Annotated in this window: 81 protein-coding genes, 2 tRNA genes and 1 other RNA gene (2 of these 84 cut by a window edge); 54 read left to right on the forward strand and 30 right to left on the reverse strand. The window is 61.4% G+C overall.

The features are described 5' to 3' along the window. The 8 genes from ACMO9O_RS00285 to ACMO9O_RS00320 form a co-directional block, all read left to right on the forward strand. Window positions 1-875, forward strand: the 3' end of a protein-coding gene (locus ACMO9O_RS00285; RefSeq protein ID WP_418981616.1) for a calcineurin-like phosphoesterase C-terminal domain-containing protein. Its footprint begins 1,303 nt before the window's first position; 875 of the gene's 2,178 nt are visible here — the last part of the coding sequence; its start codon lies beyond the left edge, outside the window; its stop codon occupies window positions 873-875. Between the two features lie 62 nt (window positions 876-937). After that, window positions 938-1,666 carry a FadR/GntR family transcriptional regulator gene (locus ACMO9O_RS00290; protein WP_418981617.1) on the forward strand — a complete coding sequence of 243 codons (729 nt, stop codon included), beginning with the start codon at window positions 938-940 and terminating at the stop codon, window positions 1,664-1,666. A gap of 7 nt (window positions 1,667-1,673) precedes the next feature. Next, window positions 1,674-4,235: a sodium:solute symporter family transporter gene (locus ACMO9O_RS00295; RefSeq protein ID WP_418981618.1), complete on the forward strand. Its 2,562-nt coding sequence runs from the start codon at window positions 1,674-1,676 to the stop codon at window positions 4,233-4,235. Between the two features lie 7 nt (window positions 4,236-4,242). Next, on the forward strand, window positions 4,243-5,157 hold the full coding sequence (locus ACMO9O_RS00300) for a dihydrodipicolinate synthase family protein (RefSeq protein WP_418981619.1): 915 nt from the start codon (window positions 4,243-4,245) through the stop codon (window positions 5,155-5,157). 10 nt (window positions 5,158-5,167) lie between these two features. Next, window positions 5,168-6,307: a sialidase family protein gene (locus tag ACMO9O_RS00305; RefSeq protein WP_418981620.1), complete on the forward strand. Its 1,140-nt coding sequence runs from the start codon at window positions 5,168-5,170 to the stop codon at window positions 6,305-6,307. A gap of 23 nt (window positions 6,308-6,330) precedes the next feature. Next, window positions 6,331-8,781 (forward strand): BACON domain-containing protein, encoded by a 2,451-nt coding sequence (locus tag ACMO9O_RS00310; RefSeq protein ID WP_418981622.1) that lies wholly within the window; start codon window positions 6,331-6,333, stop codon window positions 8,779-8,781. Between the two features lie 51 nt (window positions 8,782-8,832). Continuing rightward, window positions 8,833-10,536, forward strand: coding sequence for an arylsulfatase (locus tag ACMO9O_RS00315; RefSeq protein ID WP_418981623.1), 1,704 nt, complete (start codon window positions 8,833-8,835; stop codon window positions 10,534-10,536). A gap of 178 nt (window positions 10,537-10,714) precedes the next feature. Next, window positions 10,715-11,209, forward strand: a complete 495-nt coding sequence (locus tag ACMO9O_RS00320; RefSeq protein WP_418981625.1) for a 3'-5' exonuclease — start codon at window positions 10,715-10,717, stop codon at window positions 11,207-11,209. A 35-nt stretch (window positions 11,210-11,244) separates the two neighbouring features. Here the strand turns inward: ACMO9O_RS00320 and ACMO9O_RS00325 are convergent, their stop codons facing one another. From ACMO9O_RS00325 to ACMO9O_RS00335, 3 genes are all read right to left on the reverse strand, one after another. Continuing rightward, entirely contained in the window at window positions 11,245-12,564 is a 1,320-nt protein-coding gene (locus ACMO9O_RS00325; protein WP_418981626.1) for a porin, read from the reverse strand. A gap of 242 nt (window positions 12,565-12,806) precedes the next feature. Next, window positions 12,807-13,058 carry a hypothetical protein gene (locus ACMO9O_RS00330; protein ID WP_418981628.1) on the reverse strand — a complete coding sequence of 84 codons (252 nt, stop codon included), beginning with the start codon at window positions 13,056-13,058 and terminating at the stop codon, window positions 12,807-12,809. A 315-nt stretch (window positions 13,059-13,373) separates the two neighbouring features. Next, window positions 13,374-15,125 carry a hypothetical protein gene (locus ACMO9O_RS00335; protein ID WP_418981629.1) on the reverse strand — a complete coding sequence of 584 codons (1,752 nt, stop codon included), beginning with the start codon at window positions 15,123-15,125 and terminating at the stop codon, window positions 13,374-13,376. A gap of 214 nt (window positions 15,126-15,339) precedes the next feature. On the opposite strand from ACMO9O_RS00335, the gene ACMO9O_RS00340 reads away from it, so the two are divergent. The 3 genes from ACMO9O_RS00340 (at window position 15,340) to ACMO9O_RS00350 (ending at window position 19,732) form a co-directional block, all read left to right on the forward strand. Next, window positions 15,340-17,538 carry a glycoside hydrolase family 97 protein gene (locus ACMO9O_RS00340; protein WP_418981630.1) on the forward strand — a complete coding sequence of 733 codons (2,199 nt, stop codon included), beginning with the start codon at window positions 15,340-15,342 and terminating at the stop codon, window positions 17,536-17,538. A gap of 173 nt (window positions 17,539-17,711) precedes the next feature. Then, entirely contained in the window at window positions 17,712-18,971 is a 1,260-nt protein-coding gene (locus ACMO9O_RS00345; RefSeq protein ID WP_418981631.1) for a putative DNA modification/repair radical SAM protein, read from the forward strand. After that, complete coding sequence (locus ACMO9O_RS00350; RefSeq protein WP_418981633.1) at window positions 18,971-19,732, forward strand: TIGR03915 family putative DNA repair protein; 762 nt, start codon at window positions 18,971-18,973, stop codon at window positions 19,730-19,732. The genes ACMO9O_RS00345 and ACMO9O_RS00350 overlap by 1 nt, the downstream gene beginning before the upstream one ends. Before the next feature lie 60 nt (window positions 19,733-19,792). Here the strand turns inward: ACMO9O_RS00350 and ACMO9O_RS00355 are convergent. After that, window positions 19,793-19,881: transfer RNA gene (locus tag ACMO9O_RS00355), tRNA-Ser, on the reverse strand. 156 nt (window positions 19,882-20,037) lie between these two features. Here ACMO9O_RS00355 and ACMO9O_RS00360 point away from each other — a divergent pair. The 19 genes from ACMO9O_RS00360 to ACMO9O_RS00450 all read left to right on the forward strand — a co-directional run bounded on the left by ACMO9O_RS00360 (window position 20,038) and on the right by ACMO9O_RS00450 (window position 53,815). Next, window positions 20,038-21,405 (forward strand): alpha/beta hydrolase family protein, encoded by a 1,368-nt coding sequence (locus ACMO9O_RS00360; protein WP_418981634.1) that lies wholly within the window; start codon window positions 20,038-20,040, stop codon window positions 21,403-21,405. Then, window positions 21,406-22,587: a DUF4861 family protein gene (locus ACMO9O_RS00365; RefSeq protein WP_418981635.1), complete on the forward strand. Its 1,182-nt coding sequence runs from the start codon at window positions 21,406-21,408 to the stop codon at window positions 22,585-22,587. It begins immediately after the preceding gene. A 116-nt stretch (window positions 22,588-22,703) separates the two neighbouring features. Next, window positions 22,704-24,377, forward strand: a complete 1,674-nt coding sequence (locus ACMO9O_RS00370; RefSeq protein ID WP_418981636.1) for a glycoside hydrolase family 28 protein — start codon at window positions 22,704-22,706, stop codon at window positions 24,375-24,377. A gap of 4 nt (window positions 24,378-24,381) precedes the next feature. Then, on the forward strand, window positions 24,382-26,004 hold the full coding sequence (locus ACMO9O_RS00375; protein ID WP_418981637.1) for a pectate lyase family protein: 1,623 nt from the start codon (window positions 24,382-24,384) through the stop codon (window positions 26,002-26,004). A 74-nt stretch (window positions 26,005-26,078) separates the two neighbouring features. Beyond that, window positions 26,079-27,698: a pectinesterase family protein gene (locus tag ACMO9O_RS00380; RefSeq protein WP_418981638.1), complete on the forward strand. Its 1,620-nt coding sequence runs from the start codon at window positions 26,079-26,081 to the stop codon at window positions 27,696-27,698. Window positions 27,699-27,752: 54 nt separating this feature from the next. Next, window positions 27,753-32,129: a two-component regulator propeller domain-containing protein gene (locus ACMO9O_RS00385; protein ID WP_418981639.1), complete on the forward strand. Its 4,377-nt coding sequence runs from the start codon at window positions 27,753-27,755 to the stop codon at window positions 32,127-32,129. Between the two features lie 2 nt (window positions 32,130-32,131). Next, window positions 32,132-33,346, forward strand: coding sequence for a glycoside hydrolase family 88/105 protein (locus ACMO9O_RS00390; RefSeq protein WP_418981640.1), 1,215 nt, complete (start codon window positions 32,132-32,134; stop codon window positions 33,344-33,346). 263 nt (window positions 33,347-33,609) lie between these two features. Continuing rightward, the gene (locus ACMO9O_RS00395) at window positions 33,610-36,828 is read left to right on the forward strand and encodes a SusC/RagA family TonB-linked outer membrane protein (protein ID WP_418981641.1); all 3,219 of its coding nucleotides are present in this window, start codon (window positions 33,610-33,612) and stop codon (window positions 36,826-36,828) included. Window positions 36,829-36,849: 21 nt separating this feature from the next. Continuing rightward, window positions 36,850-38,793 carry a RagB/SusD family nutrient uptake outer membrane protein gene (locus tag ACMO9O_RS00400; protein WP_418981642.1) on the forward strand — a complete coding sequence of 648 codons (1,944 nt, stop codon included), beginning with the start codon at window positions 36,850-36,852 and terminating at the stop codon, window positions 38,791-38,793. Window positions 38,794-38,824: 31 nt separating this feature from the next. Then, window positions 38,825-41,737: a hypothetical protein gene (locus tag ACMO9O_RS00405; protein WP_418981643.1), complete on the forward strand. Its 2,913-nt coding sequence runs from the start codon at window positions 38,825-38,827 to the stop codon at window positions 41,735-41,737. A gap of 137 nt (window positions 41,738-41,874) precedes the next feature. Further along, window positions 41,875-43,320 carry a Fe-S cluster assembly protein SufB gene (gene sufB / locus ACMO9O_RS00410; protein WP_418981644.1) on the forward strand — a complete coding sequence of 482 codons (1,446 nt, stop codon included), beginning with the start codon at window positions 41,875-41,877 and terminating at the stop codon, window positions 43,318-43,320. 292 nt (window positions 43,321-43,612) lie between these two features. Beyond that, a complete protein-coding gene (sufC, locus tag ACMO9O_RS00415) occupies window positions 43,613-44,365 on the forward strand; it encodes a Fe-S cluster assembly ATPase SufC (protein WP_418981645.1) in 753 nt (250 codons plus the stop codon). Continuing rightward, window positions 44,365-45,183: a SufD family Fe-S cluster assembly protein gene (locus tag ACMO9O_RS00420; protein ID WP_418981646.1), complete on the forward strand. Its 819-nt coding sequence runs from the start codon at window positions 44,365-44,367 to the stop codon at window positions 45,181-45,183. The genes sufC and ACMO9O_RS00420 overlap by 1 nt, the downstream gene beginning before the upstream one ends. Before the next feature lie 2 nt (window positions 45,184-45,185). Then, a complete protein-coding gene (locus tag ACMO9O_RS00425) occupies window positions 45,186-46,406 on the forward strand; it encodes a SufS family cysteine desulfurase (protein ID WP_418981647.1) in 1,221 nt (406 codons plus the stop codon). A 62-nt stretch (window positions 46,407-46,468) separates the two neighbouring features. Continuing rightward, window positions 46,469-47,161 carry a dTMP kinase gene (locus tag ACMO9O_RS00430; protein WP_418981648.1) on the forward strand — a complete coding sequence of 231 codons (693 nt, stop codon included), beginning with the start codon at window positions 46,469-46,471 and terminating at the stop codon, window positions 47,159-47,161. Beyond that, window positions 47,151-48,257, forward strand: a complete 1,107-nt coding sequence (locus tag ACMO9O_RS00435; protein WP_418981649.1) for a BT_3928 family protein — start codon at window positions 47,151-47,153, stop codon at window positions 48,255-48,257. Before ACMO9O_RS00430 ends, ACMO9O_RS00435 begins: the two co-directional genes overlap by 11 nt. Before the next feature lie 347 nt (window positions 48,258-48,604). Next, on the forward strand, window positions 48,605-49,543 hold the full coding sequence (locus ACMO9O_RS00440; protein WP_418981650.1) for an efflux RND transporter periplasmic adaptor subunit: 939 nt from the start codon (window positions 48,605-48,607) through the stop codon (window positions 49,541-49,543). 4 nt (window positions 49,544-49,547) lie between these two features. Further along, complete coding sequence (locus ACMO9O_RS00445) at window positions 49,548-52,580, forward strand: efflux RND transporter permease subunit (RefSeq protein ID WP_418981651.1); 3,033 nt, start codon at window positions 49,548-49,550, stop codon at window positions 52,578-52,580. Then, window positions 52,577-53,815, forward strand: a complete 1,239-nt coding sequence (locus ACMO9O_RS00450) for a TolC family protein (RefSeq protein ID WP_418981652.1) — start codon at window positions 52,577-52,579, stop codon at window positions 53,813-53,815. Before ACMO9O_RS00445 ends, ACMO9O_RS00450 begins: the two co-directional genes overlap by 4 nt. Window positions 53,816-53,864: 49 nt before the next feature. Here ACMO9O_RS00450 and ACMO9O_RS00455 read toward each other — a convergent pair whose 3' ends face one another. Continuing rightward, window positions 53,865-54,272 carry an OsmC family protein gene (locus tag ACMO9O_RS00455; protein WP_418981653.1) on the reverse strand — a complete coding sequence of 136 codons (408 nt, stop codon included), beginning with the start codon at window positions 54,270-54,272 and terminating at the stop codon, window positions 53,865-53,867. Window positions 54,273-54,377: 105 nt separating this feature from the next. Here ACMO9O_RS00455 and ACMO9O_RS00460 point away from each other — a divergent pair, with 105 nt between their 5' ends. Both ACMO9O_RS00460 and ACMO9O_RS00465 read left to right on the forward strand, forming a co-directional pair. Then, window positions 54,378-57,359, forward strand: coding sequence for a tetratricopeptide repeat protein (locus tag ACMO9O_RS00460; protein ID WP_418981654.1), 2,982 nt, complete (start codon window positions 54,378-54,380; stop codon window positions 57,357-57,359). Between the two features lie 2 nt (window positions 57,360-57,361). Then, window positions 57,362-59,089: a hypothetical protein gene (locus ACMO9O_RS00465; protein WP_418981655.1), complete on the forward strand. Its 1,728-nt coding sequence runs from the start codon at window positions 57,362-57,364 to the stop codon at window positions 59,087-59,089. Window positions 59,090-60,083: 994 nt separating this feature from the next. Here the strand turns inward: ACMO9O_RS00465 and ffs are convergent. Then, window positions 60,084-60,182: signal recognition particle sRNA small type (gene ffs / locus ACMO9O_RS00470), an RNA gene on the reverse strand. Between the two features lie 90 nt (window positions 60,183-60,272). After that, on the reverse strand, window positions 60,273-60,869 hold the full coding sequence (locus ACMO9O_RS00475; RefSeq protein ID WP_418981656.1) for an acyltransferase: 597 nt from the start codon (window positions 60,867-60,869) through the stop codon (window positions 60,273-60,275). A gap of 218 nt (window positions 60,870-61,087) precedes the next feature. On the opposite strand from ACMO9O_RS00475, the gene mltG reads away from it, so the two are divergent. The 10 genes from mltG to ACMO9O_RS00525 all read left to right on the forward strand — a co-directional run bounded on the left by mltG (window position 61,088) and on the right by ACMO9O_RS00525 (window position 74,572). Beyond that, on the forward strand, window positions 61,088-62,059 hold the full coding sequence (mltG, locus tag ACMO9O_RS00480) for an endolytic transglycosylase MltG (protein ID WP_418981657.1): 972 nt from the start codon (window positions 61,088-61,090) through the stop codon (window positions 62,057-62,059). Between the two features lie 20 nt (window positions 62,060-62,079). Then, window positions 62,080-62,676: an L-threonylcarbamoyladenylate synthase gene (locus tag ACMO9O_RS00485; protein WP_418981658.1), complete on the forward strand. Its 597-nt coding sequence runs from the start codon at window positions 62,080-62,082 to the stop codon at window positions 62,674-62,676. Window positions 62,677-62,697: 21 nt separating this feature from the next. Further along, window positions 62,698-63,267, forward strand: a complete 570-nt coding sequence (locus tag ACMO9O_RS00490) for a DUF4199 domain-containing protein (protein WP_418981659.1) — start codon at window positions 62,698-62,700, stop codon at window positions 63,265-63,267. 7 nt (window positions 63,268-63,274) lie between these two features. Further along, window positions 63,275-64,231, forward strand: coding sequence for a glycosyltransferase family 2 protein (locus ACMO9O_RS00495; protein ID WP_418981660.1), 957 nt, complete (start codon window positions 63,275-63,277; stop codon window positions 64,229-64,231). Window positions 64,232-64,254: 23 nt separating this feature from the next. After that, window positions 64,255-64,719 carry a DUF4293 domain-containing protein gene (locus ACMO9O_RS00500; protein ID WP_418981661.1) on the forward strand — a complete coding sequence of 155 codons (465 nt, stop codon included), beginning with the start codon at window positions 64,255-64,257 and terminating at the stop codon, window positions 64,717-64,719. Window positions 64,720-64,975: 256 nt separating this feature from the next. Next, window positions 64,976-68,377, forward strand: coding sequence for a DUF5689 domain-containing protein (locus ACMO9O_RS00505; RefSeq protein WP_418981662.1), 3,402 nt, complete (start codon window positions 64,976-64,978; stop codon window positions 68,375-68,377). A 102-nt stretch (window positions 68,378-68,479) separates the two neighbouring features. After that, complete coding sequence (locus ACMO9O_RS00510) at window positions 68,480-69,709, forward strand: DNA/RNA non-specific endonuclease (RefSeq protein WP_418981663.1); 1,230 nt, start codon at window positions 68,480-68,482, stop codon at window positions 69,707-69,709. An 18-nt stretch (window positions 69,710-69,727) separates the two neighbouring features. After that, complete coding sequence (locus tag ACMO9O_RS00515) at window positions 69,728-70,762, forward strand: endonuclease/exonuclease/phosphatase family protein (protein ID WP_418981664.1); 1,035 nt, start codon at window positions 69,728-69,730, stop codon at window positions 70,760-70,762. A 36-nt stretch (window positions 70,763-70,798) separates the two neighbouring features. Beyond that, entirely contained in the window at window positions 70,799-73,528 is a 2,730-nt protein-coding gene (locus ACMO9O_RS00520) for a carboxypeptidase-like regulatory domain-containing protein (protein WP_418981665.1), read from the forward strand. Between the two features lie 27 nt (window positions 73,529-73,555). After that, window positions 73,556-74,572: a DUF5689 domain-containing protein gene (locus ACMO9O_RS00525; protein ID WP_418981666.1), complete on the forward strand. Its 1,017-nt coding sequence runs from the start codon at window positions 73,556-73,558 to the stop codon at window positions 74,570-74,572. A gap of 266 nt (window positions 74,573-74,838) precedes the next feature. On the opposite strand, the gene ACMO9O_RS00530 is transcribed toward ACMO9O_RS00525, so the two are convergent. Beyond that, a complete protein-coding gene (locus ACMO9O_RS00530) occupies window positions 74,839-75,111 on the reverse strand; it encodes a hypothetical protein (RefSeq protein WP_418981667.1) in 273 nt (90 codons plus the stop codon). A 488-nt stretch (window positions 75,112-75,599) separates the two neighbouring features. On the opposite strand from ACMO9O_RS00530, the gene ACMO9O_RS00535 reads away from it, so the two are divergent. Continuing rightward, the gene (locus ACMO9O_RS00535) at window positions 75,600-76,376 is read left to right on the forward strand and encodes a class I SAM-dependent methyltransferase (protein WP_418981668.1); all 777 of its coding nucleotides are present in this window, start codon (window positions 75,600-75,602) and stop codon (window positions 76,374-76,376) included. A gap of 329 nt (window positions 76,377-76,705) precedes the next feature. Here ACMO9O_RS00535 and ACMO9O_RS00540 read toward each other — a convergent pair whose 3' ends face one another. The 4 genes from ACMO9O_RS00540 to ACMO9O_RS00555 all read right to left on the reverse strand — a co-directional run bounded on the left by ACMO9O_RS00540 (window position 76,706) and on the right by ACMO9O_RS00555 (window position 81,289). Further along, window positions 76,706-79,534 (reverse strand): M16 family metallopeptidase, encoded by a 2,829-nt coding sequence (locus ACMO9O_RS00540; RefSeq protein WP_418981669.1) that lies wholly within the window; start codon window positions 79,532-79,534, stop codon window positions 76,706-76,708. Between the two features lie 32 nt (window positions 79,535-79,566). Then, window positions 79,567-79,788, reverse strand: coding sequence for a helix-turn-helix domain-containing protein (locus ACMO9O_RS00545; RefSeq protein WP_418981670.1), 222 nt, complete (start codon window positions 79,786-79,788; stop codon window positions 79,567-79,569). Between the two features lie 52 nt (window positions 79,789-79,840). Further along, a complete protein-coding gene (locus ACMO9O_RS00550) occupies window positions 79,841-80,527 on the reverse strand; it encodes a DUF2975 domain-containing protein (protein ID WP_418981671.1) in 687 nt (228 codons plus the stop codon). A 150-nt stretch (window positions 80,528-80,677) separates the two neighbouring features. Then, on the reverse strand, window positions 80,678-81,289 hold the full coding sequence (locus ACMO9O_RS00555; RefSeq protein WP_418981672.1) for a hypothetical protein: 612 nt from the start codon (window positions 81,287-81,289) through the stop codon (window positions 80,678-80,680). A gap of 78 nt (window positions 81,290-81,367) precedes the next feature. Here ACMO9O_RS00555 and ACMO9O_RS00560 point away from each other — a divergent pair, with 78 nt between their 5' ends. The 3 genes from ACMO9O_RS00560 (at window position 81,368) to ACMO9O_RS00570 (ending at window position 83,968) form a co-directional block, all read left to right on the forward strand. Further along, window positions 81,368-82,096 (forward strand): acyl-[acyl-carrier-protein] thioesterase, encoded by a 729-nt coding sequence (locus ACMO9O_RS00560; RefSeq protein ID WP_418981673.1) that lies wholly within the window; start codon window positions 81,368-81,370, stop codon window positions 82,094-82,096. A 72-nt stretch (window positions 82,097-82,168) separates the two neighbouring features. After that, entirely contained in the window at window positions 82,169-82,708 is a 540-nt protein-coding gene (locus ACMO9O_RS00565; protein ID WP_418981674.1) for a ferritin-like domain-containing protein, read from the forward strand. 117 nt (window positions 82,709-82,825) lie between these two features. Continuing rightward, window positions 82,826-83,968 (forward strand): glycosyltransferase family 4 protein, encoded by a 1,143-nt coding sequence (locus ACMO9O_RS00570; RefSeq protein ID WP_418981675.1) that lies wholly within the window; start codon window positions 82,826-82,828, stop codon window positions 83,966-83,968. A gap of 428 nt (window positions 83,969-84,396) precedes the next feature. Here ACMO9O_RS00570 and ACMO9O_RS00575 read toward each other — a convergent pair whose 3' ends face one another. From ACMO9O_RS00575 to ACMO9O_RS00595, 5 genes are all read right to left on the reverse strand, one after another. After that, window positions 84,397-85,782: an MFS transporter gene (locus ACMO9O_RS00575; protein WP_418981676.1), complete on the reverse strand. Its 1,386-nt coding sequence runs from the start codon at window positions 85,780-85,782 to the stop codon at window positions 84,397-84,399. A 25-nt stretch (window positions 85,783-85,807) separates the two neighbouring features. Continuing rightward, window positions 85,808-87,796: a tetratricopeptide repeat protein gene (locus ACMO9O_RS00580; protein WP_418981677.1), complete on the reverse strand. Its 1,989-nt coding sequence runs from the start codon at window positions 87,794-87,796 to the stop codon at window positions 85,808-85,810. A 107-nt stretch (window positions 87,797-87,903) separates the two neighbouring features. Beyond that, window positions 87,904-88,785, reverse strand: coding sequence for a GTPase Era (gene era / locus ACMO9O_RS00585; protein ID WP_418981678.1), 882 nt, complete (start codon window positions 88,783-88,785; stop codon window positions 87,904-87,906). Between the two features lie 715 nt (window positions 88,786-89,500). Next, window positions 89,501-90,832 (reverse strand): signal recognition particle protein, encoded by a 1,332-nt coding sequence (ffh, locus tag ACMO9O_RS00590; RefSeq protein ID WP_418981679.1) that lies wholly within the window; start codon window positions 90,830-90,832, stop codon window positions 89,501-89,503. A 569-nt stretch (window positions 90,833-91,401) separates the two neighbouring features. Continuing rightward, window positions 91,402-91,977 carry a DUF4294 domain-containing protein gene (locus ACMO9O_RS00595; RefSeq protein WP_418981680.1) on the reverse strand — a complete coding sequence of 192 codons (576 nt, stop codon included), beginning with the start codon at window positions 91,975-91,977 and terminating at the stop codon, window positions 91,402-91,404. 75 nt (window positions 91,978-92,052) lie between these two features. Here ACMO9O_RS00595 and ACMO9O_RS00600 point away from each other — a divergent pair, with 75 nt between their 5' ends. Next, window positions 92,053-92,424, forward strand: coding sequence for a thioesterase family protein (locus tag ACMO9O_RS00600; RefSeq protein WP_418981681.1), 372 nt, complete (start codon window positions 92,053-92,055; stop codon window positions 92,422-92,424). 5 nt (window positions 92,425-92,429) lie between these two features. Continuing rightward, entirely contained in the window at window positions 92,430-93,797 is a 1,368-nt protein-coding gene (locus ACMO9O_RS00605) for a hypothetical protein (protein WP_418981682.1), read from the forward strand. A gap of 35 nt (window positions 93,798-93,832) precedes the next feature. Here the strand turns inward: ACMO9O_RS00605 and nhaD are convergent, their stop codons facing one another. Beyond that, window positions 93,833-95,167 (reverse strand): sodium:proton antiporter NhaD, encoded by a 1,335-nt coding sequence (nhaD, locus tag ACMO9O_RS00610; RefSeq protein ID WP_418981683.1) that lies wholly within the window; start codon window positions 95,165-95,167, stop codon window positions 93,833-93,835. A 200-nt stretch (window positions 95,168-95,367) separates the two neighbouring features. On the opposite strand from nhaD, the gene ACMO9O_RS00615 reads away from it, so the two are divergent. Then, window positions 95,368-95,438: transfer RNA gene (locus tag ACMO9O_RS00615), tRNA-Gln, on the forward strand. Window positions 95,439-95,555: 117 nt separating this feature from the next. On the opposite strand, the gene ACMO9O_RS00620 is transcribed toward ACMO9O_RS00615, so the two are convergent. The 12 genes from ACMO9O_RS00620 to ACMO9O_RS00675 all read right to left on the reverse strand — a co-directional run bounded on the left by ACMO9O_RS00620 (window position 95,556) and on the right by ACMO9O_RS00675 (window position 110,980). Beyond that, window positions 95,556-96,149 (reverse strand): hypothetical protein, encoded by a 594-nt coding sequence (locus ACMO9O_RS00620; protein ID WP_418981684.1) that lies wholly within the window; start codon window positions 96,147-96,149, stop codon window positions 95,556-95,558. Further along, the gene (locus ACMO9O_RS00625; RefSeq protein WP_418981685.1) at window positions 96,146-96,634 is read right to left on the reverse strand and encodes a D-Ala-D-Ala carboxypeptidase family metallohydrolase; all 489 of its coding nucleotides are present in this window, start codon (window positions 96,632-96,634) and stop codon (window positions 96,146-96,148) included. The genes ACMO9O_RS00620 and ACMO9O_RS00625 overlap by 4 nt, the downstream gene beginning before the upstream one ends. Further along, window positions 96,631-96,987, reverse strand: coding sequence for a hypothetical protein (locus ACMO9O_RS00630; RefSeq protein WP_418981686.1), 357 nt, complete (start codon window positions 96,985-96,987; stop codon window positions 96,631-96,633). Before ACMO9O_RS00630 ends, ACMO9O_RS00625 begins: the two co-directional genes overlap by 4 nt. Continuing rightward, window positions 96,987-97,370: a hypothetical protein gene (locus ACMO9O_RS00635; RefSeq protein WP_418981687.1), complete on the reverse strand. Its 384-nt coding sequence runs from the start codon at window positions 97,368-97,370 to the stop codon at window positions 96,987-96,989. Before ACMO9O_RS00635 ends, ACMO9O_RS00630 begins: the two co-directional genes overlap by 1 nt. Window positions 97,371-97,382: 12 nt before the next feature. Then, on the reverse strand, window positions 97,383-99,152 hold the full coding sequence (locus tag ACMO9O_RS00640) for a hypothetical protein (RefSeq protein ID WP_418981688.1): 1,770 nt from the start codon (window positions 99,150-99,152) through the stop codon (window positions 97,383-97,385). A 305-nt stretch (window positions 99,153-99,457) separates the two neighbouring features. Beyond that, window positions 99,458-99,760 (reverse strand): hypothetical protein, encoded by a 303-nt coding sequence (locus ACMO9O_RS00645; protein ID WP_418981689.1) that lies wholly within the window; start codon window positions 99,758-99,760, stop codon window positions 99,458-99,460. 52 nt (window positions 99,761-99,812) lie between these two features. Further along, a complete protein-coding gene (locus tag ACMO9O_RS00650; protein ID WP_418981690.1) occupies window positions 99,813-100,346 on the reverse strand; it encodes a hypothetical protein in 534 nt (177 codons plus the stop codon). Window positions 100,347-100,785: 439 nt separating this feature from the next. Then, complete coding sequence (locus tag ACMO9O_RS00655; RefSeq protein ID WP_418981691.1) at window positions 100,786-103,470, reverse strand: hypothetical protein; 2,685 nt, start codon at window positions 103,468-103,470, stop codon at window positions 100,786-100,788. A gap of 45 nt (window positions 103,471-103,515) precedes the next feature. After that, window positions 103,516-107,133, reverse strand: coding sequence for a hypothetical protein (locus ACMO9O_RS00660; RefSeq protein WP_418981692.1), 3,618 nt, complete (start codon window positions 107,131-107,133; stop codon window positions 103,516-103,518). Next, on the reverse strand, window positions 107,130-108,104 hold the full coding sequence (locus ACMO9O_RS00665; RefSeq protein WP_418981693.1) for a hypothetical protein: 975 nt from the start codon (window positions 108,102-108,104) through the stop codon (window positions 107,130-107,132). Before ACMO9O_RS00665 ends, ACMO9O_RS00660 begins: the two co-directional genes overlap by 4 nt. A 362-nt stretch (window positions 108,105-108,466) precedes the next feature. Further along, complete coding sequence (locus tag ACMO9O_RS00670; protein ID WP_418981694.1) at window positions 108,467-109,108, reverse strand: hypothetical protein; 642 nt, start codon at window positions 109,106-109,108, stop codon at window positions 108,467-108,469. Between the two features lie 1,179 nt (window positions 109,109-110,287). After that, a complete protein-coding gene (locus ACMO9O_RS00675; protein WP_418981695.1) occupies window positions 110,288-110,980 on the reverse strand; it encodes a S24 family peptidase in 693 nt (230 codons plus the stop codon). Between the two features lie 122 nt (window positions 110,981-111,102). On the opposite strand from ACMO9O_RS00675, the gene ACMO9O_RS00680 reads away from it, so the two are divergent. The 5 genes from ACMO9O_RS00680 to ACMO9O_RS00700 form a co-directional block, all read left to right on the forward strand. Next, window positions 111,103-111,513: a hypothetical protein gene (locus ACMO9O_RS00680; protein ID WP_418981696.1), complete on the forward strand. Its 411-nt coding sequence runs from the start codon at window positions 111,103-111,105 to the stop codon at window positions 111,511-111,513. A 4-nt stretch (window positions 111,514-111,517) separates the two neighbouring features. Beyond that, complete coding sequence (locus ACMO9O_RS00685) at window positions 111,518-111,745, forward strand: hypothetical protein (RefSeq protein ID WP_418981697.1); 228 nt, start codon at window positions 111,518-111,520, stop codon at window positions 111,743-111,745. A 101-nt stretch (window positions 111,746-111,846) separates the two neighbouring features. Next, window positions 111,847-113,871, forward strand: a complete 2,025-nt coding sequence (locus ACMO9O_RS00690; protein ID WP_418981698.1) for a kinase — start codon at window positions 111,847-111,849, stop codon at window positions 113,869-113,871. A gap of 18 nt (window positions 113,872-113,889) precedes the next feature. Then, window positions 113,890-114,765 (forward strand): AAA family ATPase, encoded by an 876-nt coding sequence (locus tag ACMO9O_RS00695; protein ID WP_418981699.1) that lies wholly within the window; start codon window positions 113,890-113,892, stop codon window positions 114,763-114,765. A 34-nt stretch (window positions 114,766-114,799) separates the two neighbouring features. Beyond that, window positions 114,800-115,343: the 5' portion of a hypothetical protein gene (locus ACMO9O_RS00700; RefSeq protein WP_418981700.1), read on the forward strand. Its footprint extends 80 nt past the window's final position; 544 of the gene's 624 nt are visible here — the first part of the coding sequence; it begins with the start codon at window positions 114,800-114,802; the stop codon falls past the right edge of the window.

Here is a 115,343-nt window from a genome sequence, read left to right on the forward strand (position 1 = left end):
CGACGTGGTACTCGCTCAATATCGGAGCCGTGCACTACGTGGCGCTGGACAACATCAAGTACATCAACACGGGCGGCATGCCGGGCATTGTCGGCCAGACCAATTACGCTGTCGAAGTCTCCGACCGACAGATCGAATGGCTGAAAAAGGACCTCGCCGGGGTCGACAAATCCACGCCGGTCATCGTCTGGATGCACGCTCCGCTGATCAATTCGCGCGCGCTGCCTGTCAATACGCTCAACAACTTCACCAACCGCGACAAATTAGTCGCCTGCCTCGAAGGCTACCGCGTCCACGTGCTTTCGGGCCACTGGCACAACAACCACACGGCCGTCTATCCGGGGAACCCGCTTCTTACGGAGCACAACGTCGGTTCGGTCTGCGGCGCTCTGTGGCACAACATCAAGGGCTTCAACGGCGACGACCAGCCGTTCAGCGCCGCCTCGGACGGGTCGCCCGCCGGGTTCGCCGTCTACGAGGTCGACGGCACGCGCATCAGTTGGCATTACCGCGGCTGCGACGTGGAGCCCGACGTGCAGTTCACCGCCTACGACATGAACGCCGAGCCGTGTAAGGATCGCAGCGTGGAGAACGAGATTCTGGTCAACGTCTGGGACTGGGACCAGGCGTGGGACGTCGAGGTGCTGGAGAACAATGTGTCGCTCCCTGTGAAGCACGAGCTGCGCGAAGACCCCGCCTACCTGCGTTTCATGGCGACGGCCTATGCCGCCTCGGGCGAGGGAACCAAGTCGTCGACCAACCCGCAAAAGACGCCGCATATGTTCTCGGCGGTCGCTTCGGCCGCGGACTCTCCGATCGAAATCCGGGTGACGGACCGTTTCGGGCGTATGTATACCAAACAATTACGGCCCTGAACATTTGGCCGGACGCCGAATAATTCGTAATTTTATCAGACAAATCTGAAAAATCCGAAGTTATGCTTGGCACACTGAAAATCAACAAAACCCACACGACGCTGGTCGACCAGGTCGAAGAGAGTCTCATCCAGTACTTCAAGGAGCAGGGCCTGCGTCCGGGCAGCAGCATTCCGCCCGAGGCCGAGCTGGCCAACGCCCTGGGCGTGGCGCGCACGGTGCTGCGCGAGGCGCTGAGCCGCTTCAAGATGACCGGAATGATCGAGACGCGCACCAAGCGGGGCATGATCCTCTCCGAGCCGTCGATCCTGGGCGGCATGCGGCGCTGCGTCAATCCGCTGCTGATGACCTCCGGCACGGTGCTCGACCTGCTGGAGTTCCGCATCGCGCTCGAAATCGGCATCAGCGGCTACATCTTCGCCAACGTCACCGACGACGATATCGCCGAGCTGGAGCGGATCGTCGAGATGGGGGAGATCATCGGGGTGAACCGCTACACCCCGATGAGCGAGGTGCATTTCCATGCCAAGCTCTACGAAATTACGGGCAACGACATCATTTCGGAGTTCCAGCAGGTGATCCATCCCGTGATGGATTTCGTGAAGGACAACTTCCGCGATTTCTTCGAACCCATCGAAAAGGAGCTTGCCGAGCGGGGCGAGCTGGTGACCCACAAGCATCTGCTGGAGTACATCCAGCGCCGCGACGAGGAGGGTTACCGCCGCGCCATCGCCGACCACCTGAAGCTCTATACGATCTACCTGAACAAAAACCGAAAACCCAGAAACTGATCCCGACGTGTTCAAACCCATCTTAAAATACCTACTCTGGGGCGTGCTTGCAGCTGCGCCTGCTGCCGGACGCGGCCAGATCACCACGCCGCTGACCGAGACGGATGCCGTGGCGTGGGACAGCTCCCTTCGGCTCCCCGCGCAGGATTCCGCCGCCGCCCATCGCGGGCTGGCGGGAGTCTTCGCCGGGCGGGCCGGCGGGCGGCTGGTCATCGCCGGCGGCGCCAACTTCCCAGATGCCCTGCCGCAGGACGGCGGCGCGAAACGGTGGTACGACGATGTGTACCTCTACGACGAAACCTCCGGCTGGCAGACCTTTCCCGGGGCGCTGCCGCGGCCGGTCGCTTACGGCGTCAGCGTGACGCTGCCCCAAGGGGTGCTCTGCATCGGCGGCTGCGACGCGCAGCGCGCGATGGAAGAGGTGTTCCTGCTCTCGCTGGCCGACGGCGAACCGTGCATCACGGCGTGGCCGCCGCTTCCCGTGCCGCTGGCCAACGCGGCCGGCGCGCTGGTCGGCGGCAAGGTCTACGTGGCGGGCGGCAACGAAGGGATGAACCCGGCCCGCGCCTCCAGGCGCTTCTTCGTCCTCGATACGTCGAATCCCCGCGCGGGGTGGCGCGAGCTGCCCGCATGGCCCGGGCCCGCCCGCGGTTACGCCGTGGCCGCGGCGCAGAGCGACGGCATGGACAACTGCTTCTACCTCTTCAGCGGCCGCGACTACGACGGCGATGAGCCGTGGACCATCCACCGCGACGGCTACCGCTACAATCCGCGCCTGAACGCCTGGTATCGTCTCGACGGCGACTTCCCCGTCATGGCCGGCACGGCCGTACCGTTCGGAGTGAACCATATCCTCTTTCTGGGCGGCAAGTCGCACGACGCCGCCACGCCGGACAACGCCCTGCGCCTCTACCACACGGTGACGGGCACGCTGACGGAGTACCCGGTCGACAAGGCCGACTTCATCCTGCCCGTCACCACGGCAGCGGTGAGCGACGGCGACGGGGTGCTCATCGCCAGCGGCGAGACGCAGCCCGGCGTGCGCACGCCCGTCGTGCTGCGCGGCAAGGTCGAATCGACGCTGCACCGTATGGGGTGGCTCGACATCGTGGTGATCGTCCTCTACTTCCTCTCGCTGGCGTGGATCGGCTGGTATTTTTCGCGCAACCAGAAATCGACGGGCGACTACTTCAAGGGCGGCGGCCGCATTCCTTGGTTCGTCGTGGGGCTGAGCATCTTCGGCACGAGCCTCTCGGCCATCACCTTCATGGCCATTCCCGCCAAGGCGTTCGCCACGGACTGGAGCTACCTGCTCTTCAATGCGGGCATCGTGCTGGTCGTGCCGCTCATCGTCGGGGTCTTCATCCCGTTCTTCCGGCGGCTGAACGTCACCACGGCCTACGAATACCTCGAACTGCGCTTCAACGCGGCGATCCGCGTCGTTTGCAGCGTCTCGTTCATGCTCTTCCAGATCGGCCGCATGGCCGTCGTGCTGTTGCTGCCGTCGATCGCGCTGAACATCGTCACGGGCATCGACATCTACCTCTGCATCGGCCTGATGGGCGTGCTGAGCCTGGCCTATACGCTTATGGGCGGCATCGAGGCCGTCGTGTGGACCGAGGCCGTGCAGGTCGTGGTGCTGCTGGGCGCGGCCGTCGCGGTGGTCTGCTCGGTGGCGTTCCGCCTGCCCGAGGGCTTCTCGACGATCCTCGCTTCGGCGGGCGACGCGGGCAAGTTCAGCCTGGGCGAGTCGTTCTTCGACCTGCGCCAGCCGACGATCTGGACCGTGCTGATCGCCACCGTTTTCACCAACATCACCACCTACGGAACCGACCAGACCATCGTGCAGCGCTACCTTACGACCGACTCGGAGCGCGCCGCCCGCAAGGGGGTCTATACCAACGCCGCGCTGACGGTTCCCGCCAGCCTGCTCTTCTTCTTCCTCGGGACGGCGCTGTGGGCCTTCTACAAGTTCAATCCCCAGCAGCTGAGCATGTCGATCGCCGATTCGGACGCCATCCTGCCGTGGTACATGAGCACCACGCTGCCGCGCGGCGTGCTGGGGCTGGTCATCGCCGGTCTGTTCGCCGCGGCCATGTCGACGCTCAGCAGTAGCATGAACTCCGCCGCCACGGCTTTCGTGACGGACATCTACCGCAAGGTGCGGCCTGCGGGCGACGAGCGGCATATGCTCCGCGTGGCGCGCTGGGCGACCTTTGTGCTGGGCACGGTGGGCATCCTCTTCGCCGTGGTGATGGCTTCGTGGGACATCAAATCGCTGTGGGACGAGTTCTCGAAGTTCCTCGGCATCCTGCTGGGCGGCCTGGGCGGCCTGTTCCTGCTGGGGCTGGTCACGCGCCGCGCCAACGCCATCGGGGCCTTCTGCGGACTGGTGGGCAGCGTGGCGGTGCAGACCCTCGTCACGCAGTTCCAGTGGGTCAACCTGCTGCTCTATTCGACCACGGGATTCATCGCCTGCTTCGTCATCGGGTATGCGGTAAGCGTCCTGACGGGTGGCAGCCGCGCCGAAAAAACGGATAATCTGACTATTTATAAAAACCGAAACTGAAACGAAAATGGTTGAGAAACGCAAACTGGAGGGCCTGATCGCCGCTCCTTTCACTCCGATGGCGGCCGACGGGTCGCTCAACACCGTCGCCGTCAAACTCTATGCTGACCTGCTCGCCGCAAGCGGCGTAAAGGGGGTCTTCATCTGCGGCACGACGGGCGAATCGGCCTCGCTGACCGTTGCCGAGCGCATGGCGCTCGCCGAGGCGTGGGTCGCGGCGGCCGCCGGACGGCTGCGGGTCATCGTGCACGTGGGGTCGAACTGCGCCGCGGACGCAATCGCGCTGGCGCAGCACGCCGAGCGGACGGGCGCCGACGCCATCGGGGCGATGGCTCCCTACTTCTTCAAGCCCCAGACCGCCGCGGAGCTGGTGGCGTGGTTCACGCCGATCGCCAACAGCTGCGCGCTGCCGTTCTACTACTACAACATGCCCTCCATGTCGGGCGTGTCGGTCCCCGTCGCCGAGTTCCTGGCGCTGGGCGGACGGGCGATGCCGACGCTGGCGGGCGTGAAGTTCACGCACAACAACCTCATGGAGATGTCCCAATGCCTGATGCTCGAGGACGGCCGCTACGAAGTGCTGCACGGCTACGACGAAATTCTGCTCTGCGGTCTCTCGCTCGGTGCGGTAGCTGCCGTGGGCAGCACCTACAACTATGCCGCTCGGGTCTACAACCGCCTGATCGGGGAGTTCCGCGCCGGGAATATCGCCGCTGCGGCCCGCCTGCAGCAGTACTCCGTGAAGATCGTCGAGGTCATCGTCCGCCACGGCGGCGGCGTACGCGGCGGCAAGGCCATCATGAAGCTGATGGGCGTCGACTGCGGTTCGTGCCGCTTGCCCCTCGCGCCCTTCACCGAGGAGGAGTACGCCGCGCTCAGGGCCGAGCTGGAGGAGATCGACTTTTTCAACCGTGTAAAATAACCCGTAAGCCATGTTCCGACTTATCCTGACCGCTCTTGCGCTCTGCTCCGTACTCGGAAGCCGCGCCGACCGCCCGGCAACGGACGTCTACCGGAGCGGCGATGCGGGGTATGCCTGCTTCCGTATTCCCGCGATCGTGCGGGCCGCCGACGGGGCGCTGCTGGCCTTTGCCGAGGCGCGCCGCGACGGAGTGGCCGACAAGGGCGACATCGATCTGGTGGTGCGCCGCTCGACCAACAACGGCCGGACATGGGGCGAACTGATCGTCGTGTGGGACGACGGGGAGAATACCTGCGGCAATCCCGCACCGGTGGTGGTCCGCGAGACGGGACGCATCGTGCTGCTCGCCTGCTGGAACCGCGGCGGGGACCACGAACGCGACATCGAAGCGGGCCGGGCCGCCGACACGCGGCGGGTCTACTCGCTCTGCTCGGACGATAACGGGGTGACGTGGAGCCGCCCCGCGGAGATCACCTCCGCGGTCAAGCGCCCGGAGTGGACGTGGTACGCCACGGGTCCCTGCCACGCCATCCAGAAGGCCCGAAGCCCGCACAAGGGGCGGCTGGTCGTCCCGGCCAACCACAAGTGGGTGGAGGAGGACGGTACGATCGCCTCGGCCTCTCACCTGATCTGGTCCGACGACGCAGGCGCGACGTGGCAGCTCGGAGCCGTGTCGCAGCCGGGCGGCAACGAGAGTACGGTGGCCGAGTTGAGCGACGGGAAACTGATGCTGAACATGCGTCACTACGACCGCGCGGATTCGCTGCGCCTGTGTGCTGTGAGCGCCGACGGGGGAGCGACGTGGAAAGAGACCTGGGAAGAGACGCAGCTGATAGAACCGCGCTGTCAGGGCAGCCTGCTCAGCTACACCCCCGCCGGGGACAAACCGCACGCACTGCTCTTCTCGAATCCCCGCTCGCGTAAACGCGAGAATCTGACGATCGGCATAAGCCGCGACAACGGCCGCACGTGGAACCGCTTCGTCGGCGTGTGGCCCGGCCGCGCGGCCTATTCCGATCTGGTCTGCCTGCCCGACGGGTCGGTCGGCGTCCTCTACGAGAACGGCGATCCCGGCGGCAAGGAGGCGCTTTACCGGCGCATCACGTTCGAAGTCGTTTCGGCCGCACGGCTGTTCGACCGACCGAATTGAAACATTAAAATCTTCAACCGAATATGAGAACACTTTTGCTTACATGCTGTGTTGCGGCGCTCCTCGCGGGGTGTTCCGACGACAAGACCGACGATCCGCAGCCGCAGGCGGTCGTGGGTAACGCGCAGTTCGCGGCGGCTGTCGACGAACTGCCCGCCGAGACCCGCGCCTCGCTGGCCGACGGCGTGACGATGTGGGAGGCGGGCGACGAGGTCGGCATCACGGCGATGATCGACGGCACGCCCTACGTGAAGAACGTGCCCTACCGCTTCACGGAGACGACCTCGTTCGGCTACCTCAGCCCGGTCGCCGCGCCGATCCTCTGGAATGAATCGGTCGTGGGCGAACGCAGCTTCTTCGCCTTGTGGCCCTATAAACCGGCGGACGATGGCTATACGGAGATGGACGGGGCACGCTTCGGCTTCTCGCTGCCCGAGGAGCAGCAAATCGTTGCCGGGCGGAACCTTACCAAACCCGTGCTGGTCGGCCATGCGAAGACCGCGGCGCTGACCGGGCGGCCCATCGCCCTGCGCTTTTCGAACCTCTTTCCGGTGCTGGAGCTTCGTTTCGAGCCTTTTGCCGAAACCTCCCTGGCGCAGATCGTCATCGAGCCTACGGAGGAGGCGCAGTTCGACGGCTATCTGACGGCGGAGGGAACCGTTACCGATCGGGGGCGGCTGATCCTCGACCGCAGCGGTCGGAAACTCTCCGTCACGTGCGCCGATGCGGGGCTGGACATCGCCCGGGGCGCATCGTTGCAGATTCCTGTGGGCCGTTTCACCGTTACGGGCGGCCTGAAATTCACCGTCACGACTACCGACGACCGCACGTTCAGCTACGTGGCGTTCGCCGACGAGCCCTGCTGCTCCTACGTGGCCGACGAGGCGGGGCAGTTCGTTCGCGCGCGCTACATCCGGCTTGAAGTTCCGCTCGAAGTCGTCTCGGACGAGACGCGCGAAGTCTATTTCGAGGACGACCTGAACTGGATCGGCCGCTCCGAGCGGTGGAAGAACGGTTCGACCACGGGAGGCGGCTGGCCCACGATGACCGCCGCAGGCTCCCCGACGGGGAAACCCAACTACTTCACCGTCGATCTGATTCCCGACTTTACGACGCTGGGCTATGTCAAGAGCGAGCAGCGCACCTCGGCGCAGGCGCGGCAGGAGGGATTCCTCTGCCTGGGTACGACCTCGGCGCAGGGGGCGCTGATCACGCCGGCGCTGAGCCGCATCGGCGACGAGCCGACCGATATTCTGGTGTCGTTCTACGGCGCTACCTATGCGTCGGAGAATTTGCAGGCTGACGGCAAGCCGCTGACGATCAAGGTGCTCAATGCCGGAACCATCGGCGAGGAGGGCGCTGCGGAGACCGAGGTGGAGATACTCAACTACTACGGCTGGCGCAAATACTGGATCATCGTCGAGGGGGCGACCTCCGCCACGCAGATCCAGTTCGGAAAGGACGTCAAAGAGGCTTCGGGCCGTGTCCTGCTGGATAATATTCTGATCGGCAAGGCCGTCAAGGGAGCCGTGGCCGGCAGCCGCGAGGTGAATGTCGCGGTCGAGCCTTATTTGAAGACGCTCGAAGTCGCCGGAAAATACAATTACGAGATCGAGAACGCCGCAGGCGCGACGGGTGCGTGCGTCATTCAGAGCAACCTGCCGTGGACCGCGTCGTGCGAGGCCGACTGGGTGAGCGTAACGCCTACGGTCGAGTACAACGGTTCGGGTCTGCCCTACGGCATCACCGTGACGGCCCGGACGCTCAACGAGACGGGACGCGAGCGGACGGCCGAAGTAGTCTTCGCCGCGGGCGATCTCACACAGACGGTCGTCTTCACCCAGTCGGGCGAACTGCCTGCAAAGGTGATTATCGAGGACGACTTCCAGTGGAGTGCGGGCGACGGCGACCGGGGCGGAATTCCCGAGCCGGGTGACACCAAGATCCCCGCTTCGGTCAAACTCGGCAGCAACGGAACCAAGTACGACAAGTGGGATGACAAGGACTACATGAAGTACGGCTGGACCAGCCCGGTCAACAACAACGCCTACGTCCGCGACGGCATGCTGGTTTGCGGCATCGCGGGAACGCCCGGCGGCATCGTTTCGCCCGCGTTCGAGGCGATCGGCGAGGGCGTGATGGACGTCGTGGTCGAATTCGACATCCTCGAATACAAGAATGCGGCCGAAAAGGGTAAGACCTGGCTGGCCGTTTACGCGGGCGGCGGCGAGATCGAGTCGATCTCGGGACACTACACGAAGGTCGAGAACGACACCTACACCCGCCTGAGCGAGGACAAGCGGACCCAGTGGTTCTACTGCGGCGACTACGGCGCTTACACCAACGGAGGCTACTGGCATCACGTGGTGGTCGAGCTGAAGGGGGCAACCCGCGAGACCAAGATACAAGTGCAGGGTCTGGAGGGTAACTGCCGCTTCTATTTCGATAACTTTACGGTCATCGAGAAGAAATAATCAACCGTTGGGAGCGGGCGGCAACGTCCGTTCCCTTTTTATCCCCGAACTATGAATACTACCCGATTCGGAACCCTCTGTCTGGCCGGAGCCGCTGCCGCGGGTGCGGCGGCGCTGACGGGCTGTGCGGAAAAACCCCGGGCCGACGAGCGGCCCAACATCGTACTGATCCTGGCCGACGACCTGGGATTCAGCGATCTGGGGTGCTACGGCGGTGAGATCGCCACCCCCAATATCGACTCGCTCGCCGCCAACGGCCTGCGCTACCGGCAGTTCTACAACACGGCGCGCAGCTGCCCGTCGCGTGCGAGCCTGCTCACGGGCCTGACGCCCCATCTGGCGGGCGTGGGTCACATGGTCGTCGACCGCGGCTATCCCGGTTACCACGGCACGCTGGCCCCCAATACCGTCACGCTGGCCGAGGGGCTGCGGGCGTGCGGCTATCAGACCGCCATGTCCGGGAAGTGGCACGTGACCAACGACACCCGTCCCGGCGGCGACCGCTCCCAGTGGCCCATGCAGCGGGGATTCGACCGCTTCTACGGGACGCTGAGCGGCCACGGCAGCTTCTGGGACCCGAAATGTCTCTACGACGGAAACACGCCCGTCCGCGCCTCGGGGGACTACTATTATACGGAGGCGATTACCGAGCATGCGCGGCGCTTCATCGACGAGATGGCCGCGGGGCAGGAGCCGTTCTTCCTCTACGTCGCCTACACCGCTCCGCACTATCCGCTGCATGCGCGGCCGGAGTACATCGAAAAGTACCGCGGCCGTTACGCGGCGGGGTGGGATTCGCTGCGCGTGGAGCGTTTCGAGCGGATGCGCCGGCTGGGCGTGCTCCCCGCGGACGCCGTGCTGCCCGAGAAGGACGTGCAGTGCTACGACTGGGCGGACGAACCCGACAAGGCGTGGCAGCAGATGCGCATGGAGGTCTATGCCGCGATGGTCGAACAGATGGATGCGGGCGTGGGCGAGATCGTCGCCGAACTGCGCCGGCAGGGGGTGGCGGACAATACGCTCATCGTCTTTCTCTCCGACAACGGCGCTTCGAACGAAGGCCACCTGCACAACACGGTCGAGCGGACCGGAAAGCATTGGGGCGACCGAATGATCCCCAACTCGACGCGCGACGGACGGCCCGTCCGCTCGGGCGACATTCCGGGCCTGCCGCTCGGGGCAGACGATACCTACGGCAGTTACGGTCCTCAATGGGCGCACCTCTCCTGTACGCCGTTCCGACGCTACAAGAGCTGGGTGCACGAGGGCGGCATCTGCGCTCCGATGATCGTCAGCTGGGGCGACCGCATCGCCGACCGGGGCGGATTCCGCGACGGGGTGTTCGCCATCACCGACTTCATGCCGACTTTCCTGGAGCTGGCCGGAGGCAGTTACCCCGATTCGATCCGCGGGCAGCGGACCATCCCCATCGAGGGGCGCAGTTTTGCCGCGTCGTTCGATGCGGAGGTGAGCGACACCACGCGCATGCTCTTCTGGGAGCACGAGGGGAACAAAGCTGTCCGCCGGGGCCGCTGGAAACTCGTGGCCGAATACCCGGGCAGCTGGCGCACGCTGCGCAGCTATCCGACGGACGGGGCCTGGGAACTGTACGACCTGGAGACGGACCGCACCGAAACCTGCGATCTGGCGGCGCGCTATCCCGAGCTGACGGCCGAACTGGCCGCCGCGTGGAAGGCGTGGGCTGCACGGGCGCAGGTCGAAGACTGGGCGGCCATCGGCGGCGAGAAGTGGTAGGGGAGTGCCCCTCCCCTTTTCTTCGGACCGGCTCCGCCTGCAGTCAACTGCGCATTGCACTGATGGGGACTTACCCCTTTATGATCGGCTCCGCCTGCAATAGGCGGAGCTTTTTTGCGTTCGGAGGATACGCCGTGCGGCAAAATTGCGTATATTTGACGCGCGAAAAGGATTCCGGATGACAGATTTTGCAGCCATAGATTTCGAAACGGCCAACGGCCGCCGCTCGAGCGTCTGCTCGGTGGGGGTGGTCATTGTGCGCGGCGGCGAGGTGGCCGATGCCATTTACCGGCTGATCCGGCCCCGGCCCAACTTTTACAGCCGTTTCACCACCGCCATTCACGGTCTGACGTATGAGGATACGGCCGATGCGCCCGATTTCGCCGCGGTATGGGCCGAGATCGCGCCCCGCATCGAGGGGCTGCCTCTCGTGGCGCACAATTCGCCCTTCGACGAGGGGTGTCTGCGGGCGGTGTTCGAGTTGTACGGGATGCCCTACCCGGGCTATACGTTCCACTGCACCTGCCGCGCCTCGCGCCGCGTCTTCGGTCGCTGCTTGCCCAACCACCAGCTGCATACCGTTTCGGCCGCCTGCGGCTTCGATCTGTTGAATCACCACAACGCGCTGGCCGATGCCGAGGCGTGTGCGCGGATCGCGCTGAAAATCCTCTGAAAAACAAATCCCGACCGCGAGGCCGGGATTTTTCGTCAAAGCCCCAGTTCCAGCTGGAAGCGAATCTGCCAGCCGTTGTAAAGGTCGGGGTTCGTCAGCCGGGTGTAGGCGTTGTACGAAACGTCGGCCTGCAACTTGAGGCTGTGGCCGATGATGTAGCGGGTCACGCCCAGCGTGGTCTGGTTCCAGCGCCGGTAGCCGGCAAAGGGTTGGATTTCGCGCTCGGGAAAGAGCGTCGAATTGCGCAGGGCGATCTCCCACTTGCGGTCGAAGAGGTAGCTGGTCTGGAGGTTGAGACCCTTGCCGCTGTAAACGAACGCTCCGGTTTCGGGGCTGAAGAGCGGACGGTCGCAGCTGCGGCCCATGAAATCGGTATAAAAGGCGAAGCCCCGGTATTCGAGTACGAAGTCGGCGAAGTAGGAACCCAGGTTGCGGGTTGCGTCGTCGGGCATGATGGCTCCGCGCTGGCCTTTCAGGCGCGAGGCTTTCTGGTTGTAGGAGTAGGCTCCGGCCAGCAGAATCTTGACCCGCTCCTCGTATTCGTAGTTGCCCTCGATCACGTCGCCCTTGGCCTTGAACCGTCCCAGCGGGTAGAGTTCCAGACGCCCCGTGTAGGCCAGCCCGCCGTGCGACGAACTGCCCCAGTTGCGCCCCTCGCCGAGCGTGACCGACGCTTTGGCCGACAGATTGAAGCCGTCGCCGGGCCGCAAGTTGTACTCGCCGAAGAAGCCGAAATCGCGGTCGAGGTTGAATTCGCTGTTGACGATGCTCCGGTCGACGAACTGGAGGGCGCTCGAGGAGTTGATGCGCGCCCGGTTGGCCTTGATCTTGGTCTGGCCGAAGCCGATGTTCCAGGTGGCGTTGGGAACGTAGTAGACGATGGCGTCGCGCACGATGTTCATATCCCCGTCGGGCAGCGGCTCGGTGTCGTAGGAGGTGAAGCCTAGCTGGATGGAGTAGACCAGCTTGGGTGAGTAGATATAGCCGTCGAAGCGTAAACGCAGGCGCTTGACCCGCGCTTCGGTCTTTTTGAGCGTGAAATCGTCGTCGAACGAGAGCGCGAGCAGATTCTGCATGCGGAAGCGCATCGTCAGCTCAAACCAGTTGCTTTTGGGACGGAAGGTGATTCCCTTGCCGACTTCGATGTTGGGCATGTTGCGCAGGCGTTCCAACAGCTCGGGTTCCATGGCCAGCGAATCGGGCGTGTAGAACTCCGTGCGGCGGAGCAGAGAGCGTTCGCCGTCCGGTTGCGCGGAGGAGTGTCTCTTAGCGGGCGTTGCCTGCGGAAGGGGTTCCTGCGCTGCGGCCAGGGTACACCCGATCAGCAACAGCAGCGTGAAGGCGCTTCTTTTCATCGTTTTTTTGTCTGTTTGCCATCCGTTCGGTCGGACCTGGACAAAAATACAAAAAATATGCAGTACCGAAAGAAAATCCGGGAAGGAATCGAAATTCCTTCCCGGATTCGGGCAGGGCGGAACGCCAGTCCCGGAACGGAATTCTCCGTGCTTCCGGATTTGCCATCCATGCCCCTGAACAGGGTATTTAGGCGGCCCTAACCGGCGAGCGACTGCGCGCCCGTCCGCTCCGCCTCAGTTCCCTATTCGACGGTGAAGTTGCATTCTCCCAGATACTCGGTTCCCGTCACGGTCAACCGATATTCCCCAGCTGCCGGGAGGGGCAGCATGACGTAAGTGCTTACGGCGGGATCGATCGTCGCGCTTGCGACTGCCTGTCCATACATGTTGGTGACGACGACGCTCGCCGTACCGATCCCCTCGTTGGTCTCGATCTCGATGCAGTTCATCCCGTAGTCGATCCATCCTTCCGCGTACCAGGTAACGGAACGCATCTGCTCAATTCCAGCAGGGGTCATTAAATCCGTTATCTGCATTTCAAGACGAGAAATATCTCCGTCCGTTTTTGCGGATGCACTTGATCCGATAAGACATAAGAGAGATACGATAAACCACTTTTTCATAAGGTCTAAATATTAATTTGTTGTCACAAAGATATGACAAAAAAAGACCGAAAGATGCTTATTTCGGTCTTTTGAAATCTAATCTGGCTTAATAAATTATGCTGATTATCAGTATTTTATAATTCTAAAATCTGAACTCCAAACCTGCTTAAATTCAAAATACAAATATTCAATATTTTATTGTGTTCAATTTTCACTCTCGGCGGATTTTTCTTTTTCCGCTTTAAGCTCTTCCGCCCATTGGAAGAGGTATTTTTCGATCTTCTTGCCCGTGCCGGGAGGAAGGCCCAGTTTTTCGCGAAGTTTGTTCCGACGGGAGTAGAGACTGTCTGTATTGTCGTGGTTGAAGATCAACCGGATGCAATTGTACGGGAATCCATAAAGCAGCATGCAGAGCATATTGACTTCGGAATTGGTTAACTTGGGAAACCGCTGAATGAGGTAATCGACGATTCCGTCGTACCGTTTGTTGATGATGTATCGCAGGTCGGTAAAGGCGTGTTCATCCTTTTTCAGGCTGGTCGCATACTCCTTGAACGCGTTATAGAAGACCTGCGGATTGCAGTTGCCCGTGTAGGCGATCCCTAACAGCCGTTTCATGTCGGTCAATCTTTTTTCGACCGCTTTCATCAGGTTTTCCTCCGCTTCGGAACGGCTGTCGGCACTCTTCATAAACTCGTCGTACCGGGCTTGCAGCGCTTCGTAGTTTTCGTTGAGGGCTTCGAGATAGGCTTCCCGTTTTTTGCTCTCCTCTTCTTGCCGGTGGATAATCTCCTGCCTGCGGCGCAGAAGCAATACGAAGCCGCTCAGCAGCACGGTCAGGATCAACGCACCGAAGTAGATATAGGACCGGTTTCGCAGATGAAGCACCTCATTGCGATGCTGTAACTCCTTATTTTCATAGCGCTGTTCGATGCGCTGAATCAGATTCTCCTTTTCGTAACGCGTGATCGAATCCAATAAAGAGTAGGCTTTTTCCCAATGCATTGATGCATCGAGAAAATTCCCAGACGTTTTTTCAAGCCTCCCGAGCAAAGCATGTAAAGCACATTCGTGATCTGCCGATCTCAGTTGTTTTTTGTCAATTAATTTATAGTAATGCCTAGCCGAATCGATTTTATTTTCCCTGGAATAAATATCTGCCCAAATTGGATAATCGATATTTGGTATGATGCCGGAAGTGTGTCGGGCATAAATGTTATGAAGAAAATGTTTTATTGAATCTGTTGAAATTTCTTTATCATGCTTCATTTGATAAGCAATACTGCTCGATATCAAGCAAACTTGATTACGATTATTAATGCTATCAAATATCTTAAGGGCCTTCAAATATTCCTTCTGCGATGCTTGATAATCCTGCATTAATGCATAAGTTTTGGCTTTTGCCTGTAACATATATCCAGAAAATACGACCTTCCCTTTCAGCCGGAAGCAACTATCGGCCTTTTCACACATGGATAACGCTTCCTTGAGACTATATTGGGAAAAGTATAAATTCGCCTGACAATTATAGATCAGCCCGAGCAGATAAGTTTCCCCGATGGGGCGGGCGTATTTCTCGGCGGCCTTCATCGCTTCGGCCGCTTCGCCGACCTGGCCCGCGTTGTTGCGGATGCGCCCGAGGTAGTAGTACATGTAGGCTTTGTCCCGCTTGCTGCCGTGGCGGGTGTAGTACGCCACGGCGGGCGCGATGACGGAATCGCTCCGAAGGTCGATGCCGTTCTTGTCCAGCGCCTGCGAACGGAGCAGGGCATGGCGTGCCCGCAGCGCCCAGCTCCGGAGCGCGGCAGGGTCGATGCTCTCCACCAGGCGCAGCGCGCTGTCGGGTGCGGACGCCATCAGCGTTTCGGCGTCCTGGAATAGGTCTCTTGTCCGATCGGGACCGCAGCCGGTCTGCAGCAGCAGTACCAGCAGGATGAAACTGATAAGTTTTTTCATGGCAGATAAGTTTAGTATACCTATATATAATAACATCGCTCCTCCGTAGTGGTTGAGCGAGTAGGTGCTGATCCGATAAAGTGTCTTAAAGATAGGAAAATTGGCACGAACGGCAAAAAAAATAGCACAAACGTTCCCGAATCGTGCGTTGCCGTGCTGAGCGTTCCGGAATTTTTCGTAGATTTGTCTTCATCTGAACTTCAAGCTACTTGCCATGATAAAGAACTACCTGACCGCCCTGTTGGGCACTTTCGCCGTATGGTGCGCGCCGGCCCAGACGCTGACCTCGCCGGACGGCAACCTCGAAATGACCTTCGGAATAGCCGACGGCGGCGTTCCGCAATACGCGTTGGCCTACAAAGGGCGCGAGGTGATCCGTCCCAGCCGCCTGGGCTTCGAGCTGAAAGGGAGCCGCGTAAAAAACGAGTTTGCGGCCGGCGATGCGACACGAACCGCCGACCCCGGAACGTCGTTGTATGACGGTTTCGAAGTGGCTGCGGCCGATACCGCCTCTTTCGATGAGACGTGGCAGCCCGTCTGGGGCGAGCAGGCTTCGATCCGCAACCGCTACAACGAGCTGGCCGTCACGCTCCGGCAAAAGGCGACCGACCGGAAAATGGTCGTGCGTTTCCGCCTTTACGACGACGGGCTGGGTTTCCGCTATGAGTTCCCCGAACAGCCCAATTTGGTCTACTTCGTCATCCGCGAGGAGCGCACGCAGTTCGCCATGACGGGCGACCACATCGCCTGGTGGATCCCCGGCGACTACGACACGCAGGAGTACGACTACACCCGCTCGCGTCTGTCCGAGATTCGCGGGTGCATGGAACACTCCATCACGGACAACCTCGCGCAGACCTCTTTCTCGCCGACCGGCGTGCAGACGGCCCTGCAGCTGCGGACCGACGACGGCCTCTACATCAACCTGCACGAGGCGGCGCTGGTCAATTACCCCTGCATGCACCTGAATCTCGACGACACGAATTTCGTCTTCGAAGCGTGGCTGACGCCCGACTCGCAGGGCGACAAGGGCTATATGCAGGCTCCCTGCACCACGCCGTGGCGGACGGTCATCGTGAGCGACGACGCCCGCGACATCCTCGCCTCGCGCCTGACGCTCAACCTGAACGAGCCGTGCAAGATCGCCGATACGTCGTGGATCAAACCCTGCAAATATATCGGCATCTGGTGGGAGATGATCACCGGACGCAGCGACTGGTCCTACACCTCCGACCTGCCGGCGGTGCAGTTGGGCGTGACCGACTATTCGAAGGTCAAGCCGCACGGCCGCCACGGTGCGACCACCGAGAATACCAAACGCTACATCGACTTCGCCGCGGCAAACGGCTTCGACGCCGTGCTGGTCGAGGGGTGGAACGTCGGCTGGGAGGACTGGTTCGGCAACTCGAAAGATTACGTCTTCGACTTCGTGACCCCCTATCCCGATTTCGACGTGGCAGCGATCCGCGACTACGCCGCCTCGAAAGGGGTCAAGATGATTATGCACCACGAGACCTCGGCCTCGGTGCGCAACTACGAGCGCCATTTGGATACGGCCTACCGCTTCATGCGGGCGAACGGCTACGACGCCGTGAAATCGGGTTATGTGGGTCCGATCATCCCCCGCGGGGAGAACCATTACAGCCAGTGGCTGGTCAACCACTACCAGTATGCGCTGGAGAAGGCCGCCGAGTACCGGATCATGGTCAATGCCCACGAGGCGGTGCGCCCGACAGGACTTTGCCGCACGTGGCCCAACCTGATCGGCAACGAGTCGGCCCGCGGTACGGAGTACCAGGCGTTCGGCGGTTCGAAGCCCGGTCATGTCTGCGTGCTGCCGTTCACGCGGCTGATCGGCGGCCCGATGGACTATACGCCCGGACTGTTCGAGATGGACGTCTCGAAGATCAACCCTGCGAACACCTCGCATGCCAACTGCACGATCTGCAACCAGCTGGCGCTCTACGTGACGATGGCCTCGCCGCTGCAGATGGCCGCCGACCTGCCCGAGAACTACGAGCGTTTCCCGGATGCGTTCCAATTTATTAAAGACGTCGCCCTCGATTGGTCGGAGAGCCGCTACCTGGAGGCCGAGCCGGGCGAATACGTCACCGTGGCCCGCAAGGCGAAGGGAACGGGCCGCTGGTTTGTGGGTTCCACGGCCGGCGAAGCGGGACACCTTTCGACGATCGCTTTCGATTTCCTCGATCCCGAAAAGCGCTACATCGCCACCATCTATGCCGATGCGCCCGACGCCCACTACCGGACCAACCCGCAGGCCTATACGATCCGCCGGGTGGTGGTCACCTCCCGGTCGCATCTGACGCAGACGGTCGCCCCCGGCGGCGGCTATGCCGTCAGTGTGGAGGAGGTTGCCGACAAAGCGCAGACCAAAGGGCTGAAACGCCTCTGACACCGAGCCGATTTCCCTGCCGAACCCCGCCCGCAACCCGTTTGCAGGCGGGGTTTGCGCTTTGAAACTGCCTGAATTTACTATTCCGCACACCCTCAGTCATATCCGAAAAGGCATGAAATTTTCTGCACGGAAGCGCTTCGAAACTCCGAAAAAAACGATATCTTGCCGTCGTGAAAGCTACCGTGCTCGAAAAACTCAAGGTGCTGGCCGAGTCGGCCAAATACGACGTCTCGTGTGCGTCGAGCGGCGTTACGCGCAAGCACCGCGCAGGCGCGGTGGGCAATACGGCGGGGTGGGGCATCTGCCATACGTTCACCGCCGACGGCCGCTGCGTTTCGCTGCTCAAGATCATGCTCACCAATGTCTGCATCTACGACTGCGCCTACTGCATCAACCGGCGCAGCAACGACATCCCCCGCGCCGCCTTCACCCCGGACGAACTGACCGAGCTGACGATCGAGTTCTTCCGCCGCAACTACATCGAGGGGCTGTTCCTCTCCTCGGGCGTGGTCCGCAACCCCGACTACACGATGGAGCGCATGGTGCGCGTGGCGCGCGATCTGAGGACGGTGCACCGTTTCAACGGCTATATCCACCTGAAAAGCATTCCCGGTGCGAGCCGCGAGCTGGTCGCCGAGGCGGGGCGCTACGCCGACCGCCTGAGCGTCAATATCGAGATTCCGACCGAGCGTAACCTGCTGCTGCTCGCGCCGGACAAGAGCTACGAGAGCATCTACCGCCCCATGAGTTATATCCAGCAGGGCGTGCTGCAAAGCGCCGAGGAGCGCACCCGCTTCCGCCATGCGCCTCGCTTCGCCCCTGCGGGGCAGAGCACGCAGATGATCGTCGGGGCCACGGACGAGAGCGACCGCGACATCCTGCTGCTTTCGACGGCTCTTTATGGACGGCCCTCGATGAAGCGTGTCTACTATTCGGGCTTCATTCCGGTCAACCCCTACGACAAGCGGCTGCCGGCTCTCGACCGCGCGCCGCTCGTGCGCGAAAACCGGCTCTACCAGGCCGACTGGCTGATGCGCTTCTACGGCTTCCGCGCCGAGGAGATCGCCGACGAGCGCACCCCGCGGCTCGATCTGGAGATCGACCCCAAACTGGCCTGGGCGCTGCGCCATCCCGAGTTCTTCCCCGTCGACGTCAACCGTGCCGATTACGAAACGCTGCTGCGCGTGCCGGGCATCGGCGTCAAGTCGGCGCGGCTGATCGTCGCCTCGCGCCGCTACCGTACACTTACGGCGCAGGCCTTGCGGCAGATCGGCGTGGTGTGGAAGAAAGCGCAGTATTTCGTGCTTTGCCGCGAGCTGACCACCGGGCTGGGTGTGAACGAACTGCATCCCGAGCAGGTGCGCCGCCTGCTGACCGCACCCGCGCGGCGGAAAGCGGACCGAACGGACGGACAACTGACCCTGTTCTGATGCTGGTATTCCGTTACGACAGATCGTTCGACGGGCTGCTTTCGGCCCTTTTCGACGCCTATGCGCTGCGGACTTTCCCCGAGGCGCTGATCGGTCCCGGCGAGCCGGAGCCGCTCTTCACGGAGCGCGTGCACGAGGTCGGAACCGATCCGGCGCATGCCGCCCGCGTCTGGCGCGGTCTGGAGAGGCGGTTAAGCGTGCGCATGCGTTCGATGCTCGTCTATGCGTGGCACGGCGAGCAGGCGCAGAGCGACTTGCTCCTGCTGCGCTGCCTGCGCCGCGTCTTCGACCAGGGCGGCGGCGTGCTGGCCGACCAGGCCGACCCTGACATGAAGGCGCTGCACCGCCTCGCGCTTAAGGTCTCGCACGAACGCGAACACCTCAAGCAGTTCGTTCGCCTGCAGAAAGCCGCCGACGGCACGTATTTCGCCGCCGCCACCCCCGAGCACGACGCCCTGCCGCTGGCGGTGGACTACTTCACCGACCGCTTCGCCGACCAGCGCTGGCTGATCTACGACCGGCGGCGCGACTACGGCTACTATTACGACGGACACGAGGCGCGCCGCGTGACCCTGGAGGACGACCGGGGCATGATCGCCGACAAGCTCGCCGACCGCTGGCTGGCGGAGGACGAGCGGCAGTTCCAACTGTTGTGGAAGAACTACTTTCAGGCGCTGGCGATTCCACAGCGCATGAATCTGCGCCAGCAGCGCCGCATGATGCCGCGCCGTTACTGGAAACATCTGACCGAGATGGAGTAGGGGAGGAGGGAGCCGGGACGGCGATACGAAAAAAGCGTGTAAGATTACACGCTTTTTTCGCGGAGAGGACGAGATTCGAACTCGTGGTACGGATTGACCCGTACGTCGGTTTAGCAAACCGGTGGTTTCAGCCACTCACCCACCTCTCCGGGGACCCTTTCGGCCTTTGTTGCGTGAAAGGGTGTGCAAATATAGGATCTTTTTGGGGAACTGCAAAGGATTGCGGCCAAAAATTGCGTATATTTGCCTATCCCAAATCCATATCCGTGAGATCGCCGCACCGTTTCGTCCGCTTTATAATATATATGGTATGCTCGCTGGCGGCCTGCCCGCTCGCGGCGCAGCCCGCGCTCGGAGAGCGCTTCGAAAGACCCCTCTCCGCGGTGCTGGCGGACGTGGGCACGCGCTTCGGCGTGCAGGTCGTCTGCAAACGGTTCTCCGCCGATACGGTGCGGGTTCCGTACGCCGATTTTCGCGTGAGGCCCTACTCCCTTTCCGAGACGATGGACAACCTGCTGCACCCGCTGGGGCTGGTGTGGAGCGGCGGGAAGCGGATCACGGTTCAGCCCTACGAATATTACCGCCGCACGGTGGCCGACGGCGAAAAGCTGCTGGCGTGGCTCGCGGCGCAGTATGCCGACCGCGCAGCGTGGGAGGAGCGCCGCAGGCAGGTGCTCGCCGGGGTGCGCGGGGCGCTCGCGCTCGATCCGTTCCTGCGCGGCCTGGTTGCGCAGCCGCGGGTGATACAGGGTCCCGAAGAGCCGCATGACGGGTATACGACCCGCAACTATGCGCTCGAAACCCTGCCGGGGGTCTATGTCTGCGGGACGGTCTATGCGCCCCGGACCGCGCCGCTGTCCGGCCGGAACCCGGCCGCGCGCCGTCCGTTGATCGTCGCCCCGTCGGGCCATTGGCCGGGCGGCCGTTACCGGGAGGATCATCAGCGTCTGATGGCCACGCTGGCCCGCATGGGCGCGGTGGCGGTGGATATGGATATTTTCGGCTGGGGCGAATCGGAGCAGCAGGTCGGACGCGAGGCGCATACGGCCCCCTATGCGATGCAGATGCAGGTGCTCTGGTCGAAAGCCGTGACCGACTGGATCGTCGCCGCGCGCTGCGACATCGACACCGCGCGCATGGCCGCCACTGGCGGTTCGGGCGGTGCGACGCACGCGCTGCTGCTGGCCGCGGTGGACGGGCGGTTCGCCGCGCTGGCCCCGGTGGTACATCTGGTGTCGCACTTCGACGGGGGCTGTCCCTGCGAGAGCGGCCGTCCGGTGACGCTGGCCGCCGGAGGCAGCTGCATGCCCGAGATTCTGGCGGCGGTCTGCGCGCCGAAGCCCGTGCTGACGGTGAGCGACGGCGGCGACTGGACCGCCTCCTATCCTGCGCTGGAGTACCCCTACCTGCGGTGCATCTGGGGATTCTACGGGGCGCAGGAGGCGGTGCGGAATGTCCATCTGCCGGACGAACGCCACGACTTCGGGCCGAACAAGCGCCGCGCGGTCTACGACTTTTTCGCCCGCACGCTGGGATTGGACGCTTTGCAGGCCGACGAATCGGCGACGGAGGTGCTGCCCGAGGAGGCGCTGCAGGCGTTGCGCGGCGACTGGCCCGAGGGGTCCGTGCGCTCGCGCGAGGAGCTGGAACAATTACTCGAAAAACTGCCATAGATGAAACGGATTTTACTTTGCATGCTGGCGGCGTGCCTCCTGTGCCCGACCGCCCGACTGAGTGCCAAAACGCAGAAGAACCGCTACCGCGTCTCGGTGGAGGGGGTGCGCAGGGCGTGCCCCGTGGTGATCGGCGATGTGCCCGCGTGGGCGCAGGGCGCCGTGGTGACCGCGGCTGGGCGGGAGATCCCCTCCCAGATAGACCGGGCGCTGGGTGAGCTGGCCTTCGTGGCGGATGTCGACCGGAAGGCGGAGTTCCGCGTGGTCTTCTCTTCGAAGCCGGCCGCGAAGAGCTATCCGGCGCGCGTGCACGCCCAGATGTGGTGGAAGAACCCGGACAAGACGCTTCGGGCCGCCGACACGCTCGCCTCCGACAAGGACGACATGTACCGCAAACTCCACCACCACGGACCCGCTTTCGAGTCGGAGTACGCCGCCTACCGCATCTATTTCGACAAGAAGCAGACCATCGACACCTACGGCAAGAAGCTCCCGCGGCTGGAGCTTGCCGAGACGATGTGGTATCCCTCGGCCGAACAGCTGGCGGCGGATTACGGCTACGACAACCTGCGCGTCTTCGGCTCGGTAGGGGTCGGAGCGCTCAAGGGCTGGGACGCCGAAAAGGGGCGGATGACCCATATCGCCGACTTCAAACGGCGCGAGGCGCGCATCCTGGCCAAGGGCCCCGTGCGCACCGTCGTGGAGATGTGCGTGGAGGGGTGGCGCTGCGGCGACCGTGAAATCACGATGACCTCGCGCTATATCCTCTATGCCGGGCACGGCGACGTGCGGGTCGAGAACCGGATCGAGGGTCCGTGCGAGGGGCTGACCTTCACCACGGGCGTGGTAAAGATGGCCGAGCAAACCGTCGAGCGGACCGGGAACGTGATCGCTGCCTACGGCCGCGACTTTCCGGAGAACGACACCCTCAAGTGGGAGCGCGAGAGCGTGGCGCTGGCGGTGGCCGTGCCGCAGGAGCGGATCGTCTCCGCCGAGGACGACAAGACCAGCTACCTCTTCCAGCTGCGGCCCGACCGACGCGGCCGGATCGACTACGTATTCGAAATGCTCTGGCGGCGCAGCCGCTGGCTCGATGCGCTGAGCGACGACGAGTGCCTCGCCCGGGCCGCCGAAGACGTTGTGCGGGAGTTGCAGCCCGTCGAGGTGGTGCGGATTCGGTAGAATTGAAAAAAAGTGCATCGTTTACGACAAATAATCCAAATCGGATCGCGTGGATAGTTCTACATTTGTATACCTGAAACTGCGAAAAACGGTATACGAATTAAAAACTACCACCTATGAACCTGAAAAATGTGATGATGGGCCTGACTGCGATGCTCCTTGCAAGCGCAGCCTGCGGCCGCACCACCGCTTCCGACGATGCCTCTCCCGCTCCGTTTACGCTGCCGGAGGTGGTGCGTCCGTCGATCCCCGACCGCTCGGCGAGCATCGCCGAGTTCGGAGCCGTCGGCGACGGCCATACGCTCAATACGCAGGCATTCGCCGATGCGATCGCCGCGCTCGCGGCGCAGGGCGGAGGCCGTGTGGTCGTGCCCGAAGGGGTGTGGTACACGGGGCCGATCGAACTGAAGGACAATATCGAACTGCATCTGGCGCAGAACGCCGTAATCGTCTTCAGCGACGACAAGACGCTCTATCCGCTCGTCAAGACCATCTTCGAGGGGCTGGACACCTGGCGCTGCCAGTCGCCCCTCTCGGCCCGCGGCGTAAGGAACGTAGCCGTCACGGGTTACGGGGTGATCGACGGCAACGGCGATGCGTGGCGCGCCGTGAAGCAAGACAAACTCACCGCCGGCCGCTGGAAATCCAAGCTGCGCAGCGGCGGGGTGCTCTCCGACGACGGCAAAACGTGGTATCCCTCCGAGAGTTACAAGTTCGGCGCCACTTCGGGAGCCGATCAGAACGTCTCGACCTGGGCCAAAACGCGCGAGGATTTCGAGCGCATGCACGACTTCCTGCGTCCGGTGATGGTCGCCATTCACAACTGTGAAAACGTGCTGCTGGAGGGGGTCACCTTCCAGAACTCCCCCTGCTGGAACATCCATCCGGCACTCTGCACCAATCTGACGGTCCATAATATAACGGTCCGCTGCCCGGAGTATGCGCAGAACGGCGACGGCATCGACATCGAGTCTTGCAAGAACGTCGTGCTGACCGATTCGCGCTTCGACGTGGGCGACGACGGCATCTGCATCAAAAGCGGCAAGGACAAGGCGGGCCGCGACCGGGGGATTCCCTGCGAAAACGTGCTGGTCGACAACTGCATCGTCTTCCACGGCCACGGCGGTTTCGTGGTGGGCAGCGAGATGTCGGGCGGCGTGAAGAACGTCAAGGTGACCAACTGCATCTTCTCGGGTACGGACGTGGGGCTGCGCTTCAAGTCGACGCGCGGCCGCGGCGGCGTGGTCGAAAATATCTGGATCGAGGGCATCGCCATGAACAACATCCTGCAGGAACCGCTGCTCTTCGACCTCTTCTACGGCGGCAAATCCGCCTCCGAGGCGCATGCCGACGGCGACGATGCCGAACCGACGGACCTCGCGGCGAAACCCGTCGACGAGACCACCCCCGCGTTCCGGGATATTCATATTCGCAACGTGTGGTGTCGCGGGGCGCGCCGCGCGATGTACTTTAACGGCCTGCCGGAGATGAACGTCGAGCGGGTGACGGTCGAGAACACCCAAATCTACGCCGCCACCGGGGCGCAGATCAACGAGTCGACCGACGTGGTGCTGCGCAACGTCAAGATCGTTCCCGAAAAGGGACCGGCCCTGATGCTCAACAACGTCCGCAACCTCTCGGCCGCGGACTTCGCCTGCCCGGCCGGCATGGAGTGCGCCCTGACGGTGACGGGCAGCCGCAACCGCAACGTGGCCGTCCGTTCGGCGCAGATCGACGCGAAGAACAGCCGCCTGTCCGAGGGCGCGCGCAAACAGGTAACAATCCGATAATACTATGAATAGATTTTTGATTAAGGCACTTATGGCGGCTGCCGTGGTGCTCTGCGCCCTGATCGGTTGCGGCAACGACGACGCGACCCCCGACGGGCCTGCGCCCGCACCGACACCCCAGCCGACCCCCGACCCGACTCCCGATCCCACGCCGCAGGTCGAACTCGGTCTGCCGCTCGCCGGCGAGGACGACGGTGTGATCCGCGCCTTCCCCGGGGCCGAGGGCGGCGGCATGTACGTCACGGGCGGCCGCGGAGGCGCGGTCTACCACGTCACCAACCTCAACGATTCGGGAGCAGGCTCGCTGCGCGACGCCGTGAGCAAGAAGGGAGCCCGGACGATCGTCTTCGATGTCTGCGGCACGATTCAGCTCAAGAGTACGCTGGAGGTCAAGAACCCCGACGTGACCATCGCCGGGCAGACGGCGCCGGGCGAGGGCATCTGCCTGCGCGACTACTCGGTGCAGATCAAGACCGACAACGTGATTATCCGCTACCTGCGTTTCCGCATGGGCGACGCCGCCAAGCAGGAGAACGACGCCATCTGGGGACGTTATCACGAGAATATCATCCTCGACCATTGCACCATGTCGTGGTCGACCGACGAGTGTTCGTCGTTCTACGCCAACCGCAACTTCACGATGCAGTGGTGTCTGCTCTCCGAGAGCCTGCGCAACTCGATCCACGGCAAGGGCAAGCATGGCTACGGCGGGCTTTGGGGCGGCCGCAACGCCTCGTTCCACCACAACATGCTCGCCGACCACGACAGCCGCAACGCCCGCATCGACCATCCGGGCATCTACATCAACGGCGGGACCGACTACCGGCCGACCCATCGCGGCAACGTGGATCTGCGCAACAACGTGATCTACAACTGGGGCGGCAACTCGACCTACGGCGGCGAGGACGGCCATTACAACCTGGTGGCCAACTACTACAAGCCCGGTCCGGCCTCGAAAGAGCGGAAATACTTCGTGGACGCCTACTGGCGCAACACCTCGATGGATATCGGCTCGGCCTATCCGTGCCTCTATCTCGAGGGGAATTACCACGCCGGAAGCTACGCTTCGGCGCTCAATTCGAACAACTGGAACGGCGGGGTCTACTACCACGACCAGTCCTCGGCAGGTACGAACCCCTCGACTACCGAGGGCCGTCTGACCGCACCGCTGCCGATCCGTTTCGACGACAGCAAGACCTGCTATACCACCACCCACACGGCGGCCGACGCCTATGCACGGGTATTGGCGTATGTCGGGGCTTCGCTCCGCCGCGATGCGGTCGATGAGCGCGTGCTCGCCGACGCCAAGGCCGGAAAGGCCACCTACACGGGCAGCAACGGTTCGACCGGCGGTCTGATCGACACGCAGGGCGACGTGGGCGGCTGGCCCGAACTGACGGCCACCTCCGAGCAGATCGCCCGCGCGGCCACCGACACCGACGGCGACGGTATTCCCGACTACTACGAGCAGCTGCTGGGTCTCGACAAGACCGATGCGTCGGACGGTGCAGCCAAGACGCTCGATCCGCAGAAGCTCTACACCAACCTGGAGGTCTACCTGCACTACCTGGTGAAGGACATCTCGGCCGCACAGGTTCAGAAAGGCGTCTACAAGGCGCTGGATTAATACCACGCAACCGCATGACGGGTGGGAGGCCGGATGACCTCTCACCCGTTGTAACAAACTGCCAACCGCAAACGATGAAACGACTGCCGCTTCTGCTTCTTTTCGTCCTAACGGCCCCGCTGCTCGCAGCGCAGCCCGTCCGTGTCTACCTCGTCGGCGATTCGACCTGCGCCACGAAGGACCTCGCCAAACAGAACCCCGAACGGGGGTGGGGCCAACTGTTCCAGCCGCTGTTCGACGAAACGGTGGTGGTCGAGAACCACGCCATGAACGGCCGTTCGTGCCGTTCGTTCCGCGAGGAGGGGCGCTGGGATGCGGTCTATGAAAAACTGCGCCCGGGCGACTACGTATTCATCGAGTTCGGCCACAACGACCAGAAAGTCGGGACAGTGCGCTACGCCGCTCCGGCGGACTATGCCGACAATTTGCGGCGCTATATCCGGGAGACGCGCGAAAAGGGCGCTGTTCCGGTGCTGCTCAGCCCTATCGTGCGTCGCCATTTTACGGACGGCGTGCTGGAGGACACTCACGGCGAATACCTCTCCGCCGTGCGGCGGGTGGCGGCTGAGGAGTGCGTGGCGTTTATCGATGCCGAGCGGCTGACCCGGGAGTGGGTCTCGTCGCTCGGGGACGAGGCGTCGCGCCGTTACTTCATGTGGGTAGAGCCGGGAGTGTGTCCGCTCTATCCCGACGGACGGCAGGACAATACGCACCTGAACGTCCGCGGCGCGCACGTCGTGGCGCGGATGATCGCCGCCGAGCTGGTGCATGCCGCGCCCGATCTGGCGCAGCGGCTCGTGCCGGCCGATTGGGTGGTCGCCCGCGACGGCTCGGGCGATTTCTTCACGCTCGGCGAAGCCGTGGCGGCTATTCCCGACTTCTGCCGCGACACGACCCGCGTGGTCGTCTGTGCGGGTGAGTACCGCGAAAAGATCGTCATTCCGGCCACCAAACGCAATGTCGTGCTCCGCGCGCGGGGCGAGGCGGTGGTGACGTGGGACGACTACGCCGCCAAGCCGGGGCTGACGGGCGCGCCGCTCGGCACGTCGGGCACGGCGACCGTCTATTTCGGGGGCGACGACTGGCTGGTGAGCGGCTTTACGTTCCGCAACACCGCGGGCCGGGTGGGGCAGGCCGTGGCGGTGCAGTGCCTCGGCGACGGGATTCATTTCGTCGACTGCCGCTTTTTGGGCGATCAGGATACCCTCTATTTATATGGTTCGGGCAACCGCGACGGGCAGACGGTCTGCGACTGGACGCGCCTCTGGTTCGAGCGGTGTTACATCGAGGGGACGACCGACTTCATCTTCGGCTCGGCGGCGGCCCTCTTCCGCGACTGCGAGATTCGCGCAAAGGCCGACTCCTACATCACCGCCGCGTCGACCTGCCGCGGACAGCGGGTCGGGCTGGTCTTCGAGCGGTGCCGCCTGACCGCCGCCGAAGGGGTGACGCGCTGCTACCTGGGCCGTCCGTGGAGGGAGTATGCGCAGACGGTTTTTATCGACTGTTTTTTGGGTGCGCATATCCGCCCCGAGGGGTGGCACGACTGGAACAAGCCGCAGGCCCGAAAACATTCGTTCTATGCCGAATACGGCTCTCAGGGACCCGGAGCGGCCTCTTCCGGCCGGGTGCGCTGGGCGCATGCGCTTTGCGAAAAGGAGGCCCGGAGAGTGGTAGCCGCCTTCGAAAAATAGTGTCGGAATCCGATATTTTTCGTAAATTTGAGACTGATCGGAACCCGTTGGACCATGAAACGACTGCTGCTGACCTGTTTGCTTCTTTTTGCCGGAATCGGAGGATTCGCCGCCTCGAATCCCCCGCAGTGCATCTTCCGCAACTATACGACCCTCGACGGAATGACGCACGACCGCGTGGCGGACATTTATACCGATTCGCGGGGGTTCGTGTGGATCTGCACGTGGTACGGCGTCAGCCGCTTCGACGGCTATTCGTTCCGCAATTTCAGCACGGTTCCGGCTGACTTTTCGCCCCTGTCGCACCACCGCTTCGTCTCGGTGAGCGAGGATTCGAACGGTCACCTCTGGTTCACGACCTATAATTTCCACGTCTACCGGCTCAACCGCTACACCGAGCAGTTCGAGGACGTGGTATCGCTGATCGAGGGCGCCGACTCGAAACACTATCGGTCGAGCCACTGTCTGCACGACGCCGACGGCGGCACGTGGGTGACCATCGCGGGGATGGGGGTGGTGCGTTTCGCCGATGCGCCCGACGCCTCGCCCGTCGAGGTCGATGCCCTCTTCGACAATCCGGTGCTGGGGGGCGACGTGTCGGCGATGTACGTCGACGACCGCGACAACGCCTGGATCGCCGTCACGGACGGTCAGATCAACTTCATCGACGCCGCCGCACGGCAGCAGGTGCGCACGGTATGCGAGATGCCGGACCCGGCTTTCGCGTTCACCGCCGATGCGGCCCACGTCTACTGCGCCACGCCGCGCGCGGTGGTCCGCGCCGACAAGAGCGGCGGCGGGGTGGTCGAAATGCCCGCCCGCAGCGCCGACCTGACGGCCATCGCCGCCGATTCGGTCGGCCGGACGGTCTACGCGGGCAGCCGCACGGGCGAACTGTTCCGCGTGGCGGGCGACCGCCTGAAGCCCCTCGCACCCCGCGGTGCGCGTCCGGGCCGCATCCGCGACCTGAAGGCCGATTCGCACGGCATCCTGTGGGTGACTTCGGCCGATGCGGGCATCACGCGCTACAACCCCGCCACGGACGATTACAAGCATTTCGAGCAGCAGCCCTACACCGTCTCCTACAACGCCGACACCATCACCAAGATCGCCGAGGGGCGGGGCCGGCTGTGGATCAAGATGAATAAATACGGCTTCGGCTACTACGACCGCGAGCGGGACCGCGTGGAACCTTTCTACAACGATCCCAAGCAGCCCAACTGCCAGATGACCAACGCCGTGGTCCGCTTCGACGTGCACGACGACGTGCTGTGGCTGTCGACCTACTACGAGCGCGGCCTGCGCAAGGCCGTGATCCTGGAACAGCCGGCCGATGTCTTCACGCTCGACTCCGACCAGCCGAGCGAGCTGGCGGGCGAAATCCGTGCGCTGATGAACGACCGGCGCGGACGCATGTGGGTCGGCACGCGCGACGGCGAGCTGTTCTGCTTCGATGCCGATCTGCGGGAGGTCTACCGCCATCCCGTGACCCGCCGCGGCGGGCTGGGGATGATCTATACCCTTAAGGAGGATATGGCGGGCAACATCTGGGTCGGCACGAAAGGCGAGGGGCTCTACCGCATGACCCCCGAGGGCAAGGGGTACGCCGTGACGCACTTCACCCACTCCGACCGGGACGAATATTCGCTCAGCGACGACCAGATCTACTGCGTCGAGGAGGATGAGCAGGGTCGGATCTGGCTGGCGACCTACGGCGGGGGCATCAACATCCTGGAAGACCCCTCCGGCACCCGCTTCATCCATGCGGGCAACCAGCTTGTGAACTATCCGCTCGACGAGGCCGGGCGCGTGAGGTGGCTGCTCTGCGACGGCGAGGACCGCATGTTCGCCGCCACGGTCGACGGGCTGCTGGTCTTCGATCCGGGGACCAATTACCGGCAGATGCGCTTCCGCCTGATGCAGAAGATTCCGGGCGACGCGACCTCGCTGGGCAACAACGACATCATCCACATGCTCAAGGACGCGCAGGGGCGCGTCTGGCTGGCCACGTTCGGCGGCGGGCTGAACCTGATCGAGGGGTACGACGGAGAGGGTGCGCCCCGGTTCCGCTGCTACGACAAGACGTGCGGCCTGTCGAGCAATATCTGCATGGCCCTCACGCAGGACAAGCAGGGCGAACTGTGGGTCTCGACCCACAATGCCGTCTCGCGCTTCGATCCGCGGCGGGAGCTTTTCTCCAACTACCCGCTCTACGACAACATGCGCAACGCCGTCTTCAGCGAGGCGACGGCCCTGACCTCCGTGCGCGGCGACGTACTCTTCGGCAGCGGCCGCCAGCTCTACCGCTTCGACCCCGAGAAGATGCGCGCATCGAAGATCGACTACAACCTGCGCTTCACGGGGCTGGACGTACGCAACAAACCCGTCGTCCCGGGCCGCCGCTCGCCGCTCGGGGAGTCGGTCTCCGAGGCGTCCGTGGTGACGCTGCCCTACAACTTCTCCAATTTCCGCATCGACTTCGCCGCGCTGAACTACACCGTGCAGCACGTGGTGGGGTATATGTACAAGCTCGAGGGCTACGACCACGACTGGAACGTGGCCGGATCGACCAACCGGGCCTCCTATTCCAACCTGCCCATCGGGGAGTACCGCTTCCACGTGCGGGCTTTCGTCGGCAACGCCGACGCGGCCGACGAGGGCATCTCGATCGGCGTCGAAGTGCTTCCCCCCCCCTGGCTGACGTGGTGGGCTAAGACACTCTACGCGCTGCTGGCGATCGGCATCGCCGCTGCGGTCTACCGCACGGTCAGCTCCGTGGTGCGCATCCGCCGCGAGGCGAGCGTCGAGCAGAACATGACCGACCTCAAGCTCAGCTTCTTCACCAACATATCGCACGAACTTCGTACGCCGCTCACGCTGATTCTGGGCGGCATCGAGGACGTGCGCAAGAACGATGAGTTGTCCCCGCGCGGCGACATCAGCCTCACGCTGGCCCACCGCAACGCCAAGCGCATGCTGACGCTCATCAACCAGCTTCTGGACTTCCGCAAGATCGTCAAGAACAAGATGGAGCTGAAAATCTCGCGCGTGGACCTGGTTCCCGTGGTCGAGGATGCGCTGGACGACTTCCGCGAGATGGCCGCCGAGCGGCGGATCGAACTGCTGTTCACCGTCTCGCGCCGCTCGATCCTGGTGTGGGTCGACATCGAGCGCATGGAGAGCGTGGTCTACAACTTGCTGTCCAACGCGCTGAAATTCACGCCCAATGGCGGAAAGATCGAAGTGATCCTCTCGGTACGCGACCAGGAGGAGTGCGTCACGCTCACCGTCCGCGACACGGGCATCGGCATCCCGCGCGACAAATTGGGCGTGATCTTCGAACGCTTCGCGCAGGCTTCGCGGGCCGTGGACACCAACCTCAAGGGTTCGGGCATCGGGCTTTCGCTCTGCCGCGACATCGTGGCCCTGCACCACGGCGAAATCTCGGTGGAGAGCCGGCCCGGCGAGGGCGCGGCCTTTACGGTGAAGCTCCGGCTGGGCAACGCCCACTTCGGCATGGAGCAGATCGACTTCACGGGCGAGGCGGCCGCGGGCCGGAAGACCGACTACATGGTCAGCGACTACACCTCGACCGACCGCCAGCGCCGCACCGACGTGCAGCCGCCCGAGGGGGCGCAGAAGATTCTGCTGGTGGAGGATAACCGCGAGCTGCGGCTGTTCATGTACAACAGCCTAATCGAATCCTACTTCGTGGTGGAGGCCGACGACGGGGTCGAGGCGCTCGAGAAGATCCGCAGCGAAATGCCCGACATCGTAATCACCGACCTGATGATGCCCCGCATGGACGGCATCGAGCTGATCGACAAGGTGCGCCACGACTTCACGATGAGCCACATTCCGATCGTCATGCTCACGGCGCGCCACTCGCCCGACGACCGGGTCAAGGCGATGGAGTTCGGAGCCGACGGTTACATCACCAAGCCTTTCAGCATCGAGCTGCTGCTGGCCCGCATCGACAACCTGCTGACGCAGCGCCGCAAACTCTTCGAAAAGTTCTCCCAGCAGTCGGCCCGCAACAAGGCGGTCGAACTGGTCGTGGAGGATGTGGTGGTCACCGACCGCGACGAGGAGTTCATGAAGGAGGTCATGTCGTGGCTGGGGGCGAACATCGAAAATTCGGAGCTGACGATCGACCAGCTCGCCTCGCACCTCGGACTGGGCCGCACGACCATGTACAACAAGCTCAAGAGCCTTACGGGCAAGTCGCCCGTCGAGCTGATCAAGGAGTACCGCATCACTAAGTCGAAACTGCTGCTGCGCACGGGCCAGTTCTCCGTGTCGGAGGTGGCCTACAAGGTCGGATTCTCCGACCCGGGCTACTTCAGCCGCTGTTTCCGCGAGATGTACCACATGTCGCCCGCCGAATACCTCAAAACCCATAACCTGAAACAAGACCAAGACTCGAAATGACGATGAAACGAATCCTGATTCTCGCCCTGACCCTTGCGGGCGTCTCGTGCGCCTCGCGCGGCGCGCTCTACGACGCGGGCCGGCCGCTCGCGGTGCGCATGGCCGAAAGCGAGATCGCGCGCAACCCTTCGCCCACGACCCTCGACGGCATCCCCGCCGGCAAGGTGAAGTGGAACTACACCACGGGACTCGAACTGCTGGCCCTGATGGACGCCGCGGAGGTCTACGACCGCCCCGATCTCTACGACTACGCCCGGCGCTACTACGACACGATCGTACGGCCCGATCATACCGTCATCACCTATAAGAAGAGCAACTACAACCTCGATCATGTCTGCCCCGGCCGGGCGCTCTTCGCCCTTTACGACCGCACGGGCGAGATGCGCTACCGGGCTGTGATCGACACGCTCTTCACCCAGCTGCAGGAGCAGCCGCGCAACGCCGACGGGGGCTTCTGGCACAAGAAGGTCTACCCCGGGCAGATGTGGCTCGACGGGCTTTACATGGCCGAACCGTTCTATGCCGAATATATCGTGCGCTGCGGTGCGCAAGACGAGCGGTTCGAAGCGTGGAAGGCTGACATCGTGAACCAGTTCACCGCGGTCGCCGATCATACGTTCGATCCTGCGACGGGGCTTTACCGCCATGCCTGCGACGTCTCGCGCGAAATGTTCTGGTGCGACCCCGCCACGGGACAGTCGGCACACGCCTGGTGCAGGGCGATGGGGTGGTACGCGATGGCCATCGTCGAGACGCTGCAATACCTGGGCGTCGACCCCGCGACGCAGCCGATGGTCGACATCCTGAACCACATTTACGAAGTGCTGCCCCGCTACGCCGATCCCGAGACCGGCATGTGGTATCAGGTGCTCGACTGCCCCGGCCGGGAGGGCAACTACCTCGAATCGACCGGATCCATCATGTTCGTCTACGCCCTGCTCAAGGGGGTGCGGCTGGGCTATCTGCCCGCCGAATACGGTCCGCGCGCTACGGAGCTGTACGAGAAGTTCGTCGAGCGTTTCGTCCGGGAGAATCCCGACGGCACACTCTCGCTGACCGACTGCTGCGCCGTGGCCGGACTGGGCGGCAAGCAGCTGCGCAGCGGCACGTTCGACTACTACATCTCCGAGCCGGTGATCGACAACGACTGCAAGGGGGTGGGTCCGTTCATCTGGGCCTCGATCGAATACGACCGGGCCAAAGGCCGGGTCGAATAACGCCGCACGAAAAAAATCCTTCCTCTCCGGGAGGATTTTTCGTCTCTTCCCGCGCGGAAAAACCCCTGTCCTGCGCGCGCGGAGAGCCGATCCGTGCGATCTGACAAATTATCCAAGAGAAGTGATAAATTTTACCAGCCCCTTCTTCCCGTGCAATTTACTTTTGTATAGGGATGAAGCGGAAATTTGTTAAAATTTTTAAAAACAGCTTCCCCTCCGGACATGAAAACAAGTAAACCTAATTATTAACCAAAACCATTTTTATGAAAAACTTTACGCTAAAGTTCGCCCTGTTTTTCCTGATGGGTGTGGGCCTGGTCTCGACGGCCGCGGCCCAGAAGATCGGAGGCGTCGTCAAGGACGCTGCGGGAAACCCGGTGATCGGCGCTTCGGTGATCGTCGACGGAACGACGCTGGGCGCAAGCTCGGGCGTCGACGGTTCGTGGTCGCTCAACGTGCCCGATGCGTCGAAGAAGACGCTGGTGATCTCTTATATCGGTATGGAGACCCAGCAGGTTCCCATCGGTAACAAGACGATGATCGACGTGACGCTGGCCGATGCCGCGACGGCGCTGGACGACGTGGTGGTCGTGGGTTACGCCACCATGAAGCGCCGCGACGTGGTCGGCTCGATCTCCTCGGTCGGGGCGGAGGCGCTCACCCAGATGCCGGTGGCATCGGTGGCCGAGGCGATGACCGGGCGTATGGCCGGTGTGGCCATCACGGCGAGCGAGGGCGATCCCGATGCCGAGATCAAGATCCGCGTGCGCGGCGGCGGCTCCATTTCGCAGGACAGCTCGCCGCTGCTGATCGTCGACGGCTTCCCCGTGGAGAGCATTTCGGACATCCCGGCTTCGGACATCCAGTCGATCGACGTGCTGAAGGACGCCTTCTCGACGGCCATCTACGGTTCGCGCGGCGCCAACGGTGTGGTGATCGTGACGACCAAGAGCGGCGAAAAGGGCCGCCTGACGGTCAACTACAACGCCTACGTCGGTTTCAAGGACATCGCCCGCAAGAACAAGCTGGCGGTGATGGACGTGTCGAACTTCGTGAAGTACCAGTACGAGCTGGCCGCCATGCGCGAAGAGGTGGACAAGATGTATGAGCCGTACTTCGGTTCGTTCAGCGACATCGACCTCTACGACAACCTCCGCGGCAACGACTGGATGGACCAGCTCTTCGGCCGCACGGGCACGCAGTTCAGCCACAACCTTTCGGTTTCGGGCGGCGGCGACAAGTTCAAGTGGACGGCCAGCTACTCGCGCCTTTACGACAAGGCGATCATGCTCGGCTCGAACTTCAGCCGCGACAACCTCAACCTCAAGTCGAGCTACAAGCCCAACAAGCGCGTGTCGTTCGACTTCTCGGTGCGCTACTCCAATACGAAGGTGCGCGGTGCGGGCGCCAACTCGCTCTCCGACGCCGGCTCCTCGACGACGGGCCGTCTGCGCAACGCCATCCTCTACTCGCCGATTCCCATTTCGGGACAGACCGCCGAGGTCGAGGACCCGGAGAACAGCTCCGACGCCGTGAACCCGATCACGGCCGTCTACGACAGCGACAAGAAGCGTCAGCGCACGCAGTGGAACGCCAACGCGGGCTTCACGTGGGAGATCGTCGACAACCTCAAACTCAAGGTCGAGGCCGGTCTGGACAACTACAACCAGATCGACAACGAATATTATGGTCTGACGACCTACCACTCGCGCGACAAGTCGTCGGTCAAGGGCACGCCCTCGGTGCGCTACTCTGACCTCAAACGCGAGCGTGTGCGCAGCACCAACACCCTCTATTACGACTTCAAGAAGGTGCTCAACAACGACAGCCACCACCTGAACCTGCTGCTGGGTCAGGAGTACATCATCACCCGCGCCAATACGTTCCAGACGCTGGTCGACGGCTTCCCCGTGGACTTCGACGCCGACAAGGCGTGGAACGTGATGGGTTCGGGCAGCAACGTGGTCTATTCGCAGAACGTCTATGCGCCCGACGACAAGCTCTTCTCGTTCTTCGGCCGCGTCAACTACGACTTCAAAAGCAAGTACTTCCTCTCGGCGACGATGCGTGCCGACGGCTCCTCGAAGTTCTCCGAGGGCGGCAAGTGGGGCTACTTCCCCTCGGCAGCCGTGTCGTGGCGTCTCTCGGGCGAGAACTGGCTGAAGGACGCCGCCTGGCTCGACAACCTCAAACTGCGTTACAGCTTCGGTACGGCCGGAAATAACAACATCCCCTCGGGCGTGTCGCGCAACCAGACCTTCGCCGCCGGAACCGAGACCATCTACGTCAACGGCGTGGACAACTACTGGACGGCCGGCGACATCATGGCCAACCCCGACCTGACGTGGGAGACGACCTACTCGCATAACCTGGGTCTCGACTTCAGCTTCTGGAAGGGCCGTCTGAGCGGTTCGGTAGAGGTTTACCAGAACAATACGAAAGACCTGCTGATCAAGATTCCCATCCAGGGCAGCGGCTACCGCTATCAGTTCCGCAACGCCGGCGAGACCCGCAACCGCGGCGTCGAGGTGGCTCTGAGCGCCGTGCTGGCCGAGAAGAAGAACTGGGGGCTGAATTTCAGCGCCAACATCGCCTTCAACAAGAACCGCGTGATGGACCTGGCCGAGCTGAACGAAACGGGCTTCTCGGTCAATTCGGGCTGGAACGGCTACCTGACCGTCGACGACTATATCGCTACGGTCGGCTCGGCCGTCGGTGACGTGCGCGGTTATACGACGCTGGGCCGCTACGAGGTCTCCGACTTCGATCTGGACCACTACGCCCAGACCGGGGAGTGGAAGACGCTCGACGGTTCCGATTCCGAGTCGGTGACGGGCGTTCCCACCCAGCCCGGTTCGCTCCGCCTGGCCGTCGACGAGAACGGCAAGCCCGTCTACGGGGTGATCGGCAACGTGCAGCCCAAGTTCACGGGCGGTTTCTCGCTCACGGGCCACGCTTACGGCTTCGACCTGGCCGCCAACTTCACCTACTCCTACGGCAACAAGGTCTACAACGCCAACAAGATCGAGTACACGGCCTGCCACAACAACTACACGGCCGGCAAGATCCGCAACCTGTTCGCCGACATGTCGCTGGGCAGCCGCTGGACCAACGTCGACTGGGCGACCGGCGAGCTGATCACCGATCCGGCCCAGCTGGAGACCGTCAACGCTTCGACCTCGATGTGGTCGCCCTACATCACTCAGACGTTCATGCACAGCTGGGGATTGGAGGATGCTTCCTACCTGCGCCTCAGCTCGCTGACGTTGGGTTACACGCTGCCCAAGACGCTCACGCGCAAGATCCGCATCGACAAGATCCGCATTTACGCAACGGGAACCAACCTCTTCTGCTGGACTCCCTACACGGGCGCAGACCCCGAGGTGGACACCCGCCGCTCGACCCCGATGACGCCGAACGTCGACTACTCGGGTTATCCCAAGAGCCGCTCGTGGGTGTTCGGTATCAACATCTCTTTCTAAACCCTAATCCTGCGTAAAACCATGAAAAAAATAGCATATCTTTTAGTCGTAGCGATCCTGCCCATGCTGGCCGTTTCGTGCCTCGATGACAAACTCGAGGTGGAGAACCCGTCGGAGTACGAAGCCAACGTGATCTTCGCCAGCTACACCTATTCGGAGAATGTCATCAACTCCATCTACCAGCGGTTCGGCATGAACAAATCCTACCGCAACCGTTTTCTGAACTACTACGGCACGAACACCGACTGCGAGTGGTGGAACGGCGCCAAACTGGGCGACGTGAAGTCGGCCATCTCGATGTACAGCTCGACGGTTACCGACGGCAACCAGCTTAACGAATCGGACGGCGCTTACAGCCAGATGTATATCGCCATCGAATCGGCCAACCAGTGCATCGCCGGGCTGCGCGAATACGGCCAGACCGAGACGCGTCCCGACATGGCCTACCTGCTGGGCGAGGTGCTGACGCTGCGTGCGATGCTCTACTACGACCTGGTGAAGGCGTGGGGCGACGTGCCCGCGCGCTTCGAGCCACTGAAGACCGAGACCATCTACGTGCAGAAGAGCGACCGCGACGTGATCTTCAAACAGCTGATCGCCGACCTGCAGGAGGCTGCCAACTACGTCTACTGGCCCACCGAGGCGACGCAGACGATGACCACGGGCCGCGTGAACAAAGCCTTCGTCAAGGGTCTGCTGGCCCGCGTGTGCCTGATGGCTGCCGGTTACGGACAGCGTCCCGACGAGGGGCAGCTCGGTACGGGCAACATCGGCTCCAACCGGCGCAGCAAGCTGGTCGAGGGCGGCGAGTGGGCCGACAACTACCTCTACCGCGTGGCGCTGCAGGCCTGCAAGGACGTGATCGAAAAGGAGAATGTCTACGTGCGCCTGAGCGACGATTTCGAGAAGATCTGGATCGACATGATGCAGTACAAGAACATCATCGCCGGCGGCGAGACGCTCTTCGTAATCCCCTTCTCGCACGAGGTGCTGCGCGGACAGTGGAACTATACCTACGCCATCAAGCACCCGGCCAAGGACTCCTACGTGGGCAAGAGCGGCATGGGCGGCTCGATGGGTCCCGTTCCGACCATGTTCTACGAGTACGGCGACAAAGAAGGCAACAACGGCAAGAACGACGAGCGCCGGAACGTATCGTGCGTGAACTACATCTGGAAAGAGCAGGCCAAACCCGAACTGGAGCCGGCCGGCATCAATACGTGGTACTTCGGCAAGTACCGCTACGAGTGGATGACCAACGGTACGAAGGTGACGGCCAACGACGACGGCATCATGCCGATCGTGATGCGCTACGCCGACGTGCTGCTGATGGCCGCCGAATGCGCCAACGAACTGGGCGACACGGACTATGCCCGGGAGCAGCTGCGCAAGGTGCGTCTGCGCGCCTACGACAGCCACAAGACCGAGGCGAATGCCTATGTGGATGCAATCGGTTCGAAGGAGGACATGTTCTGGGCCATCGTCGATGAGCGTGCGCTGGAGTTCCTCGGTGAGGGGTTGCGCAAGGCCGACCTGATCCGCTGGGGTATGTTGGGTCAGTCGATCGAGGCGACCAAGGAGAAGATGCGTGCATTACGTAATCAGGATGAATGCACAGTAACAATCTCCACTCCCACTGCCAGTCGTACAAAGACTTATAGTTATAAGACCGTCGGAACGTCGCTTTGGTATCGCGTAAGCCCGACCGCGCTGGTTCCCGAAAATATCGAGATGTACGGTCTGGATCGTGGCGAGGGCGGAACCCCCGAGGGCAGCGGCTGGACGCAGTGGACCGACAAGGAGGGCAAAACCGACTACATCAAGGAGAGCCAGATCAAGGACGAGAAGATCAGCTACCTCTCGCTCGCCGGAAGCCCCTCCGCTACCGACCAGCGCATGTTCTGGCCCCTCTACTCGGCCATCACCTCGACGAATCCCTACCTCACCAACGACTACGGTTATTAATCGGGTGCAACGCTAAAATCATACGAAACCTATGAAAAAGATCATAAATTCCCTGCTCTGCACCTTCCTCGTCGCCGGCAGCGCCCTTCTGGCGGGCTGTCACGATCCGGAAGACACCATCGACACGCTGGCGCTGGACCGTGCGCTCTCGCCGCTGAACTTCGAACTGACGCTCGAAGCTAACGTCAACGCCACCTTCACCTGGACGCCGATCTCCACGGCGCGTCAGTACTCGCTCACGCTCGTCAAGACCGAGGACGGGTCGACCTACCGCTCGCTCAAGCTCACCGACGACGGGGCCTCGGCCAAGATGACCTACAAGTTCCTCGAACTGCCTGGCAATACGAAGTTCCGCGCCGAACTGGTGGCCCTGAGCACTACGACGGGCAACTCCAAGCCCGCTGTCAAGGAGTTCGAGACCGGCGTCGAGCAGTTGTTCCTCAACGACGGCGTGGTTGCGGGCGACGACATCACCGCCACGACGGCCATCCTGCGCTGGATTCCCGAATCGACCGTCACCCACCTCGACGTGGATAACAACATCGGTCGCATCGATCTGGATGCCGATGCGATCCGCGAGGGTTACTACCAGCTCACGGGTCTTACCAACGGCACGACCTACACGGTCAACCTCTGCCGCGACGACGCGGTGCGCGGAACCTGCACGTTCGTGGCCAGCGACAAGGCGACCATCGAGGTGATCGACAAGACCGGATCGTCCATCACCGTCGCCTGGAGCGAGGAGGACAACGTTACGGCCCTTCGCATCGAGAGCGCCGGCGCCGAACCGGCGGACGTCACGCTGGGCGAGGCCGACAAAGCCGCCCGCAAGTACCAGTTCACCGACCTGGCGGCGAATACCGAATACACGATCACCTTCTTCAACGAAGGCGTCGAGAGCGGCGTGCTGATCGTTACGACGCTCGGAGAGGCTACCTCCTGGAACTTCACGACCTGGAACGTAACCAACTGGGTTGAAAACACGACCATCGAAGGGCTGACGATCCTGGCCAATGGAGACAGCAAGAATGTCGAGATTCGCTACGATCCCGATTACGACGTCAACTACCTCGACCTGCGCGGCAAGTCGACCATAAAGACAATGCCTCCGACGGAGCGTGCGCTGAAGATCGCCGCAAACGAAGAGGGTGTGCTGGTAATCGACTGCTACGCCAACGCTTCGGGACGTAATTTCTATGTCTATTCCGACCAGCTCGGCACGAGCTTCGGTCCCGTGGAGGCTCCCATTGCAGCCAACCGGGGCAAGGTTTATATCCCCTGCATGGGCGTTACGCGCGGTTCGCTCTACCTTTGGACCGACGCTTCGATCAACCATATTTACAGCATCGAGTGGTACGCCGGTTCGGAGGCTCCGGGCCAGAACGCCACGCCGCTGGAAATGCCCGTCGTGAAAGCGCAGCCCGCCGAGGTTACCGCCGGCGATGAGACAGCGGTCGACTTCTCGTGGGAGGCCGTGCCCAATGCCGTGACCTACGAGTGGCGCATCAAGGTGACCTTTGCGGATGGCACGACTGCAGTCATGAGCGGTGAAACCGATCAGTTGAGCGCGCAGCTCAGCACCAACGTGGTGAAGGCCCTCAAGCCCGGCGATCATACGATGTACGTCACGGCGAAGCCCGCGGGCGAGTATAAGTTCAGGAAGTCGCCGGCCGGCAGCGCAACGCTCTCGGTGAGCGACACGAAGCTGAAAGCTCCCGTGGTCAAGCTCGCCCCCGCAAAGGTCGAGGTAGGCGCTTCGAGCGAGGTGGTCGCTTCGTGGGATGCCGTGGATAACGCCGCATCGTACAAAGTCACCTTCAACGGTAGCGAGGAGACGGTAACGACCGCTTCCTATACGATTCCCGCCGCTACCGTGGCCGCACTGGCCGTGGGCGAGTACGTGATCTCGGTGGTGGCTCTTCCCGCCTCGGCCGAAATGCAGGCTTCCGACGCCGGAACGGCCAAGCTGACCGTCGCCGACAAGTCGCAGGGCGGAGAAGGTGAGACCCTTACGTGGGATTTCTCCGATCCCGGGTTCGACACTTACTATACCGCCATCGGCGAGGCGAACAATGTCGAGTACACCGACACTTGGAACGGTCTGAGCATCGTTGCCGGCGGCGGCAGCATCAAGGTGGGAACCAACGCCTCGCTCAACAAGCGCTATATCCAGGCCGGCGGCGCCGGATCGAACGTGAAACGCTACTTGAAGTTCACGGCCTCCGCTGCAGGAAAGCTGACCGTCGTGGCTTCGAACACGGGCAGCTCGGAGGATTTGGCCCGCATGGTGACCGTCGAGTCCGGTGGCGCGACCGAAAGCCTGCCGGGCGGATTCTCGAGCAACACGCCCCAGACCGTCACTTTCGAAGTGAAGGATGCCGGCGACGTGTTGATCTATCCCACGGGGAACGGACTGCGCTTTTACAGCGTGAAGTTCGAATCCACGGGCGGCACGCCGACGCCTCCGCCCACCCCGTCGGGCACGGACTATACGATGACGCTCTCGGCCACGGCCGGCGTGCTCTCGCCGAACATCACGGGCATTCCCTCCAGTTGGCAGGAGGCCACGTGGACGGCGACCGACGACACGGGCGCCAGCACGATCACCTTCACGGGCAACATCTATTACAGCACCAGCTCAACGAAGAACATCGTGTGGTACTTCAACAAGGGCAAGGCCGAGACGCACGTCGCCGCTACGGAACTGGGCACGATCCGCAAGATCACGGTCTATCCCAATTCGGCCCGCAAGCCGGAGTTGCTGGTCTGCACCTACGGCGAGGGAACCGCTCTTGCGGCGACCGAGCCGACGGGAACGAACTCTTCGACGATCACTTTCGACTTTGCTTCGGCGGGTGTCGCGTCGGACAATTTCAGGATCGATTTCACCGATACGAGCACCAACATCGAGGTGGGCAAAGTGGTGATCGAATACACCAAATAATCCGGTATCGCAACGCTTTCGAGGCGGCGGGCACTCAGCCCGCCGCCTCTTTTTGTCGGGACCCGAAATTTCATTTGTCGGCCCGATTGGCGAAATTATTGATTGGAATTTATATCTTTGCATCATATTTCGCACGTATGGCTGAAAACGAAAAAGAGCTTTTGGAAAACCTCCGGGACCAGGAGTACAAATACGGCTTCACCTCCGACATCGAGACCGAAACCATCGGCAAGGGGCTTTCGGAAGAGGTTGTGCGGCTGATCTCCGCCAAGAAGGGTGAGCCGGCGTGGATGACCGAATACCGGCTCTCCGCCTACCGTCACTGGCTGACTTTGGAGCCTCCTACGTGGGCGCACCTGACCTTCCCGGAGATCGACTTTCAGGATATTATCTACTATGCAGCTCCCAAGCAGCTGAAAAAGCTGAACTCGGCGGACGAGATCGATCCCGAGCTTAAGCGCACGTTCGACAAGCTGGGGATTCCGTTGGAGGAGCAGATGATGCTGGCGGGTGTGGCGGTCGATGCCGTGCTGGATTCCGTCTCGGTCAAGACCACCTTCAAGGAGACCCTCTCCGAAAAGGGGATCATTTTCTGCTCGATCTCCGAGGCGCTGCGCGACTATCCCGAACTGGTGCGCAAGTACTTGGGCAGCGTCGTGCCGCCTACCGACAACTTCTACGCGGCGCTCAACGCCGCAGTCTTTTCCGACGGTTCGTTCTGCTACATTCCCAAGGGGGTGCGCTGCCCGATGGAGCTGTCGACCTATTTCCGCATCAATGCCGCGGGGACGGGGCAGTTCGAACGAACGCTGATCGTGGCCGACGAAGGCTCCTACGTGAGCTATCTGGAGGGGTGTACGGCCCCGCGCCGCGACGAGAACCAGCTGCACGCCGCCGTGGTGGAGATCGTCGTCGAGAAGGACGCCGAGGTCAAGTACTCCACCGTCCAGAACTGGTATCCCGGCGACCGGGAGGGGCGGGGCGGCATCTACAACTTCGTCACCAAGCGCGGCATCTGCCGCGAGAATGCGCGCCTGTCGTGGACGCAGGTCGAGACCGGTTCGTCCATCACCTGGAAATACCCGAGCTGCATCCTGGCGGGCGACAACTCGGTCGGGGAGTTCTACTCGGTGGCCATGACCAACAACTTCCAGCAGGCCGACACGGGGACGAAGATGATCCACATCGGTCGCAATACGCGCAGCCGCATCGTCTCGAAAGGCATCTCGGCGGGCCGCAGCCAGAACTCCTACCGCGGACTGGTCCGCGTGGGACGCAAGGCGCACAACGCCCGCAACTTCTCGCAGTGCGACTCGCTTTTGATCGGCGACAAGTGCGGGGCGCACACCTTTCCCGAGATCGACGTGCGCAACCGCACGGCGGTGGTCGAGCACGAGGCCACGACCTCCAAAATCTCCGACGACCAGCTCTTCTACTGCAACCAGCGCGGCCTCTCGACCGAAGACGCCGTGGGGCTGATCGTCAACGGCTATGCCCGCGAGGTGCTGGCCAAGCTGCCGATGGAGTTCGCCGTAGAGGCGCAGAAATTGCTGGCGCTCCAGTTGGAGGGATCGGTGGGATAAGGTCGGTGTCCGCGGGCGCAGCCTGCGGAGGGACGCGTCAAGCGGGCCTCCGCGCCCGGAGGCTGCGGCCCGCCGGCCCGAAAGGCCGAAAACAGGGACCGAACTGCGGCCCGCCTGCCAGAAGGCCGAGAATAGGGCAGCCGAATTGCGGCCCGCCGGCCTGACGGCCGAAAACAGGGACCGAACTGCGGCCCGCGCGGCCTCAAGGCTGAAAACAGGGCAGTTGAAATTACGGCCCAGCGGCTCGGAGAGCCGCAGAGAGTGAAGAGTAAGGATAATAATTGAACACGATATGTTAAGCGTAAAAAATCTGCACGCCGCGGTCGAGGGCAAAGAGATTCTCCGGGGCATCGACCTGGAGGTGAAAGCCGGCGAGGTGCATGCCATCATGGGTCCCAACGGATCGGGCAAGTCGACGCTGGCCTCGGTGCTGGCGGGCAACGACAAATATATGGTCACCGAGGGTTCGGCGACCTTTCTGGGGCACGACCTGCTCTCGATGTCGATCGAGGACCGGGCGCGGCTGGGCCTTTTCCTGGGCTTCCAGTACCCGGTGGAGATTCCGGGCGTGACGATGGCCAACTTCATGAAGCTGGCCGTCAATGAGCAGCGCAAGTTCCGGGGCGAGGAGCCGCTCTCGGCCGCCGAGTTTCTGAAGCTGATGCGCGAGAAGAGCGCCGTGGTGGAGCTCTCCTCGAAGCTCACCTCGCGGGCCGTCAACGAGGGTTTCTCGGGCGGGGAGAAGAAGAAAAACGAGATTTTCCAGATGGCGATGCTCGATCCGAAGCTGGCGATCCTCGACGAGACCGATTCGGGGCTGGACATCGACGCGCTGCGCATCGTTGCCACGGGCGTCACCAAACTGCGCACGCCGCAGAACGCCACGGTGGTCATCACGCACTACCAGCGCCTGTTGGACTACATCGTGCCCGACGTGGTGCACGTGCTCTACAAGGGCCGCATCATCCACACGGGCGACCGGACGCTGGCCCTCCGGCTCGAAAAGGAGGGTTACGACTGGCTCATCAACCAATACGCCGAGTGATGGATGCGATTCTCAAGGCATTGGCCGATTACCGCATGGTGGGGGAGGAGCTGCGCGTCGAGGGCATGGAGCCGATGCCCTGTTATGCGGTCGATCCGATGCGTATGCGCGTCGGGATCGCGGCCGGAGGGGCGGCGAAGCTGGTCGTGGTGCATACGTGCCCCGGAACTTCGGCGCTCGACATTGCGGTCGGCGAAGATGCCCGCTTCGAGCTGACGGAGCTGTTCACCGCCGAGGCGTTCGCCGAGATCAACCTTACGCAGGCCGCCCGCAGCGCGTGCCGCATCACGACCCTCCAGCTTTCGAGCGCCAACGCTTCGTATCGGCTGGAGTTGGCCGGACCGGAGGCGGAGAACGTGCTCAACGGCCTCTTCCTGGCCGCCGAGGGGGAGCATTGCCTGGTCAAACTGCGCACGGAGCACAACGTGGCCGATTGCCGCAGCAACTCCTACGTAAAGGGCGTCGCCGCGGGCGACGGGGTGGGCGAGTTCTGCGGACTGGTCTATGTGGCTCCCGACGCCCAGCGCACCGACGCGCGGCAGCAGAGCCGCAACATCCTGCTGAGCGAAACGGCCCGCATCATCACGCGGCCCCAGCTGGAGATCTATGCCGACGACGTGAAGTGCTCGCACGGCGCGACCGTGGGGCAGATGGAGAGCGACGCGATCCTCTACATGCGTCAGCGCGGTCTGAGCGAAGCGCAGGCGCGGCGGCTGCAGCTGGAGGGCTTCGCGGGCGACGTGGTCCGTCACTGCGGCATCGAGCCGCTGTGCGACCTGATGATGGAGCGGGTCGTGGCCAAACTGGAAAGCATGTAACGATGTTCGAAGTCGAAGAGATACGCCGGGAGTTCCCGATCCTGCAGCGCACCGTTTACGGCAAGCCGCTCGTCTACCTCGACAGCGGCGCCACGGCGCAGAAACCGCTGCAGGTGATCGAGACGGTGGACCGGCTCCACCGCGAGCTGAATGCCAATATCCACCGCGGGGTGCACTACCTTTCGGAGGAGGCGACGGCCCTGTACGAAGCGGCGCGCGAACGCATCGCTGCCTATATCGGTGCGGCCGAAAAGGAGGAGATCGTCTTCACGGCGGGCGCCACGGCGTCGCTCAATACGGTGGCCTACGCCTGGGGCGCAAAGTACGTCCGCGCGGGCGACAACATCCTCGTCAGCGAGTTGGAGCACCACTCCAACATCGTCCCGTGGCAGCTGCTCGCCGAGCGGCAGGGGGCCGAAATCCGCGTACTGCCGTTCGACGAGGCGGGCAGTCTCCGTATGGAACTGCTGCCGGAGCTGCTCGACGAGCGGACGAAGGCGGTTGCCGTGACGCAGGCGTCCAACACGCTCGGCACGCGGCCCGACCTGCGGCCCCTGATCGACGCGGCTCACGCCGTGGGGGCGGTCGTGGTGGTCGACGGCTGTCAGGGCATCGTCCACGGGGGTGTGGACGTGCGGGCGATGGGGTGCGACTTCTACGCCTTTTCGGGGCACAAGCTCTACGGCCCGACGGGCATCGGCGTGCTCTACGGCAAACGCGACCGGCTGGAGGCGATGCCGCCTTTCCTCGGCGGCGGCGACATGGTCGACCGGGTGACGTTCGAGAGGACGACCTACGCCCCCGTGCCGCTGCGCTTCGAGGCCGGGACGGCCAACTTCGTGGGAGCCATCGGGCTGGGCGAGGCCGTGCGCTTCATGCAGCGCTTCGACCCGGCGGCGATCGAGGCGCACGAATCGGCGCTGCTGCGCCGCGCCACGGAGCGGCTGTCGGCCGTCGAGGGGCTGAGAATCTACGGCACGACGGCGGACAAGTGTGCCATCGTGTCGTTCAACGTGGAGGGGGTGCACGCCTACGACATGGGCATGATCCTCGACAAACTGGGCATCGCCGTCCGCACGGGGCAGCATTGCGCCGAGCCGGTGATGACCCACTACGGCGTGACGGGCATGTGCCGCGCCTCGTTCGCCCTCTACAACACGCTCCCGGAAGCCGATGCGCTGGCCGACGGGGTGGCGCGGGCGGTGCGCATGCTGCGGCAGTAAGCCGCCTGGCGGCGCGGCCTGCGTGAAGCGGCCGGAGTGAATGGAAAAAGAAGAAACCTGATATGTTTATCGTACTCGAAGGATTGGACGGGGCGGGAAAGTCGACCCAGATCGGAAAACTGCGCGAGCTGTTCGCCCGGCGCGGCGTGCAGAGCGAGTATGTGCACTTTCCGCGCTTCGACTCCCCGGTCTACGGGGAGCTGATCGCCCGCTTCCTGCGCGGCGAGTTCGGCGGCGTGGAGCAGGTCGACCCCTACCTGGTGGCGCTGCTCTTCGCGGGCGACCGGGCCGCTGCGGCGCCCGAAATCCGGGCGTGGCTCGCCGCGGGCAAGGTCGTGATTCTGGACCGTTACGTCTATTCGAACGTGGGCTTCCAATGCGCCAAACTCCCTGCCGGGCCGGAACGCGACCGCCTGATGCAGTGGATTCTCGACCTCGAATTTGTCCATAACGACCTGCCGCGGCCCGACGTATCGCTCTTTTTGGACGTGCCGTTCGCCTTTACCGAACGCAAACTCTCGGAGGTGCGCGGCGGCGACGACCGGGCCTATTTGCAGGGCGGCCGCGACATCCACGAAGATTCCCTGGCCCTGCAGCAGCGCGTGCGGGAGGTCTACCTCGCCGCCGCGGCCCGCGACCGTTCGCTGCGTGTGGTCGATTGCAGCGATTCGACGGGCGCGATGGATACCCCCGACCGCAATTTCGAAAAGATTTGTGCGGCGATCGAACCCTTACTGGCCGGCGATGAGAAGTAAACGGGCGTTCAAGATTCTTTCGCATGTCTGCCGGCTGATCCTCGCCTGCACGTTTATCGTCTCGGGTTTCACGAAGGTGATCGACCCGTGGGGCACGGCGATGAAGGTCAACGAATACCTCTCGATCTACGGCGTGGAGTTCCTCGAACCCGCCAGCATGACCTTCTCGATCTGGCTGTGCGGCGCGGAGCTGATGATGGGCTGCATGCTGCTCTTCAAGGTGCGCATCCGCCTGATCTCGGTCTTCGCGCTGGTGTCGATGTCCTTTTTCACGGTACTGACCCTTTTGAGCGCCACGGTAATCCCCGTCGAGGACTGCGGCTGCTTCGGCGAGGCGCTGAAGCTGACCCCGTGGCAGACCTTCTACAAGAACCTCGCGCTGCTGCCGATGGCCTTCGTGGTGTGGTGGCGCTACCGTCCGGATAAGATTTTTGCGTTCAAGCCCGTCGAAATCGTGCTCACCTGCACGTTCTTCACGCTGGCCATGTACCTGGGCTACTACTGCTATATCCACCTGCCGCTGATCGACTTTCTGCCCTACAAGGTCGGGGTGAACATCCACGAGGCGATGCAGACGCCTGCCGTCGCGCCCGGCGAGACGCAGACGGTGCTCGTCTACCGCAACCGGGAGACGGGCCGGCTGCACGAATTTTCGCTGGAAGACACCGCGTGGCAGGACGAGACCGCGTGGGAGTGGGTCGACACGCGCACGACGAGCGAACTGCCGGCGGTGCGTCCGCTGCTGAGCGAATTTGCGCTGCGCGATGCCGAGGGCGACGCCACGGAAAAAGTGCTGACCACGCCCGGGCGGGTCTATATGCTCTGCGTGACCTCGTTCGACAAGCTGCGGCGCGGCTGCGCCCGGCGCATGGCGCGGCTGGTGGAGCGTGCCGCGCAGGAGCATGCCACGGTCGTCTGCCTGACCCCGCAGCCCCTCTACGGGGTGACGTGGTACGATTTCGGCACGGGCGAGGTGCGGTGCTACAACATCGACGCCTCGACGATGAAGACCCTGCTGCGCGCCTACAACGGCGTGGTCGTCCTGGACGACGGAACGATCACGGCTAAAAGGAACTGTCGGGATATTCGTCCGTAAGGACCTGTTTCGGCGTATGGTATGAAAGTTGACCCCGCTCCGCGGAAGTCAACTTTTTTCGTATGCGCCTATTCGCTCACGCAAGCACCTGTCTGCATGCACCAACGGCCGTATCTCCGGTTCTGGCTGAAAATCCCGACAGAAGTCCCCTCCGAGGAGGGGATTCAGGGGAGGGTCGGACCGGTAAACGCTGCCGCAGGCGGCGAGCAACGACACTCGGATTCGATGATCGGAACCGCGGTACATGCAAGTTTTTATCCGTCTTTGCACTTTGGACGATCGCGCTGGCCGCGAGCGGCTGTTCGCACCGGCAGCAGCCGGCCCGGACGGCGGTCCGTCCGGTGAAGGTGGTCGTAGCCTCCCGGGCCGGGTTCATCGACAAGGATTTCGCGGGCATGGCCACGCCCGACGATGCGGTGAACCTCGCGTTCAAGGTCCCGGGCCAGGTGCTCGACATTCCCGTTTCGGAGGGGGAGAGCGTCCAGAAGGGGACTCTGCTGGCCGAATTGGACCCGCGGGACATCCGCCTGCAAGTCTCGGCCGACCGCTCGGCTTTCGAGCAGGCCCGCTCGCAGTTCACCCGCATGGAGCGCCTGCTGCAGCACGAAGCGGTCTCGCGGCAGGAGTACGAGGCGGCGCGCACGCGCTATGCGCAGGCGCAGTCGGCCTACCAAAATTCGCTCGACATGCTCAAGGAGACCAAGCTGCGCGCCCCGTTCGCCAGCGTGGTTGAGCGCAAGTACGTCGACAACTACGAGCGCGTGCAGGCCGGGCAGACCATCGTCCGTGTGGTCAATCCCGTCACCACGACCGTCAAGTTCACCCTGCCCGAGAGCGGGCTGCCGCTGCTGAGCGATTCCACTTCGTTCCGCGTCGAGTTCGACAACTACCGCGGCGTGCAGTTCACGGCCCGCCTCAAGGAGTACGTCAAAACCTCGTCCGACGCTTCGGGATTCCCCGTGACGCTCACCCTGACCAATGTCGACCCGGCCCGTTACCGCATTTCGCCGGGCATGTCGTGCGTGGTGACGATGCAGAGCGCCGACCCTGCGCCCGACGCCGTGTCGCTGCCCATCTCGGCCATCTACGCCCCCACCTCGGGCGGCGACTACGTTTGGATCGTGGGCCGGGACGACCGCGTGGAGCGCCGCAACGTGACGCTCGGCGAGCTGTACGGCCGCAACCGGGTGATCGTCTCCAGCGGCGTGGAGCCGGGCGACCGGGTCATCACGGCGGGCGTCTACCAGTTGCAGGAGGGCGACCGGGTCCGTATCATGAAACAGTAAGCCGATGAACCTGCCCGAATATTCGCTGCGCAACAGCAAGGTCGTCTGGTTCTTCCTCGCGGTGCTCCTCCTGGGCGGCGCGGCGGGCTTCGTCACGCTGGGCAAGAAGGAGGACGCCACGTTCGTCATCAAGAGCGCGTCGCTGGTCTGCGCCTACCCGGGCGCTACGCCGCTGGAGGTCGAGCAGCTTATCACCGAACCCGTCGAGCGGGAGGTGCAGTCGATGCGCAACATCCATAAAATCACCTCCGAATCCTACTACGGTCTCTCGAAGATCATCGTCGAGCTGGACCCGGCCACCCGCTCGGCGGAGATCCCCCAGCTGTGGGACGAGCTGCGCCGCAAGGTGCTCGACGTCCAGCCCCGTCTGCCGGCGGGGGCTTCGCCCGTCACGGTGGCCGACGATTTCGGCGATGTCTACGGCATCTACTACGGCCTCTCGGTCGACGAGGGGTTCACCTGGTCCGAACTGCGCGACTGGGCGCAGCGGCTCAAGAAACAGCTCGTCACGGTCGACGGCGTGCAGAAAGTGACCCTTTTCGGCGAGCAGACCCCCGTGGTGAACGTCTACGTCTCGCTGGCGACGCTTGCCAACTTCTCGATCCGACCCGAGACCATCCTCTCGACCATCTCCCAGCAGAACACGATCGTCGACAGCGGGGAGAAGCAGGCCGGAAAACTCGAAGTGCGGATTTTGGAGGACGGGACCTATAAGGGGCTGGAGGACCTGTCGAACCAGTTGTTAATCTCTTCATCGGGAAAGCAGTACCGGCTGGGCGACGTCGCCCGCGTGGAGCAGGGCTATGCCGACCCGCCGCAGACCCTGATGCGCATCGACGGCCACCGGGCCGTGGGCATCGGCATCTCCACCGAGGCAGGGGTCGACGTGGTGGCCGCGGGAAAGCGGATCGACCGCCTGCTCGGCGAGCTGACGGCCCAGATGCCGCTGGGCATGGATCTCACGGTGCTCTATCCCGAGAACCGCATCGCAAGGGAGGCCACCTCGACCTTCATTCTCAACCTGGCCGAATCGGTGGCTATCGTCATCGCCATCATCATGCTGGTGATGGGTTTCCGGGCCGGGGTGCTGATCGGCAGCTCGCTGCTCTTCTCGATCGGGGGCACGCTGCTCTTGATGCAGTTTTTGGGCGAGGGGCTGAACCGCACCTCGCTGGCGGGCTTCATCATCGCCATGGGCATGTTGGTCGACAATGCCATCGTGGTGACCGACAATGCGCAGCAGGCCATGCTGCGCGGTGCGGAGCGCCGTTCGGCACTCATTGCGGGGGCCAATGCGCCCCGCTGGAGCCTGCTGGGAGCCACGCTGATCGCCATTTTCTCGTTCCTGCCGCTCTACCTGGCCCCGTCGGCCGTTGCCGAGATCGTCAAGCCGCTGTTCGTCGTGCTGGCGCTGTCGCTGCTGCTGAGCTGGGTGCTGGCGCTCACGCAGACGCCCCTGTTCGGCGACTTCATGCTGCGGGTCAAACCCGTCGCGCGCGATCCCTACGATACGAAGTTTTACCGCGGGTTCGACCGCCTGTTGGGCGGCCTGCTGCGGTGGCGGTGGGTCGTGGTGGCCGTCGTGGTCGGACTTTTCGTCGGATCGCTGGCCGTGATGGGGATGATGCCGCAGAACTTCTTTCCCTCGCTGGACAAGCCCTACTTCCGCGCCGACGTGCTGCTGCCCGACGGGTACGACATCCGCGAAACGGAGCACAGTCTGCGCGCCATGGAGGAGTGGCTTCGGGAGCAGCCCGAGGTGAAGCGCGTCTCGGCGACGATGGGTTCCTCGCCCCCGCGCTACTACCTGGCCAGCAGCAGCATCTCGCTGCGCCCCAATTTCGGCAACCTGCTCGTCGAACTGCACGACCGGCGGCAGACCGAGGCGGTCGAGGCGCGCTTCGACGCCTACGTCACGGAGAACTTCCCCGACGTGTGGCTGCGCTCGTCGCTCTTCAAACTCTCGCCCGTGCCCGATGCGGCCATCGAATTCGGCTTCATCGGCGAGAATATCGATACGCTGCGGCGGCTCACGGCTGAGGCCGAGCAGATCATGCGCCATACGCCCGGCACGACGAACGTGCGCAACGGCTGGGGCAACCGCGTGCCGACGTGGCTGCCGCTCTACTCGCAGATGAAGGGGCAGCGCATCGGCGTCACCCGCGGACAGATGGCGCGCGGCATCACCATCTCCACGCAGGGCTACCGCCTGGGCGAGTACCGCGAGGGGGACCAGTTCATGCCGATCCTGTTGAAGGACGAGAATATCGACGCCTACAACCTCACCAACCTGCAGGCCCTGCCGATCTTCAACCCCTCGGGGCGGGTCTTCTCCGTGGGTCAGGCCACCGACGGTTTCCGCTTCGAATTTCGTGACGGGGTGGTCAAACGCTACAACCGCCAGCGGGCGATGCGGGCGCAGTGCGATCCGGCCCGCGGGGTCAATACGATGGCGCTTTTCGCCGCGCTGCGCGACTCGATCGCGCAGGCCGTTCCGCTGCCCGAAGGCTATCGGATGAAGGTCTTCGGCGAGCAGGAGAGCCAGCAGGAGTCCAACGAGGCGCTGGCGGCCAACATGCCGCTGACGTTGATCCTCATCTTCATCGTCCTGCTGCTGCTCTTCCGCAACTACCGCGAGCCGGTGGTTATCCTGCTGATGATTCCGCTGATCTTCATCGGCGTGGTGCTCGGGCTGGCGGTGACGGGCAAGGTGTTCAACTTCTTCTCGCTGCTGGGCCTCTTGGGACTGGTGGGGATGAACATCAAGAACGCCGTGGTGCTCGTCGAGCAGATCGGCGTGCTGCGCGCCGCGGGCCGGGGGCCCTACCAGGCGCTTACGGAGGCGACTCGCAGCCGCATCGTCCCCGTGGCGATGGCTTCGGGAACGACCATCCTCGGCATGCTGCCGCTCTTGTTCGACTCGATGTTCGGGGCGATGGCCGCCACGATCATGGGCGGTCTGCTGGTGGCTACGCTGCTTACGATCTGCATCCTGCCGGTGGTTTACGCCATCTTCTATAATATCCGCAAGCCATGAGAACCGCACTCCTGTTGACCGCCCTGCTGACCGTTGCGACGGTCCGCTCCCAAACCCCGCTCGCGGAGTACCGCGACGCGGTGACGCAGTACAGCTGGCAGCTCAAGGCGGCCGTATCGCGCAGCGACGAGGCGTCGGAGACGGTGGGGCAGGTCCGCACGGGATTCCTGCCGCGCCTCTCGGTCGAGGGCAGTTTTTCGGCTAACGCGCACCACTTCGAGGGGGTTCGGCACTGGACGTTCGACCTCCAGCCGCAGGTGATCCAGACCGTCTACGGGGGCGGGGCGGTGAAGACCGCTTTCCGGCAGGCGGAGCTGGGCTACGACATCGCCGTCTGCGAGGAGGCGTACACGCGGCTGGACGTGCGCTATGCGGCGGATTACGCCTACTGGAACCTCTCGGCGACGGAGCTTTTCGCCGCCTCGATGCAGCAGTACGTGGCTATCATCCGCTCGCTCAAGGAGGTCGTCGACCGCCGTTTTGCGGAGGGGTATATCGCCAAGGGCGACGTGCTGATGATCGACACGCGCCTGAGCGAGGCCGAATACCAGCTGGTCACCGCCGAGCAGAACGAGGCCGTGGCGCTCCACAATTTCAACATCCTGCGGGGTGTCGACCCGGCGCAGCCCGTCGCGCTGACCCAAAGCATCCGCGATTCGCTGCCGATGCCGGGGCGCGTGCCGCTGGGCGAGGCGCTGCTGCGCCGTCCCGACTATGCGGCGGCCCGCCTGCGCTCGGAGCAGGCCGAGGTGGGCGTGCGGGCGGCCCGCGCGCCGTTCAACCCGCAGCTGAGCGTCGGGGTGGGCGCTCCGTGGAAGCCCTATCTTCCCAACAGCACGGGGGCGACCTACCTCGACGGGGTGGCTTTCGTGCAGCTCTCGGTCCCGATCTTCCACTGGGGCGAACGCCGCCGCGCGGTGGGCGCAGCGCGCGCCGTGCAGCTTCAGACGGAGTGGGCCGCGGCGGAGGTGCACGACGACATCGTGCGGGCGGAGATGAACGGCTGGACGGCGCTGATCGACACCCGGGCGCAGATCGACGCTTCGGAGCGCAGCCTCCAAATCGCGGGCGAGAACCTGGAGATCAGCACCTACTCCTACGGCGAGGGGCTTGCCACGATCCTCGACGTGTTGCAGGCGCAGCTGAGCTGGATCCAGCTCTACACCTATGCCATCGAGGCGCATCTGAACTACGCGGTGGCCGTGTCGGACTACCAGCGCATCACGGCGCAATGAAAAAACGGAGCCGTAAGCTCCGCCCGCTGCCGCCGGTTTTCCGGAGGGGTCAGACCTTCTCCGCTTCCGTGCTGACCACGGCGATCTCGTGCGTCACGGGCGCGATCCGGCGGAGCATCTGCATCAGACTGCAATGCTTCTCCTGCGCGAGCCGTACGGCGCGGCCGACCTTGACCTGATCGTCCTCCGTGTCGCACTCCACGTTGTAAAATGCGTGGAACGAGAGAAACATGCTCTCCGACTGCACCGTATCAGTGGACAGTTCGCCCGAAACGGCGATTTCGAACCGCTTGGGGCGTATGCGCTCCTTCTCCATGATGTGCAGGCTGGTCAGCCCGGCGCACTTGGCCGCCGCGAGCAGCAGCAGCGCCTTGGGGTTCATCTCTTCGCAGCGGGGACCCTCCCCGGACGTCAGTTTGCCGTCGTGGGTGAGTTGAAGGGTTACTTTTTCGATCATAGTGTTCCGTAAATTGGTTGTACCCTCCGCCGGGCAAGAATCGTTCCCCGGGGGTAGGGCGTATGGTAAATTTTCGTATATTTGTCCATCCTAAGAGATGAGCGTATGCGAAAAGAACGGATAGTGTTGCTGACCATCGTTTTATGTCTGATCGGGGCGGGGGTGCGGGCCGCCGCGCCGCAGACCGAAACCCTCGTCGAACGGGGCCGCGAGTTGTTCGACTTCGGCCGCTGGAGCGACGCCCGGCACGAATTCATGCAGGCCCGCGCCGCGCTGGCCCCATCCGAGCGGGAGGCGTTGCAGCGGGTGGACTACTACCTGGCCGCCTGCGCCGTGGAACTGGGCAGCAGCGATGCCGAGGCCGCGCTGCTGGCTTTCGAGCGCGACCATCCCCGTTCGGTCTACGCCAACGACGTGCGCTTTTCGCTGGCTTCGTTCTACTGCTCGGCGGGCGACATGCGCCGGGCCAAGGAGTGGTTCGCCAAGACCGACTACCGTGCGCTGAGCGCTGCACGCCGCGAGCAGTACGATGTCCGCATGGGTTATGCGGCCTTTACGGAGGGCGACTACCGCAGCGCCTACGACTATTTCGACCGGATCGGCAGCCGCAGCGAATACGCCGACCATGCGCGTTATTACAAATCCTACATCGACTACGCCGAGGGGAAATACGGGCGGGCCCGGCAGGGCTTCACGGCCCTGATGCAGAGCGACGCCTACCGCGACGTGGCCCCTTATTACCTGCTTCAGATCGAATTCCGCGAGGGCAATTACCGCTACGTGACCGAGCACGGCGAGGAGCTTGCCCGCCGGGCCGTTCCCGAGAGACGCGCCGAGATCGAGCGGGTGGTGGCCGAGTCGTGGTTCCGGCTGGACGACTACAACAAAACCATCGAGCACCTGGGCAACCTGATGGCCGCGGGCGGCGAGTTGGACCGGGAGGGCAACTACCTGATGGGTTTCTCGCTCTACCGCACGGCCCGCTACAAGGAGGCCGTCGAGTGGCTGCGCAGCGCGTGCGGGGCCGAGGACGAGCTGACCCAGAACGCCTCCTACCACCTGGCCGACTGTTACCTGCGTTCGGGCGACAAGCGCTCGGCCATGCAGTCGTTCGCCATGGCCGCCGACGAACGGTTCGACGCCGCGGTGGCCGAAGACGCGCTGTTCAACTACGCCAAACTGCAATACGAACTGGGCGGCGGGGCTTTCAACGGTGCGATCAACCTTTTGCAGCGCTACATCGGCCGCTATCCCACCTCGCCGCGGACCCCGGAGGCCCGGACGCTGCTGATCGCCGCCTACTACAATTCGCGCGACTACGATGCGGCCTACCGGGCCATCAAGTCGATGCCCACCGCCGATGCCGACATCCGGGCCGCGTTGCAGAAGATCGCCTATTTCCGCGGGCTGGAGGCCTACAAGGCGGGCGATCCGGCTGCGGCGCAGCGCTATCTGGCCGAATCGGCGGCGGTGAACGTCAGCCCCAAGTACGCCGCGCTGAACACCTTCTGGCAGGGCGAGATCGCCTTCGCGCAGGGCGACTATACGCTCGCGGCCGTGAAGTACGACGCCTACCTCAGGCGCGCCCCCCGCAACGCGCCCGAATATGCGCTGGCGTGGTACAACTTGGGTTACTGCGCCTTCTCGAAGGGCGATCTGAAGCAGGCCGCATCGGCTTTCGAAAAGTTCCTCGCGCTGCCCGCCGCGCAGGGCCGCTACCGCGCCGACGCGCTCAACCGGCTGGGCGACGTGAGCTATGCCGACCGCGATTTCGAGGCGGCGATCGCCGAGTACGACCGGGCCGCGGCCGCGGGCGGTCCCGAGAAATACTATGCACAATACAAGCGAGCCGTGACGCTGGGCGTGCTGGGACGCAACGAGCAGCAGGAGCAGACCCTGCGGCGGATCGTGGCCGAGGGCAAGGGCGACTACGTCGAACAGGCCGCCTACGAGCTGGGCCGCACCTACATCGCCCGCGAGCGGTACGCCGACGGCGCCAAGGCGCTGGAGAAGTTCGTTGCCGCCTATCCCGCATCGCCGCGCCGGCCGCAGGCGCTGGCGGACCTGGGCCTGGCCTACCTCAATCTGGGCGACGGGAACCGCTCGCTCAAATACTACGAGCAGGTGGTCGCCACCGCGCCCCGCTCGTCGGAGGCCCGCGAAGCGATGCAGGGCATCCGCGAAATCTACGTGTCGCGCGGCGATGTCGACGGTTACTTCGACTACGCTGCCCGGGCGGGGATGGAGGGCGACCTGTCGGCCCTTTCGCGCGATTCGCTCTCGTTCGCCGCGGCGCAGAAACTCTACCTTTCGGAGGCGTACGAACCGGCCTCCCGCTCGCTGCGCAGCTACGTGAAGAGCTATCCGAAGGGGTACTACCGCAACGATGCGCTCTACTACCTGAGCGACTGCTACCTCCGCTCGGGCGAGCGCGGTGCGGCCATCGAGACCCTCTCGGAGCTGGCTGCGCAGGCCAACCACCGCTATACGGTGACCGTGCTGGAGAAGCTCTCGGAGATGACCTTTGCCGACGGCCGCTACGACGAAGCGGCTTCGGCCTACCGCCGTCTCTACGACGCCGCGCCGGCCGCTGCCGGGCGCGAGGCCGCCATGACGGGTTACGTCCGGGCGACGCTCGCGGGCGGCGACGCATCGAAGGTCGAGGCGATGGCCTCCGACGTCCGGTCGCACGCCGATGCCGGAGCCACGGCCCGGCGCGAGGCGACCTTCGCCTGGGCCGAGCAGCTGCGCAAGGCCGGGAAGCGCGCCGCCGCCGGGAAACTCTACAAGGAGCTGTCCGCAGATGTCCGCACGAAAGAGGGTTCGGCGGCGGGCTACTACCTGTTGGAGGAGCAGTTCGAAGGCGGCGATATGGACCGGACCGAAAAGGCCGTATTCGCCTACTCCGAGCGGCAGCCGCAGGCCTACTGGCTCGCCAAAGCCTACCTCCTGTTGGGCGACGTCTATGTCCGCAAGGGCGATAATTTCCAGGCCCGGGCGACCTGGCAGAGCGTGGCCGACGGCTATTCGCCCGCCGATGACGGCATCGTGGCCGAAGCCGGTGAACGTATCCGAAAACTCCAATGACGATGAAAAGAGTGCTGATAGCTGCCGCCCTTGTCGCGGCGATGCCCTTGACGGCGGCCGCGCAGGTCGAAAAGCAGGTGGAGGTCACCAAAGCCTACGTGCCCAGCGTGGAGCGCGCGGCCAAACTGGCGATCGAGCCGGACATGACCGATACGACCCGCATGCGGCCCGAGATCGACTACACGATAACGCCGCTGTCGCTGCGCACGGCGTTCGAGCTTCGGCCGATCCGTCCCGCGACGGTGACCTACTGGCAGTTCAACCGCCCGCTGCCGTTCTACCTGAAGGCCGGGGCAGGTTATCCGCTCAACTCGGTGCTCGATTTCTACGCTTCGAGCCAGAATCCCGGAACCGGCTACGTGATGGCCTACCTCAACCACGAAGGCCGCTATGCCGATTTGCGCAACGACTTCGGGGTGAAGAACAACGCGACGCGGATGACCAACCGGGTCGGAGCCGCGGCGGGCAAGTACCTCGGGCGGCACGTGCTGGAGGGCGACCTTTCGTACGAGAACCGGATGTACCACCGTTACGGGGCCTATTACGCGCCGGAGGCCGATCTCCCTGTTCCGGCGCTTCCCGGCGCGCTGATCGACTACGGCGACGCGAACGTGTCGGTGCGGCTGGGCGACGAATTCCGCGACCTGAGCCGCTTCAACTTCGAGATCGCCCTGCGCGGCGGCATCTTCTTCGACCACACCTCGTGGACGGATGACCGGGATAGGGCCCGGCAGACGACGTTGGGGGCGAGCGCCCGCATCGCGCGCGGCTGGGGCCGCCACCGCTTCTCGCTCGCGGCGGGGTATGAGCGGCTGGCCGGGCAAAAAGCCCTCTCCGACTTCCGCGAACAGCTGTTCCGCGCCGGGGTGCGCTACGGTGTCGAGGGCGATTTTCTGAATATGGAAGTGGGAGTGGACTACTGCCATGACAAGATCGACGGCGCTGCGGCCGGGAATTACATCCTGCCCTTTACGCGGCTGGACATCAACCTCGGAACGCCGGGGCTGCGGCCTTTCGTCGAGGTCGACGGGCTGGTGCACCAGAACAGCTACCGCTCGCTGACGCGGCAGAATCCCTACTTGCAGCCAAAGACGACGGTCGACAAGAGTTCGGTCGACTACGACGGCCGCTTCGGGATTCAGGGCAGCTTGTGGCGCGAAAAGTTCTCCTACCGCGTTTATGCCGCCTTCTCGATCCATGACAACCATATCTACTGGTATGGGATGGGGTTCTACGATCCGGGGCAGGAGCGGTTTCTCGAGGCGGCCACGCAGGTGCTTCCCGAGCTGGCCCGGCAGACGGTCACTTCGTTTCACGGCGAGCTGGAGGCGCGTCCGCTGGACGCCTTGCGCATGACGCTGGGCGTGCACGGGTTCATCTATAACAACGACTCCCCGTTGGGGGACGGTGCGCCCAAGTTCCGGGGCGATCTGGGCGTGCATTACCAGGGGCGCAAGGTCTCTTTCGGGGTCTCGGCCGCGGTGCAGAGCGTCCGCAAGTGGTCGATCGTCGACCGCATCCCGACGGGCGATGCACAGGAAGCGCCGTATCGGGAGACGTTCGAAGCGCCTTTCGCCGTCGATCTGCGGGTTAATTTCGACTGGAAAGTGTCGGGTGGGGTAGCCCTCTTCGCCGAAGGCCGCAACCTGCTCAACCGCCGGTTGTACGAGTACCCGTGGTATCCCGAGTACGGAGCCAACTTTACGGCAGGGGTGAAGCTGGCGTTCTGACGGGGGGGGAGCTGTCTTGTGTGTTGCCGAGGCATGGCTGCTCGGTTTTGCGGCTCTTCGAGCCGTGCGGGCCGTCCGGTTTGTCTTTTTTGGGCTTTCAAGCCGGCTGTCTGATTCGTTTTGTCCGGTTTTCGACCTTTTAGGTCGCGGGCCGCAGCCTCCGGGCGCGGAGGCGCATGAAGATAGTCGCACCGGATGGTCGTCGGTCTGACCAACATAAGCACGATTTCGATCGCCGAACCTCGCGGCGTGCCGCCGCGCATACAAGTTTGACCCACCCCTAAATCCCCTCCTCGGAGGGGACTTGTGTCCACCTGCGGCGGAAAGGGTGCTGGGGAAGGTGGTAAACATTCCTTTCCATGCGGCTTGATGCAGCACGAGCTATATTTGGTTCGTCTGATTTTCGACCTTCAGGTCGGCGGGCCGCAGCCTCCGGGTGCGGAGGCCCGCTTAACGCGCCCCTCCTCAGGCTGCGTCCGAAAACAAAGCAACTCTTCCAAATCATTTTAGTGCGGCGCATCGCGCCGCACCTGCTCGCGCACTTCTGGAAACGGCGGGACTTGCGGTTGTCCGCCGCCGAGCGCCCGGAACGGGCGTGCGATATGCTTTAGCTTTCGTGCCCGTTCAGTGAGGCGGAGGACAGACGCCCGCCGTTTTCTGCGTGCGCGGTTCTTTCGCCCTTTCTTTTAAAGAAAGGGCAAGAGATTCGGTCGAAGAACCGCGGAGCATTCAGTTTGCCTTGTTTTCGGCTGTCAAGCCGGCGGGCCGCAGCCTCGCCCCGCGAAGGGCCGCTTATCGCGCCCCTCCGCAGGCTGCTTCCCGAGTAGGATAAACCAAATCGCCAGTAGGAGACTCATTTATTGCTCCCATCCCCTCTTCGTAGGCTACATCCCACTATCCCAACCCTCTCTCTTGACGGGACATATTGCACCCACTGTAAAGGCAAACGAAAAAAGGGTGGATCGCCCGACGGCTTTCCACCCTTTGTAACAAAAAAGGGTGAGCTCCTTATATCGCACCGCTACGACCGCATACCCTTGCTCGATTCCTCGCCTGGGGGATTCTGCGGGAGCTGGTCGTATAAGACTCACCCGGGTGCAAAAGTAGAAATTTTTTGGTTTATCACCAATTATTGAGCGAAAAATATCCGGTCAGGTCGTTTTAATTTTTTCAGCCATCTCTTTTACCTCGATGTACGGATAATTGATTGTGGGGAAAGTCGTTTTTCTATCGGATATAATTTCTTTTCATGTTCTAAAATCTGGGATTCACTGAACCTGTATTTGAGGATTCGGGCTGGAACTCCTCCGATGATCGAGTAGGGCGGGCAAGACTTGGTCACTACCGCTCCGGCAGCGATCACTGAGCCACGGCCGATTGTGACGCCTTTTAGAATGGTTACATTTGCTCCCACCCACACGTCGTCTTCGACGATCACCGATGCATCGTTCTCGGGTAGCTTTTCAGAGGGTGATGTGATGAATTTTCCGATGCGGTCGATGCGATGGTCGCCCGTAATGATCGTGGGGCGTGGCCCGAATATTACATGATTGCCGATGATCAGTTCTGCTTCCGTGCAAAATAGGATACTTCCTTTGGGTAAGCTGGAATCATCGCCAATGCTGAGATTATACAAACCTTTGAAATCGGAACTCCCAGGTCGTAAATTGACGTTCTTTCCGCAGTATTTCATGCTTCTTTTGTAAAAACAGCTCAGGATTTTGTCAAACAAGTACGGGACTGACAGGAATACCTTCACTCCTATTACGGCTGGTTTCATGGATGATAAAAGTTTTGGTAAATTTTTTTTAAAGTTAAGAAATTCATTTTGTACTGTCAATTTATTCAGCAGAAAAATTGAAAACTTAGGTCGGATATCTGACTGTTGCGGTTTTTGATGGGGCATTCAGGGCCGGTTATTCTGGGTTTTTATTACTTTTGTAAAAAATATTCGGAATGAATAGAAAAGTCGTGCTTGGGATTACAATAGCGATTTTTATGCTGTGTGTAATAGCCGGATGGGTAGTGTGCCTCCAGTTCTACGGAAAAGCCGTGCACGAGGAGCGTGATCTGTATATCGGTTCGAAAACCGACTATCGGGGCGTCGTGGATTCGCTGCGCCCGTCACTGCGCCACCGCGCCGCGTTCGATGCCTATGCGCGCCGGATCAGGCTGGCGGAGACCTTCAAGCCGGGCCACTACGTGCTGCGGCCCGGCATGAGCGTCATCGAGGTGGCGCGCATGCTCAAGCTGGGGTTGCAGACCCCTGTGCGGGTGACGATCAATAACGTACGCACGCCGCAGCAGCTCGCCGGCAAGCTCGCCCGGCAGCTCGACGCCGATTCGGCCTCGCTGGCCGCGGCGCTGACCTCGGGACGGATCGCCGCCGAGGCGGGTTTCGACAGCGTGACGCTCTTCTCGATGTTCATCCCCGACACCTACGAATTTTACTGGACGGTCTCTCCGGAGGAGCTGGTGCGGCGCATGAAGCGCGAATACGACCGCTTTTGGACCGAAGAGCGCGATGCGAAGCGCCGCCGCAGCGGGCTGAGTCGGCTGGAGGTGATGACCCTCGCCTCGATCGTCTACGAGGAGACGCGCAAGACGGACGAGATGCCCCGCATCGCGGGCGTCTACATCAACCGCCTGCGCCGCGGCATTCCGTTGCAGGCCGACCCGACGGTCAAGTACGCCATGCAGGACTTCGGTCTTCGGCGCATCCTTCACCGCCACCTCAAATTCCCCTCGCCCTACAACACCTATGTCAATAAGGGGCTGCCGCCCTCGCCGATCTGCATGCCCGGACGGAACGCCATCGATGCCGTGCTCGATTTCGAGGAGCACGACTATATCTTCTTCTGTGCGCGGCCCACGTTCGACGGTTACCACAACTTCGCGCGGACGCTCCGCGAGCACAACGCCAACGCCCGCGCCTATGCGAAGGAGCTGAACCGGCGCAATATCAAATAATTTTCGTATATTTGTCGTCCATGCTGACGAAAATTTATGCGGAAAACCCCTCGGAGCGGGAATTGAAGCGGGTCGTGGATGCGCTGGAGCGCGACGGGCTGATCGTTTACCCGACGGACAGCGTCTACGCCCTGGGGTGTTCGCTGCGTTCGCCGCGCGCCATCGAGCGCCTGCGCCGCATCAAGGGCAGCGGCGAGCTGGCCGTGGTTTTCGACAGCATCGCCGGGGTGGCGGAGTACTGCCGCGTGGACAACGCGGCGTTCCGCATCCTGCGGCGCAACCTGCCGGGGCCGTTTACCTTCATCCTTCCCGCTTCGTCGCGCATCCCCGACAAGGCCCTCGGCAAGCGCCGGACCATCGGCATTCGCATCCCCGACAATCCGGTGGCGTGCGCCATCGTCAGCGCGCTGGGGTGTCCGCTGGTCACCACCTCGGTCAAGGACGACGACCAGGTGGAGGAGTATACGACCGACCCCGAACTGATTCACGAGCGTTACGACCGCGAGGTGGCGCTGGTGGTCGACGGCGGCATGGGCGACGTCGTACCCACCACGGTGGTGGACCTCACGGGCGAGGAACCCGAAATCCTGCGCGAGGGCAAGGGTATTTTCAGTTGATCCAAAACAATTTCAAGTCCTATGGAAAACAGCTTATTCTGGAAAAAAGCGCTCCGCGGCGGTGCGATCGTCGGCCTGCTGCTGGCCGTGTCGTTCATGCTCGAAACGCGGATGATGCTTGCCGGCAGCTTCGGGCTTTACGCCCTGGAGTGGTTCCTCGTCGCCGTACTGCACTACTACCTGCTGCACCGCTTCACGCGCAGCTACTCGGCCACATTCCCGGTGGAGGAGGGCTTTCGCTTCGGCCGCGGTTACGGCTTCGTCCTCTCGATGTCGGTCGTGGCGGGCGTCATCGTCGGGCTGGTGCAGTACCTCTACCTGCACCTGTTCATCGGCTATGAGCACTATACGGGCCGGGTCGCCGACGCGCTGACCGAAATGCTCTCGCGTGGCGGCGGCGTGCCGGCTTCGATGGAGTCGGTCATCTCGCAGTCGATGAAGCAGATCGAAAACGCTCCCGAACCCTCGTTCCTCAGCACCGTGTGGGCCGGAACGTTCTCCAGCCTGCTGTTCGGGCTGCTGTTCGGCCTGATCATCGCAGGCGTTCTTTCGCGGGCGCCGCGTCCTTTCGACGAGCAACCGGAAGCGTAGCGCGAGGATGGACAGGCTCGACATATCGGTCGTCGTACCGCTCTACAACGAGGCGGAGTCGCTTCCCGAACTGGTCGCCTGGATCGACCGCGTGATGCGCGAAAACCGCCTGTCGTACGAGGTTATCCTGATCGACGACGGTTCCGACGACGGTTCGTGGACGGAGATCGAAGCGTTGAAGGAGCGCTATCCCGCCGTGCGCGGCATCGGCTTCGCCCGCAACTACGGCAAGTCGGCGGCCCTGTATTGCGGCTTCGCCGCGGCCGAAGGGGAGGTGGTCGTCACGATGGACGCCGATTTGCAGGATTCGCCCGACGAGATTCCCGCCCTGCGCCGCATGATCCTCGACGAGGGGTACGATTTGGTGTCCGGCTGGAAGAAGCGGCGCCGCGACCCCGCGGGCAAACGCTGGCCCAGCAAATTCTTCAACTGGACGGCCCGCCGCGCCTCGGGCATCCGCCTCCACGACTTCAACTGCGGACTGAAAGCCTACCGCCGCAAGGTGGTCAAGGCGATCGAGGTCTACGGCGAGATGCACCGCTTCATCCCCATTCTGGCGCGCAAGGCCGGCTTCCGCCGCATCGGCGAGAAGGTCGTCGAACACCGCGCCCGCAAGTACGGCCGCTCGAAATTCGGGCTGGAACGCATGCTCAAGGGGTATCTGGACCTGATTACCGTTCTGTTCATGTCCCACTTCGGCCGCTCGCCAATGTATTTCTTCGGCGGGCTGGGCACGTTGATGTTCCTTTTCGGCGGCGGCACGACCGTGTGGATCATCGCCGCAAAACTCTGGAAGCAGGCGCACGGACTCGCGCTTCGCCCCGTTACGGACCAACCGCTGTTCTATTTGGCCATGCTGGCCGTCGTATTGGGCGTGCAGCTGTTTTTGGCCGGGTTTTTGGGCGAACTGGTCAACCGGGGATCGAGCGATCGCAACAAGTATTTGGTCGATAAGACTTTGTGAAACGACAACCGTTTTTTGTCAATATGATACAACGTATCCAAACCGTTTATCTGCTGCTCGTTACGGCGTTGATGGCCGTGACGCTCTTCACCCCGCTGGCGTGGTTCGCCAGCGATGCGGGCGAATTTCGGCTCTACGCGTTCGCACTCAGGGACGTCGAGGGCGCGGACGTGCAGTCCACATTATATATGGGTGTGTTGCTGGCGCTGGCGTGCGCGCTGCCGCTGGTGACCGTTTTCCTCTTCAAGCGCCGCCTGCTCCAGATCCGTCTGTGCGTCGTCGAGATGGTGCTGCTGGTGGGTGCGGTGGCGATGGAGGCGGTCTACTACTTCCTCAGCTGGCGCGTCTTCTCCGACATGACATTCCATACGCAGGGCTTCCGTCCGGCCATCGCGCTGCCGCTGGTCTGCCTGCTGTTCGCCTACCTGGCGGCCCGGGCGATCTTCCGCGACGAACTGATGGTGCGTGCCGCCGACCGAATCCGCTGATACAACGCCCCGTATACGATCCGGGACATGCGCCATAAGGCCGTGTTCCGGATCGGTTTCCTTTCGAAAGCCCTCTTCCGACGGCTGGGCGCAGAGGTAAATCCGTCTTTTCGACGTATGAAAAGAATGTTACAACGCTTTGCTATTCCGGAAAATAATTTTAACTTTACGCCACATTATCCCTTTTAAGTGTGGATTTGTAAGTTTCTTTAGCAATATATTAAATTTTTTTAATCTATTTACTAATTTTAGCTGTATGAAAAAATCAAAACTTCTGATGTTGTTGTCCAGCGCGGTCATGCTGTTTGCCGCGGTGGGAGTGACCTCCTGCGTGGATGACAACGATGATCTGGGTATGCCTTATCTGGAGGTTTCACCTACGACGTTGAAATTCGATGCCAACGGCACGGCTGTAGGCGCATCGGAATTCGTGGTTAAGAGCAATCGTCCCTGGACGCTCGATATTCCCGCCGAAGCTCAGTGGGTTCGTCCGTCGGTCACTTCGGGCGAAGGCGACGGAACGGTTTCGTTCAACCTGTTCGCCAGCAGCATCGCTCAGAGTGCCGAGCTGACGTTCTCGCTGAAGAACTCCGCCGGGTTTGCCTATATGACCCAAAAAGTTACCATCGTGCAGGGCAATGTCATCCCGACCGAGACGATCTTCAACGAGACGTTCGGAACCGCGGCTGTTGCAAGTCCCTGGCCGACGGTAGACACCTACAAAGATTGGGGTACTACCGGCGAGGGTATTGCCGATGTTACTTTCTCCGGTACGAACACCTCGATCCGTAACTCGGGCAAGAGCAGTTCGGGTGCATACGACGGGGCTTCCGGTCCCAACGTGCTCTTCTTCGGCGCTGCGCCTGCAACGTTCACGATCCAGAATATCACGCTTAAGGCCGATCAGACCAATCTGCGTCTCACTTTCGGCGGCCAGTTCTACGACGGGTCGAAGAACGACTTCCCCAAAGAAAATATGATTGTGTCGCTGAGTGCTGACGGAACGAATTTCGTGCCTATCGAATACTCGGTCAATGACGGCGATCAGAAGGAGCCTTACTGGGTACTTGCTTCGAAAGACTTCACGTTGCAGAACGCCGTTTCCAAACTCTTTATCCGCTTTACGACGGAGAACGTAAGTTCCGCATACCGTCTCGATGACGTGCGCCTGACTACGGGCAACGGAGGCGAGGTGATCGATCTGGGCAAAGTGGTGCTTGGCGTCACCACCAAGCAGCCCGAGAATGTGACTGCTACCGAAGCTACGCTCGCTGCGAGCCTCTCGTCCACCGAAGGCGTAACGGCAGCAGGTTTCCAGTACACGCCCAACGCGGCTTCGATCGACTGGACGGCCGTTGCCAAAACTCCGGCGGATGCAGTGGCTGCAACCTTCACCAAAGCCGTGTCGGGCCTTACGACCGGTACGACCTACGCCGTACGCGCCTATGCAACTACCGCCGAGGGCGATACCTACGGTAATGTCGTAACGTTCACCCCCAAGGGAGGCCCTTCGGGCGATGAGATCATCACCGATTTCATTCAGGAGAGTACGTATCCGGCCGGTTTCCCGGCAAGTTCTTCGGATAAATTGGTCGACGCGCAGTCTTTCGTATTCGACGGTGCGACCTATACGCTGGCCGGAAGTTCTGACGGCGGATATTACCGTGGTAAAGAGTATAAGGGAGAGCGTTTTTACCTGATGATCGGTAAAAAGGGAGCCTATATCGAACTGCCTGCGATGGCTGATAAGGCGCTGACCTCGGTAACGTGCTTCGTCCCCGGTGCTGCTTCGTCCAACGTGATGGTCGGCGTCAGCACGGCCGACGGCGTAGATGTCGACGGCGGTGCAGCGATCAAATGGGAGTATCAGGATGGCGGTTCTTCCACAAACCTCGTCGATCGCACCTATGTCTATAACCTGAGCGGTACGCAGGCCAATACGAAATATCGCCTCTATATTACGGCCGCTGAGGGTAAGTCCTACAATGCTCAGATCTATACGCTGACGCTCAAGTACGGCCAGGGCGGCGGCGAAGAGAAACCGTCGATCACGCCTGCAACAGCTAAGATGGAGTTCGATGCTGCGGCCGATGCTACGGGCAAGACGCAGATTTATGATTTGAAAAACGCTACGGGCCTTACGCTCTTCGCCGATGTGGCCGACAAGACCAATTTCTCGGCAGAGGTCGAGAACGGCAATACGGTCCGTGTCAAGACGCTGAAAGCCAATGACGGCGCTGCCCGCACGACGACCGTGAATGTCTATCTGGCAGAAAATGCAAGCGGTGAGAAGAAAGCCACCGCTACGATCAACGTGACGCAGAAAGGCCAGTCGTCCGGTGCGGTGGCAATCACCATTCCGGAGATCAACGCCCTGATCAAGCCTGCAACGACCAAGGCCGTGCTCGATGCTGAAAACGACCGTGTTTTCGAGGCGATCGTCATGAACGACGTGGCCGGCGGCAACTATTCGTTCAACAACCTGATCCTGGCGACCGAAAACTCGACGGCAGCCGGCAACGGCGTGACGCTGTACGGCAGCCAGGTTGAGCCGTCGACTCTGGGGCTGAACAAGGGCGACAAGGTGCGCGTGACGCTCTACAAAGAGTTGGCGCAGGTTATGAACTACAACGGTATGTACGAGGTGACGGGCGACAAGGATGCTACCTGGTGCAAGGTAGAGAAGATCAGCTCGGGCGTCAATATTCCCGTTGCAACCGTCACCCCCCCCCAGCTCGCTGACTATCAGGGTATGGCTGTCACCGTCAATAACGCGACCGTAGCTGCTCCCGGCGTTTGGGCCGTTGCCGATAACATCAGCTCGCACACCTTCTCGGCAAGCGGGACCGAGTTTGCGGTCTTCTGCAAGAAGGGCGCTACGGCGTTCCTCGACAAACCTTACCGGGCCGGAACCGGCAATATCACGGGTCTTGCTGCCGTGAACAGCAACAAGGGTCAGCTCGTACCGCGCGATATGGCCGACGTGGCCGCATTCAATCCGACCGCTCCGACGATCACTTCGCTCGAACCCGACGCGCTGAACTGGGGTTCGGCCGAGACCAACGCCCAGACCATCTCGGTCAAGGGTTCGGATATCGACGGCAAACTCTCCTGCACGCTCAGCGGCGGCGCGGATTCGAAGTTCACCGTTTCGGTTTCGGGCACGACGGTAACGGTCACCCCGAAGGGGACGAACGAGACGGCAGCCGATTTCACCGAGACGCTGACCGTGACGGCAGCCGGCGGAAACTCGCTGACCGCATCGCTCAAGCAGGCCAAGAAGGGCAGCGGCGGCGACAAGACGCTGGAGATCAACTTCTCGGCTCAGGGCTGGGCTAATCAGACAGCTGTCGAGACGTTCGAGGCTGCGCCTCTGACCCTCAAGTTCGCTTCCGGCGGCAATCAGAATCCCCCGAAATATTACACCTCGGGAACCGCTCTGCGCATGTACTCCAAGAACACCATGACCATTACCGGTGCGACCATTACCAAGATCGAGTTCACGTTTGTCGATCGTGACGAGCTTACCGTTACCACGGGTGTGCTCGAGGGTACGGTTTGGACCGGCAGTTCGGACAACCTCGTATTCACGGTAGACACTTCGAATACCAAATCGCAGGCCCGAATCCAGAAGATGGTCGTTACTTACACGGAATAGTTTTATTCCGATCCGGACAAGCCCGCTCCCGGCAGGAAAACGCCTGCCGGGGGCAGGTCGTCTGAAACAAAGCGCTTTTTTGTACTTTTTTAGTTTCGAATGATGTTGATACACAGAATGATAACGTCCGTCTGCCGGATTTGTGCCGCGGCGGCGCTGACCTCGGCCCTGATGACGGCCTGCAGCAGCGACGAAGGAGGCGGCGGCGGTTCCGAGAACTCGGTGCGTTTCGACCCTGCCGTGACCATCGGTACGAATCAGGGAACGGCCGTGCTGCTTATTTCCGGTAACACCGGCACGCCCTGGGAGGCTCGGGTCGTTTCGGGCGGCAACTGGGTTTCGTTCGACCTTGCGGGCGCGCAGTCGCGCACCGGTACGGTCGGCGAGACGTGGCAGAGCCGCGAGATCCCGGTCTATTACCAGACCAACAATACGGGTGCGGAGCGGCATGCGCAGATCGCGTTCACCTTTGCCGGCGAACAGCCGATCCTGCTCGATATGACGCAGTACAGCCCGGGACAGAATGTTTATCCGACCAACAACGTGAAGACGTGGCCGGAGTTGCCGGCTTACAAGGACGGCAGCGACCTGATTTACGTCACGCATCTCTGCCCGGTCCTCAACCAGTTGGAAAACAAGACGTATACCGGACGCAACTACACGATGTGTTTCGACAGGACCAAATACGCCGCATGGTGGGTCGCTTATCCCATCCACAAGGCGTATCTGGGTTCGGGACGCCCCGAACCCGATCCGTGGGCATTCGATCCTAAATTCTCTTCCGACTGGCAGGCCAATGTCATTTATTCCAGTTATAAAGGCAATTATGACCGCGGCCATCAGATTCCCAATGCCGACCGCAATGCCGATCCCTACGGATTGATGTGTTACCAGACGTTCTATGTGTCGAACCTGACGCCTCAGAACTCCACGCTCAACCGCGGAAAATGGGCCGATCTGGAGGCGATGGTCCGTAAGTGGGAGTGCTCGGATACGCTCTACGTGGTGACGGGAGCCTGGTGGGACAAGAATCCTTCCACGGTAAGCAACGGCAAGGGTGAGGGGGCTTATCCGCTGCCCGATTACTACTTCAAGGCGGTTGTCCGGACGGTCAAGGGGAATATCCGCACGAAGGGCGACCTGCTGGGCAATTACGATGCGAGCCAGCTCAAATCGCTCGGGTTCTGGGTGAAGAACGCATCCGGGCAGGGCGATGCGAAGCAGTGGGCGACCAGCGTGGCCGACCTCGAGCGCAAAACCGGCTTTACGTTCTTCCCGACGATCCCGGCCGCTGTCAAGGAGCAGACCGAGACCAATTCATGGGGCTTGTAAAAACTTAATTTCCAACCGATGAAAAAACGACTGACAATCACTTTGCTGCTGGTGGCTTTCATGGCCGTCTGCTTCGCGCAGAAACCCTACAAGGTGATGTTCTACAACCTGGAGAACTTCTTCGACACGATCCACGATCCGCAGGTCTACGACCAGGAGTTCACTCCCGAGGGACCCAAGCAGTGGAATTCGGCCAAATACTACAAGAAGCTGGGCAACATCGAGCGCGTGCTCTTCGACATTTCGGCTTTCGACCGGAACTATCCCGCCGTGATCGGCGTTTCGGAGGTCGAGAACCGCAACGTGCTGGAGGACATCGTGGCTACGCCGAAGCTGGCTCCGGCCAACTACCGCATCGTGCATTACGATTCGCCCGATGCGCGCGGCGTGGACGTGGCGTTCTTCTACCGGCCCGACATTTTCAAGCTGGAGGGCAGCTTCCCCGTGAAGACCGACGTTCCGACACTTCCCAACTTCCGCACGCGCGACATTCTGACGATGTGGGGCACGATCGAGGAGGAGCCGTTCTTCTTCATGGTGGCGCACTGGCCTTCGCGCTTGGGCGGCAAGGACGCTTCGGAGTTCAAACGCATCGCCGTCGGCGAGCAGATGCGCCGGATCGCCGACTCGGTGCTCAGGATCAACCCCGCGACCAAGATCGTTGCGATGGGCGACTTCAACGACGACCCCACGGATCGGAGCATCGCCGAGGGGCTGGGAGCCAAAGCCAAGATCAAGAATCTGGAGAAGGGCGACTTTTATGCGCCGTTCACCGACATGCTGAAGGCCGGGCTGGGCACGCTGGCATACGGCGACGCCTGGAACCTGTTCGACAACATCGTGGTGACCGAGAACCTCGCCACCGGCTCCGAAGGCAAGCTCAAACTGCAGAAAGCTCCTAACTCGAAGTTCTACGGCAATATCTTCAAGCAGTATTACATGGTTCAGAAGGAGGGCTCGTTCCGCGGTTATCCCCTGCGTACGTACGTGGGCAACAATTTCCAGGGCGGATACAGCGACCACTTCCCTGTATATATCTATTTTGCCAAATAAATACTTAAATAATCTATGAAAAAAGGTCTACTGATAATGTTGCTGTCCCTGGTGACGCTCGCTGCTTCGGCGCAGACGGGCGGTATTACGGGCAAGGTCGTTTCGCGTGCGGGCCGCACCCCGCTCGCCGACGTGAAAATTACGATGACTCCGGGCGGCGCGACGGACGTCTCGGACGCCGTGGGTAGCTTCTTCTTCGAAAACATCCCCGACGGAGACTATACGCTGCGCTTCGAAGCTGCCGAGTTCGAGCCGCTGAACATCGCCGTGCGCGTGAAGGGGATCGTCCGCGAGATTCCCGCCGCGGTGATGGTTCCCGCCGCTCCCCAGCAGGTGCTCGACGACGCCGTGTTCGCCGAATTCGACATGGAGAGCGCCAACGACGCGCAGGCGCTGCCTTCGTCGCTGTCGGCTTCGCGCGACGTATTCAACAACATCGCTTCGTACAAGTTCAGCGAGATGCGCTTCAACGTCCGCGGTTACGATTCGCAGTACCAGGACGTCTACATGAACGGGATCCAGCTCAACGACGCCATGACGGGCTACACGCCGTGGTCGCTGTGGAGCGGTCTGAACGACGCTACGCGCAACCAGGAGGTCACCACCGGTCTGGTCGCTTCGGACGTGGGTCTGGGCGGCATCGGCGGTACGACCAACATCAATACCCGTCCGTCGCAGATGCGCAAGGGACTGCGTGCGAGCCTGGTGAACGGCAACTCGATGTACCGTTTTCGCGCGATGGTGACCTACGCCTCGGGCTATCAGGACAACGGCTGGTCGTACGCCTTCTCGGTGTCGACCCGTCAGGGCGGCAACTCCTACGTGCAGGGCGTCTACTATAACGCTTTCGGTTATTTCGCCGCCGTGGAGAAGCAGTTCAATCCGCGTCACCGGATCGGGCTGACGCTGCTGGGCGCTCCCACCGAGCGCGGTGCGCAGCAGGCTTCGACGCAGGAGGCTTACGATCTGGTAGGCAACAACTACTACAACCCCAACTGGGGCTGGCAGGACGGCAAGCGCCGCAACGCCCGTGTGCGCAACAACCACGAGCCGCTGGCGATCCTCAACTACACGTTCGACATCACGGACCGGTCGAAGCTGGACATCGCCACCTCGCTGCGCTTCGGCAAGAACGGCTATTCGGCCCTCACGTGGCAGAACGGTCCCGACCCGCGTCCCGACTACTACCGCTACCTGCCCAGCTACTACGGGCTGAACACGCAGACGGGCGCCGATCTGGAAAACTTATGGCTGGCCAACTATAAGGAGATCAGGCATTTCGACTGGGATCGCATGTACCAGACGAATTACATTCAAGACCGCGAGTCCGATCTGAAAACCTATGGTCCCGGCCACCGTTCGAACTACATGGTCGAGGAACGTCACACCGACCAGCTCGACTGGAACCTGATCGCCAACTTCGCGCACATCTTCCGCAACAACTCGAAGATCGCCGGCGGTCTCTCGCTGCGCCGCAACCGCACGCACTATTACGACGAGGTGAAGGACCTGCTGGGCGGCGACTACTGGGCCGACATCGACAAGTTCGCCGAGCGCGACTTCGGTTCGAACGCCATCGCCTATCAGAACAACCTCGACTACTACTTCGACCACGGTCACGCGCATGCCGCGAAGGTGGGCGACAAGTTCAGCTACAACTACTTCGCACACGTGCTCCGCACCAAGGCTTGGGCTTCGTACAACATGACTTTCGGCGGTTTGAACATCATCGTCGGCGGCGAGGTGGGCTATGCGAAGCTCTGGCGCGAGGGTATCTGGCGCAAGGGTCTGTTCCCCAACAACTCGAAGGGCGACTCCAAGAAGCTGGATTACCTGACCTACCGGGCCAAGGGCAACTTCTCCTACAAGTTCTCGGCGGCGCACCGCGTGGAGGCCAACATCCTCTACATGCAGGAGGCTCCCGAGTTCCAGGCGGCGTTCGTTTCGCCCCGTACCCGCAACGACATCACGCCCGGCCTGAAGGCCGAGCGCGTGCTGGGCGTCGACGCTTCGTACAACCTGCGCTGGGGCGATCTGAAAGCCCGCGTTTCGGGATACTACACCCGCATCTACGACCAGTCGAAGGTCATCTCCTACTACGACGACGTGGCTTCGACCTACACCAACTTCGCCATGAGCGGCATCGACAAGCTGCACTTCGGTCTGGAGGCGGCCGTATCGATTCCCCTCTACAAGACCCTCTTCCTGAACGGTGCGGTCAGCTGGGGCCAGTACACCTACGACTCGAATCCCTACTACGTGCAGACGCAGGACAACAGCCAGCTGCTCGTATCGAGCGGCCGCGTCTACTGGAAGGATTTCCGCGTGGAGAGTACGCCGCAGACGGCTGTGAACGTCGGCCTTTCCTACCGCAGCAACAACAACATCTACCTGTCGGCCGACTTCAACTACTACAACAACATGTATCTGTCGATGAACCCGATCTACCGTTCCGACGCCGTGCTGACTCCGGGTGCTACGTCCGCGTCGATCGCCGATCTGCGCCATCAGGAGAAGTTCAATTCGGCCTATACGCTCAATGCCAGCGTCGGCAAGAACTGGTACATCCACCGCAAGTACACGCTCGGATTCAGCCTCGAGGTGAAGAACATCCTCAACGACCAGGACATCCGCACGGGCGGTTACGAGCAGATGCGTCTGCGTGAGAACGAAGAGACGACCTCGACGACCTACGAGAAGTTCGATTCCAAGTATTTCTACATGTTCGGAACCACTTACTACCTCAATGTCTATTTCCGTTTCTAACGACAGAACAAATTATAGAAGATAATTATGAAAAGATTATTTAGCATACTCTTAGCCGCTGCCGTCGGTTTGTTCTTCGTTGGTTGCTACAACGATCTGGACAATCCCGGAGCGGCCAAGATCTACACCGACGCGGATTTCGCCGATATGGAGTACTGGTCGATCAAGGATATCAAGGACAAGTTCATTGCGGCCAATCCGAGCTATACGAGCAACAACGGCGGCGTTTACAAGATGGTCGTGCAGGAGAACGCCTATACGCGCGGCAAGGTCATTTCGAGCGATGATACGGGTAACGTCTATAAGACTATCTACATCTACGACGAGCAGACCCAGCGCGCCATCGAAGTGAAACTCAATACGGACAACTACCTCTTCTTTCCGATCGGCTCCATGGTCTACGTGACCCTGAAGGGGCTGGTGCTCGGCAATTACCGCGGTATGATCAGCATCGGAACCTATTCGGACGATGCGAAATACGCCAACGGCAATATTCTCTTGCCGTTGTTGATCGAGGAACATGTCCATCCGGGCGTTAAGATCGGGATGACACCGGCCGACACGCTGGTGGTCAACAGCACGAATTACAACACGCTCTCCGATAACGATCTGGGCCGTCTGGTCCGTTTCGAGGACATCACCAGCGCTTACGGCAAGACGAAGTGGGGCTATAAGAACCGCTTCCCCAACTACTTCGCCAACTCGACCTCCTACGACGAGGACACCAACCCCGATTGGGAGATCTGGAAGAAGCCGACCTGGTCGCTCAAGCGTCAGATCTCAAATCCGGATCAGGGTTTCAGCGAGGTTTTCTACTTCGGTTCGACGCTGGTCACCTATACCGGCATCAACAGCACCTCCGTGGAGGGCAACTACGTAATCCGCACGAGCGGCTATGCGAGGTTCCGCGAGCAGCCGATACCCGCAGACGGGGAAAAGGTCACCGTTACGGCACTCTACACCAAGTTCACGGGTCCCGCCGGACAGAATCCCGCCTATCAGCTGGTCATCAACTCCGCTTCGGACGTGGTAAAGTCGAACTAAGCGATCTTATCCGATTATTCATGAAGCAGCCGCCTTTTCGGGCGGCTGTTTTTTTGTTGGGGGGGGCGAAGAGAGGCAGGGTTTGGGTTGGTCGAATTTCGTATGACTGACTGGGAAAGCGGTTGAAAAACTTTACGGACGGTCGGTGCGGTTGCGGGTGGACTGTCGTTAGGGGTGCGGGGAGGACTGTCGGTCCTGGTGCGGGTGGCCTGTCGGTGGGGTTGCGGGGTGGCCTGTCGGGGCGGATGCGGGGCGGACGGATGCGGTTAATGCCACAAACCCCAGTGGTTGAGCGGGGCGGGTAAGGAGAGAAACCAAAATGCCCCGCTCTTTTTAGGTTTGAAGTTCTCTTGTTCCGCTTTGGCCTGTTTTGCCTGTTCGGCCAGCTTTACCTTTTTGTTCAGTTCGTCGATCGTGGTTTTACCCAATGCCAACTGAACGCCGACAACCAGGAAGCAGATCATATAAACTACCGCAATAGCTGCAAGGTAGAGTGCTACGAGACCTAACGCAATTATGATGAGATAGATTAAAATCATGATCCGGCAGCCTAAGTTTCGACAAAAACAAATAATCTATTCATTTTCTTCAATGCGGAAACGTTTTTCCGATGTACATGCGCATGCCCGTTGAATCAGTAGAAGATTTCAATTACACCTCTTGATTAATAGACATTTAGACAAAAGAGAGACACAATGGGTAACGGTACAGAAATGAGCGAAATGCTTTCGCCTGCTATATTTTTCCATTGCTCCAAATAACTCTTGTGCAAAGGTAATATATATTTTATTAGCACCGAATTTGCTATGAAACAAATTGTTATGTATCTTTGCAGCGATGACAAAAACAAATAAATCGGATCTGGTTTAGTAAACAATCTGCTCATCTAATGCAGATTGTCCTTTCGTTTACTCTCGGATATTCTTTCTGAGAATGATTTTCATGTATTTACATTTCAGTTTTAATCTGCGTATAATGACGGAAGTATTGTTATGCTTTCTGCGTGTATGCAAAACGCATTAAGAAAATGAGTAACGAAAATAAAACAATCCACGAATTCGATTTCAGTCTAATTTGCGAATACTTCTCAAATGTAGAACGTCAAGGGCCCGGAAGCCCCGAAGCAACGATTAAGGCGTTAAGTTTCATTGATAATCTGACCTCGGAGTCTCGTATCGTCGACCTTGGCTGCGGAACAGGCGGACAAACCATGACACTTGCACAAAACGCACCGGGACAGATTATGGGAATAGACCTCTTTCCTGATTTTATCAGTATATTCAACCGGAATGCCCATGCACTTGGTTTGTCTAACAGAGTCCAAGGCATTGTCGGCTCAATGTTGGAGCCTCTGCCTTTCGAGAGAGAGACTTTAGACTTGATTTGGACGGAGGGATCTATCTATAATATTGGTTTTGAACGAGGTGTGAATGAGTGGCGGCAATATCTAAAGACGAATGGTTATATCGCTGTGTCTGAAGCCTCGTGGTTTACGGAGAAATGTCCCGATGAAATCTATAACTTCTGGATGGCACATTATCCCGAAATAGATACTATTCCTAACAAAGTCGCACAGATACAACGTGCAGGCTATGTTCCTGTTGCCACCTTTATCCTGCCGGAAAACTGTTGGACAGAGCACTATTTCGCTCCATGCAGCAGGATTCAAGAGGCATTTCTTCAGAAACATTCAGGAGACCAAACCGTCAAAGAACTTATTGCAGGTCAACGCCATGAAATGGCGTTGTACCAGAAATACAAAGAGTTCTACGGATATGTGTTTTACATCGGTAAGAAAATTTAACAACTATCAGGTAGATTGTCATCAAAGACAGTCTATCTGTATAACAACCGAAAATCGGGATAGCTCTAAGAGGATAGTGTCCGGGCAGGTGGCATGGCCGGCTGATCGGATGGGGAGGGGATTGGACCATCGGTATTGGGCCGGGTCGGGACAGGTCGAGATAGGTTGAGCCGGGCCGGGCGGCCGGGAAGTTTGCCGCCATTTCAGTGGAAAATAATACGGGTGGGAGAGAGGCAGAGCCTCCCCATCTCGTTATCTGTTCAAAAAAGGCAGCCCCCGACGGGGGCTGCCTTTTCGTTGGGGAAGCGATCCGCTTCCGGCAGAGTGTGTTACTTCGTTTGGGCGGGTGCGGGGCGCATCACGACCTGAACGAGGTTGTTGTCGGCGAGGATCTTTTTGGCGAGCTGCTGCACGTCGGCGTTGGTCAGCGCCTTGAGCGTCTGTTCGTACTCGCCCAGGTAATCGAGCCCGGAGCCGTACTTGGCGCGGATGTAGTTCAGCCAGCCCGAGTTCTGCTCGAGGGTGTTCTTCCAGTTCTTGGCGAAGAACTCGCGCGACTTCTCGATATCCTCGGTCTTGGGACCGTTGGCGGCGATCTCCTCGATCTCCTTCATCACGATCTCGCGCAGTTCGTCGGCCATCTCCTCGTTCGTGTCGAACGCGATGTCCATCGTATAGGTCTCGGTGGGAACCCACTCGGTCGAACCCCATACCTGCACGCCGTACGTGCCGCCCTTCTCCTCGCGTACCGAGATCAGGTAGCGCGAATTGAGCGCCTGCGTCAGCAGCGTGAGGGCCAGCTTGTTCTTTAGCGTGTAGGGCAGGTCGCCCGAGAAGAGGTAGTGAACCGAAACCTTGGGCTGCTGCATGGAGGCGGTGAAATCCTCGCTGACGGCTCCCTTGACCGGACCGGACTTGTCGTCGACGGCCTTGAGCGGAGCGCCCGTCGTCGGGATCGAGCCGATATACTTCTCGACCAGCGGCTTGAGGGTCTCCAGATCGACGTTGCCCACCAGGTAGAAGGTGAAGCTGTCGGCTCCGGGATAGAGCTTGGCATAGAGACCGGGCAGCTTGGCGAAATCGAACCGGTCGATGATCTCGTTGGAGAGCATCTGCCGGCGCGGGTTGTGGCCGTAGGCGATGTCCGTGAACTTCTCCTGCATGATGTAGTCGGGGTTCGACTTGGCGTTGTCCAGCTGGGCGCGCACCATCTTGATGACCGTGTTGTAGTCGTTCTCGTCGAAGCGCGGCTGCGTGAAATTGAGGTAGAGCAGCTGGAACATGGTCTCCAGGTCCTTGGGCGAGGAGACACCCTTGATGGTGGTGGTGTAGTTGGCCGTCGAGGGCTGTACCGACACCGATTTGCCCGAAAGCTGCTTCCGCAGCTCCGTAGCGGAGAACTTGCCGACGCCCGACATCGAGTTGATGGCCGGCATCATTTCGCCCATGTAGAACTCCTCGTCGCTCAGGATCGAGAGACCGCTGATCGACTGTGCGCTCAGTATCACCTCGTCGGCCTTGTAGGTGGTGGGTTTCACGACGACCTTCACGCCGTTCTTCAGCGTCCACTCCGTCGTGCCGAGCACCTCGTCCTGTGCCGTCTTGGCCACGGGCGAACCGGCGAGCACCACGTCCTCGGGGATCAGCGGCTCCTTGACCACGTTGTCCTCATAGGCGGCGATCTCCGAGCCGGCGACCTTCTCGCGGATGGCGAGAATCTCTTCGGCGGTCGGGTTGACGATCCCCTCCTTCTCGGGAGCGGTGATGAAGATGACCTGATTCTTGGGATAGATGGTCTGCTGTGCGAAAGCGTTCACGGCATCGACGTTGACCATCTTGAGCAGCATGCTGTCCAGCTTCCACTCGGTCTCGGCGTCGGGCATGGCCTGGTTCTTCTGGAAGTTGTCCAGATAGGTCTGCACGTATTCGCCGTTGGTGCGGTCGTTGCGGTTGGCGTACTGGCGCTCGGCCTGACGCATCAGGTTGTCCTGTGCGCGTTCGAACTCGCCCTGCGTGAAGCCGTAGCGGCGCACCTTCTCCATCTCGGTGTAGAGCGCTTCGAAACCCTTGGCGATCTTGCCGTCCTGCGTGGCGGCCATGTAGGTCGTCGAGTTGAGCGTCGGCATGATGCCCAGATCGCCCGAATCCATCATCGCGCCGAGGAACGGTGCGTCGGGTTTCATGGCCAGCTCCTGCAGGCGGGCGTTCTCCATGGTGGTCATGTAGGACTGGATGATGCCGAGCATTTCGCCGTAAACCAGGTTGTTGACCTGCTTGGGCATGGCGGGGCGCTTGACGAAGAGCTGAATCTTCGAACCCTGCATTTCGGGGTCGGTGAAGATGTTGACGATCGGCTCCTCGTTGTCGGGAATCGTAATCGGCTCCTTCTGCGAGGCGTCGGCGGCCGGCGCGGGAATGTCGGCCATCAGCGTCTTGATCTTGTTCTCCACGGCATCCACGTCCACGTCGCCGACGATCACGACGGCCTGGTAGTCGGGGCGATACCACTGGTGGTAGAAGTCCTCCAGCTCTTTGTGCTGGAAGCTCTTCAGCCCGTCGAGATAGCCGATCAGGTTGCGGTGCTCGTACTTCGAGCCTTTGCCCAGCGTCTTGAGCAGCTGCATGGTCGAACGCCAGCTCGCGCCGTCGCGCGTGCGCAGCTCCTCCATAATGACGCCGCGCTCCGAGTCGATCTCGTCAGGCTCCAGCGCGATGAAGTGCGACCAGTCGTGCAGCACGAGCATCGCGCTGTCGATGATCCCCTCGCGCGTGGTCGGTACGTCCTTCATCATGTAGACCGTCTGGTCCCAGCTGGTTCCGGCGTTGAGGTTGTAGCCGAACTTCACGCCGACCGTCTCCAGATACTCCGTCAGCATCTTGCCGGGGAGGTTCTTCGTGCCGTTGAAGGCCATGTGCTCGAGGAAGTGGGCGAGGCCCTGCTGCGCATCGTTCTCCTGGATGGCTCCCACGTCGTGCAGGATGTAGAAGTCGGCCTGGTTCTTGGGTTTCTCGTTGTGACGGATGTAGTAGGTCATTCCGTTCTCCAGTTTCCCGGTGCGGACGGCCTTGTCGGCCGGAATCGGCGACATGGGGTCCATCTGGGCCGTGGCGCTGCTCAATGCGAATATCGCAAGGAGCACAAACGTTAGTTTTTTCATAGGCTATTCTTAATTGGTAAGGTTTTTTTGATTCACTCCGTCGGAGGCTCCTCCGGACGGTATTCGATGATGTCGCCCGGCTGGCAGTCCAGCTCGCGGCAGATGGCTTCGAGCGTCGAAAAGCGGATGGCCTTCGCTTTCCCGTTCTTGAGGATCGAAAGGTTGGCGGGCGTGATGTCGACCCGTTCGGCCAGTTCGCCGAGCGACATTTTCCGTTTGGCCATCATGACGTCGATGTTGATAATTATAGCCATTGCGTCTTCCCCCCCCCTTTGATTATACGTATGTCATTCATTGCGCGTCGGTTTAGATGGTCAGCTTCTGCTCTTCGCTCAGCTGCGTGCCGATGGCGAAGACCTCGGCCATGAACAGGAACAGCACCCCGACGATCACGTTCCAATAGTTGAGCGGAAACTGTCCCGAAACTTCGTAAACCGTGCCGGCCAGCAGGCGCGCGGCTTCCCGGTTGTTGATGAACTGCATGACGGCCTGGCTCACCTCGGCCACCAGAATCAGCGCGCCGATCCAGCGCGTGCGGACGATATTGGCGTGGCGGATGGGCAGCTCGTCGCGGATCGAACAGCGCAGAGAGTTGATTATCAGTGCGATCAGAATGAAAATCGCCAGGTAGGAAACCATCATGACCAGCATCATCACGTAGGCGTAGCCGTTGTCGGCCACCACTTTGAACGCATTGCCCAGCGTATAGTCCTCCGGAACGCTCACGCGCAGGTTGAGCTGCTCCACGCCCGGGGTGATGTTATCGGGCAGTCCGTCGATTTCGATCTCACTGAATTCGTGCTGCAGCGAGGCCGAAACGTAGTAGGAGCGGACGCCGCCGCGGCTCTGCTCTTCGGCCAGCGTGGTGCTGGCGTCGCGCAGGCCGCGCGAAAAGCCGGGCATGAAACTGGCTGCGAAGCCGATCAGCAGCGCCGCGAAATAGATGATGTAGATAATCAGCAGGTGCTTGTGCAACCTCTTTTTGTTCTGCATGGGAATCCGTGTTAAAATTTCTTCCGAGACAAAGATACGATAAATTTTCGAAAAACAAATAAAATTTATCGTTTTTCGATAAAAAATCTTTTTGGACCTAAAAAAGGACGGCACGCATGCGTACCGTCCGGGTCGGAATAGGGGCAGGGATCACTCCACGTTGTCCCTGAGCTGTTTCCAGATGGAGGCGTCGACGGCCATGCCGACCGACACGGCCAGGATGAGCAGGATGGCAAACAGCAGCGCCTTGAGCAATTCGCTGCCGATCGCGTAGCCGACCAGGGCCAGGAGGAAGGCTGCGATGTAGAAGACGAGGATGAAGACCAGCACGACGAAGAAGATCGTCCACTTGCTGCCGTAGGTGGCGTCGTTCGAAGCCTTGATGGCCTGCATCGGGTTCTTGTTCTTGTCGAAAAGGAAGTAGTAGGAGAGCGACCAGGCGATCGAGAGCACGATGCCGGGCACGACCATGAATATCGTGGCGACCAGGATGGGGAAGATCATCAGCCCCATGGTGATGAAATACTCGCCCATGTAGCGGCGGTATCTGGCATTGAAAATCTCCAGCGGATTGACGACGTTGCCCTTGGCCAGTTCGATCGGCAGCAGGCTGACGGCGATCGTAGTCCCTATATTGATATAAGGTATCCAGATCGTGACCAGCCAGAGGGCGATGGCCCCGACTACCGAGGGAGCGTTCTTGACGCCGATGGCTATGGCGTCTTTCAGGGTGTCGCCGAAATCGAGGGTTTTGAATTCCATACGCATTTTTTTAAGGGGGTTAGAGATGGATAAATATACGAAAAATCGCTAATTTTGCAAGCGGTAAACGCAAAAAATATGGCCGAAAAATCATTTTACAACTACCGGGTCGAACCGCAGGATGTCGATTTCACGCTGCGGGCGACGATCCCGTCGCTCGGCGCGGCGATCCTCAACACCGCCGGTGCGGATGCCCACGGCAAGGGCTTCGGCGTCGATGCGCTCAACGCCGACAACCACTCGTGGGTGCTCTCGCGCATGGCCGTCGAGTTCGACCGCCTGCCCGGACAGTACACCGATTACACCGTCGCCACGTGGATCAACGAGTACGGGCGCGTGCTTTCGACGCGCAACTTCACGCTGACCGACGCCGCGGGCACGGAGTTCGGGCGCGCCGTGACCCAGTGGGCGATGATCGACCTGAAGACCCGTTCGGCCGTCGACCTTTCGTGGGTGGGGGATGCGCATGCCGACGCCATCGTCGATGCCCCCTCGCCGACGGACAAGCCCCGCAAGGTGCGTGCGGTGCAGCCGACGCTGACCTCGGAGCATCGCGTGGCGTACAGCGACATCGATTTCAACCGCCACGTCAACACGATGCGTTATATCGAGATGATGTTCGACATGCTGCCCTTCGAGCTGCTGACCGAGGAGGCTCCCGTGCGGCTCGACATGCACTTCCTGCGCGAAAGCCGCTACGGGCAGACGCTCACCGTCGGGTGCGAACTGCGCGGGCGGGAGGCGCTGTTCGAGATACGCGCCGATGCCGAAACCGTCGCCGTGCGCGCCTCGGTCGCGTGGAATTAGGGCTTTGCGGAACGTTTTGCCGCGGGGCGTTGGAACGGGTTTTGCAACTGCGGTTGCAAAACCTTTTTCATTATGGAGAACAAAGAGCAAAACACGCCGAACAGGTATCAGGTGAGCATCGACCTGCTGAACGATGCCGTAGGCAAGGAGATCGCCACCTCGCTGCAATATATGTATTTCCACACCCATTTCGAGGACGACCGCTACCAGTATCTTTCGAAGATCATGCGCGAGGTCTCGATCGCCGAGATGCGCCATATCGAGGAGTTCTCCGACCGCATCCTCTTCCTGCAGGGGGACGTGGATATGAACGCTTCGTTCCGCACGCGGCAGGTCACCGACGTTAAGGAGATGCTGCGGCTGGCCCTCCAGCTGGAGCAGAGTACGATCGACACCTACAACGAGGCTTCGCGCATCGCCTCCGAGCAGCGCGACGCCGTGACGCACAAGATGTTCCAGAACATCATCGTCGAGGAGGAGAAGCACCTCGACACCTTCCGCACCGAGCTGCAGAACCTGGAGGATTACGGCGAGGAGTACCTGGCGCTGCAATCCGTTGCCGGCAGCAAACACGCCGCCAAGAGCTTCAAGCACGAGGCCGAGGGCGAATAGATGCGCTCCGCTTTCCGTCCGATCGGGACCCCGCAACCGGGGTCCCGATTTTTTTGTCCCGTGCAAGGCAGTTTCGCGGCAATTTTTCTTATCTTTACATAAATATCGTTTCATTTCATGAAAATTACGATCCTGGGACCTGCGCACCCTTACCGGGGCGGATTGGCTTCGATCATGGAGATCATGGCCCGCACGTTTGCCGCCCGGGGCGATCGGGTGGACATCAAAACCTTTACGCTGCAATACCCGGCGCTGCTCTTTCCGGGCAAGAGCCAGACGCTCGAAACGCCGCCGCCGGAGGATCTTCGGATCTGCCGCTGCGTCAATACGGTCAATCCCCTCAACTGGCTGCGCGTGGGGCGGCGCATCCGGCGCGAGCGGCCCGACTTCGTGCTGATGAAGTACTGGACGCCGTTCATGGCTCCCTGCTTCGGGACCATCGCCCGCATCGCCCGCCGGAACGGCCATACGAAGGTGTTGTGCCAGATCGACAACGTGGAGCCGCACGAACGGCATGCGACCGATCGGGCGTTCAACCGCTACTACCTGCGCGCGGTCGACGGCTTCGTCTACATGTCCGAGCAGGTGCATCAGGAGCTGGCGGCCTACACCTCGGCGCCGGCGCTCTTCTCGCCGCATCCGCTCTTCGAGAATTTCGGCGAGCGCGTCGAGCGCTCCGAGGCGTGCGTGCGGCTGGGGCTGGACCCGCGCAACCGCTACGTGCTCTTCTTCGGACTGATCCGCGACTACAAGGGGCTGGACCTTTTGATCGACGCATGGGGGCTGCTCAAACGCTCGGGCCGCTTCGCGGGGCGGAAACTCCTCGTCGCGGGCGAGTTCTATGCGCCCAAAGAGCGCTTTGTCCGGCAAATCGCCGAAAACGGCTTGCAGGGCGAGGTGCTGCTGCACGACTACTTCATTCCGGACGAGCAGGTGAAATATTTCTTTTCGGCGGCGGATTTCGTCGTCCAGCCCTACCGGACAGCCACGCAGAGCGGCGTGACGCAGATCGCCTACCAGTTCTGCACGCCGATGGTGGTCACCGACGTGGGCGGCCTCCCGGAGATCGTGCCCGACGGACGGGTGGGGTATGTCTGCCCGCCGACGGCCGAGGGGGTGGCCGAAGCCGTCGCGCGGATGTACGAACCGGGGGCGCTGGAGCGCTTCGGACTGAACTGCCTCGAAGAGCGCAAACGCTTCTCGTGGGAGGAGATGTGCAACCGCGTGACGGAGCTTTACCGGATCGTCTCGGAGCGCTGATCCGGGCGGGTTCCTGCCGGTCTCTTCGATCTTCGGTGCTCTCCGCCGATCCTCGCGGTTCTGGCAAACTCGGCGGTCTGGTCGGCCCCGTAAATCTTCGCCGCTTCCTGCCGCTTCCAGCCGATCCCAGCCGATCCTGTCGATCTCGGTCGATCTCGGTCAATCGTGGGTGATCTCTCGATCTCGTCGATCCCCGTCGATCATCGGTGCTCCCAGCCAGTCCCGGGGTCCCTGCCGACCCCAACCGATCTCGGCGGCCCCTCACCGATCCCTGCCGATCATCGGTGCTCCCAGTCAGTACCAGGGTCTCTGCCGAATCCAACCGTTCTCGGCAGCCCCTCACCGATCCCCTCAATCTTATAAAAACCAAGCGGCTGCCGTGCATCGAGCACGGCAGCCGCTTCGCTTCATTTATTCGTGTAGCCGGGCTACTTCTTGATATTGGGAAGCTCCAGTCCGTATCCCTTTCGGCGGTCGACGGCCTTGAGCCAGAATCCGAGGAACATGGCCGCCACGCCGCAGCCGACGAAGATCAGCATCGGGACCGTATAGTTGTAGGCCGTGCCCTCGATGTGTCCGGGGTTGCTCAGCTTGAGCGCGTAGCCGAAGATCATCGGGAAGAGGCAAAGCCCGATATTCTGAATCCAGAAGATCAGCGAATAGGCCGAACCCAGGTAGCGGGTCTCCATGATCTTGGGTACGGAGGGCCACAAGGCCGCCGGAACCAGCGAGAAGGAGATACCCAGCAGGATGATGGCCCCGTAGGCCAGCAGTTTGCTCGGGAAGGCGGGCAGCACGAAGGTGAACGTGAGGTGGCAGACGATCATCAGCAGGGCGCCGAAAATGAGCATCGTAGCGCCCTTGCCCTTGCGGTCGAGGTAGTTGCCCAGCAGCGGGGTGATCGCCGCCGCACCCATCGGAAACCAGCGGAAGATGTCGGCGGCCGTCTTGGCCGAGACGCCGAGGTTGCTTTCGAGCATGTTGGTGGCGAAGCGCTGGAAGGGGAAGATGGCCGAGTAGTAGAGCACGCACAGCATGGCCACGATCCAGAAGACCTTGCTGCTGAAAATCTTGCCCAGGTCGCTCACGCGGAACTCCTCGTCGGAGTTGCCTCCCGTGGAGTTCAGCCCGAGCTGCTTGTCGAGCTTGCGGTCCATGAAGGTGAAGATCGTGAAGGTCATAAGGCCGATCAGCAGCAGCAGTGTGCAGAAAGCCACGGGGCGCACGACCGTCGCGGGAGCCATCTCGGCCAGCCAGGGCGAGAGCGAGAAGACGGCGAAGACGCCCACGCGCGCGATAGCCATCTCGAGGCCCATCGCCAGCGCCATCTCCTTGCCGTCGAACCACTTGGCGATCGCTTTGGAGACGGTGATGCCGGCCATTTCGCAGCCGCAGCCGAAGATCATGAACCCGAGCGAGGCCAGCTTGGCCGAGGCGGGGAAGGCGACCCACCAGCTCGAGAGCCACCCTTCGAGCGCCGAGCCGATGAATGCGTCGCTGACGGCGTAGTACTTGATGCAGGCGCCGGCGAACATCAGCGACGCCGAGAGTTCGCCCGTGAAGCGGATGCCCATCTTGTCGAGGATGATGCCCGCGAGGATCAGGAAGCCGAAGACGTTGAGGATGAATTCCGAGCTGCCGTACATCCCGAAGACGTCGGGCGTCCAGCCCCGCTGCACCTCGATCATGCTCTGCAGGGGCGACATCAGGTCGACGAACATGTAGCCGAAGAACATGGTCGAGGCGATCAGAATGAGCGCCGTCCACCGCGCCGCGGGCGAGTCGTTGAGCTTTCGTTGGATAGTTTCTACCATACTTTATTTGAGTTTGAGTTGTCTGCTATTCTTCCGGCCGGGCGTAGCGCTTGAGCACTTCGTAGGCCTCGGTGATGCCCAGCTCCCCGGCCTTCGAGATGTCCAGACACCCCTTGCGCGTGTCCTTGAGGAAGATCTGGATGATGCCGCGGTTGTAGTACGCCTCGGCGAACGAGGGGTTGAGTTCGATGGCTTTCGTGTAGTCCTCGAACGCTTCGGGCAGGCTGCCCGAGAGGGCACGCAGGTTGGCGCGGTTGTAATAGGCGTAGGCGAACGAGGGGAAGAGCTTGACGGCCTTGTTCAGGTCGGCCACCGCCTCGTCGTAGCTGTACGTGCGTTTCGAATTGTTGTTGAGCCGGTTGGCCGGGTCCGAATCGATCGTGATGCGCTGGTAGGAGTTGTCGATCGAGGAGATGAAGTCGATCATCTCGGCGCGCGTGGTCGAGCGGTTGAAGTAGAGGAACGGGTTCGACGGATTGAGTTCGATGGCCGTCGAATAGGTGTTCACCGCGTTGGTGTACTGCTTGATGAGCGACTGCGTGACGCCGCGCTGGAAAAGCTCCGTCCAGGCGGGATCGCCCCGTTTGAGCGATTCGACGTACTGCCGGTCGAGCTGCACGAGCGAGTCGGCCGGGATGTTGCTCTCGCGGCACGAGAGGGCGAGCAGGTCGTTGTTCACGCGCTTCTTGAAATCCTCGACCCGCTGCAGGTGGTAGGGGTCGACCACGGGCACGGTGTCGGGCCGCATGAGCGTGAATTTGAACAGCGGCAACAGACGCATCTCCTCGCGGCCGCCGTTGTGGCCCGTGATGCGGTCGAAGCTGCCGCCGGCGAACTTGCTGTCGAACGAGAGCAGGCGGTCGAAGCGCTGCGTGGTGTCGGCGTAGATCGAGTAGGTGCTGTCGCTCAGCCGCGAACGGTATTCGGCAATCTTCCGCTGGGCGGTCTGACGGTCCTCTTTGGCCCCCTTGGGGTCGCGCAGCAGCTCCCGCAGCTGCCCGCGGTAGATGTAGGCATTGGCGAAATCGGGGTAGAGGCGGATGGCCTCCGAGTAGTCCTCCACGGCTTTTTCGATCTCGCCCAGCTGGGCGTGCACGCCCGCCCGGTTGTAGTAGACCAGCACGTTGTTGGGCGAGTAGAGGGCCACCTTGTCGTAATCCTCCAGCGCGCGGTTGTAGTCGCCGATCTGCGTGCGCAGCATGGCGCGGTTGAAGTAGGTCAGCGAGTTGGTCGAATCCAGCCGGATCACCTTGTCGAAGTCCTCCAACGCCTGCATGGGACGGTTGGTGTAGTTGTAGACCAGCGCCCGGTTGAAGTAGGAGAGCAGGTAGGTCGAATCGCACGAAATCGCCTTGTTGAAGTCGTCCTCGGCGGGTTTGTAGCGCTTCTGCTGCATGTAGAGCGCACCGCGGCGGTTGTAGCCGTTGGGGTTTTCGCGGTTGGTGCGGATGGCCGTGTTGTAGTCCTCGTAGGCGCGCGTGGTGTCGCGCAGGTGGAGGTAACTCAGACCCCGGCAGATGAAGGCGTCGGCCACCTTGTTCTCCTGCAGGATGAACTGGTCGAAGTCGGCGATCGCCTCCTCGAACTGCTGGTTCAACAGGCGCGTCACGCCGCGGCTGTAATAGGGACCCGGCAGGTCGGGCCGCAGCTCGATCGCCTCCCGGAAATCCTGCAGGGCGTCGTCGTAGTTGCCCAGCCGCGAGCGGGTGATGGCGCGGTAGGTGTACGCCTGCGTGTAGACGGGGTTGAGCCGGATGGCCGTGGTGAAGTCGGCCTCGGCGCCGATCAGGTCGTCGAGGTTGTACTTGGCGATGCCGCGCAGGAAATACCCTTCGAAGGCGTCCTCGTCGAAGCGCAGCAGCGTGTTGAGCGTACGGATGGCCTCCTGGTAGTCGTTGTTCATCATGCAGGTGCGTCCCACCCAGAAGAAGTACTCCCGGTTGTACTGCGCATGCGCCGAGACGCCGCACAACAGCGCCGCCGCCGTTACTATGCCGAAGATGAATTTGCGCATCTGCCTTGCGTGACTTGCCTTTTTAACGGTTTTTTTGCCCGTTTATTATTCCTGTTCGTAGCCGAAACGCCGCCCCCGATCATGTCGTGCGAAGCGCCTCGCTTTTATTACTCCTGTTCGTAGCCGAAACGCCGCAGCTGGCGTTCGTCGTTGCGCCAGTCGTCGCTGACCTTGACGAAGAGTTGCAGGAAGACCTTCTTGCCGAGGAAAGCCTCCATGTCCTCGCGGGCGGCCTGTCCCACGCGTTTGAGCTTTTCGCCCTTGTGGCCGATCAGGATGCCCTTCTGCGAGTCGCGGGCCACGTAGATCGTCGCCGCGATGCGGTCGATCGACGGCTCCTCCTTGTAGCTGTCGATCTCGATCTGGCAGCAGTAGGGGATCTCCTTGTCGTAGAAGCGGAGGATCTTTTCGCGGATGATCTCCGAGGCGAAGAAGCGAAGCGTCTTGTCCGTAAGCGTCTCTTTGGGGTAGAAGGCCGGACCTTCGGGCAGCAGCTCCAGCACCGTTTTAAAAACGCCCTCGACGTTGAACCGCTCTTTGGCCGACACGGGGACGATGCGTGCCGCGGGAAGCTCGGCCTGCCACCGCTCCACCAGCGCTTCGAGCGCCTCGGGGGTCGAAAGGTCGATCTTGTTGATAACCACCACGGTCGGGATGCCGCTTCGGCGGATGTCGTCGATGATCTCCGCCGAGCGGTCGCCCTGCTCGACGGTGTCGGTGACGTAGAGGATCACGTCGGCGTCGGTGAGTGCGCCGCGGACGAACTTCATCATCGACTCCTGCAGCTTGTAGGCGGGTTTCAGGATGCCCGGCGTATCGGAGTAGACGATCTGGAACTCCTCGCCCGAGACGATGCCCATGATGCGGTGGCGCGTGGTCTGCGCCTTCTGCGTGATGATCGACAGCCGCTCGCCGACCAGCGCGTTCATCAGCGTCGACTTGCCGACGTTGGGGTTGCCGATGATATTGACGAAGCCCGATTTGTGCATGGTTCCTAATTTTATCGTCCAAAGGTAGGAATTTATTCGGGTTTTTCCTATTTTTGTTGTTGAAACCGAACTGCGATGCCGCCTATGAAGAACCGATAACAAACCTCCTGGGAACGTCCCGCCCGGGCCGCGCCGCCCGAAAAGCACCGGCCCCTACCTACATATTAAGCGTTAATTTTACGTCTTGTCTCTGAAATCTCGACAGTTTTAGCTGGCACAGGAAGTGAAGTTGATGCTCACGTTTCCAACGTGGGCTTCACTTTCGTATTTGTGCCGAAGGTTGTCGAGAACCTCAGAGACAGGTATCAAAGTTTTGTCCCACGTTTTTTTTCGGCCCTCGTCCGGAAGAGCGCCGCGGGACACGACACAATCCCCTGCCCGATGAAAGTAGTGATCTTTCTGCTGTTCGTGGTCGGATTCCTCACCGCCGGCCGGAAATTCCGCTCCGACAGAGAGCCGCCTCAGTGACGCGGCCCGACCTGACCGGGTGTCCGGTAGTGGGATGGCGGACGGACCTGCCCCGCCGGGTGATCGGCTGCGCGGACGGACGGATTTGCCCCGTTGGGAACGCCCCCCCCCTCCCGGTTTGCGGCCCGCGCGGTCCGGCGGACCGGACCTATCCTGACCGAGTATCCGTCGCGCATGCGGCCCGGTCGCGCATGAAAAAAGCGTCCGACCGAAAGCCGAACGCCTTATAATATGTATGCGCAGGGGGTTACCGCCGCGCCATCCCGCCCGGCATCTTGGGCATCTTCATGCCGCCGCCGGCCACGGCCTTCATCATCTTGCGCGTCTCCTCGAACTGCTTCATCAGGCGGTTCACGTCGGCCATCGTCGTGCCCGAACCCTTGGCGATGCGTTCGCGGCGGCGGGCGTTGATGATCTCGGGACGCTCGCGCTCGGCGGGGGTCATCGAGGAGATGATCGCCTCGGTCTGCTTGAACACGTCGTCGGGAATATCCACGTTCTTGAGCATCTTGCCCATGCCGGGAAGCATGCCCGCCAGGTCCTTCAGGTTGCCCATCTTCTTGATCTGCTGAATCTGGGCGATGAAGTCGTTGAAGTTGAACTGGTTCTTAACCAGCTTCTTCTTCAGCCGCCGCGCCTCCTCCTCGTCGAACTGCTCCTGCGCGCGCTCCACCAGCGACACCACGTCGCCCATGCCCAGGATGCGGTCGGCCATGCGCTCGGGGTGGAACACCTGCAGGGCGTCCATCTTCTCGCCGCTCGAGATGAACTTGAGCGGTTTGTCCACCACCGAACGGATCGAGATGGCCGCACCGCCGCGCGTGTCGCCGTCGAGTTTGGTGAGCACCACGCCGTCGAAATCGAGCCGGTCGTTGAACTCCCGGGCGGTGTTCACGGCGTCCTGTCCGGTCATGGCATCGACCACGAAGAGCGTTTCCGAGGGTTTCACCGCCGCCTTGATGGCCGTAATCTCCTGCATCATCGCCTCGTCGACGGCCAGACGGCCCGCCGTATCGACGATCACGACGTTATATCCTTTCTGCCGCGCGTACCGGATGGCGTTCTCGGCGATGGCCACCGGGTTTTTGCTGCCCTCCTCGGTGTAGACCTCCACGCCGATCTGGCCGCCCAGCACCTTGAGCTGGTCGATGGCCGCGGGACGGTAGACGTCGCCCGCCACGAGCAGCACCTGGCGGCCCTTCTTGCTTTTCAGCAGCGCGGCCAGCTTGCCCGAGAAGGTCGTCTTACCCGAACCCTGCAAACCGGCGATCAGAACGACGGCGGGCGTGCCGTCGAGCCGGATGTCCGTCGCCGTGCCGCCCATCAGCTCGGCCAGCGAGTCGCGCACGATCTTGGTCATCATCTGCCCCGGCTTGACGGCCGTGAGCACGTTGGCTCCCAGCGCTTTCTGCTTCACCTCGTCGGTGAACGTCTTGGCGACCTTGTAGTTTACGTCGGCGTCGATCAGCGCGCGCCGAATCTCCTTGAGCGTCTCCGCTACGTTGATCTCCGTGATGCGGCCTTCGCCCTTGAGGATTTTGAACGACCGTTCGAGTTTATCGGTTAAATTTTCAAACATGGTGGTTGTCGCTTGTTTCGGGGGACAAAGATAGTAAAAAACTGCGAAAAACGCGCTTTCATGCCTCATCGGCCGCGCGCTCCCGTCCGCCGGGCGATCCGGCCGCAAAACCCCTCCGCGCAGAGGGCTGAACGGGTCGGGGGGAGTTATCGCAGCAACACCGCTTCATGCCTCATCGGCCGCGTGCTTCAGTCCGCCGGGCGATCCGACGGCAAAACCCCTCCGCGCAGAGGCTGAACGGGTCGGGGGGAGTTATCGCAGCAACACTGCTAAATGCCTCATCGGCCGCGCGGTCCCGTCCGCCGGGCGATCCGACGGCAAAACCCCTCCGCGCAGAGGGCTGAACGGGTCGGGGGAAGTAATCGCAGCAACACCGCTTCATGCCTCATCGGCCGCGCGGCCCCGTCGGCCGGACGATCCGACGGCAAAACCCTTTCGCGCAGAGGGCTGAACGGGTCGGGGGAAGTTATCGCAGCAACACCGCTTCATGCCTCATCGGCCGCGCGCTCCCGTCCGCCGGGCGATCCGACCGCAAAACCCTCCGCGCAGAGGCCGGGCCGCCGGAGGCGTCAGCGCAGCAGCCCCGCTTCGTAATAAATAACGATCTGCTCGATCATCCGATCCTCGCCCTCCTTGTCGTACTGCGATTTGAGGTTCTGGCCGAAGATGCGCGAGACGCCCTGCCAGAACCCCGCCACGAAGCCGCCGCGAAATTCGCGCAGCACCTCGTAGGCCGTGTATTCGGTCTCGCGGTCGATCAGCTTCAGCAGCACGCGCCCCTGCGTGCGGGTCATGTGCTTCAGCACGGGCGTATACTCCTCCTTGATCTGGTGGTAGACCTGTTTGATGTAGGCCCGCTGCGCCTTCTTGGTGGGCAGGCGGCGCAGCTCCTCCTCCATCTCTTCCATCCGGGCCCGGGCGATCTTGGCCACGGGATAGACCTTCTTCACCGCCTCGACCAGCCGGCGGTAGCGCCGCAGGTCCACCGGGCGGCTGAAGACGTAGACCGGCAGGATGTGCACCAAGGGGATGGAGTCGCCCTTTTCGACGTCCCACTCCTGATGCCAGAAGCCGCGGCCGCCCTGCGCCTGCACTGCGGGGAGCGCGGCGAAAAGCAGCAGGAGAAGTGCGAGCCACCTTTTCATCGTCCGGAAAAAATCGTTACCTTTGTTGCAAAGTTAATCATTTCACCTTTCAAACGTAACACAGCAGAGGATATTATGTTGGAAAAAGGAGTTTCGGCCCGCAGCACCGCGACGGTGACGCGGGAGAATACCGCCGCGGCGATGGGTTCGGGCGATCTGGAGGTCTTCGCCACGCCCGCGATGGTCGCGCTGATGGAAAATGCCGCCATGACGGCCGTGGCGGGCGAGCTGCCCGCCGGGGCGACGACCGTCGGGGCGGAGATGAACGTCACGCATATCAAGCCCTCGGGGTTGGGGGCCGCGATCACGGCGACGGCCGTGCTGACCGGGGTCGAGGGGCGCAAACTGACCTTCAACGTCGGCGCCCGCGACGAGGCGGGCATGATCGGCGAGGGGGTGCATGTCCGCTACGTGGTGGATCGGGAGAAATTTCTTACTAAATGTTAAATATTATGCGAAAAACTGTACTAATCCTTGCCATGATTCTGACCGCTGCCGGGGCAACGGCTCAGATCGCCGTGCGCCAAAATCCGGTAGTCGATAAACCGGTCATGCGTCCGGAGCCTTTCGACAGTCTGACGAACCTGATTAACGAGTGGCGTGTCCCACCTCAACGGGATGAGAAACCTAATATGTTGAATTTCAAGCGTTATATCGGCCAGCAAATCTTCTTTCTGCCCAAGTCCTCCCACGCAGACGACGCGGCTAAAAAAGAAGATCAGGTAACCCGGTATAACTGTTTTTACAACCTCGATCTCAAGCCGTCCGAATACAACTATACCTACCCGAAGACGAGTTGGGTTCGCGGACGGGAGAAGGTCGAGCAGCAGACGGACATATTGAAAACCGACCGCTACAAACCCGTTTTCGTGAATACCGATCTGTCCAGCAGAGGTTTTTATACGCCTGCCGACTCCGTAGAAGGACGTTATTTCGTTATTCTGGACGTTGGAGTCGGCAAAATTCGCTCGCGCGGGGGGTCCCTGACGACCAAAGAGGAAGAGCGTTACCTGCATGATCTTACCTACGAGCCGTTAACCGGTGAATCGCAGCAAAAATACTTCGGACAATCCGTTCATCCGATCTTTACGTTGCAGCCGGTGGAGGGCGGGGAGCCGTTCCTGATGGTTATCTCGACCAACTATGATTTTTGCAATCGCGGTATTTACCGCGTTTCCAACGAAAATTTTCCGCCGCCCATGCTGCTGGTGTCGTTTTACGAGCGGATGCGGCGCGATCATGTCGGAAAGAACTTTATTGCCGAGCAGGATATCCGGAACCTGATCGACATCAATACGGGACAACCGGTGACGATCTCGTCCGGTTCGAAGTGGAAATGCACCGACCTGTCGCTGATGGAGCTCTCCGAAGCCTACATGCAGCCGTGCTATGTGCTGGAGAACGAGACCTCAGCCGTTAAATTCCCGCTTGTAAGTCCGTCGGATTTGAACGCCGGTACGACGTTTCCCTATGCTTTCATATCCGAGGAGCGTTACGAGGAACGTGAGCGCCTGCTTCAGCTGGCGGAGGAGCAGCGGGAAAAAGAGCGGCAGGAGCAGGAGCAGCGCCTTATCGAAAGCCGAAAGCAGTTCGAAGCCGACTGTATAGCCCAATTTGGTCCCGTGAACGGGAAGTATATTGCGAACGGCCAGGTTGTGCTGGGTATGACGAAGGCGATGTGCGAAGCGGCCTGGGGAACGCCGCAGTGGGTCAATACGACCATCGTGAGCGGGTTGCGCAACGAACAATGGGTCTACTCCTACGGCAAATACCTCTACTTCGACAACGGAAAACTGACTGCGATTCAAAATATTCCCTAATGAAAGAGGCTCCGGATTCCGGAGCCTCTTTCGTGTCAGAACCCGGCGAGGTTTTCGAGCCAGATGATGAGCATACCCGCCAGATAGCCCGCCAGCGCGAGCAGGGTGATCTTCTGGAGATACCAGCCGAAATTGATCTTTTCGAGCCCCATCGCCACCACGCCCGCCGCCGAGCCGATGATCAGCAGGCTGCCGCCCACCCCGGCGCAGTAGGTGAGCATGTGCCAGAACAGGCCGTCCTGCACGAAACTCTGCATGTAGGCCGGATCGGCGCTGGCCGCCACGGCCGCCGCGTCCAGCACGGGGTACATGCCCATGCAGGCCGCGACGAGCGGTACGTTGTCCACCACCGACGACAAGAGGCCGATCACGCCCGCGATCGCATAGACCTCGTGGACCTGCTTGTTGAGCCAGTCGGCCATGTCGGTCAGCACGCCCGCGCTCTGCAGCGCCCCTACCGCCATCAGAATACCGAGGAAGAAGAGGATCGTAGACATGTCGATATGCTTGAGCACCTTCGACACGCGGTTCTGGATCGACTCCTCCAGGTTGCGCTTGCGGTCGTAGATGATCTCCGTGATGATCCAGATCACGCCCAGCGACACCATCATGCCCATGTAGGGCGGCAGTCCCGTCAGGCTCTTGAAGACCGGTACGAAGAGCAGGGCCGCCACGCCGATGACGAGCATGAAGCGGCTCAGACGGGGGCTCACGCCGGGAGGCAGCAGCGCATCCTCGGCCGAGGTGTCGACCGGGGAGACGTTCTCGTTGCGGATGTAGCGGGCGGCGATGGCCGTGGGTACGACGACCGAGACCAGCGCCGGGAGGAAGAGGTTGTAGATCAGCACTCCCGCGCTGACGTTGCCCCGCATCCAGAGCATGATGGTCGTCACGTCGCCGATAGGCGACCACGCCCCTCCGCTGTTGGCGGCGATGACGATCAGGCTGGCGAAGACCCAGCGGTCGCGCTGGTCGGAGACGAGCCGGCGCAGCAGCATGACCATGATGATCGTCGTGGTCATGTTGTCCAGCGCCGCCGACATGAAGAAGGTGATGATCGAGAGCAGCCACAGCAGTTTGCGCTTGTTGCGCGTGGTGATGTGCTGCGTGATGACCAAAAACCCGCCGTGGGAGTCGATCAGATCGACGATGGTCATGGCTCCGATCAGGAAGACCAGAATCTCGCAGGTGTCGCCCAACTGTTCGACCAGCTGGTCCGCGATCGAGCGGTCGTGCCCCCAGAGGCTCAGCACGGTCCAGATCGCGCCGCCCATCAGCAGGGCGATGGCCGACTTGTTGATCTTCACCTTGTGCTCCAGGGCGATGAACACATAGCCCGCCACGAAGAGCAGAATCATTGTCTGAATCATATTGTCACACGGTTTCCGTTTGCTTCTTCCCTCGCCGGACTGCCTTGCAATTTCCGGACCGCGCACCCGCGTGCGGGTGTTCGGCGCAGCGAATGTAGCGAATATTCGGCCGGGTTGTCCGCCTTGCGTCCGATTTTTGCGCGGGGGATTGCAAATTGCGATTTTTTTGCTAACTTTGCACGCGCTTTCGAGCGAATGTTTGAGCTGTGGTGTAATGGTAACACAGCAGATTTTGGTTCTGTCGTTCTGGGTTCGAATCCCGGCAGCTCAACGCAAACGAAGGACGGTCTTGAAAAAGACCGTCCTTCGTTTATTATCCGTCGCCGTTACCGCTTCTTGCGGCGGGTTTCGTTCGGACGCCTGCGCCCGCTCCTTACGACGAATCCCGCTATTTTCTCCACACCGCCACTCCGGCCTGCACCTGCGCGCAGAAGCCTGCGCTGCGGGCGTCGTACCCGGCCGCCGCGGAGACATTCACCCGCCCGAACGACCGCCGGGCATATCCTCCGACCCATACCCCGTCACGCACGGGGTCCGTCCACGCCCCGACCGCGGGTCCGATCTCCCAGCGGGGCGGCTGCACGACGGTCCGGATTACGGTATGCCGCGTCGTCACCTCGCGGAGCAGCGGCTCGACGGTGGCCGCCGCACTCAGCAGCCGGTTGCGGCCCACGGTGGCGTCGACGAGGAACCGCCCGGTCGAATCGGTCGAGAAGTCGAGGCGGTAGTCGCGCTCGCGCAGGTAGTCGGCCAGGATGGCCGCGGTGTCTGCGGGGAGCGTCCGCCACACCGTGTCGGCCGGTTCGCGGACGAGGACCGCGGACGGCTCGCGGATCGTGTCGTGGACGACCGGCCCGGAGAGCCACCGCACGACCACGCTGTCGCGCACCTCGACCGACGCAGCACCCCGGCGGTATCCCCACCCGAAGAGCGCACCGCCGGCGACGACCGCCGCGAGCAGCGAGAGGATCGGCCGCTTCATGCGGTCAGGGGTGTATAGGCTTTGGCCCCGGCGCGCTTGGAGAGCAGCTGCCGCCGCTGCCCGCCCTGCCGGTTCTTGTAGCCGAGGTGAATCCACTTCGGAACCCCGCTTTCGTCCTCGTCCTCGGAGATGAGCTGGTCGAACGCGCGCCCCCGGAACCATTCGCGGCAGAACAGCTTGAAGTCGGCCAGCCGGCCGTTACCCGGCACAAGGTCGAACGCGAAGCCGACGCAATGCGCCGAGGTAGCCGACCCGCCGACGGCCTGGTTGAGACGGAATCCGCGGTAACCGGACGAAACGGTCAGAGCGGGCGTTCCCCACCGCTCGCGGGCGCACGCGACGGCCCACGCCTCGCGCAGCGGGTCGAGCAGCTGGGCCACGGTCATCTCGAGGTTGGCAAGGTGCTCGGCAGTCGGGTTGTTGTCGAGGCCCAGCCTGCGGGCCGTTGCGGAGCGGGTCAACTCCGCCAGGGAGAAATGCTTCATGGTCTGTCGGTTTGCGTTTGTTCAATTTTGGCTTTCGACCCGAACGGAGGTTCGCGGTCGGTGCAGCCGATCCGCTTGCATTTCCAGATTTTCAGCACGGCGTTCTGGGTGGTCAGGTCGTTGTTCTGGTCGCGCAGGTGCTTGTTCTCCTTGTAGAGGGATTCGATCTTCAGCCCCTGCGATTCGACCTTCGCCTCCGCCTTGTCGTAGAGTTCGCGCCATTGTGCCGAAGCGGTGTTCTCGTTTTGCAGCTGCCGGGCGCGTTTGTTCTCGCGGAAGAACACCACGCCCGCAATCCCGCCGCCGGAGAGCAGCGCCGAAACCAGCGCCGTAAGGATCGTCGACCAGTCCATCACAAAGCCGGATCGGGGATGTCGGCTCCGGATCGGCTCTCCGGTGCTTCGGATCGGCGCTCCGGCGCTCCGGATCGGCGCTCCGGTGCTTGGGATCGGCGCTCCGGCGCTCCGGATCGGTGCTCCGGTGCTTCGGATCGGCTCTCCGGTGCTTCGGCGGCCGTCTGCGTCGCGGTGGGGTAGAGGCGAGCCGTTTCGGCCTCGTAATCGGCTTTTTCGCGGGGTGTGGCCGGGCGCCACTCTTCGGCCTGCTCCGACGGCAGCAGCACGCGCCGCGTGCAGAAAATGCGGTCCTCGCTCCCAACCGCGGCCTGTGTGAGGTAATAACCCGCCGGGGCGGTCATTTCGCGCATCGACCCGCGCGCTTCCAGTACAATATCCATTTCAGTAGAGGTTTAAACGGTTGCAAATGCGATCTTTCGGGCCGCGGCCTGCTCGTTGAGCGGATACCACGTGCTGTCGGCCGGATCGGTCAGCCGGGCATAGACTTCGGGGTGGACGGTGACGGTGATTGCGGCCGTGTTGATGGCGTTGTCGACCAGGTATTGCAGCGAATCGAACGACAGAAGCGGCGAATCGCTGAAATCGAAATTGTACCGCAAACTCTTGATGTAGGCCGTCTTGAGCTTGTAGCAGGCCGCAAAGGGCTGGGCCACCTGGTGGATGCTGTTTATCAGGTAGGTGTTGAGATATCCGACCGATTCGACGTTGACGTCTCCGTAGCAGAGAAACGCCATGTCCGCCACGTAGCAGTCGATGTCGATCCGCCGCAGGCTGCGGCAGTTTTGGAAGGCGCGCTGCAAGTTTAATCTCGTCCACGTCGATTTTATCGGGAACGCCGTGCGGATCGCAGATCCGGCGAACTGCTCCGACAGGTCCGTCTTCTTCTCGCCGTTCCAGAGGGCGCAGATCGTCTCCAGCTCGGCGGGGGTCAGGTCCCCGATCCCGTTCAGCGCGAACAGCCCCGTCGAGGGGTCGAACGTCGCGCCGCGCGCGGTGTAATGCCGCTGCTCGGGCGTCAGGCGGTACTCGACGCGTGCGGCGGTGATCGCCGCCTCGTCCGCCGTCAGGACGACCGCATAGCGCATGCCCGACCGCTTCGAGGTGAAGAGCAGCTCCAGCCCGCCGTCGTCCCGCTGCAAAGGCTCCAGCGCGGCCTCCTCGACGAACGGATTCGTCTCCCCGGTCCCGTGGATCGACAGCGACCAGCGGTAGCGGCCGGGATCGGCCCGGAACAGGGCGAAAGCCGCCTGCACCTCGGCGAGCGTCGAGGTGAGCGTCAGCGGCCGGTTGTCGGCTTCGCTTCCGAGCGTGGCCCCGAGGCAGAGCCAGCCCACGGCGTCGAGGTTGTTGCGGCCCACGGTGCGCTGCGCCGCGGAGAGATACGACTGATTTTCCGTAAACCGGACCGCCCCCAAATCGTAGATGTTTTGTAAGGTGATGGTTGTAAGGACGTGATCGGCCCGGAGGGTTGTCGTAAAAAGCCTGGTCTGGGAATAAAGCCCCCAGTAAATGATTCTGTCCGGCAAGACGCTGGGAAAGAGAACGCGGTCTCCCCACGGCGTGTTCCGCACGATCAGCATTGTGCTTGCGCGCAAGTGTCGCTCCTCTTCCTCGCTCAGAGGACGATCGAGGTCGGCATAGTCGAAGAGCGAGACGCTGTCGAGCAGCTTCCCGGCGGCGTCGGCTCTCTTCGCCGCCGCATCGGCCGCCTGCGCGGCGTCGGCGACCTTTTTCAGCACCTCGCCGAATCCCGGCATGCACGTGCAGCCGTTGGCCGCTCCGATGCTCACTTCGCAGTACACGCCTGCGCACGCATCCGACAAGCCCTGCGTGAAAGGCTGAACGGGCATGCTGCTGATTTCGAAGTCCAGCTCGCCCATCATGTAGAGGATGTTTCGGAGCACCTCCATTCCCGTGCTCTGAATCTCCAGCCGGTTGCTCTTGTCCTCGGCAAGCCGGTCGATATAGCTGATCGTCAGCCTGTATGTGGTGATGTCTCCGCCTACGTCGGTGGTGTGCTGCCCCTGCGTGTAGGCGAAGACCGCATAGCGGGCATCGGGCAGCGTGTCGAGCTTCGATAACTCCTCTTCGATAACCGTGGCCACGCCGTGCTGTTCGAGGGCCACGGCTTCCAGGGTTCGGATCGTCTCCAAAAGTGTCATATGCTGATAATTGGTTTTTTGCGCGGCTCTTGCGAGCCGGATGCCGCACGAGGCCGCGCTGTAAAGGTTTTTGTAAAGTGGCGGCACGCTGCGTGCTCCGGTTCAATGCCGCTCCGGCTCAACACCGGTCCCGATCTGCCAGCATCGGCTGCGGATCAACGCCGTTCCGGTTCCGCTCCCGTTCCGGCTCCGCGCGCCCCGGCTCCGACTGCGGCTTTCTCCGGTTCCGGTTCAACGTCGCTCCCGTCCCGGCTTCTCCGGTTCCGGCTCTACACCGTTCCCGATCTGCCTGCACCGCTTCCGGCTCAACGCTGCTCTTCCTCCGCCCGCTCCCGCCCCGGCTCTGCCCGCCCCGGCTCCGCGTTCGCCCGCTCCCGCTCGGCCTTATCGGCGAAGTAGACGGCCCCGAGCCGCTGGAGCAGCTCCGCGACGCAGGCCGCGCAGTTGGGGTTGATGTGCCTGCGCTCGCCGCTGATGCGCTCGTAGATGGAAACGAGCCGCTCCAATGCCGTGCGCCCCACATTGCGCAGATACCGCGACCGGATGGCCGTCTGCATGTTCGTTTCCCACCGGGCCGCGATGGCGAACTCCTCTTGCGTCAGTCGCATTGCTTCATAAAAAAAAGGGCGCACCCCTTGCGATGCGCCCGCTTCCGTCAGCTTAGTCGACCAGGTCGGCGATGATCTCGGCGCTCACCTCGTACGGGAAGCTCTGGGCGGTGTCCAGCAGCGTGATCCCGTACTTGTTCGCATCGGTGACGGCGGTTCCCGTCGAGCCGTCTCCGGCGCTGGCGGTCACCGGCTCGTCGTAGCCGAGCATCCAGTACTTGCCGTTCGAATCCTTGACGATGACCGACAGTTCGCCCACGGCCAGGGCGGCGATTTCGATGCGCTTGGCCGTCTCCATCTTGGCGAACTGGAGGACCAGCTCGGTCGAGACGTAGTTCACGCCGTTCGCGGCATCGACATTCAGCGTCGAGGTCATCGACCCGGTCCCCTTTCTGAAGAGGTACTTTTTGTACTTGGCAGTGGCGGCGCCCTCCGCGGCCTTGGCCAGGGTGATTGCCGTTACGATGCCGTCGGTGAGGGTCTTTCCCGTCACATCCTCGGCATTGGCGATGTAGACCTCACGGATGCCGCCCATCGAGGTCGAGCAGTCGTAGGGAATCCCGTTGAAAGTTTGAGAACAAGCCATTTTTTCTGTTTTTTTGAGATTGATAATAGGGGTGGCACAACTCCCGCCCCGGAATATGCGTAAATTACTTTTCGGTCTCTCCTGTTCGGGCCCCGGTCCCGACATCTTCTGTATGGTGTGGTCGGGGCGGCTTCGGCAGGATGCGTCCGGTTGGCTGCTTCCTTTTCGCCGTGCGCTCCGCCTCCTGAACCTGTCGTCCGCGCCCGGCTTGCCGCCCTCTTCGGGCCTGGCTCTTTGCGAATCGGCGGATGCGCAGCTGCGCCGTCTGCTTCGGCATCGGGGCCTCTGACCGGGGGCCTTGCCGTGGATGACCCCGACGAAGCGGGCGTGCCGGTTTGCCTCGGGTCGTTCACGGGGAAATATCAAATGCCGGTTTTTTGTCCAACCCATCCGCAAAAAAGCCGCGGAAACCCGCGGCTCTTCCCGTCCGGGGAGGGGGTCAGAAAGTCGTCTCCGTCTGCTGCACCTCGACCTGACGCCCCGCCTGCTCCACGTCGGAGTAGACCAGATAGACGCGCTGATCGCCGGCCATCTGATTCAGCCGCTCCTCCTCGCTCGCCCCCGTGAGCGTCCTGATGACCGGAACCTGCTGAATCACCGCGGGAGGCGTCACCACGGTGGGGGTGGCCACGCTCGAGGGGGTACTCGCGGAAGAGCCCGAACTGTCGGTGCTGGTCGAGAGAATCTTCTTCACGTTTGCGATACCCGCCACGACCGCCGCAGCCGCCGCGGCAGCACCCAATGCGGGGCCGACGAACGGAACGCCCGACAGAGCGGCGTAGGCCGAGTTCGCCGCCTTATAGGTGTCGATGGTGGCCGCCGCAACTGCCGCGGCCTTGCCCGCCGCGGTCTCCTCGCCCAGAATGGAGGAGAGGGAGCCGAGCGTGCTGCTGGCGACGTTCAGCACGGTCTCGCGCTTCGCCTTTTCGATCTTCTTCTTCTCATTGAGACCCTTCTGTTCCTCTTTGAGGATCTTCTCGCCTGCCTTGAACGTGGCCTCCATCTCCTTGTCGAGCTCCCGCATCAGGTCTGCCGTCTGCTCTTGGAGGTTCTCGTTGTGGATGTTGCGGATGTTCTCCTCGAATTGGGCCTGAAGCTGCTCCCGGTACGCCATCGCATTGGCCTCGGTGATGCCCTTTTCGGCGACCATCGCATTGAAATCTTCCAGCTCCTGCTGGTATTTCACCTGCGCCACGGCGAACTCTCCGCCCTCCGCATCGGGTATCCGTTCGGCCTTCATCAGCTCGACGCGCCGCTCGACCTCCCGGTTCGCATCGGCGATGGCTTTCGCCCTTCGGTTCTCCTGCTCAGCCGCTCTTTGGGCCTCTTCGCCCGCTTGCCGGGCGGCTGTCTGCCGGGCCTGCTCGGCGCGCTCCTGTTCGGTGCGGACGGAATCGATGCCCGACATGATCTGCTGCTGGTCCGAAAGGGTCGATGCCGTCAATTTGCGGCAGGCGATCTCCGCGTCCACATACCCCTTGACCTGCTCGTCGTTGGAGAGGTTGTACTGCTTGACGAAAGCGATCAAACTTTCCGTGTTCTCGCCCGCAATCCCTTTCAAGCGGGCATACGCCTCGTTCGCATTTTCCTGAGCCCGGGTCGCCTGCTCGGCAACGCGCACGGCGCCGAATTCCGCCTGTGAAATGCTGTCATGCAGCGCATTGGCCTGGCTTTGCGCCGAGATATAGTCGTTTACCGCCTCGATCTCCTGCTGCCGGAGGTTGTAGCGCTCGATTCCGTTCGCCAGCTCCTCTTTCGCGGCTTCGCGCTCCTGCCGGGAGGCGAATTCGCGGGTGTTGGTAAGTGCGAAGAGATTTTCGAGCTGGGCGTCGCGCACCTGCACGGCGTTGGCGATCTCCTGCTCCCTGATCGACGTAACGTTATCAAGATACTTGTTGCCGGCGGCGATGCGCTCTTCGTACGAGAGGTTGACATTCCTCATATCCGCACAGAGCTTCACATTCTCCTCGTCCAGCCTGGCGGCCTGGAGGTTGATCGAATTGGTCCGCTCGAACACGCCGTCGAGGATAGCCGCGAGCTCCCGGCCGGCGCGGGCCGCCTCCAGCATCCGGGCCGAGAGGTTTTCGAACGATCCCGCAGCCAGGTTTTTCTTGAACACCTCCCACCCGGAGCTCCACGCGGCGACGGCCATATTCAGGGCGTCCCCGGTCTTCTGCGTGCTCTTCGCAGCCTCGATCAGGCCGTGGAAGACCCCGACGGCCGCTTCCATGCCGACCCTTACCAGCCCGAGCGCACCTTTCGTGGCGCCGAACGCTTTTCCCAGACCGCCCAGAGCGCTCTGATAACTGTCGACGTTTCGCCGGTGGTTGCCCATCTCTGCGTCCACGCTCTTCAACCCCGCAGCCAGTTCGATCAGCTGCCCGATCAGCTGCTTCCCCTCGGTCGACTCCCGTGCGGCCGCTCCCAGCTGCCGGTATGCGTCGCGGAGAGTGTCTACCTGGCGGGACATCCCGTTGTACGACCCTTCGGCCGCCTGCATCTGCGCGGTCGCGGCCCTCAGCTCCGCCTGCGTCTGCGAAAGGCTCGCCTGGTAGTCCGCCTCCACCTTCCGCAGAAACTGCTTCTCGCTGGCGGCAGCCTGCTCGCTGATGACCCCGGCGGCGATGGCGTCGTTCAGCTCCTTCCGCACCCGGATAACCTCCTCCAGCACGCTGGCCTCGTCGGCCGCCTGCCGGGCGAGTTCGTTTTGCTGCGTGCGGAGTTCGCTGACGGCCGCCGTCTGCCGGCGGAGGGTGTCGGTGACGGCGCTCAGGGTCGCCGCCGACTCCTGCAAAACGCCGTCCGTCCCGATCGCGGCGCCCCTCCAGGCACGCATCGCCTCGACGACGCCCGCGACGGCTTTCTGATTTTCGGCCGCGGCCGCGGCCAGGCGTTTGGCGGAGGTCTCCATCTCTGCCGCCGCCCCGCGGCTGATTTCGAACGCCGCCGTCAGCTCCTGCTGCTTCTGTGCGGCCAGCTGCTGCGCCGCCGCATACTCCTCCGTGCCGGCTTTGAGTTTGTGCAACTCCGCCGTGAGCCGCCCGACCTCGTTCTGCAACTCCCGCACGGTCTGCGTGCTCTTCGAGGCGTCGATCCGGGTTGCCCCTGTTATTTCATTTGCCATCTGTTCTGTTGTTTATCGTTGCTTCGTTTTTCATAAAACCCTCTTCTACGCCACGGGGTCCGGGGGAGAGAGCGTCTTCCCCAGCTGATCGATGCTCAATACGGCTGTGACGCCCGGATCCTCCTCCAATGTCAGCTCTACCTGAATGGATCGGGTGCTGAGCGACAGGTTGGCGGGGACCGACACCGAAATGCTCGTACCGGTCAGCGTGACTTGCAGCAGGGAGATGCCAAGCGTGGATTTGATGACAGGCGTGCCGTTCGTCAGGACGGTATCCGTGACAACCCCGCCCTGCTGCGCGACCAGCCGGGTGAGCGGAGACCCCAACCGCAGATAATAAGGCTCCGGATTGACGATTACGTAGTTGTACCGATCGTCCCGCTCCGGCTCGACGGATCGGATGACGACCCTCGCGCTCGACGGGTCGATCGCGTTGTCCGTCACGATACGCTCCGTCCCTGCGGGCATGATGTATTCATGGACAGCTTCAGAAGGCTCGGTGACGAAGCGCACGCGCAGGTCCGAAGCGACGGGCATCTCAGCCGACAACTCCGCCTGCGGGAGCCGACTGGTGATGTTCATCACGAGCGCTCCGCGCAGGGTGTTGTTCGTGCGGGCGTTCTGCCGGATGACGATCCGGCGCTCTATGTCGCTATCCTCGGCCACGCAGAAGGCGGCGACAAAGTAGTTCCAGGCCCCCTGCGTGTTTTCCGGGACCCGGATCACGATCTTTTCGTCCGTGACGGTGACGGTCAGCCCCTCCGAGAACGCTCCGATGCGGATAGTCCCGTTGGTCTGATAGTCCACCGACACCTCGCCGCCGTTGGCGCCGATACGCTCCGATGCGTCCGCCTCGGCGCCGTTCAATGCGAGGCGGTATTTGACGGGCAGGAGCTGCCCCGCGGTGTAGGCCGTCGGGTCCTGCACCTTCACCAGCTCGCACTGCGTCGTGCCGATGCCCGTGAGCGAGTAGTTCGAAATCTTGTTCAGCACCCAGAGCGCGTTGTCCGCGTAGTAGAATTTGCGCAGCAGGTGTTCCCCGACCTGAATCCCCCGCCAGTCGACGTAGAGGGTCCTTACGCGCGTGTCGACGTGATAGCGGTCTTCGATGTACCGGCGCCAGAACCGCTCGTAGACGGTGGTGTTCTGACCGATCGAAACCATCGGCAGGTCCACCTCCTCGGGCGTTGCGAACTCCAGCGAGTGGACGATCTCCCGCCCCTTCATCCAGAACCGCCCGAAAACAGGCATATCGCGCGCCGGCTCGCCCACGGAGAGTTCCCAGCACGGCTTGCCGTTCAGGGCGATCATCTCGGACGAATCGTCCGTGACCAGGAAGCGCCGGTACGCCCGGGCGATCTGCGGATACTCCGCGATGCACCCTTTGTGAAAGAGGAGGATGTTGTCCCCGTCCGCGGCTTCGTTGTCCTGGCCGTGGCATTGCAGCTTCGGCAGGATGTCGTAGGAGCGCAGCTTGTCGTCGAAATAGTCGATCTCCACACCGTTTCCTCCCGGGGTCAGACCGCCCAGTTCGATGGAGGTGTCCTTGTCGCCATTGTGGTAGAGCCGGTAGGAGGCCTTTCCGTTCAGGAACGGCGAGGGGGTGTCCCGGCCGCCGAAAGTGAGGTTGTTGAAATAGATGGAGCGTTCGAGCACCTCGGCGGCGCCGCCGAACTCCGCGCTGTCGAGCACCTCTTTGGTGTCGGCGTTGAACTCGTAACCCGTGTTGACCCGCTGCGCGCCGTACTCCCGGCCGTATTTTTCGCCGTAGTACTCCGCGAACTCGCCCGCGGACTCCCCGACGGAGAACGAGAGCCATTTGGTCGTGGCGACCACCGGCGTCGTCTTGATCTGCTGCGAGCGGTCGATGCGTGCCTCCAGATCGATCACCTCGCCGTCGTAGAGCGTGTTGCGGGTCGAGAGGCTGACCGTCCGGGTCGCCTTGTCGTAGGTGTACGCCAGCCCGAAGGTCTTCGAGTAGGAGAGCAGGAATTGCATCGGGCTGATCGTGTCGGCGAACAGGTCGGCCTGCGTGATCTCGGCGTTGCTGCGGTATTCGTCCGCCAGCTTGTAGGCCAGCGTCGCCTGGAAGTCGTGCCCGCCCATCTGCTGGATGGGGTATTTGAGATATGTGCTGTAGAGATCGTATACGTTGTAGTTCATGTCTTTGTGAAAAGACAAGTTGTCGTCACCATCTGAATAGATCACCCGCCATTCGAAACAGAGCACGGCCGTTACCGCATTGAGCCCGGTGGCGGCCATCTTCAACCTGTCATCGTTCATCTGCCAAACATTGAAATACGGAGACTCCCGCGTTTCGGGTCGGCGTATCAAGGGGGCGTAGACGATCGTCGGATCGATGCTCGAGGTGTTCATCGTCTCCAGGTTGGCGAGGTTTGCGATGGTGGCGGCAGGATATTGATTGATCGTCCATTCAAAGGTGGTAGCCAGTTTTACGGGGCTGAAACCCACGATGTTTCGGGCGTTGTCTAACAACTGGACCTGCAAAAAAACGATCACACCGCGGTTTACGTTTGCGTAGTTAATGATACTTGGTGGATTCAGCCCAACATTGGAAGGAGTTCTGTCATTTAACTGCACGCAAATCGTCGGATTGCATGTCACGGTGACCTCGGCGCCGCTCTTGAGCAGGCCGGGTTCGTAGGCGATTTTCATCGGATTGACGAAGTAGGGCGCCACGCCCTCGAGCTGCTCCGGCGCCCGGATGGCAAATTCGTCGCTTTCGGAGATTTTCGTGCGCCCGGCGATCATCGGCAGCGTCATCCAGGCCTTTTCGTAGTAGGGGTTCTTGTCGTGAAACCACGCTTTGTCGGTTTGCAGGGTGAACCCGCGCGCCGCCGCGAATCGCGCGATGCCGCCGATCAGCGCCTTGACCGAGACCACGGGCCGCTGCAAATAGCTGCGCAGATCCTTGGTCTGCCACTCGGTGAACTCCTCGCCCAGGTCGTAGAGCGCCTCGCCGTTCGGCCCGTAGGGAATGTAATGCTTTCCGTCTTCGGCGATATGGTAGGAGGTCCCTCCGATCTGCTCGGGCTTGCCCATCGCCTTGTCGGGGTCGAAATCGCCCTCGGGCAGTCCGTTGTAGGCCGGTGCGAAATTCACGATCCGCCACTGCTCGCTGGTCCCCGTCCGCAGCGCGTCCCACGCCTCGACGACGGTCTCTTTGTTGATAGTGAAGAAGACCTCCTCCTGCTCGTTCTCGAACAGCGGCAGGTCGCCGAGCGTCAGCGCGTTCCCCTCGTCGTCGTAGGAGAGCGTGTAGAAGAACGAACCCAGACCGCCGTAGAGCGTGACCACGTAGGCCGGGGCGCCCTTCTTGCGGGTGACGGTGTCGAGCTTCACATAGCCCGATTCGAGCAGCTCGCCCCGCTGGTCGTAGATGGCGAACGGCGTGCGGGCGAGGGGGTTGAAGCCGGTTCCGGCGCCTCCGCCCTCCACGGTGCGGCGGTCGGCGCGGAACATCCCGCCGAAAATCGCATCGTTGTTGCGGGTCGCGGGGAGCGTCACCTGCTGCGAATAGCTGTTTTTGACCACCGCCGGGTTGGAAAGCTCCTCGGCGGCGTAGTTCATCTGCACGAGCGACTCCTGCGACAGGTCGGCCGGGCGCCCGGCGATGTATAGGGTGATTCTGCGTCTGCTCATTGTCGTGTGAAATCCTGCGATACGGTTGCGTTGAGGGTATAGTTCACCAGCCGGCGCCCCTCCGAGCGGTAGGTTTTGTAAACGAACGATTTGTCGCTGATCGTGACGGCGCGGGTGGTATGCGTGCTTAGGTCGTGCAGGTAGACGTTGGTCGAGCCGAACAGGTGGTGCATCCGCCGCGACTGCTCGTCGGAGAGCCAACCCGTCACCAGCTTCACGCTCTTCTCGTAGTCGTTCCGGTAGTTCACCGTGCCCTTCGCCCACGGGGCGCTGTTGTCATACGAGCGTTTGTAGGTGGACCGGGTGTAGTTGTCGGTCTCCAGCGCCGTGCCGTCGACCGCGAGCGAATCCCAGCCGCCGAAGGCGTTGACGTAGTAGAGCACGTACCGGCCGCACCGCCGGGCCACCTCGTAGGTGCGGCCCAGCGCCTCGATCTTCCGGGCGTCCGGGAAGTCGCCCACGGGGAAGTAGAGCGTCGCGGGCGTCCCCGCCCCGCGGTGGGTGAAGGCCAGTTCCCGGCCCTGTGAGGTTGTGACGCGGACCTCGACCAGCGAATCGTCGTAGGTCGAGACCACGAGGGTCTGCCGCGGATCGACCGTCCCGGTCACCGGCAGCGACGGCCCCGCCTTCGTGGCGTCGTAGGAGGGGTCGAAGCTGAAATCGAGGTAGAAGAACACCTCGTCGAGCAGCGTGTGGTCGCTGCTGTCGAAGACGGCGAAATGCCTTCCCGCACCCTCGTTGCGCACGACCCCGCGCTCCGAAAGCGATTCGGGCCGGAAATCCTGCGACAGATAGGGTGCGCAAATGTCGTTGATCGTAAACCGGATGCTTTCGTCGCCCGGGCGCCGGTGGGCCTTGCCGGAAAAGATCCGCTCGCCGTCGCACGTGACGTAATACCGGACCGAATCGCCCCAGCTCTCGCCTTCGAGCAGGACGATGAAGTCTTTCCAGATGGGTTGCGCTTTTGTCATAACTTTTTCGGGTAAATATCTTTCCATCGATTTCTGTCCGTACCGCGGCTGGGGGGGGCTGCGCCCGGCTGGCGGTCGGCGCAGCACCCCTGCCGGAAGATCGTAGCCAGCGCCCGGCTGGCGGTCGGCGCAGCACCCCTGCCGGAAGATCGCCGCCAGCACCCCTGCCATCGGGTCGGCGCAGCACCCCTGCCGGAAGATCGATGCCAGCACCCCGGCCGGCGGGTCGAATCGCGGTCAGTGTCTTCGTCTCCACGCATCCAGTCTTCGCCGCTCCTCGCTGTTCTTGTCGCGGCGATAAGCCAGGATGTTGAGGAACTCGATCAGGGGCAGCTCCCACACCTGCGCCCACGGGGTGCGGGTCAGCTCAGCAACGGCATCGACATGAGAGACCCATCCCCACTTTTGAGCAAAGCCATCGAAAGTTCCGCCATGCTCATCGCCTTGAGCGTCTGCGGCGTCGGCTTCGTCCGCTTCATCGTCCTGATCGAAGAGCGTAGCGTACTGATGGTTGACTGCCGCGATTTTTTCAAAAAAAAAGCGAGCAGGCCGAGGCCCCGGGTGATCGGGAGCGATTCGCGGATGGCCGCCTGCACCTCCCGGATGTCGTACCCGTCGTTGTAGCGCCTCCCGCGCGGTATGAGAAAGCACGAGAGGAGTTCCGCCGTGCAGCCCGTCTCTTCGCGGGCGAAGGTCTGAAAATCGATATACTGGGCCGCGGTCATCCTGCGCACGTCCGTTACCGGCCTCAGGTCGTACTCCTTCAGGCGGTAGCGCCGGGCCACCGGCTCGGGGCGCGGGGCCGTTCGCAGGAATCCCGCCCTGTCCGTCAGCGCCCGAAATTCGGGCAGTTTCAGGTCGAGCAGCTCCTCCTCCGACCTGTCCGTGAGGATGGCCAGTATGGCCAGATTCAGGGCGTTCACGTCCTTCTGCTCGTAGTCCGCCCGTGCCTGAAGCAGTTTTTCGTACTTGCCTACCGAAAGGGTTTCGTAACTGTCTGTCATAGTTGGTTGTTTAAAATCGTATCATGCTTTTTTCCTGCATCGCGCTTCCGCCGGGTGCGCCGCTTCGGGTGCGCCCGATCCGGTCGTTTCCGATCTGACCTTGCTGTCCCGTTCGCGCCCGATCCGGTTGCTCCCGTCCCGTTCGCTCCCGCTTCGGTTGCTCCCGTTTTTGTTGCGCTGTTCCGGTTGTTTCCGCTTCGACCGCTCCCATCCGGGCGCCCCGGATCCGCTCGCGCCGCTTCGACCGCGCTGCCTCGACCGCGCTCGTTCCGTTCGCGCCCGATCCGGTTGCTCCCGTTTCGACCGCTCCTATCCGGGCGGCCCCGGACCCGTTCGCGCCGCTTCGTTCGTGTTGTTCCGGTTGTTTCCGGGCGGTGTGCTTCGGGGTGGGGAGGCCGTCACGCGCGGTCGGGTGGGTGCTATGCACTCCGGGCGGCCCCGGGCCCGTTCGCGCCAGTTCCGTTTACCGGGGATAAAACGAAACGTATAAAAGAAGAGCAGCGAAAGAATGATAGATTACCTTTATTTATCAAACAGTTAGCAGAACGACACCCCCGGACGCTGCCCTAAACCAAATGTTACTTCAACGTTACTTTTGTGTTACTTCAGCCCCGGTTTGAACGCGGCATTCAAGCGAGGATGTTACATCGCCACCGAAAACGGTCAGAAACGGCCAAATTTCGGCGGCGATTTTTTTGTGTACAGACGAATACAGAAACGTGAGGAAGCCCCATAGAATGGCTATTTTGCCCTTTGTCAGCCATCATGTAAAAAGGTTCCTGTGATTATTATTCAAACGATGTTTATATACCGTTCAACCAGCATCTGAAAAGAGTGTGCCTTCCGTAATTCGATAGTTACCTTTTTCAGCGATTCGGAAAATGCGCGGCCTTTTGGACGGCCAAATGGACAGCCATGTCGAAACGTCGAACAAAAACGAAATATCTATAATGGACGGCCAAATGGACGGCCAATATAGTGTAAAATTATGCGCTCAAACTGAATATTAAACGCATCAAAGCCGCATAAAATGCAGGAAGAAACGACTTAAAACACCCCTTAATGACGGGTATTTTTGACACAAAACTGGTATGCTGTATTGTACAATACATTAAAAAACAGCGAAATAATCCAGTCATATCGCTGTTTTGTATCGGAAATGGTGCGCGAGACGTGCGGTTATCCTAAAGTATTGAATCGCACGCTTGCCTTCACAAGGGCAAGCGCCCGGATGGAATCAGCCGGAATATCTTTTGGAGAATGGTGCGGATTATGGCTGACCAATCGAACGAATCGTTCATCGTCAGCTTTCTGGATATACTTGATGGTGATGTAAGTTTCGCCTTCGAGCACAAACGACAGCAAATACATTTCGCCCCAAAGAATGCTGCTTGAGCCGCCGGGGATTTCCTTGTATAAAACAATGTCGCCGCTTTTCAATAGCGGATACATCGAGTCCCCCCGTACATAGATAGCCCCATCACAAGGAGGAAGATCGGGGATTTGCAGATGGCTGATCGGAACCTGTCTGGATGCTTCGCTGAACAGAGCCACCAATCCGGCGGTGGCATCCAGTTCGTAGAGTGGAACATTTTGCATGGCGACCTTTTTATCTGTGCGAAGCGAAAATTGTGCCTCTATTTTCGGGGTTGCAAGCTGTGTGTCCTCACCGTGTAGCATAGCTCCTTTTCCAAGTATCAGCCATTCCAATCGAATCTCTGGGTATTGCTCGATTATAATCTCGCATTTATCGGAGCCGATGCTTCCGTTGCGATCCAAATATCCATTAGCAAGCCCGGTTTTTTTATAAAATTGGTACTTGCTAATCCTTTTATAATCAATGAACTGTCGTAATCTTTCTATTGCCCCCATAAAATAATAGAATAAAAACTCGCATAATATTTGCATATTAGAAAATAAACTACTAATATTGCGGTGTCTTAATGATTAAGACGGCGGTAAAGATAGTGATAATTACTTAATAAGCAAAGCAGATGAAATACATCGATTTACCCAAAGAAAAGAAGGCACAGCTACGGCGAACGTTCAACACGACCGGTGTCACTGTCTGGTCGGCTCTGAATTTCGTTACGAACAGTGACCTTGCCAAACGCATCCGGGCTGCGGCTATGACCAACGGCGGGGTGGTGAAGAATTCGATCACGACACCGGCCGGGTTCATGCCGAACTGCCAGACCGACTATGAACATCGAGAGGATGGCTCGGTACGGCGTATCATTCAAACCTTTTCAAACGGTGTTCGCGTGGAGTTCGACAACGACCGCTGCACGGCGGTGATCCTCCACGGCGAGGAACCGATTAAGACCTACGAGCAGGTGGTGATAAAGGACTGGGGAAATATCGTATTCGAGGCGCAGGGGCTTGCGGATTCATTAAACGGATAAGGTCATGAACAATACAAGACGAAAACAACTTCAGGAAATACAGACCGAGCTTCGTGCCATCTACGACCGTCTGGATATTCTTTGCGACGAAGAGCAGGCAGCGTACGACAACATGCCGGAGTCGCTGCAAGAGTCAGAGCGCGGCGAGAGATCGCAGGAAGCCATCGACACAATGGAAAGCGTGCGGGATCAGATTCTGGAATCTGCCGACGAAATCGATGAAATCTTGTAACAGGTATCCGGCGGCAGAATAATGGATTGGAACGGCACGGACTGCAAAGCGACGGCTTTCCGGGTTCGACTCCCGGCGCTCCACGAATGGATCAACAAACGATGGAATTTTTTGGAAACATACTCGCGGTGACGATGCACGACCTGACGCGTTGGGATGATGGCGAAGCCGTGATGACCAAGGCCATCTACGACCACCTCATCAAGCGAGGACAAGTCAACGTCCTCCAGCGCGCCTGCCGTTGCAAGAAAGCCCTCATCGAATACCACTCGCTGCCTGAACGGTTCCGCGTGCGGTTCGAGACGAAATACGGCGATCCCGAAAAGACGATGAAACAGGAAGAACTGCCGCTTGCGGCCGATACTGAAGCACAAAAATACTTTTTCCAGTACCTGCTGCCCAACGGCGAACACCTGCCGCTGGCGAAGCAGGAGGAGTACACGCTCAATGCGCGGGTGCTCAACGCCCTGCGCGAAATGCTCCAAACACAGAAGGTGATGCGTCGCGCCTGCAACAACAACACCCCCGTCATCTGGGCCAACCTTTTTGCAGCGGCCGGGGAGCTGCGCGACGCCTATGGGCATACCCTGCCGAAAAGCGAAGCCCGGCTGCGGGACAAACTGCGCCAGTACATGAAAGAGGGCTACGGATGCCTCGTATCGGGCAAATTCTGCAACAGCAATACACTGAAAATTACCCCGGCCGCCGGGCGTCAAATCGTGGCCCTGCGCCGCTGCCGCGTCCCGGTCTACACGACCAAGCAGCTCTTCGAGGAGTTCAACCGCATCGCCGAGCGGCGGGGCTGGAAGCCGCTCGCCTCGTACTCCTCGCTGGTGCAGTACCTCGAACGGCCGGAGGTGAAGCCGCTGTGGTACGACGCCGTCTACGGCGAGTTGGCGGCCAAGCAGCTCTTCGCCCGGCGCAACAAGACCGAGATGCCCACCCTGCGGGATTCGCTCTGGTATGGTGACGGCACGAAGCTCAACCTCTACTACAAGGCCGTCGAGGGCGGGCGGATGGTGGTGCGCACGGTGCAGGTCTACGAGGTCGTCGATGCCTATAGCGAGATGCTGCTGGGCTACTGCGTCAGCCCCACCGAGAACTTCGACGCCCAATTCCGGGCTTTCCGCATGGCGGTCGAGACGTCCGGGCACAAGCCCTACGAGATCGTCACCGACAATCAGGGCGGCCAGCGGAGTAAGATCGCCAAGCGGTTCTTCGCGGGCATCGCACAAATAACCCGTCCGACCGCACCCTATAACGCCCCGTCCAAGACCATCGAGTCGGTATTCGGCCGCTTCCAAAAGCAGGTGCTGCACGCCGACTGGCGTTTTACGGGCGGCAATATATCCTCGAAGGATGCGTGGAAAATCAACCGCGAGTTCCTCGAGGCGAACCGGGAGAAGCTCTATACCTACGAGGAGCTGCTGGCGGCCTATGCCGAGGCACGCAGCCGATGGAACGCCATGCCGCACCCGGCCTGCGCGGAAAAGACGCGTGAGCAAATGTACCTCGAAAGCGTCAACCCCGCAACGGAGCCGGTGACGGAGCTGGATATGATCGACATGTTCTGGTTGACCACCGAGCAGTCGAGTCCCTTCACGGCCGACGGCATTACGATCCAGTACCGCAACCGCAAATACACCTACGAGGTGCTGGCCGCCGACGGTACGCCCGATTACGAGTGGCGGCGGGAGAATACCGGCCGCGAGTTCTTCGTGCGCTTCGACCCCGAGCGGATGGATCGGGCGCTGCTCTATACCCAGACGCCGATGGGGCTGCGCTATGAGACGGTGGCCTATCCGTACCTTGCCGTGCGACGGAACATTCAGGAGCAGCGGCCGGGCGACATGGAGCTGATACGACTGAACGACGCGATGAACAAACGCGAGCGCGTCCGGCGGCAGATCGAGAACCATGCGCTGGAGCTGGAGCACGGGGTCGCCCCAGAGCAGCACGGGCTGCACACGCCGGCGCTCAAAGGCATCAGCGAGAAAGAGTACGAGCGGCTGGCCGACGCTATTATGGTCATCCCGTCGGAGCCGGCCGCGGAGCCGATGGCCGTCGGCGAATACGAGAAGATGATCAGCAACGCCGATCCGGCGTCCATTTTCAACAGAATGTAATCCTAAAAACCAAGTGATATGAAACAGTTATCCCACGAAGAGAAGCAGGTCATCAAGGCCCAACTGCAGGCGTATGTGGCCAAGTATCCCAGCCAGAACAAGGCGGTGAACTCGCTCACCGGCATCAGCGCCGGCACGATCAGCACGATCCTGAACGACAAGTTCGACAACATCAGCGACGAGATGTTCCTGCGCATCCGCTCGCAGGTCGCACCGGTCGGCGTGGGCGACTGGACGCTTTGCGAGACGACGGCCTTCCGTGAGCTGACCGTGCTGCTGCAGGACGCGCAGCAGAACCGCAGCGTCGCATGGGTGGTCGGCAGCGCCGGTCTGGGCAAATCCACGACGGCCCGCGCCTATGTAGAGACCCACGAGAACGCCTTCCACATCTGCTGCTCGGAGGACATGCAGCGCGGGGACTTCATCCGGGAACTGGCCCGCGTAATCGGCATCAAGAGCAACAAGGAGAGCCTGCGCGAGCGGCTCCAGATAGTCACGGATCAGCTCAAGACCCTTGAAGCCCCGCTGCTGATTTTCGACGAGGGCGACAAGCTGATGGATTCGGTGTTCTACTACTTCATCTCCATCTACAACGCCCTCGAAGGGCATTGCGGGATCATCTTCCTCTCGACCGAGTATATCAAGCGCCGCATGGAGAACGGACTTACCTACAACAAGAAGGGGTACGACGAAATTTTCTCGCGCGTCTGCCGGCGCTTCATCGACCTCACGCCCGCGTCGGCACACGAGGTGGCCGCCGTCTGCCGGGCGAACGGACTCGACAACGAGCGGGCCATCGCCGAGGTCGTGAAGGACGCCTCGACCTGCAAGTACGACATGCGCCGCGTGAAAAAGGCCGTCCACAAATGCAAGCGACTCGCCGCGCTTCGGTAAATCGCTGTTCAAACCCCACTCAATCACTTTTCAAATGGGCCGCACACTATCCGCAAAACAGGTTCTGACGATCAAGCGCCGGACGATCCGTCTGGGCGGCATCTGGGACGACTGCGTCGGGGAGATCGACCGAACGGGGGTGGTCTTCTTCTGGGGCAACAGCGGCAACGGCAAAACCTCGGCGGTGGTCTCGTTCTGCAAGGCGCTGTGCGCCCACGGCAAGGTGCTCTACCTGCCGCTCGAGGAGGGGCTGGGCGGCACGACGCAGGACGCCATCCGCCGCTACCGGGCGGACGAGTGCGGCAGCCGCTTCCAGTACAACGACACGATGACCTTTGCCGAAATGGACGAGCGGCTGTCGAAGCCCCGGACGTGGGACTTCGTGGTGATCGACTCCTTCCAGTACCTGCAGATGTCCTACAAGGAGTATATCGCCTTCAAGGAGCGCCACCGCAACAAGCTGCTGATTTTCGTCAGCCATGCCGACGGCAAGCGCCCGGACGGCCGCACGGCGAACAAAGTGATGTACGACGCGGCGCTCAAAATCTGGGTCGAGGGCTACAAGGCGTTTAGCAAGG

Origin of the sequence: Alistipes sp. (genome assembly GCF_048465635.1) — a bacterium.
Lineage (GTDB): Bacteria > Bacteroidota > Bacteroidia > Bacteroidales > Rikenellaceae > Alistipes.

Coding starts and splice junctions, on each gene's coding strand:
- ACMO9O_RS00290 (WP_418981617.1), top strand. CDS start 938: ATGCTTGGCACACTGAAAATCAACAAAACCCACACGACGCTGGTCGAC.
- ACMO9O_RS00300 (WP_418981619.1), top strand. CDS start 4,243: ATGGTTGAGAAACGCAAACTGGAGGGCCTGATCGCCGCTCCTTTCACT.
- ACMO9O_RS00305 (WP_418981620.1), top strand. CDS start 5,168: ATGTTCCGACTTATCCTGACCGCTCTTGCGCTCTGCTCCGTACTCGGA.
- ACMO9O_RS00310 (WP_418981622.1), top strand. CDS start 6,331: ATGAGAACACTTTTGCTTACATGCTGTGTTGCGGCGCTCCTCGCGGGG.
- ACMO9O_RS00315 (WP_418981623.1), top strand. CDS start 8,833: ATGAATACTACCCGATTCGGAACCCTCTGTCTGGCCGGAGCCGCTGCC.
- ACMO9O_RS00320 (WP_418981625.1), top strand. CDS start 10,715: ATGACAGATTTTGCAGCCATAGATTTCGAAACGGCCAACGGCCGCCGC.
- ACMO9O_RS00325 (WP_418981626.1), bottom strand. CDS start 12,564: ATGAAAAGAAGCGCCTTCACGCTGCTGTTGCTGATCGGGTGTACCCTG.
- ACMO9O_RS00330 (WP_418981628.1), bottom strand. CDS start 13,058: ATGCGTTCCGTTACCTGGTACGCGGAAGGATGGATCGACTACGGGATG.
- ACMO9O_RS00335 (WP_418981629.1), bottom strand. CDS start 15,125: ATGAAAAAACTTATCAGTTTCATCCTGCTGGTACTGCTGCTGCAGACC.
- ACMO9O_RS00340 (WP_418981630.1), top strand. CDS start 15,340: ATGATAAAGAACTACCTGACCGCCCTGTTGGGCACTTTCGCCGTATGG.
- ACMO9O_RS00350 (WP_418981633.1), top strand. CDS start 18,971: ATGCTGGTATTCCGTTACGACAGATCGTTCGACGGGCTGCTTTCGGCC.
- ACMO9O_RS00360 (WP_418981634.1), top strand. CDS start 20,038: ATGGTATGCTCGCTGGCGGCCTGCCCGCTCGCGGCGCAGCCCGCGCTC.
- ACMO9O_RS00365 (WP_418981635.1), top strand. CDS start 21,406: ATGAAACGGATTTTACTTTGCATGCTGGCGGCGTGCCTCCTGTGCCCG.
- ACMO9O_RS00370 (WP_418981636.1), top strand. CDS start 22,704: ATGAACCTGAAAAATGTGATGATGGGCCTGACTGCGATGCTCCTTGCA.
- ACMO9O_RS00375 (WP_418981637.1), top strand. CDS start 24,382: ATGAATAGATTTTTGATTAAGGCACTTATGGCGGCTGCCGTGGTGCTC.
- ACMO9O_RS00380 (WP_418981638.1), top strand. CDS start 26,079: ATGAAACGACTGCCGCTTCTGCTTCTTTTCGTCCTAACGGCCCCGCTG.
- ACMO9O_RS00385 (WP_418981639.1), top strand. CDS start 27,753: ATGAAACGACTGCTGCTGACCTGTTTGCTTCTTTTTGCCGGAATCGGA.
- ACMO9O_RS00390 (WP_418981640.1), top strand. CDS start 32,132: ATGAAACGAATCCTGATTCTCGCCCTGACCCTTGCGGGCGTCTCGTGC.
- ACMO9O_RS00395 (WP_418981641.1), top strand. CDS start 33,610: ATGAAAAACTTTACGCTAAAGTTCGCCCTGTTTTTCCTGATGGGTGTG.
- ACMO9O_RS00400 (WP_418981642.1), top strand. CDS start 36,850: ATGAAAAAAATAGCATATCTTTTAGTCGTAGCGATCCTGCCCATGCTG.
- ACMO9O_RS00405 (WP_418981643.1), top strand. CDS start 38,825: ATGAAAAAGATCATAAATTCCCTGCTCTGCACCTTCCTCGTCGCCGGC.
- sufB (WP_418981644.1), top strand. CDS start 41,875: ATGGCTGAAAACGAAAAAGAGCTTTTGGAAAACCTCCGGGACCAGGAG.
- sufC (WP_418981645.1), top strand. CDS start 43,613: ATGTTAAGCGTAAAAAATCTGCACGCCGCGGTCGAGGGCAAAGAGATT.
- ACMO9O_RS00420 (WP_418981646.1), top strand. CDS start 44,365: ATGGATGCGATTCTCAAGGCATTGGCCGATTACCGCATGGTGGGGGAG.
- ACMO9O_RS00425 (WP_418981647.1), top strand. CDS start 45,186: ATGTTCGAAGTCGAAGAGATACGCCGGGAGTTCCCGATCCTGCAGCGC.
- ACMO9O_RS00430 (WP_418981648.1), top strand. CDS start 46,469: ATGTTTATCGTACTCGAAGGATTGGACGGGGCGGGAAAGTCGACCCAG.
- ACMO9O_RS00435 (WP_418981649.1), top strand. CDS start 47,151: ATGAGAAGTAAACGGGCGTTCAAGATTCTTTCGCATGTCTGCCGGCTG.
- ACMO9O_RS00445 (WP_418981651.1), top strand. CDS start 49,548: ATGAACCTGCCCGAATATTCGCTGCGCAACAGCAAGGTCGTCTGGTTC.
- ACMO9O_RS00450 (WP_418981652.1), top strand. CDS start 52,577: ATGAGAACCGCACTCCTGTTGACCGCCCTGCTGACCGTTGCGACGGTC.
- ACMO9O_RS00455 (WP_418981653.1), bottom strand. CDS start 54,272: ATGATCGAAAAAGTAACCCTTCAACTCACCCACGACGGCAAACTGACG.
- ACMO9O_RS00460 (WP_418981654.1), top strand. CDS start 54,378: ATGCGAAAAGAACGGATAGTGTTGCTGACCATCGTTTTATGTCTGATC.
- ACMO9O_RS00465 (WP_418981655.1), top strand. CDS start 57,362: ATGAAAAGAGTGCTGATAGCTGCCGCCCTTGTCGCGGCGATGCCCTTG.
- ACMO9O_RS00475 (WP_418981656.1), bottom strand. CDS start 60,869: ATGAAACCAGCCGTAATAGGAGTGAAGGTATTCCTGTCAGTCCCGTAC.
- mltG (WP_418981657.1), top strand. CDS start 61,088: ATGCTGTGTGTAATAGCCGGATGGGTAGTGTGCCTCCAGTTCTACGGA.
- ACMO9O_RS00485 (WP_418981658.1), top strand. CDS start 62,080: ATGCTGACGAAAATTTATGCGGAAAACCCCTCGGAGCGGGAATTGAAG.
- ACMO9O_RS00490 (WP_418981659.1), top strand. CDS start 62,698: ATGGAAAACAGCTTATTCTGGAAAAAAGCGCTCCGCGGCGGTGCGATC.
- ACMO9O_RS00495 (WP_418981660.1), top strand. CDS start 63,275: ATGGACAGGCTCGACATATCGGTCGTCGTACCGCTCTACAACGAGGCG.
- ACMO9O_RS00500 (WP_418981661.1), top strand. CDS start 64,255: ATGATACAACGTATCCAAACCGTTTATCTGCTGCTCGTTACGGCGTTG.
- ACMO9O_RS00505 (WP_418981662.1), top strand. CDS start 64,976: ATGAAAAAATCAAAACTTCTGATGTTGTTGTCCAGCGCGGTCATGCTG.
- ACMO9O_RS00510 (WP_418981663.1), top strand. CDS start 68,480: ATGTTGATACACAGAATGATAACGTCCGTCTGCCGGATTTGTGCCGCG.
- ACMO9O_RS00515 (WP_418981664.1), top strand. CDS start 69,728: ATGAAAAAACGACTGACAATCACTTTGCTGCTGGTGGCTTTCATGGCC.
- ACMO9O_RS00520 (WP_418981665.1), top strand. CDS start 70,799: ATGTTGCTGTCCCTGGTGACGCTCGCTGCTTCGGCGCAGACGGGCGGT.
- ACMO9O_RS00525 (WP_418981666.1), top strand. CDS start 73,556: ATGAAAAGATTATTTAGCATACTCTTAGCCGCTGCCGTCGGTTTGTTC.
- ACMO9O_RS00530 (WP_418981667.1), bottom strand. CDS start 75,111: ATGATTTTAATCTATCTCATCATAATTGCGTTAGGTCTCGTAGCACTC.
- ACMO9O_RS00535 (WP_418981668.1), top strand. CDS start 75,600: ATGAGTAACGAAAATAAAACAATCCACGAATTCGATTTCAGTCTAATT.
- ACMO9O_RS00540 (WP_418981669.1), bottom strand. CDS start 79,534: ATGAAAAAACTAACGTTTGTGCTCCTTGCGATATTCGCATTGAGCAGC.
- ACMO9O_RS00545 (WP_418981670.1), bottom strand. CDS start 79,788: ATGGCTATAATTATCAACATCGACGTCATGATGGCCAAACGGAAAATG.
- ACMO9O_RS00550 (WP_418981671.1), bottom strand. CDS start 80,527: ATGCAGAACAAAAAGAGGTTGCACAAGCACCTGCTGATTATCTACATC.
- ACMO9O_RS00555 (WP_418981672.1), bottom strand. CDS start 81,289: ATGGAATTCAAAACCCTCGATTTCGGCGACACCCTGAAAGACGCCATA.
- ACMO9O_RS00560 (WP_418981673.1), top strand. CDS start 81,368: ATGGCCGAAAAATCATTTTACAACTACCGGGTCGAACCGCAGGATGTC.
- ACMO9O_RS00565 (WP_418981674.1), top strand. CDS start 82,169: ATGGAGAACAAAGAGCAAAACACGCCGAACAGGTATCAGGTGAGCATC.
- ACMO9O_RS00570 (WP_418981675.1), top strand. CDS start 82,826: ATGAAAATTACGATCCTGGGACCTGCGCACCCTTACCGGGGCGGATTG.
- ACMO9O_RS00575 (WP_418981676.1), bottom strand. CDS start 85,782: ATGGTAGAAACTATCCAACGAAAGCTCAACGACTCGCCCGCGGCGCGG.
- ACMO9O_RS00580 (WP_418981677.1), bottom strand. CDS start 87,796: ATGCGCAAATTCATCTTCGGCATAGTAACGGCGGCGGCGCTGTTGTGC.
- era (WP_418981678.1), bottom strand. CDS start 88,785: ATGCACAAATCGGGCTTCGTCAATATCATCGGCAACCCCAACGTCGGC.
- ffh (WP_418981679.1), bottom strand. CDS start 90,832: ATGTTTGAAAATTTAACCGATAAACTCGAACGGTCGTTCAAAATCCTC.
- ACMO9O_RS00595 (WP_418981680.1), bottom strand. CDS start 91,977: ATGAAAAGGTGGCTCGCACTTCTCCTGCTGCTTTTCGCCGCGCTCCCC.
- ACMO9O_RS00600 (WP_418981681.1), top strand. CDS start 92,053: ATGTTGGAAAAAGGAGTTTCGGCCCGCAGCACCGCGACGGTGACGCGG.
- ACMO9O_RS00605 (WP_418981682.1), top strand. CDS start 92,430: ATGCGAAAAACTGTACTAATCCTTGCCATGATTCTGACCGCTGCCGGG.
- nhaD (WP_418981683.1), bottom strand. CDS start 95,167: ATGATTCAGACAATGATTCTGCTCTTCGTGGCGGGCTATGTGTTCATC.
- ACMO9O_RS00620 (WP_418981684.1), bottom strand. CDS start 96,149: ATGAAGCGGCCGATCCTCTCGCTGCTCGCGGCGGTCGTCGCCGGCGGT.
- ACMO9O_RS00625 (WP_418981685.1), bottom strand. CDS start 96,634: ATGAAGCATTTCTCCCTGGCGGAGTTGACCCGCTCCGCAACGGCCCGC.
- ACMO9O_RS00630 (WP_418981686.1), bottom strand. CDS start 96,987: ATGGACTGGTCGACGATCCTTACGGCGCTGGTTTCGGCGCTGCTCTCC.
- ACMO9O_RS00635 (WP_418981687.1), bottom strand. CDS start 97,370: ATGGATATTGTACTGGAAGCGCGCGGGTCGATGCGCGAAATGACCGCC.
- ACMO9O_RS00640 (WP_418981688.1), bottom strand. CDS start 99,152: ATGACACTTTTGGAGACGATCCGAACCCTGGAAGCCGTGGCCCTCGAA.
- ACMO9O_RS00645 (WP_418981689.1), bottom strand. CDS start 99,760: ATGCGACTGACGCAAGAGGAGTTCGCCATCGCGGCCCGGTGGGAAACG.
- ACMO9O_RS00650 (WP_418981690.1), bottom strand. CDS start 100,346: ATGGCTTGTTCTCAAACTTTCAACGGGATTCCCTACGACTGCTCGACC.
- ACMO9O_RS00655 (WP_418981691.1), bottom strand. CDS start 103,470: ATGGCAAATGAAATAACAGGGGCAACCCGGATCGACGCCTCGAAGAGC.
- ACMO9O_RS00660 (WP_418981692.1), bottom strand. CDS start 107,133: ATGAGCAGACGCAGAATCACCCTATACATCGCCGGGCGCCCGGCCGAC.
- ACMO9O_RS00665 (WP_418981693.1), bottom strand. CDS start 108,104: ATGACAAAAGCGCAACCCATCTGGAAAGACTTCATCGTCCTGCTCGAA.
- ACMO9O_RS00670 (WP_418981694.1), bottom strand. CDS start 109,108: ATGACAGACAGTTACGAAACCCTTTCGGTAGGCAAGTACGAAAAACTG.
- ACMO9O_RS00675 (WP_418981695.1), bottom strand. CDS start 110,980: ATGGGGGCAATAGAAAGATTACGACAGTTCATTGATTATAAAAGGATT.
- ACMO9O_RS00680 (WP_418981696.1), top strand. CDS start 111,103: ATGAAATACATCGATTTACCCAAAGAAAAGAAGGCACAGCTACGGCGA.
- ACMO9O_RS00685 (WP_418981697.1), top strand. CDS start 111,518: ATGAACAATACAAGACGAAAACAACTTCAGGAAATACAGACCGAGCTT.
- ACMO9O_RS00690 (WP_418981698.1), top strand. CDS start 111,847: ATGGAATTTTTTGGAAACATACTCGCGGTGACGATGCACGACCTGACG.
- ACMO9O_RS00695 (WP_418981699.1), top strand. CDS start 113,890: ATGAAACAGTTATCCCACGAAGAGAAGCAGGTCATCAAGGCCCAACTG.